Here is a 114,134-nt window from a genome sequence, read left to right on the forward strand (position 1 = left end):
GATCGCATGATCGTGCGGCCCAGCTGACCCAAATCACGCGTTTGCGCGAATACGGCCCCTACGGTAAAAGCCTGGACCCCAATGGACCAACCGTTCCTGCGCCGGTCAAACGCCACATAGCGTAGCGCTTCCATGGTCGTCAGCAGGCGATGGGTGGTGGATCGCGGCAGACCGACGGCGCGAGACAGGTCGCTGAGCGTCATATTGTCGCTCTTTGCCAGTTCATCGAGAATGCCAAATGCCCGCACAAGCGACTGAACTCGCCCGAGCAAGCCGTCTTCCGGTTCTTGCTGACTATCGGCCACGCCTGTTCCTCACCTTGCCTGATCACCACCGCACAAGCGACAATCTTTCGAACTGGTATGACCTGTTTGCCCCTGTTTGTCGAGATACTTTCTGTGTCGGGCTGTGCCGGGGAACAGGGCGCCCTTTGATCGCGGCGTTCCGTATTATGGGATGGCGAATTGTGGATGGCGCAGCTTGGGTTACTTTCGTCGCTGCAAGGAGAGACGATGCCCGATATATTACCACTTGATCGCCGCGCGGCCCTTGCATTGGGCGCTGGAGCCCTGCTGTCCGGGATCGAACCAGCCTTCGCGCGCCGGTTGAGCAGCGGCGCGACACCCAGTTGGGCCAGCGAGCCTATGCGCTGGTTCCAGCTCGCCTTCACCGAAGATGATCCGGGTCAGTATGATCCCGCATTCTGGACTGACTATTTTCGACAGATCCACGCGGACGGAGTATGCTTGAGCGCAGGGGGCGGCATCGCATTCTATCCGACGGACATTCCCTATCACGGCATGGCGCAGGGCGTCGGCAAGGGCATCGACCCGTTCGGCGACATGGTGGCAGCTTGCAAGAAACTTGGACTGCGTGTGCTCGCCCGCATCGATCCGCACGCGATGAACGCAGACGCCGCTGCTGCCCATCCCGAATGGGCGCTGACCGGCCCGGACGGTAAAATCAAGCAGCACGGCAGCGCGCCGGACCTGACGCTGACATGCGCCTATGGCGCTTATAATTTCGAGCTGATGCCAAAGGTGATCGAGGAGATCGCCCGGCGCTACCCGGTGGACGGCTTTTTCGGCAATCGCTGGAACGGCAGCGGCACATGCTATTGCCAAAGCTGCCGCACGCTCTATCGCGCTGCATCGGGGCAGGACGTCCCGCTCGATCCAGACCCGTCGAAGCTGGAGGGGCGACGCTATGCAGCATGGATCGAAGAGCGGCTCTTCTCCCTCATCGACCTGTGGAATGCGGCGGCGCGCAAGCACCGGCGGGAAGCCTTCTTCACGCCTGGCGGAGACCGCAGGGGCCTGGTTGACCTGAATGGACCGGCCCTGTCGAAACGTCTGCCGCTCGCTTTCTGCGACCGTCAGGCGCGATCGTCGGATAGTTCACCATGGGGCACGGGACCGGAGGTCTGGGGCGCGGGCCGCTACACGCGCGAACTGCGCGCCTTCATGAAGGACAAGCCGGTCGGCCATATCATTTCCGTGGGCGTGGAAGAGGCCTATCGCTGGAAAGATTCGGTACAGAGCCCGGCGGAAATCCGGATCTGGGCCGCTGGGGCGATCGCCCAAGGTGCGCGTCCGTGGATCACGAAGTTCAACGCCAAGCCGCTGGATCGCCGATGGATGGATGTCGTCCGGCAGATCTACGGGTGGCATCATGCCAATGAAACCTATCTGCGCAACACCCACAACCTGGCGCGAGTTGGCCTGCTGCATACGCCGCGCACCACCGCCTATCTGGGCGGCTGGACCGGGCGCGGAAAGCTTGAGGAGCATGGCGCCGGCTTCTATCAGGCGGCGCTGGAAAGTCGGGTGCCATTCGACCTGATCGACGAGGATTTCCTTGACGCTGACAGCCTGTCGCGCTTTCGCACGCTCATCCTCGCCAATGCGGCGGTGCTGTCGGACAGGCAATGCGATCAGGTCCGTGCCTTCGTGGCGCGCGGCGGCAGCGTCATCGCAACGTATCAGACCTCGCTGTATGATGGCGATGGACGGCAGCGGACAGATTTCGGCCTCGCCGACCTGTTCGGCTGCTCCATCGCGGGCAAGGTCGAAGGCCCGATGAAAAACGCCTATCTGACCTTGCGTCACGCCCATCCGGCCATGGCTGGGCTGACCGATATCAGCCGAACCATCGGCCCGTTGTTCCGCCTGCCCGTGACAGCGCGTGATCAGCGCGAGGTCGCCTTGACGCTCGTGCCCAGCTATCCCGACTTGCCGATGGAACGGGTTTTCACCGACCGCACAAAGACCGACATACCCATGGCGATCTGCCGTCAGGTCGGGCGCGGCCGTGTCGTTTATCTGCCGATGGACCTTGATCGCAGCTTTGCGGAGCTTGGTCATGGCGATCATCTGACGCTGCTGCGCGCCATGCTCAATTGGGCGCATGAAGAAGCGCATCCGTTGCAAGTCGATGGGCCGGGCCTGCTCGACATCGCCTGCTGGCGGCAGGAAAGGTCGCTCACCGCGCATCTCGTCAATCTCAACAATCCCATGGCGATGCGCGGCAGCTATCGTGAGGCGATCCGCACCGGCCCCTATCGCGTCCGTTTGCAACTGCCCGAAGGGCGCCGCGCGGCCCGTGCCCGACTGTTGACGGCCGGAGCCGACGTGGCGCACCGCGCGACGGATGGCTGGGTCGAGGTTGATGTGCCGCACATCGACTTCCATGAAGTGGTCGCGATTGATTTGACGTAGCGAGCCCGTCAAAGTGGTCTCCATTTTCAAGAAAGAAGCAGCCGTCATGATCGACCGCCGCGACATGCTGGCTCTGGGCACGCTTGGCGCGCTCGCTCTGGGCACATCATCGCTTGCCGACGCCGCCTCCGTGACTCCAGACCAGGTCAGCCTGCCCTTTCATGGACGGCAGTTACACGTCCTTGACCTCACGCATCGCCTGACGCGCGCCTTCGCGTTCACGCCGGGCCGCCTCTCCATGGAGGCGGTGGAAGGATCGGGGACGAAAGCGGGCATGGCGCTCAACCGAATTTCCATCGTCGAACATACCGGCACCCACCTCGACGCGCCGCGCCATTTCGCGCCCGACGGAGCATCGGTCGGCGACATCGCGATCAGCCAGTTGATCGTTCCGCTCGTCATCATCGACATCAGGAAAAAGGCGAAGGCCGATCGTGACGCACGGGTCGAGCCAGAGGATGTCGCAGCCTGGGAACGGAAACATGGCCGCATCCCTGCGGGTTCCTGCGTCGCCATGGTGTCGGGCTGGGATCCGCTGGGCGTCGTTGCCAATTACGGCAGCTTGTCCCCAGATGAGCGACGCAAGAGCCCCGGCTTCGATGCTGCGGTCATGGACATTTTGATGAAGCGAAACGTCATAGGGATCGGCGTCGACACTATGTCGATCGACGCGGGGGAAGCGATGCCCGCCTTCCCCGTTCACCAGGCCTGGCTGCGAAGCGGGCGATGGGCGCTGGAGGGGTTGACCAATCTCGACCGGGCGCCCGTTGCCGGCGGCCTGCTGTTTGCAGGGGTCGCGCCGCTGGAAAACGCCACCGGCATGCCTGCGCGGGTGATCGCGCTCTATTGAAAAAAACGCTGCGGCGCCCGCCCGTGCAGGAGCGAGCGCCGCAGCCAATGCCGTCAGGCGCGCATCAGCGATCCGCCATTGACGTCAAAGATCGCGCCATTGATCCAACGGCCATCTTCCGACAGCAGCATCGCGACGACACCCGCATGATCTTCGGATTCGCCCAGACGCGTGTGCGGAGTGCGCGCCATGAAATAGTCGGCCCACTTGGTGGCCTCTTCGGCATTCGCTTCCATCGCCTTTTTCATCTCGCCGGTCACTGTGAAGCCGGGTGCGAGGACATTGGCGGTAACGCCTTCCTTGCCCCAGCGCGCAGCGACATGGCGTGCCAGCGCGTTCACGCCCGCCTTCGCCATGGCATAGCAGGGCCGCGTCGGCTCGGCCCCATGTGCCGAGCCGGAGCTGGTGTAGACGATAGCCCCCTTCCCGCTCTTGACGAGGTACGGAACGACCGCGCGGGTGCACAGCAGATGTCCGCGCAAATTCACCGCGATCGTGCGGTCGAAGGTGGAAAGATCGATGGCAAGCGCATCGCTGTCCTCCATGATAACGCGCAGGTCCGCCGCGTTGATATGCGCGCCGTCAAGGCCGCCAAAGCGACTCACCGCTGCTTCGGTCGCATTCTGCACCGAGGCTTCGTCGGCAATATCGACATGGACGGCGAATGTTTCCCCTCCCGCTTCGTGCGCCACCTGCGTCGCGCCTTCAACGTTGATGTCGGCGGCGCAGACGCGCGCGCCTTCTGCGGCGAGGCGCTTGACAGTGGCAGCGCCAATTCCGGTCGCGCTGCCGAACACGATGATACGGCGGTCTTTGAGGCGATTGTTGGTCATGAGGATCCTTTGGAGAAGCCGGTGGTGTGAGAAATGTCTTCAGTTGAGCAACCACTCACCAAGTGATTAGCAGCCCGTTCGAGCGCCATCACCATCGCGCTGTGATCCTTTTCCGCATCGCCATAAGCAACGCAGCTGCTGAAAAGTTGCTGGGCATTCGCTGTCGCTGGCAGCGATATGCCCAGCGAGCGTGCACCAGACAGCGCGAGATTGAGATCTTTTTGATGCAGCCGGATGCGGAAGCCGGGATCGAAGCTACGGTCGATCATGCGTTGGCCATGCACCTCCAGCACGCGCGATGCAGCAAAACCGCCCATCAGCGCTTCCCGCACCCGCGCCGGGTCCGCGCCCGCCTTCGACGCGAAGACCAGCGCCTCCGACACAGCTTCGATGTTCAGCGCAACGATGATCTGGTTGGCCACCTTGGTAACCTGCCCCGCGCCTACTTCACCGACGAGCGTGATGTTCTTGCCCATCAGCTCCAGCAGTGGCCGGACCCGGTCGAACACGTGCGCCTTTGCTCCGCACATGATGGTGAGGGCGGCATTTTTCGCGCCTACTTCACCGCCGGAAACCGGTGCATCGACATAGTCGCACCCCAGCGCCTCGATCTTTGCTGCAAATTCGCGCGTGGCGATCGGGTCGATAGAGCTCATGTCGATGACGGTGGCGCCGGGCTTTACACCCTCCGCCACCCCATCCGGGCCAAACAGCACGCGTTCGACGTCCGGCGTGTCGGGCAGCATCAGGATCAGGCACTCCACCTCAGCCGCCACCGCCGCCGGCGTGGGACATGCGATGGCGCCGCCTTCACGCAATCCGTCGGGCATCGGCGTGCGATTGGCGCAGCTGTAGATCGCATGTCCTGCCGTTTGCAGGTGCCCGGCCATGGGACGCCCCATGATGCCAAGGCCGATGAAACCGATTTTCATGTCATGCTCTCCTGGAATTGAGATAAGGCTGCGCCCAACCCAGACCCGCCTTGGTATCGGCTGCGGGCCGGTATTCGCACCCGATCCACCCGTCATAGCCAAGCGCGTCGATATGGCTGAGAAGCCAGGGATAATTGATCTCTCCGCTGCCCGGTTCGGCACGGCCCGGATTGTCAGCCAACTGCATATGGCCAATCCGGGGCAGAAGACGTTCAATCGTGCGGGCAAGATCCCCTTCCATGATCTGCATATGATAGATGTCATATTGCAGGCGGACATTGCCCCGCGCTGCCTCGTCGATGACGGACAGGGCGTCGTCAGTCGTCCCGTAGAAATATCCGGGAATGTCGACACGGGTGTTGATAGGCTCGATCAGTATCTCGACACCATCAGCCGCAGCCAGTTCGGCAGCGTGCACGATGTTGGCTATCAGCGTCGACCGGCATTCAGCACTGGCAGGCGCCTTCCCGGCCATGAGGTGCAGGCGCGGGCAGCCTAGCGCTCGGGCATAATCCAGCCCCTTAGTCACGCCAGCGCGAAACTCCTCCACCCGGTCAGGCAGAGCGGCGATGCCCCGCTCTCCCCCGGCCCAGTCGCCTGCGGGGAGGTTGAACAGCACCACCTCCAGCCCGCATTTACGCGCGCGGCCCGCCACATCGGCCGGGTCGGTGTCATAGGGAAACATGAACTCGACGCCGGAAAAGCCTGCCGCTTCCGCCGCATCGAAGCGGTCGAGGAACGGCAGGTCCTGGAACATCATCGACAGATTAGCTGCCAGCTTCACCATATCTCTTCTCTCTAATCCGTGCCGTTCAGAACGCGATGCCCAGCACCAGGTCCATGACGTTGGTTCCCGTCGGGCCCGTGTGGAACAGGTCGCCCGTCTCTTCGAACAGGTGGTAACTGTCGTTGCGCGCCAGCATCTCTTCCGCGTCGAGTCCCGCCGCACCCGCTCGTTCGTGCAGCGCGCCGTCGGCAAAAGCTCCTGCCGCATCGGTCGGCCCGTCGGTGCCATCCGTACCAGCAGCGAGCAGCGCGGCATTGTGCTCCCCCGCCAGCGCCAGGGCTGCGACCAGCGCATATTCCTGGTTGCGCCCGCCCAGACCGTCGCCCTTCACCTGCAATGTCGTTTCCCCGGCGGATACCAGAAGCGCGGGGCGATCCTGCGGCGGGACTGCCCGCAGAGCAACCGTCATCTTCAGCGCCGCATCGTGCGTGTTGCCCGCCATGGCTGCGTCCACATTGTGAACGGTAAGTCCCTCCCGCGCGGCTATGCCGTGCACCGCCTCCACAAGCATGGCGCTATCCGCGAGTATCAGCGCCTCCTGGCGCCCTGCGGCTCGCGTAGCAGGCGGCTCCTCTTTCGCCAGTATGTCGCGGATAGATGCAGGCACCGCTTGCTCCAACCCATAGCGCGCCAGGATTGCCATCGGACTCGCAGCATCCTCCCTGCGCGCGATGGTCGGCCCCGATCCGATCATGCAGAGGTCGCCGCTGGGAATGTCCGACATCAGCAGCGTCAGCACCGATGCGGAACCAACATGGTCCAACAGCCCGCCGCCCTTCACCCGCGACAGGCGCTTGCGAACAGCGTTAATCTCTTCGATTGAGGCCCCGGATCGTAGCAGCAGGTCGGTCACCGCCGCCTTTTCCTCAAGCGTCACGCCATCGGCAGGGGCAACCATCAGCGCTGATGCGCCGCCGGTCAGCAACACGATGACGGTGTCGCGCTCCGTCAGCCCTTCGACCCTACGCAGCATTTCGGTCGTCGCTTCTACGCCTTGCGCGTCGGGGATGGGGTGCCCGGCCTGGCGCTGCCGAATACGTCTTAGCATCGGCTCGGCATGGCCATGCTTCACGATGATGCAGCCGTCGGAAATCCGGTCGCCAAGCAGCGTTTCCAGGCCCTTTGCCAAAGACCCGGCTGCTTTTCCCGCACCGATCACGACGATGCGGCCATCGGGGTGCAGGGGCCAGTCGATGACCTTGTCCCTGTGGCTGATCCGCCAGCGGTCACCCTGCGGCGCGCCAAGACCTTCGACCAGCCTTTCCCCGCGCACCGATTCAAGCGCCTCCACGTAGATATTCTTCAGCAGCGCACGGACGGCTGCCACCTGAGAAAGATCGCCCATGTGGTCAGGGCACCAGCAGGGTGAAGGGATAGACATAGGCTTGCAACATCACGAACAGCCCGATCAGCGAGCCCAGCACAACGCTGTGGACGAACACGTGGCGCAGGATGCGGCCTTCCTGCCCGAACCATTGGGTGGCGGTGGAGGCAACGACGATGCTCTGCGCGTCGATCATCTTGCCCATGACGCCGCCCGCGCTGTTCGCCCCTGCCATCAGCACGGGTGGCAGGCCCAGCTGTTCTGCGGTGATCTTCTGCAATCCGCCGAAGAGCACGTTCGACGCCGTATCCGATCCCGTGACCGCAACGCCCAGCCATCCGAGCATGGTGCCGAAGAAGGGATAGAGCACGCCCGTCGCTGCAAAGGCCAGCCCCATCGACGCGTCGATGCCGCCAAACCGGGTGAGATAGCCCAGCGCCAGCATGGCCGCGATGGTGAGCAGCGATGGCAGCACCAGCTTCCATGTGCGCAGATAGACAAGGCCGACCGTGCGCGCGGGCACCCGCAGCAGCAGTGCGGAGGCAAGCGCGGCCACCAGGATCGCTGTGCCCGTCGCCGACAGGAGATTGAGGTTATAGACGGCCTTTTCATATTCAGGCGCGCTGACGACAGGCGGCAGCCGCTGGATCACCCCATCAAGCCCGGCAAAGGGCAGACGCAGCGCGAAGATCGCATCCAGCCCCTGCTTCATGAAGGGGAGGCCCCACAGGAAAACGCAGCCGGTCAGGATGATCCACGGCATCCACGCGCGGCGGACGGCGGCAGGGTCATGCAGCGGCTGAGCATTGGCCGCATCCGCTGTCGCCGCAACGTCCCGCTCATCCCCTGCGGCGAGCTTCGCCTCATTGACATGCATGATGCGCGCGGGCTGCCATATCCGCAGAAAGGCGATCAGCGTGGCGATAGAGGCAAGCGCCGCGCCGATGGAGGTGAGCCAGGGCCCGTGAAGATTGGAAATGAGCAATTGCACGACCGCAAAGCTGACGCCTGCCACCAGCACTGCCGGGAGCACCTCCATCGTCCGCCGCCATCCGCAATAGGCCACCAGCAACCAGAAAGGCACGATGATGGCGAAAGGCGTCATCTGCCGCCCGACCATCGCCGATAATTCCATCAGCGGAAGACCCGTCACCCCGGCCAACGTAACCAATGGCGTGCCGAGCGCCCCAAAGGCGACAGGCGCTGTATTGGCGATCAGCGACAGGCCGGACGCCTGCAGCCGCGTGAAGCCAAGTCCGATCAGCATCGCGCCCGTCACCGCGACCGGAGTCCCGAACCCCGCAGCGCCCTCGAAAAAAGCGCCAAAGCAGAATGCGATCAGGAGCAGCTGCAACCGGCTATCCCCCGTGATCGATGTGATCGCCCCACGCAGCACATGGAACTGCCCGGTCGTTTCCGTCAGCTGATACAGGAAGATGATGTTAAGCACGATCCAGCCGATCGGCAGCAGCCCGTAGGCGGCCCCGAACCCCGCCGCACGAAGCGCCAGGCCCGCAGGCATGCCGAACGCCAGCACCGCGACGGCCAGGCCTGCTCCTAGCCCCATGAGTGCGGCGATATGCGCCCGCACATGAAACAGGCCGATCGCGCCGAGCAGCACGACCACAGGGACGGCAGCTACCAGCGCGGACAGCAGACCATTGCCCAAAGGATCATAATTTTGCGCCCAGATCATCGCGCCACCCTTGCCTTGTTCTCGGTCAACTTTCGCTCCAATCGCGTCGCAGCTGAGGGTTCAGCAAACTCGGCAAGCAGTCGCTAAGCTGGAGACCTTAGGAACGAAACTCGTCTTTCCGCGATGCGGAACACATCCGCCGTCCAGCGGCATGGCGTCCCACAGGGCGGAACGCCGGTCGCCGGACGATTGTGGACGGAGTGTGGCCGGGGCAGACTGGAACCGGGACGTCCGAAATAGATCAGGAGCATGAGGAGGATGGAGTTGAAAGCGAACGGCGGGATTTCGCGCCGCGACCTCGTGCGCGCCCTGCCCGCGGCAGCGATGGTGAGCACTCTTCCCAGTCAGAGCTGGGCTGCTGAGAACAGTGGCAGCTTTGATCGGCGGCAATGGTGGGAGCATGAATATCGCATTCTCCAGACCAATCTGCGCGAAATCGACGCACTTGAAGATCCCCGGACGATCGCCCGCGAAACCCGCGCGTTCGGGGCTAACGTCATCGTTTCGAACATTGGCGGCATTGTCGCCTTTTACCCTACTCAATTGCCGCTTCATTATCGCAACCCGTTCATGAAGACCGACTTCGCAGGTGAAATGGTGGCCGCCGCCCATGCGGAGGGCCTGGCCTATATAGGGCGCTTCGATCTCTCCAAGGCGACGAAGCCTGCCTATGATGCACATCCCGACTGGTTCATGCGCAATCGCGACGGCACTCCGCGCGAATATGCCGGGACGTACCAGGCGTGCCCCAATGGTGGCTGGGCGCAGGATTATAGCCTGCAAATCTTGAAGGAAGGGGTCGAGCGTCACGACGTCGATGGGCTGTTCTTCAACATGACGGCCTTTGTGCGGACCGACTATTCCAACGTGGATCATGGCATTTGTGTATGCGACAATTGCCAGCGGCGGTTCCGGGAGCTTTACAAGCTGGAACTTCCCCGAACCGATGACGGAACCGATCCCAATTGGGGCGCCTATCAACAGTTTCAGTCGCGTATCATGGCCGAACTGTCAGCCAAGGCGCGCGAAGTTATCAAGGCAGCGCGCCCTAACGTGCCGCTGATGGACTTTTTCGGCGGCGTGGTCGCGCGCGGGGAGGTGCAGCGGCGTGTGTCGCGTAAAGCGCCGGAATGGCCGCACGCCATGGGGGAACAGACGCGCGCCTTGATGGCGCTAGCGCCGGGCAAGGCTTTTTCCGCGACGTCTGCCGCGCATATGGACTATCCATGGCGGCAAGTGACGGAAAGCGCCGAAAACCACCTGCTGCGCTTCGCCCAGGCATTGGGCACTGGAGCCAAGCTTGACCTTTACCTGATGGGCACGCTGGGTGATCAGGACGATCCCCGCTTCCTGCCGCCGGTTTCGCGCCTGTTTCACTGGCACGCGGCCAATGAGCAGCACTATGCCGGGCTGGAGCCGGGTGCGAGGATCGCGCTCTACAATATGGGCTCGATCTTTCAATCGGCTGGCACGGGCCTGGCGCGCTACAGCAATAATGCACAGCGGGGCGCTTATCAGGCGCTGGTCGATGCACGCCTGCCCTTCTGGATGACCAACGGCATGCAGGTGGCCAAGGCCACCAAGGACCGCGCCTATGATGTCATCATCATGCCGCATATCATGAGCCTTGATGAAGGCGACGCCGCCGCGCTCGACGCCTTCGTGGAGGCCGGCGGCTTGATCATCGCCACCGGCTATACGGGTGCGCTGGGCAAAGACGGCAAGCCGCGGAGCAGACCGGCAATGAAATCAAGCCCGGTAGACAGCTTCGGCCAACCGCGCGACGGCCATGGCTGGTCGCTCGACATGAGCAAGGCGGCCATTCCCATGGGGCCGGGGCGGATGCCCATCGACGAAACATTCTTCCCGGTTACGCCCCGCACCGGCGCGACAAGCCTGATCCCGTTCGCACCGGACCAGCGCTTCGGCCCGCCCGAATTTTCCTATGCCCGGCCGGGCGAAGCCGCGCGTGCCGACGCGGGTGCGCTGGTGATGGCTTATGGCAAAGGGCATCATGTCCATGTCCCATGGCTGCCCGACTGGCTCTACTATCGCGACGGTACGGACGCGCACCGACTGTTGTTCGAAAGCCTGATCGCTCGTTACGCCCCGCCGCCACCTCTTCTTCTGGAAGGCCGAGGCCCGATCGAGATGATGGCGATGCGGCAACCCGCCACGGGCAAGATGCTGGTCCATGTCATAAACTATTCGGGCCAGCGCAACACCCGCTATGGCGATCCGGTGATTGCACAAGGACTGAAGCTTGGCGTGCGTGGCCCGGCAGGCGGCACTGCCCGGATGCTGGTGGCTGGAAAGGCGGTCCGGGGCAAGCGGCGCGCCGGCGACCAGGATCATCTGTGGTTCGATCTGCCGCCGGTCGATACCTTTGAGGCGGTGCAGCTCACAATGAGCTGACGTTCGGACGGGGGAGAGGCCGCTGGCCGCCCCTCCCCGCCCTGAGCCCGATCAGAAGTCCGGGGCGAGATCCATCAATACAATGCCCTGGCCAACGCCTGCGTCAATCACGTCGGCCGATCCAACCTGCGCCGCGATCATCCGGCCATCCGGCCGCACGACAGGGTTGCCATATTTCCAGCCGCCATATTGCACAATGTTCGTCATGCGCGTGTAGCGGGGCTTTTTAGTTTCAAGGTCCAGCACGCAAAGATCCATGCCCTTCGACCGGTCCTGCGCGCATTCGACCAGGGTCCGCTTGCCGTCAGGAAAAATGCCCTCGACTTCGTTATAGATGGTAGCAGGCGTCGGATATTCGGTGATATTTTTAGTCGCGAAATCAACCGAAAGAACTTTGGTCTCTACACCCGTCGGCCCTTTGCCGTGATAATAGCAGGGCATGGTCAACCCCTTGTCGCCCGGCAAGAAGTCCTGCGCTTCAACGAAGCATTCAGTGGTCGTCACGATTTCCCGCACGTCTTCCAGCTTTGCCGACTGCCCGTTAACGGCAACGCGGCCAGTGTAGATGGTCGTCGATGCTGGCTTGCCGCCACCCGGCGCCTTCACCTGGCTCCACGCGACCATGTTGCTGCGCGGGCTCACCGCTATTCCTTCGAACACGGTGATGCCCAACGGAACTGGCGCACTCATCGCCTGTGCGTCCATCCAGAACAGTTCGATACGGCCATGGCGGGTTTCTTCCCGCGTCTTTCCCAAAATGCGGGGGCCAAGCAGCATGTAGCTGCCGTCAGGGAGATAATGCACCCGCAAAAAGCCTTCGCTGGCGGCGTGGCTTGTCAGGTTGCGCGTACGGCCAGTCGCCATGTCATATTCAAAGGCGTCTCCATAGGATTTGCCGATGAACGCCAACTTGTCCCCTTTAGCCGAAAAGACGGGCCGTTCCCCGAATGCGGAGATCAGGCGCTGCCCGGGCGGCATGTCTTGAATGGGATTACCCGGCTTGTTTCCCAGCGGCATCGTCGCGGGCACGGCGTCGCCGCGGGTAAAGGTCTGCGCGGTGAGCGCGGACAAGGGCACTGCCGCAAATAGCGCGGTGGCCAACACATGCTTTGCCTTCATTGATCGTCCTCCTTATCCCTGCGCAAGCAGCTTGCAGGCCGCCGCAAGTCAAGCTGGCGTAATGGATGTTTCACCATATGGACAGGACGACTAACCGCTGGTCAGGAAACGCGGCGGGCGGTAAAGCCATGGCATGACCACCGAATGCGCCGCCATCGCCACAGAGCCGGAGACTTCCGGATATCGCCGCGTGCTGGAACACTTGCGCGACCTGCTCGTGAATGGCGGTGTAGAGACCGGCCAGCGCCTGCCGAGCGAGCGGGAACTGGCGCTGAGCCTGGGGGTGAGCCGCCCTGCCGTGCGCGAAGCCGTGCGCGCGATGGAGATGATCGGCGTGCTGGAAACGCGCCATGGACGCGCCAGCACCGTGCGGGTCCCCGATGCATCTGTTTTGGGCGAGTTCTTCTCGCTTGCGCTGGCGCAGCAACCCGCGATCATTGAGGACATTGTCGAGGTCCGCATTGCGCTGGAACGGCAGGCCCTTCGCCTCGCCTGCACCCGTGCGACACCCGAAGACCAGCGCAACCTCGAAGGGGCGCTGGAGGAGATCGAAGCGACCATCGATGACGTGTCCAGCGGAGGTCATGCCGACCTTCATTTTCACACGCAGTTGGTCGCCGCCGCACATTCCCCCGCTCTGTCGACGGTTTACGGCACGATCACGCATCTGCTGGAACGGTCACATGTTGAACGGCGCAGACGCATCGCGAATAGTCCCAAGGCGAGGGATTATCTGGTCGATCATCACCGCAAAATCTATGAAGCTGTCCGTTCTGGCGATGCGTCCACGGCTGACGATTTGATCCTCAGCCATTTCGCCATCGGCGCCGCCTGGAAAATGCAGGGAACGGCTGCGGCTGACTAGCCGTCGATCAGGATAGCGCGAAAATCGTTGACGTTGGTGCGGGTCGGACCAGTGATCACCAGATCGCCCAGCGCCTTGAAGAAACCGAAGCTGTTATTCTCACGCAGCATCCCGCTCGCGGACATGCCGGCTGCTCTGGCCCGCGCCAACGTGCTTTCGTCGACGATCGCGCCCGCATGCCCTCCCACGCCGTCAATGCCATCCGTGTCGCACGCCAGCGCTGAAATCCCCGGCGCGGCGTCCAGCGACATGGCAAGGCTCAACATATATTCGCTGTTGCGCCCGCCGCTGCCCGATGGATTGCCGACCAGCACCGTCGTCTCTCCGCCCGACAGCAGCGCCCAGCGCCCGCCTTTGCGCTGATGGTGCAGGGCAAGCGCGGCGTGAACGATGCCGAGTTCGGTCGCATCCCCTTCCAGATCATCGCCCAGATAAACCGGCTTATATCCCGCCGCTGCGGCCACCTCCCCCGCAGCCTCCAGCGCCATGCGGTTGCGCGCGACAATTCGCGTATCCGTCCGCGCAAGTTCAGGCGATCCGGGGCGCGGCGTCGCATGCCGGTCATCGTTCAGCACCGCCATCACATTGTCGGGGACGGTGATGCGATAGCGCTCGATCACCCGGCGCGCATCGTCCAGCGTCGTGCGATCCGCCACGGTCGGGCCGGACGCGATCAGCGCGGGATCATCCCCCGGCACATCAGAAAAGGCCAGGGTTACGACCTCCGCCGGGTGCGCCAGCGCGGCAAGGCGCCCTCCCTTGACCTGCGACAGGTGCGTGCGCACGCAATTGATCTGAGAGATGGTCGCCCCGCATAGCAGCAGTTCCCGCGTCAAACGGCGCTTGTCGTCCAGCGACACCCCATCGACCGGCAACGCCAGCAGAGCCGACCCGCCGCCTGAGATCAGCGCCAGCAATTGATCCTGTTCGCCAAGCCCGCGCACGGCTTTCTGGATCAGCTGCGCCGCGTGCAAACCATGCTGGTCGGGCAAGGGATGTCCCGCCTCTATGACCAGCGCATCCGCGGGCAAGGCGCCGGGCGGCAGTCCGTGACCATAGGGAATAAGGACGATCGCCTGCGTACCCGACGGCGAATGGCGCAGTGCTGCACTGGCCATTGCCGCCCCGGCCTTGCCCACCGCCAGCACCAGCCGCCGTCCTTCCGGCGGCGGCGGCAGATGCGATGGCAGACAGCGCTCGGCAGAGACCGCGGTCAGGGCAACGTCGAACATCTCCCGCGCCAGCGCGATCCGCGCCGCTTTCACCCTGTCGCCGTCCGTCAATGCCCGTTCCTCGCCCACCGATATATTCCGGGCTTACAAAGCAGTGGTCGTACCTGCAAATCGCAACTTGCGAGAAAATGGGAATTCCATCTGGCGGAACAAGATTGCAGCCCGGCTACTTGGCTTTCCTTCCCAGCAGCAGGCGAGCCTGCGTACCCCAGGCGCCGACGAACAGGTCTTCGACACCATCTCCGTTGACGTCGCCTTTCGCCATGCTCCAGCTGCGCCCCACCGTTGGAGTCGGCATGGCGGCCGCCGTCACATCGCTGAAGCGGCCCTTGCCGTCATTGGCATAGGCGCGCAGTTGCAGCGGCTTGAAACCCGGCACGTCGATCGCCCCGACGACCAGGTCGGGATGACCATCATGGTTGAAATCCATCACCATCCCGCCCCAACTGGAAAAGCGGTTGGCGGGCAGGCGCGATTTGGTTTCGTCACGGAACTTGCCACGCCCCTTGTTGATCAAAAGCCGCGCTTGCGGATCCTTGTCCCATTTCTTGTTGTTGCTGGTGAGGTTCAGAAACAGGATGTCGGGCCGCCCGTCGCCATTGGCGTCGAACACATGAACCTCACGCGTTTCCATCGGCGTCAGGAGCTGGAGGCCCTTTGACGCCTCGCGAAAACGCCCTTTGCCGTCGTTCAGCAGCAGGCGGTTTGGCGGGCTTTCATTAGCGATCACCATGTCGAGATCGCCGTCGCCATCTACATCCGCCAGCGCGATGTCCTGCGTATCATCCTCATAGGCAGGCAGGTGCGTCGCCGTGGCGTCGATGAAGGTTCCGGGCTGCTTGGGATCGTTGAGCCACAGGAAATTCTGCGCCGAAGCGCGGGGCTTGCCGGGGCGGTCCTCCGCCGAATTGCCAATGACGATGTCGGGCAGGCCATCGCCATTGACGTCGCCGATCGCCAGGCCATTGCCCTCGCTCATCTTCGGCAACCTGTCCGACGCTTCCGTAAACACGCCTCCCGGCCCGCCGAGGAACAGTTGGTGGGCATGATCCTCCTCGGCAACGAAGATCAGGTCGGGATATCCATCGCGGTTGAAGTCGGCCGACAGCACATGTTCGGTATCATGCGCCTTGGTGCCAAGAGCGCCCTGTTTCCAGGTGAAACGCCCCTGCCCGTCATTGATGTAAAGTCGGTTCGGACCCATTTCGACAGCCAATACCGCGTCCAGATCGCCGTCGCCGTCCACGTCTACCAGCGCAACATCCAGCGCGTGGAGATATTTGGAAACCGGGACATGCGTGTCCGTCACATCATCGAACAGCAATGTCGACGCGGCTTCATTCTGCGCCTGCCCAGGTATCGCGCCCGCCAGCAGGAAAGCGACGATTGCCGTTCGGCTCATCAGGCGCCGGTTCATCATGCGGTCTCCAGCGAGCGAAGATAGGAAAGACTTTTGGCGAGCGAGTCGATGCGCGGGCCGGTGAAGGGCGCCTCTTGTTCGACAAAGAAATTGCGCACGCCCGCGCCCTGGGCCACCTTCAGGATCGCGGGCCAGTTCATCATGCCCGATCCGACTTCCGTCGGCTTTTGCTGCATATGATAGTTGACCTTCGTGCTCGGGGCGATGTCCTTCACATGCATCTGGGTGAAGCGACCGCGATAGCGTTTGAGCCAGGCGACCGGATCGTGCCCCGCCGCCGCCAGCCATCCTGCGTCCAGCTCGAAATCAACTATGCTGGGGTCCGTTCGTTCAAGCAGGATCTGCAAACCTGTCTTCGTCCCGATCGGCGCTAGCTCAACATTATGGTTATGGTAGCCGATGCGGATGCCATGCTTCTTGAGGACGGCGCCCTTCTCATTGAGGAAATCGGCCATGCGTTCGTAGCGGTCCGCCGTAATGGGCGGGCCATCCGGCTTCACTAGCGACATGAAGGAGATTGGCGCACCCCAGATCGGGTCCTTGGGAAACTGGAACAGCGGCAAGACGGCGTTACGCGAGCCCAGGATATTGAGCTGCTCGACCAACTTATCGAGATTGTCGAAGTTCAGTCCGCTTGCTCCGGGCACCGATGAGGAAGCGGCGACATGCGCGCTTCGACATGTAAGGCCCGCTTTGTCCAGCGCAGCGCGGAACTCCGCAGCCGATCGCCGGTGCAGTGACGCAAGCTCCACGGACCGGACTCCCGCCCCCGCGATGCTGGCGAGCGCGCCGTCGAAGTCGCGGTTAAGGTCCGGATCGAACATGTACAGCTGAACGCCCGGCCCATCTTTCCCCAGCAAGGAAGCGGGTTTGCCGCGCGCCATCGCGGGCATGCCGCTCGCCAGCATCAACAAGGCGGAGGACTTAAGCAGGTCGCGACGATTCATCGATAATGTCTTTCAGTTTGGAAGGATCAGGCGAGTGCGGCCTTGCGGCTCGCCTCCCGCAGCGAGGTCTCGGGATAGCGCATCATGCACAGGACTACGCCAAGCGAAAACAGCGCGGGCACGACGCCGATCAAGGTCCGCAAGGGCAAGGCGTTGCGCGGGTCACTGGCATGGGCGGGATCAAAGCCGAGCCAGCCAAGCAGCAGGAAGGCGAGGCCGACCGCCAGCCCCAGCGCCAACTTCATCGATCCGTTGAGCGTCGCATAAAGCAGCCCCGTGCGATCGACGCCGAAGCGGGCACGAGTGGCGTCGGCGACATCGGCCATCAGTGCGCGGGGCAGGAACCAGGCGATGGGAATGCAAAGGCCCAGCGCCGCGACATTGGCAGCCGTCAGCCAGAAAGCGTTTGCAGGCTGCGTAGCCATCAGCAGTTGCAGCGCAGCCTGTGTCAAAGCTCCGACTTGAAGCGCGCGCGCCTTGCCAATCCGGCCCGCAAGCTTGGCGAACAGCGGCGTTCCGGCAAAGGCTGCCGCATAGGCGATCAGGATGAGCGTGCTGGCCGCCGCCCGGTCAAAGCCCAGTTGTCCCATGTAGAAGAACAGCGCCACGGCATTGGCCACGCCGGTCGAAAGGGCAATCAGCAAGTCTGCCAGCACCAGCCGCACGACCGGCCCTTGAGAAAAGAGCGCGACATAATCGCGCAGGGCCAGGGCTGCCTGAGCGCCTTCAGCGGGCTGCTTTTCGGGTGTGGTCTTGAGCGCCAGAAGGATCGCGGCGGGGATCAGAACGATCATGACCCAGCCCGCCGCGTGCATCCCTGCCGCCGGATCGCCCGGATAGGCGCTTGCGACCAGCGGCAATATGGCGAGGATCGAAAACTGGCCCGCCGTGGCGAATATCTGCCACCAGGCGAAGATGCGCGTCCGCTCCGTCGCGCCAGTCGCAAGGGTCGCTGTCCAGGCGAGGTGCGACAGCACGATCATGGAAAAGCCAAGGAAAGCGATGAACAGCCATACCCACAGAAAGGCCATGCCGACCCCGCGCTCCGCCTGGAACAGCGCATAGGTCGACAGCATCAGGATCGGCGCGCTTGCGACCAGCCACGGACGATAGCGCCCCCACCGTGATCGCGTGGCGTCCATCATGCCACCCAACAGAGGGTCGATCATCAGGTCCAGTACGCGCACTGTCATAAAGGCGGTGCCAACCGCGGCCACCGGCAACGCCAGCGCGTTAGCGTAAAATTCGGGCAGGAACACCGTGACAAGGGTCGCATAAGCCTGGATCGCCAAAGCGGTGACGCAAAAGCCCGCCAGCCTGCCGCGATCCATCGCGTCCTCCCTGCCCTGCGTCATTCAGCCCTCCCCCTTGATCGGATTCCAAACTGGTAATACCACGGCATCATCAAAGCGCCAGTGGGCAGTTCGATTCTGCCGCGTAAAAGACTGTGGAAGCGGCGCTGACACGTTGTTCGGGGGATCGATGCGCAAACCAGAAACATTGTCCGGTGACGAACATCTCATCCCGTTTCGGGACGTCATCGGCTTTGCCAACGATCATGCCGGTTTCCCGTTGCGCCTGCCGGTTCTGGACCTGCTTGCCCGCCATAGCGGACGCATCATCGATGTCGGTGCGCAGTCGGAAGAACCGGTGGATTTTCCCGACATCACCCGTCGGGCAGTGCAAGCCATCCTCGACAAGCAGACAGACCGCGTCATCCTGTTGTGCGGCACGGGCGCGGGCGCGTGCATCGCCGCCAACAAGGTGCGCGGCATCCGCGCGGCCGTCGCGCACGACACCTATGTGGCTCGGCAGGCCGTCGTGCATGACGATGTCAATGTGCTGTGCATCGGTGCGTGGATCACCGGCCCGCAGATCGCGCTCGACATCATCCGCCATTTTCTGGCTGCACAGTTCAGCGACGAAGAACATTTCCGCCGCCGCGTCGCAAAGCTCGCGATGCTCGAGCAGGGCGGCTGACTGATCATGGCGGGCAAGGTCGTCGTGCTGGGCAGCGTCAATATCGACCTTCTGGTCAGCACGCCGCGCCTCCCCTGTGCCGGCGAGACCGTATCGGGGACAAGTCTGACCCGCCAACTCGGCGGCAAGGGCGCAAATCAGGCCGTCGGCGCGGCGCGTGCGGGGGCGCATTGCATCTTGCTGGGCGCTGTCGGAAAGGATGAGGACGGCGACAGCATGTTGGCGGCGCTCAACAGCTATGGCGTCGATACCGGACGCATACGCGCCACCTCCTCCGCAACCGGCTGCGCGGTGGTTGCGACATCCCCGCAAGATAATCAGATCATCCACATCGCGGGCGCGAACAGCGACGTGGACGCGATACTGGCGGCGGACGTCGATCTTGGGCCAGAAGACGTTTGCCTTGCCCAGATGGAAACGCCAATCCCGGCCACGGCGACCCTGTTCCAGCGTGCCCGGGCCGCCCGGGCCTGCACCATTCTCAACGCCGCGCCCGCATCGACCGCCGCGCTTGATTTGCTGCCTCTCTGCGACATTCTGATCGTCAACGAGAGCGAATTGGCCCTGCTCGCCGGATCGGACGCCGGGTCCATGCTGGACGATCAGAGCCTGCTGTCGAGCAGAAGCCTGCTCGGATTGCAGTCTGGCCAAACGCTGTTCGTCACTTTGGGCGCGGACGGTCTGGCGATCATCGGACAGGACGCGATCCAGCGCATCGCGGGGCGGTCAGCCACGGTGGTCGACACTACCGGCGCGGGCGATTGTTTTTGCGGCTATCTCGCTGCTGGCTTGGCACGAAGCGATCCAACAGACCAGGCTGCAATAGAGGCGAATGCCGCTGCGTCCATCGCTGTCCAGTCCTTCGGCGCGGCGGCCTCGATCCCCAATCGCGCAACCGTGCTGCAAAGCCTGGGCAACAGCCCCGCACTTACCTGCTAAAAATATCGACAAAGGAGCCTGAAGCGTGACCCATAACATTGCGGCCCGTAAGCCCAATCTAGCCGCCGCCATGTTGAGCGCGGCACTGTTGACCGCTGCGCTCCCGCTGACCGCCGCGCCTGCCGCCACGACGACGGTCGCCAGCATCGATTATCTGACAGCGCCTTTCCATCAGGAACGCCTTTTGGACTGGGGCAACCGGCCCAACTGGTCGCCGGATGGCCGCCGCATAACCTTCACGAAAGACGATCTGGTCGATAGCCCTGCCTATGAAATCGATGTGCGCACGAAAAAGGTGCGCTGCCTGACCTGCAAATTCGGCGACACGCAGTTCGTCACCCGCATCTTCTACCTGCCTGACAACAGCTTTCTCATCGAAGCCGCGCCGGGGATGAAGGGGGGCAGCGGCGGGGCCGCCGATGCGGCGCGCACCCAGCTCTTCTGGATGTCCAAGAAGCTGGCCCGCCCTGTTTCGCTGAACAGCGGAGCCATGGGAGACATCGCCATCGCCCGCAGCGCCAATGCCGATGGATCGGTCGACATCGCCTGGTCGCGCCCGACCGCGACAGGTCTGGAACTCACCAAGGCACGGCTGGTCAATGATGGACGCACCGCGCAGCTCGCTGACCAGCAGGCGCTCTACACCTACCGGCCCGGCCAGCCCGGTCCCGCCAGCTTCCCTGAAGCCTATGACTTTATCGACGGCGGGCGGAGCGTCATGTTCTGGACAACCGAGGTGGACGCGCTCGACAGCGAAATGTACAAGGTCGACATCGCCACCAAGACCGTGAGCAAGGTCTACGCCACCCCTTCCCACAATGAGACCCATGTCTTCCCGGACGAACGATACGGGCTGGAGGAAGCGAATATTCATTCGGATCCGGATGGCCCCTATCGCGGCGTAAGCGCCCACATCAAGCCGGGCGTCGAGCAGATCCTGCGCTTTGCCGGCAAAAGTGACGCAGCGGAGATCGCCGCCACCCACTCCGGCAAGGGGTTCGATATCTTCGTCATCACGATGGACGGCAAATCTCGCCGGGCCCTTACCAATGTCAGCCCATCCGGCGCGCAGGCGCATCAATCCGTCGTGTCCCACGACGGCCGCCGCATCGCTTTTGCGATCAAGGATCCCACCGGAAAGTCGGGCCATGCGACGGGGCTCTATATAGGAACCTTCGGCGAATAATAAGCAGACGCGAGAAGCGGCGGACAGGGAGACAATGGCAGCGGGCGTGGCCAAAACCACGCCCGCAATTCTCTCTTTTGTTCGAGAATGGTGCGCCCGACGGGATTCGAACCCATGGCCCTCAGATTAGGAATCTGATGCTCTATCCTGCTGAGCTACGGGCGCCCGTTGACGGCTCTATGCTGCCCCGCAGGCGTGGTCAATTCTTCGCTTCAGGTGGAACCACGGGAAACAGCAGCGGCGCCACCTCGACGCCTTCGGAAATCAGGGCGCGCGCTTCCTCGGGCGCTACTTCGCCATGGATGCTCGCCCGGTCCTTTTCCCCATAGTGCATCGCGCGGGCATGTTCGGCGAAACCACGGCCGACCCAGGTCGAATCTTCCAGCACCTTTGCCTGGGCCTCAGCCAGCGACTGCATGATCTCGCGCATCCGCGTTTCGTCCCCGGCCAACGCGACGGGAGCAGTCGGGCCAGCGGGAACAGGGGTCTCAGCAGGGCGGCGGTTACCTTTTGCGGCGACCGCGGGGGCCATCACCGCCTTGGACACATCGGGGTCGCCGCACATGGGGCAAAGCAACAATCCACGCGCGGACTGATCTTCAAAATCCGCGGTCGATCCGAACCATGCTTCGAACACATGGCCATGGGCGCTGCATTTAAGGTCGAAAACAATCACGAAATCGTCACATCCGCTGGAAGGATACGCCGGTTGGCGATTGCGGGCACCCGCCCGCGCACCTCCTCTACGCGCGAGAGATCGATTTCCGCAAGGGCAAGACCACGCTCCACGCCCATGTCCAGCACGACTTCACCCCAAGGATCGACGATCAGGCTGTGGCCATAGGTTTCCCGCCCATCTTCATGCACGCCCGCCTGCGCGGCGGCGATGACGAAACAGCCCGCCTCGACCGCGCGCGCGCGCAGGAGGACATGCCAATGTGCCTGACCGGTGGGCACGGTGAAGGCGGCCGGCATCAACAATATCGTCGCCCCGGCGTTGGTAAGCGCGCGATACAAATCCGGGAAGCGCATGTCATAGCAGACGGAAAGACCCATCCGCCCCCATGGCGTATCGACGGCGACGACCTGCTCACCCGGCCCATAAACGGAGGATTCCCGCCAGCTTTCGCCGGTGGCGAGATCCACATCGAAAAGATGGATCTTGTCGTAACGAGCGCGGATCGCTCCGTCCGCGTCGATCATGAAGCTGCGATTGGCCCAGCGCCCGTCGCTGCGTTCGTCCTTCAATGGCAGCGATCCCAGATGCACCCACAGGCCGTGCTTCGCCGCCGCGTTACGAACCTGCGCAAGCACCGGGTCATCCGCTTCGCTGCGCAATGTAGCCGCCGCCCGCGACCGGTCGCGATCCAGATAGCCTGCCATTTCGGGCGTGAAGAGCATGTCCGCCCCCTCCGCCTTGGCGCGCTCAACCATCATCGCGATGGTGTCGCCATTCGCTGCGGGGTCGATACCGCTGGTCATCTGGAAGATCGCGGCGCGCATATTGTTCATATCCCCAGCAACGGGTCCAGCCGGCCCTGCCGGTCCAGCGCCGCCATGTCATCGCTGCCGCCGATATGCCTGCCGTCGATGAAAATCTGCGGCACGGTCGTCCCGCCATTGGCGCGCTCCAGCATCTCGGCGCGCTGGGGTCCGCCCATGGTGATGTCATATTCGTCGAACGCCACGCCCTTGCTCTCCAACAGACCCTTTGCGCGCGCGCAGTAGCCGCACCATGCCTTCGTGTAGATTTCCACCTTCGCCATTGCATACTCCTTGCGGGCTGAAATTGTCGCTGGGTCTGCCTTTGTCAATCGGCGCCCTCTGCGCCCTCCGGCAATGCACGCGCCCAGCACATCAGGTGAACGCTGGAAGCGCCGCCCCGTTTCAGCACCCTGGCGCACGCCGCCGCCGTCGCCCCGCTGGTATGCACATCGTCGATCAACAGCACCGACCGCCCCTTGACCCGATGCGCCGGGGCCAATGCAAAGGCTCCCCGGACCGCCTTTGCCCGCTGACCAGCGTGCATGCCCCGCAACGGCTGGGTCGCCCGCATCCGCAGCAGCGCATATTTGTCCACCTCCAGCCCCGTCGCGCGGCCCAGATGATCGGCGATCAATGCCGATTGGTTGAAACCACGCCACCACTGCCTCCAGCGATGAAGCGGCACCGGCACGATCAGCGGCGGGGCATCGAACACGGGCAGCCGCCGCGCCATATGTCCCGCGATCAGCCGCGCCAGGCCAATGCGCCGCCCATATTTCAACCGCAGCGCGACCGCCCGCGCCACATCGCCATAGGCCAGCACGGCCCGCGCGCTGTCATAAGGCGGCGGTTTGGCGAGGCAGGCGCCGCACGCCGCATCCGGCCCGCGATCATGGTCGAAGGGCACGCCGCAGCGCGCGCAGCAAGGATCGCCCAAGAAACGCATCCCGCCCCAGCAGAACAGGCAAAAAGCGTTGTCGCTCGCCACTATCGCGCCACATCCGGGGCATCGGGGCGGCAGGGCGTAATCCAGCGCGGGACGTAAAACGGCCTTGAGAATAGGGGCAAGCGGCATGATCTCCCTTGTTCCCGTTCCGCCCCCGATGCACAAGGCCCGCCATGACCCAGCCTGACATCTTCGACCGGTCCCTGCGCGCCCGGCGGCGGGACCGTATGTTGGCCCGATTTGCGGACCATGACTTTCTCTACCGTGCGATGCTGGACGAACTACTGGACCGACTGGTCGATGTGCAGCGGGACCTGCCGGAAGCGCTCGTCATAGGATGCCCCGATGCCAGCGCCCGCACCGCGCTTGAGGCGATGGGCAAGCGCGTCGTCTGCGCCGACCCCGGCTTTGCTGCCGCCCATGCGCAGCGGGGCGTGCAGGCGGAGGAGGATGCGCTGCCCTTCGCCGACGACAGTTTTGATCTGGTGGTCGCCTGCGGAACGCTGGACAGTGTCAATGATCTGCCCGGCGCGCTCATCCTGATGCGCCGGGTGTTGCGCCCCGATGGCCTGATGCTAGCGGCCTTTACCGGCGCGGGCACCCTGCCCCGCCTGCGCGCCGCGCTGATGGCGGGCGAAGGCGACCGCCCGGCGCAGCATATCCATCCTCAGGTTGATGTACGCGCGGCGGGCGACCTGCTGAGCCGCGCGGGCTTTGCCATGCCGGTCGCGGATAGCGAGACGCTGACGGTGCGCTATGGCGACATGCTGCGATTGATGCACGACCTGCGCGGCATGGGCGCGGGCAATGCGCTTGCGTCGCATCCCCCTGCCCTGCGGCGAGACACGCTGATGGGCGCGGCCCAGCATTTCGCCGCCGCAGCCGATGCGGACGGCCGGACGGCCGAGCAGATGGCGATCCTGTATCTAAGCGGCTGGAAACCCGACGCAAGCCAGCCCAAACCAGCCCGGCGGGGGAGCGGAAACATATCGCTCGCAGACGCTCTCAAACGGAAGGACTGATCGCCGTCGCCAAGACAGCTCAGGCCGCCAGTCGCAAAAAGGGAACCGGCTCTGTCGACCGAAGCACGATGGGTCTGCCTTCGGAAGCCTCGAACAATTCGCCGTCCAGAATCACGCTGCTGTGATCGCCCTCGATGCGGATGATGTCGCCCTGTTCCAGATGAACACCCTGCACCTGCCCCTTGCCAACGCGCCGCGTGATGCTGGCCCAGCCCAGGCGCAGCAGCGCGGGCAGGCTCTGATCGACCGCCATCAGCTTCATGTTGCCGCGACGGCTATCGCCCGCCTGCACCCCCAGCAACAGCCGGTCGAGCGTCGTGACGATCAACACCGCGAAACGCCCGGCAAGCTGTCCCTCGCGGATCAGGGAAATGCGCACCGGATGGCTCGATTGCGGCAGAAACCGCGCACGAATGCCGAATATCAATGACGCCAGCACGGCCAGCACCGTCAGGAAATGGCTGAGCCCGTTGGACAGGCCCAACGGATAAATCTGGTTGCGGCAATAGAGCATATAGTCGGCCAGACCCGCACCGCCCAGGAACATGCCCAGAACCGGGCGCGATCCCACCCGCCCGTCCGACAATGCAATCAGTTCGCGCGCGACCACATGGTCATCGACCCCGGCCTTGGCGATCTGGACGATGCGCTCCAGCGCCTTGATCGGATCGCCGTGAATGCCAAGGTCGAGCGCGATCAGGTTCGTCTTGCCATTGGGCAGCACCGCGATCGGCGGCACCCGGCCCGTGAAATGTTCGCCCTGATACAATTCGGTCAGCGCCGCCTGAACGGTGCCGTCGCCGCCATTGATGACGATGACGACCGGATCGACGCGGGCGATGGTCTGCAACGCCCGGCCGATCTGTTCGACATGCTCCACCTCATAATGGAAAATGTCGGGATTGCTGGCGCAATAGCTGCGCACACGCGGAAGCGTCTGCCGGTTGCCCGTCGACTTCGGATTGGACAGGAGGGCGACGCGTACCATCGGATCACATATACTGAAGTTTTATGGTGAGACGCGTCACGCCGGGGCCGACATTGACCGCGGCCTTTTGAACCGATGGCTTACCCAGATTGAATATGCTGATCGAGGGATTGTTCGAAAAGCCGCCGCCATCGCGCGAGATGTCAGTCTTGCCATTGCCGTTGCGATCATGGCGCACCGCGATCGCATATCGGCCGGGTTCCGGCACGGGTACGCAGAAGCGCATGCCGCCGTCGCTGGGCCGCACCACAGTGTCGATGCGATTGAGCCATGCGCCCTTGGCCAACCAAGCGCTCTTGGTCGCGGGATAGGATTGCACGCGCACATTGCCGGTCGGGGCGGCGAAGCCGCGCACATCGACCAGCACCGCCGGACCCTTGGACGATGCGCCGCATTTATCAAGATCGTTACTGATTTCCTGTCCGTGGGCAAACGCCGGAAATGAGGCGAAAAGCGCCCCTGCCGACATCAGACCCATCGCAACTTTAAACATGACCATCCAACTCCGTGAAGCTATAGCCGCCCGAGAAACCGGACGGCGAGCCCCTGTTCGCCCCCGCGAACTTTATTCCGTGCTTCTGCTATGAGCGGAGTTTGCGGCCAAATCATGGTGATGGGACGACCACATAGAGAATGTTGACCGCCACCGACCGATATCTCGCCCGCCTGATAGCGCTGCCGATGCTCGGCACGCTGGTCATTTCCGCGATGCTGCTGGTGCTCGACAAGATGTTGAGCCTGTTCGATTTCGTCGCAGCCGAAGGCGGCCCGGTCAGTGTCGTGTGGCGGATGCTGGCCAATATGATGCCGGAATATCTGTCGCTCGGCATTCCCATCGGGCTGATGCTGGGCATCCTGCTCGCCTTCCGAAAACTGGCGCTGTCGTCGGAACTGGACGTCATGCGCGCGGTTGGCCTGTCCTACGGCCGGTTGCTGCGCGTGCCGTACATGTATGCGATCGCGCTGGCGCTGCTTAACTTTGGTATCGTCGGCTTTGTCCAGCCGCTCTCCCGCCACGCCTATGAAGCGCTACGATTCGAACTGCGTTCGGGCGCGCTGGGCGCGTCTATCAAGGTCGGCGAGTTCACCAACCTTGGCAAGCGCATGACCCTGCGGATAGAGCGCAGCCTGGACGAAGGGCGGAACCTTCAGGGCATCTTCGTGCGCGCCGCGGGCAAGGATGGGCAGACCCTGGCGGTGACCGCCGCGCAGGGCAGCTTCCTTGCGACGGACGATCCCGACACCATCATCTTCCGCCTGCGGGACGGCGTGCTGGTCAACGATGCGCCGAAGTATAAATCACCGCGCATCCTGTCCTTTTCCAGCCATGATTTGCCAATCGACCTGCCGCAGATCGAACGATTCCGCGGACGCAATGTCGACCGGGAAAAGACGATTCCCGAACTCGCGGTGATGGGCCATGATCCCGCCACGCCCGAAAAGCTGCGCAACGAGATTCGTGCGAATTTCCATTTCCGCCTGGTTGAAGTGGCGATGATGCTGCTCTTGCCGCTCGCGGCCCTCGCCTTCGCCATTCCCCCGAAACGGTCTACATCGGCGCTGGGGGTCTTTCTCTCGATCGTCTTCATCGTGACTTATCACAAGATCAACGAATATGGCCAAGGCATCGGCGCGCTGGGCAAGGTCGATCCGATCATCGCGCTGTGGACGCCGTTCCTGCTCACCGCCGGGCTGATCATGTGGATGTATCATGTCGTCGCGCACCGTCCCGGCGGGCAGCCCATTGGTGCGCTGGAATATGCGTTCGCCAAACTGGGCAAGCAGATAGCGAAGCTGCTGCGCTTCGGCAGAAAGCGCAGCCCGGCAGCGCAAGGAGCAGCTTGACCCCATGCAGTTCGACTTCTTCCCTTCACGCCAGATCAGCTGGTACATGGTGCGGCTGTTCCTGACGCGCAGCTTTGCCGTGCTGGCCTTGCTTGTCGTCGTGCTGCAAACGCTCGACCTGCTGGGCGAGTCGGGCGACATCCTGGCCTATGCGGGCAATGGCGACGCCCAGCTGTGGCACTATGTCGGGCTGCGCGTGCCGCAGATCATCGCGCGCTTCCTGCCCTTCTCGGTACTGCTCGGCACGCTGATCATGCTGGCCAGCCTCAACCAGAACAGCGAGATCATCTCGATGAAGGCGGCGGGCCTGTCGGCTCACCAGATACTGGCGCCCCTGGTCGCCGCCGCGTTGGGCGTGGCGCTGCTCAGCTACGTATTCAACGAACGGGTCGTGGCCCGCTCGACTGCGACGCTCAGCGCGTGGCAGGCGGTCGATTATGGCCCGGTGCCCCCCAATAGCGGGGTGAAGGCCAACCCATGGGTGCGCGATGGCAACAATCTGGTGACAGCCGCCATCGTCGCCGGGCGCGGCACGGCGGTACAGCTGCGCAAGGTCGAGATATTCAATCGCGTGAACAATAGCCTGACGACGATCATACAGGCGCCCAAGGGCCATTATGACGTCGCCAGCAAAAGCTGGGTGCTGGAAGATGCACGGCAGTTCGACGTCGCCCGCGGGACGGAGCGGCAGATCGGCACTGTCCGCTTCGGCAGCGCGATCCGCCCCGATCAGTTCACTTTGGCAAGGGTTGATCCCGACGCAATGACCTTCAGCGAGTTGCGCTCCGCCATCAGCGACCTGCGCGACGCTGGAAGGCCGACGGCCGAGCTGGAAGGAAGCCTCTGGCACAAATTGTCCGGGCCTCTTTCCGCGCTGCTGATGCCGATTCTGGGATCGGTTGCCGCATTTGGGCTGGCCCGGTCGGGCCAGTTGTTCCTGCGCGCGGTGCTGGGCATGGCGCTGGGCTTTGCCTATTTCGTGGCGGACAATTTCTCGCTCGCCATGGGCAATCTCGGCGCCTATCCGCCGATCCTGGCCGCTTGGGCGCCTTTCTTCCTGTTCCTGCTGGTGGGTGAAACGGTCCTGTTCAGAACGGAAGAATAATTCAACGCCGCCGCATCGTGCTCCGCGCGATCTTGCCGACCAGCGGCCACATGCCGGTATAGTTGCCCTGATGATAGGGCGACACGTCCCCAAGTGTCGCGACCAGCCGCACATGCGCCTTGCCCAGCGCATGATAGGGAACGCTCGGCAGCAGATGATGCAGCGCGTGATAACGCAGGCCGACCGGAGCCCAGATCGCGGCCAGCGGCGAAGGCGGCGGCACATTCACCGAATCCAGATATTGCGCCGTCACGGTCATCGCTTCGCCCTCATTTTCCCAAAGATGCGCGACCAGCGTGCGCAACTGGTTGATGACGGTCATCGCCGAATGCACGGCCATATAGACCAGCAATGGCTTCCATCCGAACAGGAAGACACTGCCGACCAGCGCCAGCGCGAACAGGCAAGCGCCCGCTTCCTGCCACGCCCACCGCTGGCGAAAAGCGCCTTCAGGCGGACGACGACGATAAGCAGGGTTGATCGACAGGGCGGACAACTCTGCAACGACCTTGCGCCGCAGCGCGGGCACGAGCAGGCTGAGCGGCGTCAACAGGCCAAAGCGCAGGATCAACCCCACCGGCGCGAGCGCCGCGACCAGGATGAACAGCGGCAGCGACCATGGCTTCATCAGCGCCAGCGGCAGATATTCAGGATCATTGGCCGTGCCGTAGCGGGTGCGCGCATGATGCTGCGTGTGCACCTCCTCGTACAGGAAGGAGGGGATCATGAGCGGAATGCCCACGACAAGGTTCCAACCCAGCCGGAAACCGGGCAGCGCGTCCTTGCGAATATGCGTCAGTTCATGGATAAAACTCGCCGCGCGGTAGAGCGCCAGCATCGCGACCAGCCCGCAGGCAACCGCCAGCAGCACATTGTCGAACAGCATCGCCCCGGCCAGCGCGCCATAGCCGATCAGCGCCGACGCCAGCAAATCGGGCCAGTAAATGCGCGGGTTGGCCACCGCATATTCGCGCGCCAGTTCCGCTGCCGCGCGCAGCATCGCCGCGTCGTCGGGAATCGCAACCCGCTGGGCCGCCGCACCCGCAATGATGGGATCATGCACAGTCATGCAGCCGCTCCTATACCGCAATTGCGCTGAAATCGTGGCAGCCACATGACAGTTTCGCCTTGGTCAGGCGATCCGTTGATGACCGGATTGACAATCTGGAAACAAGCGTCGAACTGCTGCGATCCTTTAGCGAAAGCTCTGCCGTGGCCCATTCCGATCTGGTAATTACCCCCGTCGCTTCCAAGGCTGACCGCAAAGCCTTTGTCGATCTGCCCTGGCGGCTCTACGCTGGCGATTCCAATTGGGTGCCGCCGCTGAAGGGCGAAGTGTACGGCTTGATAACACCCAAGAAGAACCCCTTTTTCGGCCATGCGGAAGCGCAATATTTCCTGGCCCGCCGCGGCGACCGCATCGTGGGTCGCATCTCCGCCCATATCGACCATCTCGCGCTCGCCCAACCTCCGGAGCAGGGCATGGGACCGGGCACCGGCAATTTCGGCCTGTTCGAGGCGGAGGATGCAGACACGGGCGCGGCGCTGATCGGCGCGGCTGAAGCCTGGCTTCGCGCCAAGGGGATGACCCGCGTTCTGGGGCCCATTTCCCTTTCCATCTGGGAAGAGCCGGGCTTGCTGATCGAAGGGCATGACCATCCGCCGACGGTGATGATGGGGCATAACAGCGCGGCTTATCAGGCGATGATCGAGGGATCGGGCTATCTGCCGGTCAAGCAGCTCAAGACCTATGAACTCGACATCACCAAACCCTTCTCCCCGCTGATCCAGCGGATCATTTCATCGGGCGGGAAAAGCGAGCGCATTCGCGTGCGCAAGGTCGATAAATCGAAATTCGATGAAGAGGCCGCGATCATCCTCCACATCCTCAACGATGCCTGGGGCAAGAATTGGGGCTTTGTGCCGATCACCGACGCCGAGATCGCCTTTATCGGCAAGAAGCTGAGGCCGCTCGTGTTCGAGGATCTGATCATGATCGCGGAACTGGAGGGCGAGCCAGTCGCCTTCATGATGACCTTGCCCGACCTTAATGAAGCGACCGGCCCGCTCAATGGCTCGCTCTTCCCCTTTGGCTGGGCGAAACTCCTCTGGTGGCTGCGCAAGCCGCAGGTGCGCACGATGCGCGTTCCGCTGATGGGCGTGGTCCAGCGGCTTCAATCGTCGCGTCTGGCCAGCCAACTCGCTTTCATGATGATCGAAACCATCCGGCTCAGCGCGATAACCCGTTATGGCGCGACCCGTGGCGAGATCGGCTGGGTGCTGGACGACAACCAAGGCATGAACGCCATCGCCGACGCCATCAACAGCAAGGTGAACAAGGTCTACCAGATCTACGAAAAGCCGCTTGCATGATCATCGCCCCGATGAATGCCGGGACGGTTGGACAGGGCTAAACCGGCACGGCCACGTCGATCGCGCCGGCCGCCACCGCTGCGGTCACGGGCGTTTTCGCCAGAACTTCTCCGTCGATCGAAATCCTTTGCCGAGGGCGAGTTTCAATACGGAAAGACCGCCCGCGAAACTCCCTTGTCTGCGCATCCCTGTCGCGCAGCTTGAAAAATTTCGCATACCAATCCCATGCCAGCCGCGCATGGCTCCGCCCCACCACGGCCTGGATCACCAACTCTCCGCTTTGCACATCGGCGTGTTCGGACAGTTCCACGCCGCCGTGAAAGGATCCGTTCAATATGCGGACCTCGGTGGACCACATGCGCCTTTCTTCCGTGCCATCGTCGATCATCAGCCGAAACGCGCGAAATCCCACCGAGCATTTGACCGCCCAGATCAGGTAGCCGATCCGCCCCAGATAGCGTTTCAGCTTGTGGGGCACTGTCCTTCCGATCATCGGCGAGAGTCCCAGCGACGCGGCATTCACAAAATAATCATGGTCGATCATGCCCAGGTCGATCCGAAGCCGCCGACCGTTGGCGATCGCGTCCACCGCCCCGTCCAGATCGAGCGGGATGCCAAGCGTGCGGGCGAAGCTGTTTGCCGTTCCCAGTGGCAGGACGCCGAACACGCAATTCCTGCCCACCAGTTCATCGACAGTGCCGGACAGCGATCCATCGCCCCCGCCGACGATGACCATCGGAGCGCCGCTTTCCACCGCTCCACGCACCGTTTCCTGCAATTGGTCAGGATCACGAACGGCATGGGCGGCGGTTAACCGGACGCCCGCTTTTTCCAGCTTCTCCTTTGCCTGCGCGAACAGCGCTTCGCCCTTGCGGCTATGAACATTGACGATGAGCGCCGCTTCGCGCGGCAGGGAATTCGTTTCCATGGCCCAACAACACGCCAGCCGTCCATCGGGTCCGGCGCGCAACGAATCTGCTCATACGGTCGTTAAATGGCCATGGCCCGCATCGCTCATCTGTCCGACGTGCATTTTGGCGCGAATGATCCGAAAATCGTCTCTGCTACCGAAGCCTGGCTGCACCAAAACCAACCCGATCTTGTCATCATCAGCGGCGATTTCACACAGCGCGCGCGCGTGGAGCAGTTTCGCGCAGCCTCCGCCTGGCTGAACCGCCTCCGCGCGGCGGGCATGCGGCTGCTGGTCATTCCCGGCAATCATGATGTCCCTCTTTTCGACGTCTTGCGCCGCTTTGCCGCCCCCCTGCGCCGCTACAAACGCTATATCAGCAACGATCTGTGTCCCTGGTATGAGGATCAGGAAGTGGCGATCCTGGGCCTCAACACCGCACGGTCGCTGACGATCAAGGATGGACGCATCAATCACGACCAGATGCGTTTGCTGCGGGACCGCTTCGCCACCGTTGCCCCCGACAAGACCCGCATCCTCGTCACGCACCACCCGCTTTTCGCGATGCCGATCGGCCGGGGGGGTGAATTGAGCGAGGCGGTTGGACGCCACGAGGACGCGGTCGAGGCGGCGACGGCGGCTGGCATCCACATCGCGCTCGCGGGCCACTTTCACCGCACTTATGCGGAAGCGGCGCAGAAAATGGCTGCGGATGCAGGCGGCGCGCTGGTGATCCAGGCTGGCACCGCGACGTCAACGCGCCTGCGTAATGCGGAGCCGCAGAGCTTCAACTGGCTCCATGTCCACCGGAACGACAGGATCGAAGTGCAGGTGGTCGTGTGGGACGGGACCAGCTTCCAGCGGGGCCATCATGTCGAATATCACCGTGACGACGAACGATGGGAGGCCCGCGACGTGGCGGACGCTGCTTCCGCCCCCGGCATCCGCGTGGCGCAGGCCGCACGCATCTGACGGGGGGGTGCTCGATCAGTCGAACGCCGGCCCCGCGAGCGCCATCCCGTGATCGCGGATGGCAGAGGGCCATGCCGCCGCATTCGCCTCAAATGCCGCGCGATCCTTTGCGTAGAGCGCGCGGATGGCGGCCTCATAGCCCGGTCGGTCGCCAGCCATGACCATCAGAAAATGATAGGCCGCATCCATCGCCGCGCGTGGCGTAACGCGCCCCTCCGATTCCTTGCGGGCCTGCTCCACCAGCCGCCGCAGCGTTGCGGATGCGCCGCCCGGCTGCGTGGCCAGCCATTCCCAATGTCGGGGCAACAATGTGATCTCGCGCGCCTGCACGCCCATCTTTGGCCGCCCGCGCGCCCGTTGCGCTTGCTGTTGCACTGGCCCACGCAGGTCGATGTCCACTTGCCGCCCAGTCGCGTCATCGAACAGCAACAGGTTTTGCGCGTCCTCGCCCATGGCCCGCAGCGCGGCCTTCACCTCATCCTCGTCGCCCGTGGCAATCCTAAGATCGCCTGAAAAGGCGGTAAATGTCCGCGTCACACCGAATCTCCTTCGGTGCAATAAATATTACCCGGATGATATAAAGTCAATTAACCCGGATTAAATTACTCGCTCAGCTCAACCCATGTCGGCGCATGGTCGCTCGCCTTTTCACGACCCCGAAAATCCTTGTCCACCTGTGCATCCACCAGTCGGTCGGCAGCCGCCGGACTGAGCAGCAGATGATCGATGCGGAAGCCCGCGTCGCGGGGCCAGGCATTCATCTGATAGTCCCAATAGGTCCAAACCCCGCCGCCCGGATGGCGGCTGGCGATCGCATCGGTCCAACCATCGCCCAGCAGCCGCCGATAGGCCGCACGGCTTTCCGGTTGCATCAGGGCGTCATTGGCCATCGCCTGCACGGAATAGACGTCCCGGTCGCGCGGAATGACATTATAGTCCCCGGCGAGGATCGCGGGCACTTCCTCAGCCCAGATTTGCGCCGCACGGTCGCGCAGTCTTTTCATCCAGCGCAGTTTGTAATCGAATTTCGGCCCCGGCTGCGGATTGCCGTTGGGCAGGTAGATGCTGGCGACGCGCACCCCCTTCACATCCGCTTCGATATAGCGGCTATGCTCATCCTCCGGCTCGCCCTCCAGCCCGCGCCGCACTTCGACCGGGGTTTCGCCGCGCGCCAATATCGCCACGCCGTTGAAACCCTTTTGACCATGCCAGATCGCGCCATAGCCAACCTCCTCGATCTCCTTGATCGGAAAAGTCTCGTCAGACGTCTTGATTTCCTGCAGGCACGCGACATCGGGCTGCGTTTCGTTCAGCCATTCCAGCAGGCGCGGCAAACGGGCCTTGATGCCGTTGATGTTGAAGGTCGCGATGCGCATGGGCCGTTTCTCCTCCCGCGCATCCCTAGAGAGAAGTGCGGGGCTTCGACAAGGGAGACCCGGAGATTAAATCGAAAAGCTCGACCCGCAGCCACATCCGGCCGTCGCATTGGGGTTCGTCACCTTGAAGGCCGCGCCGCCCAGGTCAGACACGAAATCCACCGCTGCCCCACGCACCAGATCCAGGCTGACGTCATCCACCACCAGCGTCACGCCGTCACGCTCGACCGCAACATCTTCGGCCTCAATCGTATCGGCCAGTCCGAAACGATACTGAAAACCGGAACAGCCCCCACCCTCGACGGCCAGACGCAGGATCGCCGGCTTGCCTTGCTTGGCGGCAATCGCCGCAACGCGCGCAGCGGCAGAGGGAGTAAGATCAATGTCAGCCATGGTGCCTAGATAGGATCAAGCAAAAGGCCCGGCAACCCATCGGCGCCGAGCCTTGCAAACTATAGAAGGGAAGATCGGAGCAGCGCGGTTTAATCCGCGACCTTTTCCTGCGCCTTGGTCGGGCCGCCCATGGCGATCGGCGGCTTGGTGTTCATCGCCACCAGCACATCGGGTCCGACGACGAACGGAATGGGGTTGATAGCCTGGCCATCGACGCGCACTTCATAATGCAGATGGCTGCCGGTGGAACGGCCCGTCGAACCCATCAGGCCGATCAGTTGCCCGCGGCGCACATAGCTGTTCGGCGCGGCGACCAGCTTCGACATGTGGCCGTACCGGGTTTCAAGTCCGCCGCCATGCGAAATCTGGACAAGATTGCCATAGCCGCTGGCCCAGCCCGCGCGGTTAACGATACCATCGGCGGTCGCGTAGATCGGCGTACCGACCGGCCCCGGAATATCGATGCCCTTGTGCATCCGCGCGCTGCCATTGAACGGATCGGAACGCACGCCGAAATTGGAGGTCAGGGACAGCCGTTCGACGGGACGGCCGGTGGGGATGTTGTTTGCGGCTCTGGCGCCGCCATCCAGCTTTTGCAGGCTGGCGAACAGATTGGAAAAGCCGACATCGGCCGGGCCAAGCGCGTTGCTGTTGATTTCCGATGCATCGCCATAGGGATCGTCCGCGACATTTTCGGCCTGAGCTGGCAGCGCCGCGCAAAGCGCGCCTACCATGCCGACTGCACCCAGATTTTTGAACGCAGACCGGAACCATCGCGCATCGCGCGCATTATTCATATGAGAAATCAACATGCCGACCCCGACTTATCTACTCCGGAGGCATTAAGCCTCTCGGCGCTCCCCGTGTTCTACAATGCGACCTAAGATCGCCACCCGCACAGTTAGAGTGCATCTCCCGTCTCATTGTGCAAGCGCGCTGTAAAATTCCAGCGTTAAACCGGCTTGTCGACGCGCCGAGTCGTTGAACGGAGGCTTCAAGGCGCCGCGAAAGTGGCGTTTTACAAGGATTTGGTAATGATTTTCGGGGGCAAGCCCTGCTCGGCTCGTCGCATACCCAAACCATGTCGTCCCGGCCGAAACATGCCGAATCTCATCTGTCATAATGCGCTGCAATATCCTTGCGGTTCGCAGGTCGCCCGCTCCTTCGAACCGCTGGATGGTCGCGGGCGTAATGTCCAGCGCGCGGGCTTCCAGCACCATTGGCACGATCGCCAAACGCGCCATCGCGTCATGTGCGGTCTCACTGGCCGCCTGCCATAGCCCGTCATGCGCGGGCAGATCACCATATCGACTGCCCATCTGTTGCAGGCGGCGATCCAGCATCGCGAAATGCATCGCCTCCTCTGCCCCCACACGCACCCAGTCATCGACAAATGCACGCGGAAATTCCGCGCCAAACCTGCCGATCAGATCGAAGGCCAGGTCGATTGCGACAAACTCAATGTGCGCCAGGGCATGTATCATGGCGGCGCGCGCCCGATCCGAACCGATCCTGCCGCGCTTGGGCATCTGGTTCGGCGGCAGCAGCTGTGGCGCATCGGGACGGGCTGGCCGGTCGGGCATGGCGGCGTCAAACCGATGCGTCAGGCACCCCAGCCGCCAGGCGCGGGCCACTGCACGCGCGGCCATCAGCTTGGCCAGCGGATCTGCCGTTGCGAGCACATGGGCGCAGGCCGATCCTACGCTTTCAATCTCCGCTGGCAGGCTCAAAGCGCCTTCGCGGCCTCCAGCACTTGCGCGGCATGGCCCTTAACCTTCACCTTGGGCCAGACCTGCACGATCTTTCCTTCGCCGTCAGCCAGGAAGGTCGCGCGCTCGATCCCCATATATTTGCGGCCATAGAGCGACTTTTCGACCCATGTGCCAAAGGCTTCGCATGCATCCCCCGGCTCATCCGAAGCCAGGGTGACGGACAGGCCATATTTGTCGGCGAATTTCTTGAGCTTGGCCGGCTTGTCCTTCGATATGCCGACGACGGGCACGCCCAGCGCCGCGAAATCGCCCGCCAGTTCGGTGAAATCCTTTGCCTCATTGGTGCAGCCGGGCGTATCCGCCTTGGGATAGAAATAGATGACGGCTGGCTTGCCGCGATAACGCGCCAGCGTGAAGTCGGTCCCGTCCGCATCCTTCAGGGCAACGTCGGGCAGGCTGTCACCGGCTTCCAGCATCATCTTCCTCCACATAGGGCGCGGCCAGCGCCGCCCAGGCTTCGCCTACCCTTTGCCGCGCCTGCGCATAGCTTTCAAGCAGCGCATCCCAGCTTTCGACGCCGCATGCCCGCGCGACCACCGGCTGCGTCGCCAACGGCGGTTCGGTCGATTTGGGCGACACCAGCCGCCACACGATCAGGAAGCGGGTGAAGAGGTCATGCGCCGCAACCAGATCTCCGGGCAGATGCCCCGCGGCCACCAACTGCTCCAACGCGACGCGCAGGTCAGGATCGAACGCCATATTGTGCTGGAACTGCGTCACATGAACCAGGAATTCCAGATCGACGAGGCCGCCGGGCGCCAGCTTGACGTCCAGCTCACCGGCAGGCGGCTTATGTCTGGCGATGTCGCCGCGCATCTTCACCGCGTCGCGCGCCAGCGCCTCGAAATCACGGGGACGCTCCAGCGTCTCGGCCAGGATCGCGCCCAACGCCGCGCGCGCCTTTGCCGAACCGAACAAGGGACGCGCCCTCGTCAGCGCCAGATGCTCCCACGGCCAGGCTTCCTCGCGCTGATATTTCGCGAAACTGTCCAGACTGACGGCAAGCAACCCCTGCGCGCCCGAAGGCCGCAACCGCGTATCCACCTCATAAAGCGGCCCTGCTGCCGTCTGCACCGACAGGGCATTGGTGATCCGCTGTCCCAACCGGTTGAAATATTGCGTCGCGCCCAAGGGCCTTGCGCCATCGGATTCGGTCAGGAAGCCGCCGGTGAACAGATAGACCAGATCCAGGTCCGACGCATGGGTCAGCACTCCGCCACCCAGCCGCCCCAGCGCCAATATGACCATTTCTCCGCCCGGCACCTTGCCGTGAGCGGCCTCAAACTCTTTCACCGTAGCGCTGGCGAGCGCTTCGATCGCCGCTTCCGCGACACGGGAATAGCCCCTGCCCGCCTCCAGCGGATCGCCGCCGCGGATGATCTGCGCGCCCAGCGCAAAGCGGCGGTCATTCACCCGCTGCCGCACCCGGTCGAGCAGCGCCTGATAATCCTCTCCCTTCTCCAGCTGCGCGAACTGTTCGGCCAGCTGCTCCACCGGCGGTGGCGGGTCGAAGGCGGATGTGTCGATCAACCCGTCGAGCAATTCCGCCCGCCGCCCCAATGCATCGGCCAGCGTAGGCGCATGGCTCAACAGCTCAGCCATCAGTTCGGCAAGGCCCGGACGCGCCGCCAGCAGCTTGAAGAAGTTGATGGCGCTCGGCAACCGGCCGATCAGGTCATCCAACCGATTAAGCGCGCGCACTGGATCTGGCGCAGCCGCCAGCGTGCGCATCAGGCCGGGCAGCAATTCTTCCAGCGCCTCGCGCGATGCCGTGCTGCGCAGCGCGCGCACCGTGCCCGTGCGCCAGCGGGCGATCCGCGCCACCGGAGCGTCGGTATCGGTAAAGCCCATCTCGGCAAGCTGCCCTGCCAGCCGCTCCTCGTCATGGAAAAGCGACTCTTCCTTCTCGGCTGGCGTCAGCTGGTCATAATTGGCGCCCACCCAAACGACATGCGGCCGCAACAGGTCGAGCAGGGCCGCGCCATCCTCCAGACCGTGCAGCCGCGCGACATTGTCCATCGCTTCGGCTGTCTTGGGCAATTCGTGCGTCTGCCGATCCTCGACCATTTGCAGCCGATGCTCGATGGTGCGGAACAGCACATAGGCCTCGTCCAGCCTGCGCGCGACCTCATCGTCGAACACCCCTGCCACAGCCAATGCTTTGAGCGCATGCCGCGTGTTGCCAGACCGCAGCGCCGGATCGCGCCCGCCCCGGATCAGTTGATGCACCTGCGCGAAGAACTCGACTTCGCGAATGCCGCCCCTGCCACGCTTCAGGTCATAGCCCGGTCCGAATGCCTGCCCTTGCGCATAATGATCGCGGATGCGGCGCGAAATGTCGGTGATCGCGTCGATCGCTCCAAAATCCAGGCTTCGCCGCCAGACGAAGGGCCGGATCTGCTGCATGAAGTAATCGCCCAGCGCCAGGTCGCCCGCCGCCGGGCGCGCGCGGATGAAAGCGGCCTGTTCCCACCCAAGCGCCATGGACTCATAATAGCCGATCGCCGCTTCCACGGGCAAAGCGATCGGCGTGGCTTCGGGCGTGGGACGCAGCCTCAGGTCGACGCGAAACACGTAACCATCGCCGTCCCGCGCGTTCAGCAGTTCGCTGACCCGTCGCCCGATCCGAACCGCCGCATCGGCCGGGTCCTCTCGCTCGCCATGGGGCAGGGTGGTGGGGTCGTAGAGCAGGATCGGATCGATATCGGATGAATAATTCAGCTCCCGGCTGCCATGCTTGCCCAGCGCCAGCACGACGAAGCCCTTGGGCTCCTCCCCCGGATAGCGTTCGGCAAAGGCGGCCATCAGCGCCTCCTCCAACGCCTGATCGGCAAAATCCGACAGCGTCTGGGACACCCGGTCCAGGCCCCAGGCGCCGGACAGATCGGCCGCCGCCGTCACCAGCGACAGGGCGCCCTTGCGCAGCCTCAATGACCTGGCGATCCCATCGTCCGGGGCCGGGATCGCGTGCGCCGCGGCCAACGCAGCGTCATAGTCGCCAAGCGCCAGCAAGTCGGTTACCGCTGGAAAGCGATCCATCTGCCTCGCCAGGAAAGGCGAATGCGCCCTTATACGCGCCGCCACCGCCGTCCAGTCCGCCACCTTTATCTCTCCCGTCATATCGGCGCTAATGCTCCGGCGCTGCGATGAACGCCAGAAACTTTTCCCTCGCACGCCCGTTGTACAGTCATGGAAATGCAGCGCAAATCGGTAGGACGGTCAGCGGAAGAACGGGAAGGCGGCGCTCGTCGTCTCCTGACCGTTGGCCTGCCCCAGCCATATGAAGGCATCGGCAATGCGCTGCGATCCACTTTCCGTCCGCGCGGAGATGGCATTCCAGACGACATGCTTGATTTGCTGGATAAACTCGACCGCCATTGACCGGCATCTGAACAGCGCAGGACTTTGTTTACCAGCCAGAGCTAATGTAGCCGCCTGATTTTTCTGGATGCGCCTCCATGCTCTACAAGGCTTTTGCCGTAATCACGCTGATTGCCGCGCCCATCGTCGTCCTGATCGTGCAGAGCGTCGCGCCCCAGCCGCCATCGGCTGCACACCCTGCCCCTTCCCCTGCCGCATACCAGCAGCCTGCGCCCATCATATCGCAGCCAGCCCCCATGCCCCCCTCAATTGAACCGGCGCCTGACCCGGCAACCTTCGGTCAGCCAATGCCAGAAGCCGGAAAACCCTTTCTGGCGCCCGGCAATGGACTGCCCACGACTGCCGTATCCGCCGGGGAAACGAACGACGAAGAGGGGGCCGAGGCTTCCCCGGAGGACACGCCCTCCTGACGTTGAACGTCAACCTGCAGCAGCGAAAGTATCGCACTGCGCCGGATCCCCGCTATCCAGCCCCTTGCGAAGCCAAGTCATCCGCTCCTCGCTCGATCCATGGGTGAAGCTTTCCGGCACGGGTCGCCGTCCTGCCGCCTTTTGCAGCGTGTCGTCGCCGATCGCCTGCGCCGCGGTCATTCCTTCCTCCAGATCGCCCGGCTCCATCAGCCCCGTGCGCTTCGCCCAGACGCCAGCATAGCAGTCCGCCTGCAACTCGACCTTGACCTGCAAGGCGTTGCCCTCTTCCTGACCGACGCTCCTCTGCCGCTGCTGCACCTTGCCAAGCGTGCCTTCCAGATCCTGCACATGATGGCCGACTTCATGCGCGATTACATAGGCCTGGGCGAAATCGCCGGGCGCGCCGAAACGCTGCCGCAATTCGGTGAAGAAGTCGGTGTCGAGATAGACCTTCTGATCGTTCGGGCAATAAAAGGGGCCCATCGCGCTCTGCGCCGCGCCGCAGCCTGACATGCCCGCCTGCGAATAGAAGGACAGGACCGTCGGGCGATATTGCTGCCCCGACTCCTGGAAAACCTGTTCCCACACACGCTCGGTCGAACCCAGCACCCGCAATGACCATCGCTGGATCTCGTTCAGCTTTTCAGGATCACGGCTGACCGAGACATTCTGTTGCGGTCCGCCGCCGCCGCCGACCAGCGTCAGCGGATTAACCCCCATCACCGCCAGGATGATGAGCGCCACGACGATCCCGCCACATCCAAAACGGCTGCCAATGAAGGGCAGCAACATGCCCAGGCCGCCGCCCAGCCCACCGCCAAAGCCGCCGCCCCGGCCGTCCTGCACTTCGAAATTGGAGCTTTCCCGTTCATCGTCCAGCCGCATGACGCCCTCTCTTTCCTCGCCTGCCTAGCGCATGAGCGGGACGGTTGGAACGGTCGCGATATGGCATTGGTTGCCTCGGTTTATCGGATTGTTACAGCACATTAAGTTGGCGCCCGACGACGCATCGCTATATTGCACTGCGACATGGCCGACATTGACCCAAAAATTCCCCGCCGCGCGGGCACGCCGCTCCCCCTCCCGCGCGAAGTGGCGCTATTGCTGCAAGGCGGCGGGGCTCTTGGATCCTTTCAGGCCGGCGTGTACCAGCGCCTCGACGAACTGGGCGTCGATGTCAGCTGGGTGGCTGGCATTTCGATCGGCGCGGTGAATGCCGCGATCATAGCGGGCAATCCGCCGCACCGCCGGATCAGCCGGCTCAAGAAATTCTGGCTCACCGTGTCTGGCGGGATGCCCAACATAGTCCTGCCGGAAATCGACCATATCCGCGAAGCGGCCCACCTGATGGCGGCTGGCGCGGTCGCGACCTTCGGCGTGCCGGGCATGTTCCGCCCCCGCCTTTGGCCCGCGATGATGATGCCGGAAGGGACGTCCGGCGCCATCAGCTTTTATGACAGCGCACCGCTGAAGGAAACGCTCGACGCCTGCGTCGACTGGGACCTGCTGAACGATGGGCCGGTGCGCCTCTCGGTCGGCGCGGTGGATGTGGAAAGCGGCAATTTCGCCTATTGGGACACACGCGGGCCCGATGGTCCTACCCGAATCGACGCGCGCCATATCATGGCGTCGGGCGCACTGCCTCCGGGCCTGCCTCCGGTCGAGATCGACGGTCGCTGCTATTGGGACGGCGGGCTCGTCTCCAACACCCCGCTCGCCCATGTGCTGGAGCATCAGACCGAGGATATGCTGGTTTTCCAGGTCGATCTCTTCCCGGCCGAAGGGCCCAAGCCGCGCCAGATGACCGACGTCTATTCGCGCGCAAAGGATATTCAATATTCCAGCCGCACGCGGCAGGTCACGGATCAATATCTGCGCCTGCGCCGCGAGCACAAGGCGATGAAGGCGCTGCTCGACAAGCTGCCGCCCGACCTGAAAGACGACCCGGAGGCCCAGCGTCTGCGCCAGATGCTCGACCGGGGCTCCGTCAACATCGTGCACCTTATCTACCGCAGCCGCGCGTGGGAAAGCGGCGCGCGCGATTTTGAATTTTCCCGCTCCACCATGCTCGATCACTGGAGCCAGGGACGGGGCGCAGTGGAAGGCGTGATGCACAAGGGCGACCTGATCGCCCGCAATATCATCAATGGGAAAAGCGCGAGCTTCGACCTCGACGCACCCGACCATCTGAAGGAGAAAAATGCATGAGCAAGTCCCTCGCTGGAAAGACCGCTCTCATCACGGGCTCCACCTCCGGCATCGGCCTTGCCTATGCAAAGACGCTCGCTGCGGAAGGCGCGAATATCGTCATCAACGGTTTCGGCGATCCTCAGGCGATCGAACAGGAACGGCTGGCCCTGGAACAGGCCAGCGGCGCAAAGGCGCTCTACAGCGGGCATGATCTGACCAAAGCCGCTGAAATCGAAGCGATGATGAAGGAAGCGGCCGACACATTCGGCGGTGTCGATATCCTCATCAACAATGCGGGCATGCAATATGTCGCCCCGGTGGAGGATTTCCCGGTCGAAAAATGGGATCTCATCATCGCGCTCAATCTGACCAGCGCTTTTCACACGTCCCGCCTTGCGGTGCCCTATATGAAATCGAAAAAATGGGGCCGCATCATCCAGACCGCCAGCGCCCATTCGCTCACGGCATCCCCTTTCAAAAGCGCCTATGTGACCGCCAAGCATGGCCTTGCCGGGCTGACCAAGACGCTGGCGCTGGAACTGGCCACCTTCGGCGTGACGGCCAACTGCATTTCGCCGGGCTATGTCTGGACGCCGCTTGTCGAAAACCAGATTCCCGACACCATGAAGGCGCGCAACATGACGCGCGAGCAGGTGATGAACGACGTGTTGCTCGCCGGTCAGCCGACCAAGCAGTTCGTGACAGTCGATCAGGTCGCCGCCATGGCGCTGTTCCTGTGCAGCGACGCAGCCGCCAATATCACCGGCGCGAACATGAACATCGACGGCGGTTGGACCGCCCAATGACAGCGTGGCATATTGGCAACGGTCGGAAGCTTTTGTTTTATTAGAGGGAAACTATCTCCTGTGACCCCGTTTCCCTTGGGCAACCTGAAACAAGGCTCAAGGGAGTAGCCTCACATGAAAAAATATATTCTCGCAGCCGCGATGTTCGCGGCGCTGCCTTCGCTCGCCCACGCACAGGAAGAAGCCGCCCCTGACGGCACGCCTGCGTTCGGCGTTGAACCCTATGTCGGTATCCTTGGCGGCTGGCACAGCTTCGATCGCCGTTCGGAATTCGGCAGCGTTCCCGGCGAAACCATCATGAGCGGCGCAATCGTCAGCGGCGTCGCCGGCGTCAACGTGCCGCTCGGTCCGGTCTTCGTCGGCGTCGAAGGCAACGCCACCAAGGGCTGGGCGGACATCGATTGGGAATATGGCGTGAAGGGCCGCTTCGGCGCGCGCGCTGGTGAAAGCGGCATGATCTTCGCCTCTGCCGGCTATCAGTGGGTCAATGGCAAGCAGGGCTGGCCGAACCGCAAGGACTGGATGTATGGCGTCGGCGTTGAAGTCGGCCCGAAGGACATTGGCCTGGGCGGCGTCACCGGCAACAGCGGCATCCGCCTGCGTTTCCAGACCGAGACCTATGATTTCGACAGCTTCCGTCCCACCGCTGGCGTAATCTTCCACTTCTGATCCCTTCCCATAGCGATCAGGGAAAAGCGTTCGTCCCGCACGGGGCGGACGCTTTTTTCATGCAGTGCCTGCAACTGGCCGCTGCCCAACCTCCGTTCGGGCTGAGCTTGTCAAAGCGCCACCTGCCTCAACGCCTCCTCGTCTCCGCGACAACGCCATCACCCCCCTTAACAGCCGGAAAATTCCCCCTATGCTCCCCGCATAAGAGGGAGAATTGCCAGTGCGTCATGCGTTGTGGGTCATCATGGTCGCCGCCAGCCTTTCGTCTGCCGCCACGGCGCAGACCGGAACCTCGTCCGCTCCGGCTGCGTCCCCTGCGCCCTCCAGAGAAATCGCCGCCATGATCGCCCGCGACATGGATGGCTTGATGACGCTTTACCGCGATCTTCACGCCAACCCCGAACTGTCAGAGCAGGAGAGCGCGACCGCCGCCAAGCTGGCGCGCCGCCTCAAGGCTATGACATTCAATGTCACCGAAAAGGTCGGCGGCAACGGCGTCGTCGGCGTCATGAAGAATGGCGAAGGTCCCGTCCTCCTCATCCGCGCCGACATGGACGGGCTCCCCGTCACCGAGCAGACCGGCCTTCCCTTCGCCTCCAAGGTCCGCACGAAGACGGCGGATGGCATGGAAACCGGCGTCATGCACGCCTGCGGCCATGACACGCACATGACCGCCTTCATCGAAACCGCGCGCCTTCTCTCTTCGATGAAGGATCGATGGCAGGGCACGCTGGTCATGATCCTCCAGCCTGCGGAGGAAGTCGGCCGTGGCGCGCGCCTGATGCTGGAGGACGGCCTTTTCACCCGCTTCCCCAAGCCAACCCACGCGATCGCATTTCACGACGCGGCCAATCTGCCCGCAGGAACGATCGGTTATACCCCCGGTTATGCCCTCGCCAATGTGGACAGCGTGGACATAGTTGTGCGCGGCACGGGCGGCCATGGCGCCTATCCGCAAACCGCCAAGGACCCGATCGTGCTGGGCGCGCGCATCGTCGGCGCGCTGCAAACGCTGGTCAGCCGGGAACAGGACCCGCTCGATCCCGCCGTGGTCACGGTCGGCAGCTTCGTCGGCGGGGCCAAGCATAATATCATCCCTGACGAAGCGAAGCTGCTGCTCACCGTCCGCAGCTATTCGGACGAAACCCGCGAACGGCTGATCCGCGGCATAGAACGTATCGCACGCGGCGAAGCAATCGCGGCGGGTGTCCCCGAAAACCGCATGCCGGTGGTAACCGTAAAGGACGAATACACCCCCGCCGCCTACAATCCGCCCGCATTCGCCAATCGGATGGGCGACCTGCTGAAAAGCCATTTCCCCGCAGGCCGCGTTGTGGAGACCAAACCCTCAATGGGCGGCGAAGATTTCGGCCGCTACTACCGCGCCGACAAAAGCATCGACAGCTTCATCTTCTGGGTCGGCGGCGTACCCGCAGACCAGATGGCGAAGGCCGCCGCTGGCCAACTCACCCTCCCCTCGCTCCACAGCCCCTTCTGGGCGCCCGAAGCCGACAAGGTGATCGCAACCGCCAGCGAAGCCACAACCATGATGGCGCTCGATATATTGAAACGATGATATGGAATGGGGGGCAGGAAAGCGATGCTGACGTTACGCAAGGCCGTTGTGGAGGATGGCGCGGCATTGGCCGCGATCTACGCGCCCTATGTCTTGGATACCGTCATCTCCTTCGAGGCCGTGCCGCCCACCGCGGAAGAGTTTGGCGGCAGAATAGCCAATTGCCTGCCCAACTATCCCTGGCTCGTTGCCGAGTTGGACGGGCAGGTCGCCGGATATGCCTATGCCGGCCCGCATAGTGGCCGTGCAGCCTATAATTGGTCGGCGGACATATCTGTCTATCTGGCGCCCGATCATCATCGCCGCGGCATCGGCCGCAGCCTCTACGACGCCCTGATCGCTCTGCTGCGGCGTCAGGGCTATCATGCGCTGTTTGCGGGCATAACCCTGCCCAACGAAGCGAGCGTCGCCATCCACAGCGCGATCGGCATGCGGCAAGTCGGCATCTATCGGGAAGTCGGCTTCAAATTCGGCCAGTGGCATGATGTGATGTGGATGGGCATGACCATCTCTCCGCGCGCTCAGCCCATGTCTGCGCCCACGCCCTTTTCCGCGCTGACCAACCTTCAAGACATCGTGCCCCATCTGACCGGCTAGCCGATCAGGAACTTCCGTTCGCCCTGAGCTTGTCGACGGGCGGCTTCAACAACTCCGCCGAAAGGCTCGGCGCAATCTAAACCGGCCGATGCCCCTTGCGCCACTTCGTAAACAGGTGGCGCGCCAGCATCGTCGGCGGCATGCGCAGCCAGTGGGACCGGATATAAAAGGCAAAGCGCAGCAGCTTGCGCGTCTCGCGGCCCCAGTCATCACGGGCGAGCAGCCGCCCTATCACCAGCCGGTCCCAGACGGTAAGCCGCTGACGCCTCCCCCCGCCGTAAAGCGCCGCCGCCAGACGCTGTGCCTGCGCGACATGCCGTCCAATCCCGTGACGTTTCGCGCGGACGCCCAATCGCTCCGCATCGACATTGTCCAGCAGGCAATGAATATCCCAAAGGTTGCGCAAGCCGCCCGCCAAATCACCGTCGGCCAGCAGATGGGCGACGGAATGGCAGACCATGTCCTCGGGCGAAAGAACGGATAACCGATCGGTTATGGCGACCGCATCCTCCATCAGCGCCCTCGCATCCGGCGTCTGCCGCGCGGTCAGCGGCAGGATGGTATGATGCACGTCGATCATCCGGTCGCGCTCGCGATGGATCATGGGCGGCAGTTCGTGCATCCACTGCCGATAATAGGCGTCGTCATAATCGTCCTGCTTCACCCATTCCCAGCCCGCCGCGTGCAATCCAGCCTCTACCTCATCCATCCTTTCACGCGGCGCCAATATGTCGAGGTCGCCGATGAACCGTCCCTCGCCAGCCTTCAGCCCCGCCGCGACATAGGCTGTGCCCTTGAGGAGCAACACCGGCCCGCCCAGCGCTTCCGCCGCCCGGTCCGCTTCCCACAACGCCTGCCGCGCCTCACGCTCGGCATCCAGCCGCGCATCCGTCAGGATCGGCCGAACCGCGTCGGGGGCCAGCGCCGCACCAATCCGCAGCGCCAGCGTGCCGATCAAGCGCTCCGCCCGCGCCGCCGCGATCAGCGCGTTCCATCCAGAGCCATCCAGCGCAGCGACCGACTTCGGCTCCCGCAACGCGGCCACCAGCAACGCGCTGCTCATGCCAGCTCATCCCAAAGCCGTTCGACAAGCGCGACCGCCGCCTCGCCGGAGGGAAAGTCGATCGCTCGCGCGGGAACATCCTGCACGAAGCGCGTCAATGCGCGAAAGCCCGACTCCCCCAGCGCCACATAATTAGTGGAGGCCTGGGTCAGCCGCATGAACACTTCGCCCTGCCCCACCGGCCGCACCTCCGCCGCATGGCCGAAGCGCGGGAATAGCAGCAGGGCTGGCTTCGCTCCCTCCCCCATGCGCGCCACCGCATCTGCCCGCGGCACAAGATGCCGGATATCGCCCTTGGCCGTTCCCTTGAGCAGCGGTCCCATACGCTCGCCCGGCGTCTCACCGGCAACCACGCCGATCGCCTCATTCTTCAACGATATCAGGCGCGGAAAAGGAAACACCGATCCGGTCACCAGATCCAGCAGGGCGAACTCATCACCCATCAGCCGCCATCCGCGCTCGCCCAGTTGGGCCGCCAGCGTCGATTTGCCCGATCCCGACTCGCCCGTCATGACCAGCGCGCGCCCGTCCTTCTCGACGCTCGACGCGTGGAGCAACAGATGCCGCCGCCAGCCCAGCGCCATTTGCAGGTTCATCCCCATCTCCGCCGCCAGCAGGCCATGGATCAGGCTCATCGGCGCGGCATCGGCCAGCCCATGATCGCCGGTGATGAAGATCGAAGGGCGCACCCATCGCCGGAATGCGCCGGCAGGCTCCAGACGCACGGTAAAGTCAGCTATCTCGCCGCTGACCTGCGGATAATCGGCATATAGCTGCGCCAGTTGCGCGACGGGCTGCCGCCAGGCGGAGCCGATGCGGAAGGTCGCAGGCCCGATCTTCAGGGAAAGCTGATGCCTCACGCGCGCCGCACCACCCCCAGCGCGATCAGGCCAGCCAGATGGGCTTCGATCTCGGCCATCGCCTGACCGGGTTCGCCCAGATCATAGCTCTGCTCAAGCCGCACATGCACCTGCGCAGCCGTCGTGGGGACATCTTTGTCCAGGGCGTACAATATCTCTGGCACCGGGCTGATCACCATATGCGTCTGCCCGGACGCGCGGTGGTAAAGGAGCGTAATGTCCTCCAACACGCACAGCGCGACATCTCTGTCCTGTTGATAACGGCGCTCTGCGGTCACGACCTGCCCTTAAATCCCTGGCGTCGCTCCGCTGTAGCGCGAAGGAGTAAGCAGGTGCCTAACGCGGCATTTGCAATGATGCGTAGCAGGTAAAGCCGCTGGTGCCGGACTGAAGACGGCGGATGTAGTTCAGATAGGCCTGATTCTGGTCATAGCTGGTGCCGGGCAGCCGTCCGCCGCGCAACGCCTGTTTGACCTGCTCGCCGGTGTAACTGCGGCCAGTTGCGGGGAAAGCACCCGAAGTCCCGGCGGGCACCAACTGTCCATTGGGCGCGACATAATTACCCGCGCGGCCCTGATCCGGCACGGGGATGGTGCAGTTGAGTACGGACGCGGCAGTATTGGCCAAGGCGGGGCGAATGGACACGATCGCCGAAGCGGCGGCGGCGCCACCCATAAGCAACTGGCGGCGCGATGACGCCATCAGATCAGCATTTCCCGCTTCCGCGCCGATAACGGCCGGATCGGAAACGGGCGATGGGGGCAACTGCTCGCTCATATGCTCGTGATCCGCTATCCACCCTTGCCAAAGCGTAAAGAATCCACGCTATTGCGCCAGCCATTGCAGCAAAGCTGCCAGGAATCCAGCGCGGTAACCATGAATCGACTATCCATTTCCCAGATCATCGCATCGCTCGCCATATTATTCCTGGCGACGGGCGGCGCGTTGATGATGGGCGCGCCGCCATGGGCGATAGCCCTGCCGGTGCTCGCCGGGATAGCCATCCTGCTGATCGCGGCGCAGGAGCCAGCGCCCCGGCCAAGCGCCGCGTCACCCGCTGAGGACGCCGTCGACATCGTCACCCATCCCGATTTCGCAGACCTGATCGAGGGCATCGCCGATCCGCTGATGCTGATCGAGCGCGGCAGGATCATCCGCGCCAATCGCGCCGCCCAGCGCCTGCTGGGCGCGCATATAGAGGGTGAAGACGCCCGCATCGCCATTCGTCACCCCGCCGCGGCGGAACGGCTGGCGAGCCTGGCCCCGCTGGCCGAACCCGTGATGCTGGAACTGGTGGGCCTGGGCTCCCGCGATCAACGCTGGCAAATGCGGATTGCGCCTGTGGGCGGCGATGGCGCCGTTCGTCGCCTGGTGCATCTGGCCGACCATAGCGGCGCGCATGCAGCCGAAAAGATGCGCGTCGATTTTGTCGCCAATGCAAGCCACGAACTGCGCACGCCCCTTGCGGGCATATTGGGATTTATCGAGACGCTCGCCGATCCGGACCTTGGCCGCGACAATGAAACACGCCAGCGCTTCCTGAAGATCATGGATGGCGAGGCGAGGCGCATGCAGCGGCTGATCGACGACCTTATCTCGCTTTCCCGCATCGAGGCGGAAAAATATCGCGCGCCCGACAGTCCGGTCGATCTGTCGGGATTGGTGGCCGAAGTGGTGGGCGTTTTCCGCACCAGCCATGGTGAGCGCGGACGCGAGGTCGAAATGGAAATCGACCCCGGCCTGCCAACGGTGGCGGGCGACCGGGCGCAGCTTTCTCAACTGCTTCACAATCTGATCGGAAACTCGGTCAAATATGGGAAGGCCGGAACGCCGATCCGGGTCGGCTTGACCGAGGGGCCGAGCGGCATGACCCGTCTGTGCGTCGCGGACGAAGGCGAAGGCATAGGCCCCGATCACCTGCCGCGCCTTACAGAGCGCTTCTATCGCGTCGATTCGGGCCGCAGCCGCGCCATTGGCGGCACGGGCCTGGGCCTCGCGATCGTCAAACATATCGTGGAGCGGCATCGCGGTCGGCTGGACATCGTCAGCACGGTGGGAAAGGGCACCGCCATCACCGTTCTCCTGCCACCCATGGCCAAGGACGAAAAGGCTTCCATATCAACGCATTGAGCGAAAATTTGCCATGTCTGTCATGGCTTCCGGGCACGTTGTCATAAAAATGCAATTGGATTGTCACAAATGCGCGATGTACCGCGACTACGGCGCGTTCCCAGAGGGGGGCGGCGACTGCGAATCGCGGCCTTTTGATAAAGGAGATTATCCGTGAAGCATTTCGCCCTGCTCGCCGCGACCGCCGCGGCGGCCCTCACCCTTGCCGGTTGCGGCGATCAGTCGTCCGGCGGCGGCGCGGGCGGCACCCGCGACCAGATCCGCGCCGTAGGCTCTTCGACCGTCTATCCCTTCGCCACGGCGGTCGCCGAACTATTCGTGCAGGGCAATGCCGGCATGAAATCGCCGATCATCGAATCCACGGGCACCGGCGGGGGCATGAAGCTGTTTTGCGCAGGCGTGGGCGCACAATATCCTGACATCGCGAATGCTTCGCGCCGCATCAAGAAGTCGGAGTTCGACGACTGCCAGAAGAATGGCGTCAAGGACATCATCGAAGTCCAGATCGGTGTCGATGGCCTCGCCTTCGCCGAATCGAACCGGGGACCGGGCCTCAAGCTGACGCCCAAGATCGTTTACGAGGCGCTTGCCGCCAATCCCTATGGCAAGGGTCCGAACAAGACGCAGAACTGGAACGATGTGGATCCCAGCCTCCCGGCGATCCCGATTTCCGTCTTCGGCCCGCCTTCCACCAGCGGAACCCGCGACTCGCTGGCCGAACTGATCCTGGAAAAGGGCTGCCAGTCCGACCCGGCGATGAAGGCGCTCAAGGATGAGAATGAGGACGAATATAAGGCGACCTGCACCCGCGTCCGCGAAGACGGCAAATATGTGGACTCGGGCGAAAACGACAATCTGATCGTGCAGAAGCTGGACAAGAACCCCAATGCGATCGGCGTGTTCGGCTACAGCTTCCTGGAAGAAAATAACGACAAGCTGAACGACATCCCGATCGACGGGGTCGAAGCGACCTATGAGACCGTATCGACCGGCAAATATCCTGGCGCGCGTCCGCTCTACATCTACGTGAAGAAAGCGCATATGCAGGCGATTCCCGGGCTTCAGGGCTTCCTGAACGCCTACGCCGCCAATTGGGGGCCGAACGGCGCGCTCACCAAGCGGGGCATGGTCGCCGCCCCCGAAGATGTGCGCAAGGGGAGCGCCGAAGCGGTGAAGTCGCTGGCTGTTCTCGACGGTTCGAAGCTGAAATAAGAAGAGACTGAATGACAGGTCCTGCAATCTTCCTGCTGCTGGCGGGCCTTGGCGCGATCGCCTGGGTCAGCGCACGAGCCCGCGCGCTGCGCCTGCAAGGCGTGGCCCGGGCGTCGGGGCGGCGCGACGCCGTGCATAGCCTGCCCGGCTATCATGGCTGGTATGTCGCGCTGTGGACGCTCATCCCTGCCGCCCTGTTCCTGGCGGTCTGGGCGAATGTCTCGCCCGGCCTTGTCACGCAGGACGTGCTGAGCAGCTCTGCGGCGCAAGCCTTGCCAGCGGATGGTTTTTCCCGATCATCCATCCTGGGCGAAGCGCGGGCGATCGCCACGGGCGCGCAGGCCGGGGCTTTCAATCCGCTCTCGCAGGGACTTGTCCAACCCTATAAGGACGCCATCGGCAAATATGGCCTGGCGGGCGCGGTTCTTGCGCTCGTCCTCGCCTTTGCCGGCGGCGCCTACGCCTTCACGCGCGTCCGCCCCGATTTCCGCGCGCGTACGCGGGTCGAACGGCTGGTGATGGCTTCATTGCTGATCGCATCGCTGCTGGCGATCATCACCACGGTCGGCATCGTCGCGTCGCTGCTGTGGGAAAGCTTCCGCTTCTTCTCCATGGTCAACCCGATCGACTTCCTGTTCGGCACGAAATGGAGCCCGCAGTCCGCCGCCATGGGCTATGGCAATGAAGATGCGTTCGGCGCGGTGCCGCTGTTCTGGGGCACGATCTTCATCGGCGCGATCATCGCCATGATCGTTGCCATCCCGCTCGGCCTGATGAGCGCCATCTATCTCACCCAATATGCCAACCCCGCCGTACGCCGGTGGATGAAGCCGACGCTGGAGATGCTGGCCGGCGTGCCGACCGTCGTTTACGGCTATTTCGCGGCGCTCACCATTGCGCCTGCGCTTAGGGATTTCGCCGTGTCGATCGGCATTCAGAGCGCCAGTTCCGAAAGCGCGCTCGCCGCTGGCCTGGTCATGGGCGTGATGATCATCCCCTTTGTTTCCTCCATGGCGGACGACAGCATCGCCGCCGTGCCGCAGTCGATGCGCGACGGCAGCCTGGCCATGGGTGCAACCACCAGCGAGACGATCAGAAAGGTTCTTATTCCCGCCGCCCTGCCGGGTGTCGTCGGGGGCGTCCTGCTCGCCGTCAGCCGCGCCATCGGCGAAACCATGATCGTGGTGATGGCGGCGGGCCTTTCCGCCAACCTCACCCTGAACCCCTTTGCCAGCGTGACGACCGTGACGACCCAGATCGTCCAGTTGCTGACCGGTGACCAGGAATTTGACAGCGCCAAAACGCTCGCCGCCTTCGCCCTCGGCCTTGTCCTGTTCATCGTCACACTGCTGCTCAACATCGTGGCCCTGCGGGTCGTGAAGAAATATCGCGAGGCTTACGACTAATGGCCCCCACCCTATCAACATCCGTTCGTGCTGAGCTTGTCGAAGGAGACAGGCGGCTCGTTCGAACAGGGCGAACGGAGCGCGTGTGATGACCACCAAACGCCTCCCCACCGACTGGAAATCGGACGTGATGCGCAACCGGATTGCCCGTCGCTATGCTGCGGAGCGCCGCTTCAGGCTGATTGGCCTGTTTGCGGTGCTGCTCTCTGCCGCCTTCCTCGCCTTCCTGCTCTTCACCATGCTCGGCAACGGCCTGCGCGGTTTCACCCGCACGGAAATCGCGGTGAAGATCGACTTCGCCGCTTCACCGCTGCTGCTCGATCCCAATGCCATTACCGACGAGGCGCTTTCCAACGCGAACCTGCCGATGGTGACCAGCGATGCCGTCACGAAAGCGCTGGGCGCGGATGCGGACGATTGGGTTTCCCCGACTGCGTGGATCGTCCTGCGCGACAGGATCAAGGCGGACCCCAAGATCCTCTCCCGCACTGAAACGGTCACGCTCCCCGCCTCTACCGAGATCGATCGTGCCGCCAAGGGCGATGGTTCGCCCGAAGCCGAAGCAACCGTCGATCGCCTGAAAGGGGCCGGTCTGCTCACGACCGGCTTCAACTTCAACTTCCTGACCGCCAGCGACGGCACCGATCCGACGCAGGTTGGTATATGGGGCGCGTTCAAGGGCTCTCTGCTGACCATGCTGGTGACGCTGGCCCTCAGCTTCCCGATCGGCGTTGCGACCGCGCTCTACCTTGAGGAATATGCCCGCAAGAACTGGCTGACCGACATCATCGAAGTGTCGATCAACAATCTTGCCGCCGTCCCCTCGATCATCTTCGGCTTGCTCGGCCTGTCGATCTTCCTGAACTTCCTGCACCTGCCCCGTTCGGCTGCCCTGGTCGGCGGCATGACGCTGGCGCTCATGACCATGCCCGTCATCGTCATCGCGGGCCGCAACGCCATCAAGTCGGTGCCGCCCAGCATCCGCGACGCTGCGCTCGGCATCGGCGCTTCGCCGGTGCAAGTCGTGTTCCACCATGTCCTGCCGCTCGCCCTGCCCGGCATCCTCACCGGTACGATCATCGGCATGGCGCGCGCGCTGGGCGAAACCGCGCCGCTGCTGATGATCGGCATGCGCGCCTTCATCGCGACGCCGCCGGGCGGGATCACCGATCCGGCGACCGTGTTGCCGGTGCAGATATTTCTGTGGTCCGACGAGGTTTCGAAGGGCTTTGTCGAAAAAACGTCCGCCGCCATCATCGTGCTGCTGATCTTCCTGCTCGCGATGAACGGTCTGGCCATCTACCTGCGCAACAAGTTCGAAAAACGGTGGTAACAATGATGCACGAACCGCAAACCCTGGTGCCCGCCACCGAAACCAAGATGACCGCGCGCGACGTGAATGTCTTCTATGGCGACAAACAGGCGATCAAGGGCGTCTCCATCGATGTCGACATGGATAATGTGACGGCCTTCATCGGCCCGTCCGGCTGCGGCAAGTCCACTTTCCTGCGGACGCTGAACCGCATGAACGACACGGTCGCATCGGCTCGCGTCGAAGGCACGATCACGCTGGATGGCGAGAATATCTACGCCTCCAGCATGGACGTGGTGCAACTGCGCGCCCGCGTCGGCATGGTGTTCCAGAAGCCCAACCCCTTCCCCAAGTCGATCTATGAAAATATCGCCTACGGCCCGCGCATCCACGGCCTCGCCAGTGGCAAGGCGGACCTTGACATCATAGTCGAAAAGTCGCTCCGTCGCGCCGGCCTGTGGGACGAGGTGAAGGATCGCCTGCACGACAGCGGCACCGCGCTTTCCGGTGGTCAGCAGCAGCGCCTCTGCATCGGCCGCGCCATTGCGGTTGAACCCGAAGTCATCCTGATGGACGAACCCTGCTCGGCGCTCGACCCCATCGCCACGGCCAAGATCGAGGAACTGATCCACGAACTGCGCGGCCGCTACGCCATCGTCATCGTCACCCACAATATGCAGCAGGCCGCCCGCGTGTCGCAGCGCACCGCCTTTTTCCACCTCGGCGAACTGGTCGAATATGGCGTGACGTCGGACATCTTCACCAACCCCCGCCAGGAGCGGACCAAGGACTATATCACCGGACGCTACGGCTGAACCGGGGGGAGAGACGAATTATGGCTGAACATACGATCAAGGCGTTCGACGAGGAAATCGACAAGCTGCGCGGCCTCATCGCCGAGATGGGCGGCCGTGCCGAAGCCGCCATCGAACATGCGATGCTGGCGCTCCAGCGACAGGACAAGACGCTCGCCGCCCAGGTGGTTGCCGACGACAAGCGCATCGACGCCATAGAGGCGGAGGTTGAAAAGCTGGTCATCCAGGTGATCGCCCTGCGCGCGCCCATGGCCGACGATCTGCGTGACGTCATCGCCGCGCTGAAGATCGTCAGCGTCGTCGAACGCATCGGCGATTATGCCAAGAATATCGCCAAGCGCGTGCCGCTGGTCGCCACTAACCAGCGCACGCTGGAACCGGTATCGCTCCTCCCATCCATGGGGCAGGTCGCAGCCGAGATGGTGCATGACGCGCTCAACGCCTTCGCCGCGCGGGACGCCGACCTCGCTCTTGCGGTGATCGAACGCGATACGGTCGTCGATGATTTCTACAACAGCGTCTTTCGCAGTCTCGTCACCTACATGGTCGAAAATCCCAAGACGATCAGCGAATGTGCGCATCTGTTGTTCGTCGCCAAGAACATCGAACGGATCGGCGACCACGCCACCAATGTCGCGGAAATGGTCTATTACGCCGCCACCGGCCAGATGGCCCCGGAACGCGAACGCGGCGGCACCCAGCCCCTGGAGGACTGAATATGGCGAGAGCCAAGATGCTTCTGGTCGAAGACGACGCAGCACTCGCCGAACTTCTTATCTGGCATTTCAAGCGTGAAGATTTTGAAGTCGCCCACACCGTCGATGGCGAAGAAGCCCTGCTGCTCGCGCAGGAAAATGTGCCTGACATCGTGCTGCTCGACTGGATGGTCGAAAGCCTGTCCGGTATCGAAGTCTGCCGCCGCCTGCGCCGCATGAACGGCACCGCCAACGTGCCGATCATCATGCTCACCGCGCGGGGCGAGGAAGAAGATCGGGTCCGCGGCCTTGAAACCGGCGCGGACGATTATGTGACCAAGCCTTTCTCGCCGCGCGAACTCGTCGCCCGCGTTGGCGCGGTCCTGCGCCGCGTCCGCCCCGCGCTCGCTGGCGAGACATTGACCTTCGCCGACGTCGAGATGGACACGGTTGGCCACAAGGTCCGCCGGGGCGGCCAGGTCATCCCTCTCGGCCCCACCGAATTTCGCCTGCTCAAACACTTCCTCGAACATCCCGGCTGGGTGTTCTCACGCGAGCGGCTGCTGGATAGCGTCTGGGGCCAGGACAGCGACATCGAACTGCGGACGGTGGACGTCCATATCCGTCGCCTGCGCAAGGCGATCAACGCAGACGGCAAATATCGCGACATCATCCGCACGGTCCGCTCTGCGGGCTATGCGCTGGATACCGACGGGGCGGGATAGAGCAGCCGTCGGCAGACTTGGGTGGAAGACGGCCTGCCCTTTACGTCCGTTCGTGCTGAGCCTGTCGAAGCACGCTCGCAACGGTCCGCGTCCTTCGACAGGCTCAGGACGAACGGAGCTTGATGTGTTGCGGCACTGACGAATGTCCGAGGTTGGCCGCTAACAGACAAGGTCCACAAAAAAGCGCCCCAGCCTTCCAGCCAGAGCGCCTTGCACCACCCTTCACGCCACCGCTCAGGCCGCCTTGCGCGCCTTCACCAGCTTCTTCAGCAGCATGTCCCGCTTCAACCGGGACAGGTGATCGATGAACAACACGCCCTGCAGATGATCCATCTCATGCTGCAGGCAGGTCGCCAGCAGCCCTTCCAGCCGCTCCTCATGAATGCGCCCATCGCGGTCCATCCAACTGGCGCGAATCGATGCGGGCCGCTCGACCTCGGCAAATTGTTCAGGGACCGAGAGACAGCCTTCATTATAGACGGACAGCTCGTCCGACCCGTCGAGTATCTCGGGATTGATGAACACCATCGGCTTTTTGACCGCGGGCGCGCCTTCCTCATCCGATTCGGGTTCCTGCAGGTCGATCACAAGCACGCGCTTGGGCACACCCACCTGTATGGCGGCCAAGCCGATGCCCGGCGCGTCATACATCGTCTCGAACATATCGTCGATCAGACGCTGCAAATCGTCATCGATCGCCTCCACCGGAGACGAGATGGTACGCAGGCGCGGATCGGGCGCCTCCAGGATGGGAAGAATGGCCATGACCGTAAAATAATCCGACAGCGCCGAAAATTCAAGCGACCGCCAAATTCACCCAACAGGCCGGCGCGCGCGCAACGCCTGCGCCAGCGTGCCTTCGTCCAGATAGTCCAGCTCGCCGCCCACCGGCACGCCATGGGCCAGCTGTGTCAGCCGCACCGGGAACTGTTCCAGCCGCTCGGCCAGATAATGAGCGGTCGTCTGGCCCTCCAGCGTGGCGTTCATCGCCAGCACCACCTCGTCAATGCCGCCCGCGCTGACCCGCGCGACCAGGGCGTCGATGGAAAGATCCTCTGGCCTCACCCCCTCCAGCGCCGACAGCCGCCCGCCCAGCACATGGAAGCGCCCTGGGAACAGCCGCGACTTGTCCAGCGCCCACAGGTCCGCCACATCCTCCACCACGCACAGCGCTCGCGCATCCCGCCTGGCGTCGGCACAGATGCCGCAAGGATCGACCGTATCGACATTTCCGCATATACCGCATGTCACCAGCCGGTCGTTCACCGCATCCAATGCCCGCAGCAACGGCTCCAGCGCGCTTTCGCGCTTCTTGAGCAGGTGCAGGACAGCACGCCGCGCGGAACGCGGGCCAAGGCCGGGCAGGCGAGACAGCGCCTGCGTCAGCGCGTCGATTTCGGAAGAAGCCATGGAACCGAGATAGGGGCTTGCAAGTCCGGGGTCAAAAGGGTTGAGAGGCCGCCATGCGCATCATCTATATGGGAACCCCCGATTTCGCCGTCCCCGCGCTCACCGCGCTGGCAAAGGCGGGCCATGAGATCGTGGCTGCCTACAGCCAGCCGCCCCGCCCGGCCGGACGCGGCAAGGCGCTACGGCCCTCCCCCGTGCACAGCCAGGCCGAACAGATGGGCATCGAAGTGCGCACGCCGCTCTCCCTGAAAGATGCCGAGGTTCAGGCCGCCTTCGCCGCGCTCAAGCCCGATGTAGCGGTAGTCGCCGCCTACGGCCTCATCCTACCCCTGCCCATTCTGAACGCCCCCCGCTTCGGCTGTCTCAACATCCACGCCTCCCTCCTGCCACGCTGGCGTGGAGCAGCGCCGATCCAGCGCGCGATCCTGTCGGGCGATAATGTTAGCGGCGTGACGATCATGGACATGGAAGCCGGGCTCGACACCGGCCCTATGCGCGCCAAGCATGTGACGCCGATCGAAGACAAGACCGCAGGCGCGCTGACCGAGGAACTGGCGCTGGCAGGGGCGGAACTGATGGTCGAAGTGCTGGACGATCTCGCCGCGCATCCTCCGGTGCCCCAGCCGGAAGAAGGCGTCACCTACGCGTCGAAAATCGACAAGGCCGAATCGCGCATCGACTTCTCCCGCGACGCGCACCAGATCGAGCGGCAGGTCCGCGCCTTCAATCCTTTCCCCGGCGCATTCTTCGAATATCGGGGCGAACGCTTCCGCATTCTCGCCGCCCATGTGGAGGAGCATGAAGGCACGCCGGGCGAATTGCTGGACAACAGCCTGCTTATCGGCTGCGGCCACGGCGCAATCCGCCCCACCCTCATCCAGCGCGCAGGCAAGGGCGCGATGTCGCCCGGCGAACTCCTGCGGGGCTACGACATGCCAGCCGGGTCGCGTGTCGATGGCTAAACTCGCCCTCCTGAACCGCCATCCCAGCGAAAGCTGGGATCTCAGGCGAAATTGCGCGCCCGCTCCCCAGATCCCAGCGTTCGCTGGCATGACGGCGGTAGTGGTTCGGACGACCCAACCCGCCCAATGACCCGCTTCGCCTTCACCGTGGAATTTGACGGCCGCCCCTTCATGGGCTGGCAGCGGCAGGCGCACGGCCCCAGCGTCCAGCAAGCCTTGGAAGACGCCATCCACGCCGTCACCGGCGAACAGGCCGTTATCCACGCCGCAGGCCGCACCGACGCAGGCGTCCACGGCCTTGCCATGCGCGCCCACGCAGACATAGCAAAGCCCCTCACGCCCTTCCGCCTGACGGAAGCGATGAACGCCCGCCTGCGTCCGCATCCGGTCGCCATCCTTGCCTGCGATGTCGTGCCGGACGACTGGCACGCCCGCTTCTCCTGCATGGGGCGCGCCTATGTCTATCGAATCGCCAACCGCCGCGCGCCGCTGACCTTCGAAAACGGCCTCGTCTGGCGCGTCATCCAGCCGCTCGACGCCGACGCAATGCAGAAGGCCGCACAGCTTCTGGTTGGTCGCCACGACTTCACCACCTTCCGCTCCGCCCATTGCCAGGCGGAAAGCCCGCTCAAGTCGCTCGACCGCCTTGATGTCGAACGCGATGGCGACCGCATCGCCATCCACGCCGAAGCGCGTTCCTTCCTTCATCATCAGGTGCGTTCGATGGTGGGTTGCCTCGCTCTGGTCGGCATGGGCCGCTGGACCTTGGACGACATGCGCGCCGCCCGCGACGCCAGGGACCGCGCGGCCCTCGGCCTCAACGCACCGCCCGACGGCCTCTACTTCGTGAACGCCCGTTACCCGGACCAATAAGTCCGGTCAGAGCTGCGTGCGGAACGGCGTGAAATTCGTATGCTCGTCATAGACGTCCAGTCCTTCGGCCCGCTTCAGCCCGTTGACCACCATGTAGGTCACCGGCGTCAGCACCGCTTCCCACAGGACTTTCAGCATCCAGTTGGTGACCATGACCGTCAGCACCTGTTGCGTGGTCCAGACGCCAAGGAAAGCGAGCGGATAGAAAAGCAGGCTGTCGACCCCCTGCCCCACGATGGTCGATCCGATCGTACGCATCCACAAATGCTTGCCCTGCGTCAGCAGCTTCATCTTCGCCAGCACGAAGCTGTTGGTGAACTCGCCCGCCCAAAAGGCAGCCAGCGAGGCGAACACGATGCGCCACGTGCTGCCGAATACGGCCTCATAGGCCTTTTGATCCGGCCAGCCCTCCGCCGGGGGCAGCTTCACGACCACCCAGCTCATAAGCGCCATGAACAGCATCGCGCCGAACCCAGCCCAAACGCAGCGCCGTGCGCGCGCATAGCCATAGACTTCGGTGAGTACGTCGCCCAGCACATAGCCCAGCGGAAAGAACAGGATGCCCGCGCCAAAGGTGAAGCCAAAGAGCGTCGATAACTTTGCCGCCCCGATCAGGTTCGACAGCAGCAGGATCGCCACAAATGCTGCGATGAAAAAATCGAAATAGCGCATGGGCCGCTGCGAAAGCGCCTGCGCATCGATTTTCCGAACCCCCATATCGGCCATGGCACCCTGCATATCCGCCCCCGGTGCAAATGCAATGCCCCGCCGTTGCACGGAAACGCAAGCCCGGCTATCGAAGCCCCCGTGCGGCCCCGTAGCTCAGCTGGATAGAGCATTCGCCTTCTAAGCGAATGGTCGCAGGTTCGAATCCTGCCGGGGTCGCCAAAAACAACTTTCCCATTCGCTCCATAGCGTACCGTAAGTGCTTTGATTTCGGCGGTTTTCTGCGATATATAAGACCCCGCCCTGTCCGGTTTCGTCGGTTGGAGAACGACCACATAAGACCGATTTGGGGGCACATCTGGGGGCCATAATTGGTGGGTCTCCATATCGCAGGAAGGATGGCCCCCAGTGGCGCTAACAGATATCGCGATCAAGGCGGCAAAGGCGAAAGAGAAGCCCTACAAGATGGGCGACGCCGGCGGCCTGTTCCTCCTTGTGCAGCCTACAGGCGGGAAACTGTGGCGGCTCAAATATCGGATAGAAGGTAAAGAGAAGAAGCTGGCGCTTGGCGCCTACCCGGATGTTGGCTTGGCCGACGCCCGCAAGCGGAGAGACAATGCCAAGGCAGAACTGGCCGACGGTAAAGATCCTGCGCGGGAAAAGGTACGGCGGAAGGAGCGGAGCAAGATCGCATCGGGTAATAGCTTTTCGATCGTTGCCGCGGAGTTCATCAACAAACGGATAAAGGAGGGCTGGTCGCCTCCTACGCAGGCGAAGGCTGCCTATCTGATGGCCTACCTGACTCCTGTCATCGGCCGCATTCCGGTCTCAGACATCACACCAATCGATCTGTTGCCGATTTTTAAGCGTGCCGAGGCCAAAGGCAACCTGGAGACTGCCCGCCGTCTGATGCAGCTTTGCAGCCAAATTTTCCGATATGCCATCGCCACCGCTCGCCTCGCATCCGACCCTACGCGCGACCTTCGCGGCGCAATAACCGCGTCCAAGCCGAAGCATCACGGCGCCATCATCGATCCGGTGAAGGTGGGCGAGTTGCTGCGCGCGATCGACGGCTACAGCGGACACTATGTGTGTCGCTACGCGCTGAAGCTAGCCCCGCATCTATTTGTGCGGCCGGGGGAGCTGCGATTTGCCGAATGGGCTGAACTGGATCTTGGTGCAGCCGTCTACACTGTTAGGGTTGAATGCCGCTGCCGACGTGAAGCGTTTTTTGAGGCGCACGGGCTGTGGTGGAAATTTCAGCGGAAAAGCTGGAGCGATGATTTTCGAGAGGCCAAGCACCGCTTCTACTGCAAGTCCTGCTCACAGCGATACGGGCGAAAGGTGCGGCCGGTCATCATGGAGACAAGCGACCAACCCGCGCGTCATCACTTTCCGCTTCCGGATGAACGAGAATGGAAGCGGGCGGTAAGCCGCTTCAGAGGATAGTGAAATGAGCATCAAGGCTGTTCCAGAGGAACTTTTCGACGTTCCTGACGACCTGTCGCCAGGCGAATACCGCCACGTCTGCGCACAGATCGCGATCCAAGCAGTCACCTACGCAATGGGCTCACGTGAGGTGAAGGAAGGGCATGCATCGATTGCTATGCCGATGCTGGTCGAAGCGCTGGCTATGGGCATTGCCATGCTCATCAGCGCGGATGAACAACAGAAAACCCCGCGGGACATCCGGTTGTCAGGTGAGCATTTTGGTAAGTTGATCGGCGGGTTCGCGGCCATCTTTCATCAAAATGATGACACCACAGGTGATCAGTTGATGGATATGCTTGGTGTAGAGCGATCAAAACTCAACTAGAGAATCAATTAATACGTGAATTTTTCGGTTGAGGTTTCTCGATTTAATTTGCTTCTACGCGCGCCCTCTCGTTTTGTGCTAAACTCCTTCGCCACAATCGAAGGAATCGCCGATGACGGACGATGTAGAATTTTGGCCGCTGAAGGTAGTCGTGCAGAAGGTGGGCCTCAGCAAGACGGAGATCTACCGCCGGGCGGCCGAGGGCACCTTCCCCAAGTCCCGCGATTACCGCGACGGCGGCATTCGAAAATTTTGGCTGTCAACGGAAGTGCGAGCTTGGCAGGACGCTATCATCGCGGGCCAGTGAGAGCGGCTATGTGCATCCTGGAAGAAACTGAGTTCTGGCCGCTGAGGAAAGTCCTGCAACGAGTAGGACTTAGTAAAACGGAGATCTACCGCAGGATAGCCGAAAACCGCTTCCCGACAGGCAGATCCTATGGTGACGGTGGAAAAAAGAAGTTCTGGCTCTCGACCGAGATCAAGGCATGGCAGGACGCCGTTTTAAGGAGCAACGACAAGGCATAGCGGTGAGCCCGTCCGTGCAACGTCCCAGGTGGCAGCAGCTAGTTGCTGAACTGGCTAATCGGTCAAACTGTTTTTGAACTAGGAATCACCCATGGCTGACGACATAGAATTTTGGCCGCTAAAGGTTGTGGTTCAGAAGGTAGGCCTTAGCCAAGCCGAAGTGTACCGGCGGATGTCCGAAGGGCGGTTTCCCAGAAACTATGATTACCGGGATGGAGGTACGCGCAAGTTCTGGTTGGCGTCCGACGTTCGAGCCTGGCAGCAGCAGATTCTCGATGCTCAGCGGAATCCGCGGGACCCCTTATAGCCGTTCACTCGATTAACCAGCGCCGCAACCTCGGCCGGGCTGATCTCCTCATTCCATCGGCAGCCATCGTTTGCGGAGAAACGAACAGCCCACATATTCGGCAAGTCCGCCGCGTGACACATGACCGGCTCGCTCACTTCCATGGATACCGTTTCACTGAATCGGCACATTGACATGCAGGCGTCGACGTTGCGGGTTGTCGTCAGTAGCCCTTGCACCGGACCATCTACGCCCCAGTACGTGCCGAGGCTATAGAAACGCCAATTTCCCCAATAATTCGTGTAGGTGACCAGCCGGTAGATGGTGGCGCCGGTCTTCTTGTCGACGCTGGCATTTACCCAGGTATCGGATTCATTCAACATCCCGCCCCCGCCGCCCTTGGTCCTGTGTGCCTTCCTCGTGGTGAACATGGTCACCGGCGACATGGGATCATCGATGACCTGGGCGTTAGCTTCTCCATCCTCGCGCGATTTTTCTCCAGCGAGCCGGCCGCGGCAGGTGACGCCGTGACGGCGATCGCAGCAGCGATCAGAACGGATTTGCGTTGATTTCTCATCATCTCACCCCTCCTTTAAATAACGCCGCGCACTGCCTGCGCTATCGTATGCATGAAACCGACCTCAAACCCGCCCCATTCTTCCGGTCGCACAATCTCGTGCAGGAAATTGCCCAGAAGCGATGGGCATTCGGTTTCTCGCAGCAATGAAATTATCTGGCATGCGGCAACTCCCCCGATCTCGCAATCATCCGCGTAATTGCCTGAGCGCGTCGACTGCCATGAAAAGCATTCCGTGATTCGGCTGCTAGTGTCCATATTCCCCCCAATAACTGCGAATCGGTTCGCATGGAGAAACTTCATTGAAACTAGTGATGGAGTCAAAAACTATATTGTCCCATTTGCACCATGTCGTCTCATACGTACTTTAACAATTCACTTATTACGTGATTTTACTTGTGATCTTTATTTTGATATTTCGGTGGAAGGGGAAACGTGGAAAGGAAGATAGACGCATGATTCCTCTAATGATGATCGGGACGGGTCTGAGCCGACGTCGCACATCTACATCCCTGACGGCCCCTTCCCCAGTCGTGGTCACCGACGACCCCTACGCCTATAACAACTCCCTGATGATGACATTCAGCGGGTCGAACGGCTCCACCAGTTTCACGGATGCAAGCCGCTGGGCGCACGGATCGATCACCGCTAATGGCAACGCGCAGATACAGTCGAACAAACTGGAGTTGGACGGGACAGGTGACTTCGTTCTGGTGCCGCGCAATACGGGCGATAGTTTCGATTTCACCCCCACATCGGAGTTCACCTGTGAGGTGTTCGGCCTGGAAATCGACTCCACCTCTACCCGGCAGTTCATCTGCGGGTTCGACAATCACCAATCGATCAACGGGGCGCGGGATTGGCGACTAATTTACGATGGCACCACCGGCGAGTTGATGGTCGAAGTGGTGCCGAGCGGCCTTAATGCTGGGACAGTCTATCAGGCCAAGGTTTCGTGGACCCCCGCGGCCGCCACGGCCTATGACATTGCCTGGTCATGGGACGGGGCCAATATCCGGCTTTATGTCGATGGCGTTTTCAAGGCGAAGGTCGCTAACACGCTGCGCTCCAGCGTTCCCTCCACGGTGCAGAATTTCCGTATCGGATCACAGCGCTATCTCGGCACCGACAACGAGTTCCTGGATGGTCGAATCGCCGCCATCCGCCTGACGCGCGGCAAGGCGCGCATGACCTCCGAAACGGTCTACACCCGCCACGCGCTACCGCTCGCCACCAGCGGCACGACTTCGGACCCCTATTTCCAATACACCCGGCTTGTTCTCTACGGCGAAGGCGCGGACGGTAACCAGTCGTTCCGTGATCACAGTGCGAGTGACAGGCCGCTCACGGCGCAGGGGGCGGTGGAGAATGACACCGGGGTCGATGTCAATGGGACGCCCTCGATCAAGTTAGGCAGCAACGCCGACTATATCCGGGGTGACTACGATCCCTCGCTACTTCTGGCTGGCTTGGACTTCTGCATGGAGGCGTTTGTCAAATGCACAGACAGCGCCAACTGGAACATCCTACTCGGGCGCCGCAATACATCCAATAACTTCTATTTTGGGATCAATGCGGGCAAGTTCCGCTGGGACTTTTTTAACGGTTCCAGCGCGGTCGGCACGGTGACAGGGGCGACAACGCTATCGACAAACACCGTCTATCATCTGTGCGCCATCCGCACGATTTCCGACAACAAGCTGTATCTGTTTGTTGATGGGGCATTGGATGGCAGCGCCATTTACTCGGGCGCGCGCACCGAAAACAGCGAGCATCTTGGCATCGGTCACGATTGGGGCGGCTCCACACGCTATTTCCGGGGCGCCGCCAACTGGGCGCGGATCACCATAGGCCACAGCCGCTACAGCACCTCAGGCTTCACGCCGCCGAGCGTGCCTTATCTGCTGGCGTAGCCCGGCGTTTAGCCGCTCAGATTCTTATTGCAATTGGGCAACGACTAAACCCAACTTCGTCATAGTGGTTGAGAGGGGGACTCAATGAAGAAATCACCTCGATTGACATGAAGGTGGGCACTGTCCGCAATTTCATGGTCTTCAATGATGTGGTGGAACGTGGCGAAGTGATCATGCGTCGCGGCTCGCCGGTTAAAGCAACCGTCTCCTGGCGAACCGGCAAGGGCATCGTCGGCAAATCGGCCAAGTTCGAATTGACCTTCAACTCGGTTCGTTCGGGCGGTAGAGATTGGGCATTGCGCGGTACGGTTCGTCAGGAAGGCCGCGGCAACACTACGGGCGCGCTATTAGGAGCGACATTCATCACCGGCCGCTCGGCCGTTATCACGCCTGGTCAGCTCATCAACGTTTTCACCGCGGAGGAAATCAGCCTTCAGCCGCAGCGCGCGGCTTATGGGGCACCACGGCCAGCCGTTCAGGCGCCGGTCCAACCTGCGGGGATAAATCCCAATTCCGCGATTAGGTGCATTACCTGTTGATCGGGTCTAAGAGCCGGAAATGGATGCATCATTGATCGGTGAGGGTGCGGTAACCCGCGACTGGCAAGCTGTGGACAGAGATTTTCGGAATTACGGATTTCTAGCCACCGAAGCAGATGCTTTTCGTTTTCACTTCCGGGAGCTGTTGGCGGATTGGTTCAGCCTTGCTGAGCGCATTAATGCGTTGGGCCAGCGCATGTATGTTGAATGCTCGGATCTTCTGCCTGGCCAGCGGGTGTTAAGCCCCACTTCGCTCGGCCTTCAAATGATGCCTCGCTGTCTCAGCGGCTTCCAAGGCGCACTGATCCTGGCAGAACGGGGCTTAGGTGTTGAAGCGCAGGCGTTGGTCAGAAGTGTTTTTGAGACTGCCTTCTGGATGGGCTATGTCATTTCGGACCCCACAGTTGCGGTGCCGCAGTTGCGTGGAGAAACTTTAAACAGCGAAATTCGGCTGTTCGAGGCGAGCCTCCGACACCTTTCAGGCATGGGCACCGATAATGAGACCCAAGTTAGAAGCCAGCTTAGTGAGATGAAGGCGGAATACGCCAGATTGCCCAAACCGCCGACAATGGAGAAAATAGCGTCCGCCGCCGGGTATGGTCCCAGCTACTTCTTCTACAAGGATCTATCGGGAGCCGCGACGCATCTTTCGTTGAAATCCATTCACGGTTTTCTTCACCATGACGAAGCGGGGGAGGTCATAGGCCATCAGGTCGGCCCAGATGAAGAGAGCGTCGGAAAGGCTGTGTGGCTTGCCTGTCGAGCGATGACGCTGGCGGTTCATGCACTAGGTCGGCTCCCAGGCTGTTCGGCTTATAGTAGCGAGCTGGACCCCTTAAATCACGAACTAGGGCAGCTTAAGCCATATGAGCCGGTGGAACGAAACTGTTGACTAAATAGCAGTGCTCGCCGAGAGCGGCCCGCTATTTGCCCCTCTAGCCGTGGTTCTCAGCCTCTCAATGATCTCCATGCCTACTTTGGTTGAGATACCTCGACTTGCTCACCATGAAAGGTGCGGCTGGCCTGAGAAGGGCTGCGACTGCGTTCTTGTTCACGGAAAGCTTGAGATGCTGAAAGGCGAGCGGGAGGGCTTGGGGCCGAGAAAAGAGAAGATTCAAGCACTCTACAGCGCAGCAAAAACTGAAAACAATCTGGAGGCCGCCTTCGAACTGGTCGATCTTATTTATAGCGGTGAGGTCGAAGAAAAGCTCATTGATAGCTTTTTCGAAGGAGGCGTAGCGCCCATTTTTGTCCTTCCGCACCCCGCTTTTGTTGTCGAGAGAAATCTTACCCCTGAGGTCGTTCCATCGGCCGGGCCCACCAACGCGCTTCCCTTCGCGTACGCAGCCCGGCTGCAACAAGCGATCGGCGGCGAAGTTGACAGCGATATCGTGCAAGCTGCTCGCGTAGGCCGTACGGCACTGAACCGCTTCCAGCGTTTCTTATGGCAGCCACAATTTGTAGGTGACGTACGCACAGATCGCCCCTATGTACTTGTGGATGATGCAGTGACGATCGGAGGTACGGTTGCCGCGCTTTGCAGCCATATTGTACGGGCTGGCGGAACGGTCGCAGCTGTAACTGCGTTGGCACATAAAAGCGGACAGCATCAACCGCTGGCGTTAACCAACCGTACACGGCATTTGCTCGATACGGTATATACGGTGGGAATTGCGCAGCTCTGGAAGGAGGCGATTGGACATGAGATTGACTGCCTTACAGAGCCTGAGGGCGCTTTTCTCCTGGAATGGGCAAACGAACATCACGGATCAGGAGACGGGCACTCGCGATTACTCGCCCTCCGAACTCGCTTGCTTAAGGCAAGGGATCAAGGCGAATAACGCTGCTGCCTCGCAGTTGGCCGCGGATCGCGGTTATAAGCGGAATTCCCGAGCTTCTCAGCTTCGCTGAATTAGTGCTGCGATGGCCCGGCAGCCAAGCTGGGTACCGCCAAGTCGGATTCGTGCTGCCGTGCCTTTGCCCAAGGCATAGCGAACTTGCATTCGCATCAAGGTTTCAGCCTTCAAACCGAACGCGTACTCGAAACGAATAGCCATATCAGCCGACAGGGCAGCCCGGCCGTTGACGAGCGCGCTGATCGGTTGACGCCGAACGCCGCAGCCAGATCGTTGATCGAAATGCCACGGGCTTCGACAATCTCGGTCTTCAGCCACTCTCCGGCGTGAATCGCGAACGATGGGTGAATGTTGATGGCCATGAGCGATTCGCCGGTTGCTTTCTCAGATCTGCGAACACCATCCTAGCAGAGATCGTCGCCTGGTTCAGGATGCTATGAACCGGTGATCTGATTCGCAGAAGTTGGCCGCCGAGCGACGTTGCTATGTAGAGGTAGCGTTTCGCTTTGGGGGCCACATTGGGGGCCATCCGAAATTCCGCGACGTAATTTTACTGGTAATTTGAGCTACTTCACGCCACCTTTAAGGTTCCTGCCGGGGTCGCCATCCGCTGCCGCTACAGGCGCCAGCCCATCAGCAGCATCACCAGCCCGGCGATCAGGATCGCAAGAGCCAGGAAGCCCCAGCCCCAGTCCAGCCCGTTCCTATTCGCCATCGAGCGAACTGTCGAACGGCCGCGCCCGCAGCAGCAGGTCGTCGGTCACCGTCATCGTGAAAATCGGGTCAGCATCGGCGGGCACTTCGGCAATCGCATCGACAAAGGCCGCCCGCGTCTCCGGCTCGTCATAGACCATCTTCTGGTCGAACGCGGCACGCCATGTCTCCTCGTCCGGCCATTCCGCATAGCCGACGAAGCGCCCGTCCGCATCACGATGCAGGCGGGAGCCATAGCTTCCATATTTCTCACGGATCAGGTCGGTCCCACGCCGCCATGCCGCGCGGAACTGATCTTCCTTCCCGGGATGCACCCGCCACCAATAGACCGCGACGAACATCGCACCTCTCCTTCACAGGAAGTAATGATGCGCGCGGCCAAAGGTTGCCATGCCCTTCCTCCCGTTCGGGCTGAGCTTGTCGAAGCCTTCAACAGGCTCTGGACGGGCTCAAAGAACCGACTGGCCGGTCTTTTCCCAGTCAGCCAGGAAGCCCGCAATGCCCTTTTCAGTCAGCACATGGTTGAACAGCGCCTTGATGACCGAAGGCGGGGCGGTCATCACGTCAGCGCCGATCTTCGCGCTTTCCAGCACATGGATGGGATGCCGCACGCTCGCCACCAGAATTTCGGTATCGAACGCATAATTGTCGTAAATCAGGCGGATGTCCTCGATCAGCTTCATGCCGTCGAAGCCATTATCGTCATGCCGCCCGACGAAGGGCGAAATGAAGCTCGCGCCGGCCTTCGCCGCCAGCAGCGCCTGATTGGCCGAAAAGCAGAGGGTGACGTTCACCATCACGCCTTCGCTGGTCAGCGCCTTGCAGGTCTTGAGGCCATCGATGGTCAGCGGCACCTTGATGCAGACATTGTCCGCGATCTTCCGCAGGACGGCGGCTTCCTTCATCATCGTCTCATGGTCAAGCGCGACGACCTCCGCCGATACGGGACCATCCACGATGCCGCAGATTTCCTCGACCACTTCGACAAACTTGCGGCCCGACTTGTGGATCAAGGACGGGTTGGTCGTGACGCCGTCGAGCAGGCCCGTGGCGGCAAGATCGCGGATTTCGTTGGTGTCGGCGGTATCGACGAAGAACTTCATGGGAATGCTCCGGGGCGGGATGTGCGAATCGCCTCCCCTTTAGCGGCTGATCCCCGGTTTAGCCATTATTGCCAGCGGCGGGCTTTGCGGAAACAGCTCCGTAACATAAGAGGGCCGCGCCGTTCCAAAGGACCGATCCATGTACTGCCTTCTGCGCCCGCGCCACATTTCGGGTGCTCTCGCCATCCTTGCGTCCGCCGTCGCCCTGCCCGTCCAGGCGGCCACCGAAGAAACGCAGGCATGGATCACCGAATCGCTCACGATCGCCGCGACCCGGACGGACACCGTCACTCTGGACCTTAGCCAGCGCTTTCGCCGCGACAGCTCCAATGGAGAGCAGCAGACAGCCCGCATCCTGCTCGATCATCGCATAGCCAAAGGGCTTCAGGTCGGCGGCGGCATCGCCTTCTTCCATTCCGGGCCGGAACAGGAGCTACGCCTTTTCCAGCAGGTCACCGCCACGCGCGGCATCTTCAATGCCCGCACCCGCCTCGAGCAACGCTTCTTCGACACGACGGACGAAGCTAGCTGGCGGCTGCGCCAGCGCGTTCAGGCGGCCATCCCGCTCGGCTCCGCCAGGGGCCCGGCGCTCATCACTGCGGCAGAGTTTTTTGTCCACCTCAACCGCGCCCGGCCCGGCGACAGGACCGGCCTTGCCGTCATGCGGCATCAGATCGGCCTGCGCCAACCGCTCGGCAAGTCGCTCGATGCGCAGCTTCTCTACATGCGTCAGCAGACGTTCCGGGAAGGCCGCCCCGACGCAGTCGTCCATGTTCCCTGGCTCACGCTCAACTGGAAAATCTAGGTGATCCGCCTTGCCCTTCGCCCCCCAGGCGATAGGGAGGGGCAGATGAGTTCGCGCGCCCGTGTCATCCTGCTGAACGCCGCCCTGGGGCCGCTCGACTATCGCGTGCCGCACGGGATGGCCGTCCAGCCTGGCAGCATCGTCGTCGCGCCGCTTGGCCCTCGCCAGATCGTCGGCGTCGTGTGGGAAGAAGACGCCTTCCCCGATGTCGAGACGGTCGGCGACAACCGCCTGCGCAACATCGTGGGCCTTGTCGATGCGCCGCCGGTCCCCGAAACGGTCCGCCGCCTGATCGAATGGACCGCGGACTATTATCTCGCGCCAATCGCCGCCGTTCTGCGGATGACGCTTGCTTCGATGAGCGCGCTTGAGGGCGCGCGCACCGTCATCGAATATCGCGCGACCGGCGACCTGCCCGACCGCATGACCGACCAGCGCGAACAGGCGATGGAGCGTGTCGGCGAGCGGCAGGGGCTGATCCGCGAACTCGCCCTGATCGGCGGGGTCAGCGACGCGGTGATCCGCGGCCTCGTCAAGGCAGGCGCGTTCGAAGCCGTCGAAGTCAGCATCGACACACCCTATCCAGTGCCGGACCCTGACCATGCCCCACCCGTCCTGTCCAACAAACAGGCCGCCGCCGCCGCGCAGTTCGTGCGGGCGGTGCAGGCCCGCGACTTCGCCCCCTTCCTGCTGGACGGCGTCACCGGGTCGGGCAAGACGGAAGTCTATTTCGAAGCCATCGCCGCCGCCATCCGCCAGCGCCGCCAGACCCTTGTCCTCCTGCCCGAAATAGCGCTGACAGAGCCGTTCCTCGAACGGTTCGAAAAGCGGTTCGGCACGGCGCCCATCAGCTGGCACAGCGGCCTGCGCCAGTCCGAACGCCGCCGCGCCTGGCGCGCGATCGCATCGGGCGAGGCGTCCGTCGTCGTCGGCGCGCGCTCCGCCCTATTCCTCCCCTACCCCAATCTCGGCCTGATCGTGGTCGATGAAGCGCATGAAGCGAGCTTCAAGCAGGAGGATGGCGTCCATTATCACGCCCGCGACGTGGCGGTGATGCGCGGCCTGATCGAAAAATTCCCGGTCATCCTCGCGTCCGCGACCCCCGCCATAGAGACGCGGCATCAGGTTGAACTCGGCCGCTATCAGGAAATCAAACTCCCCTCGCGCTTTGGCGGCGCGGAAATGCCGGGCATCGAAAGCGTCAACCTTCTCACCGATCCGCCGGAACGCGGGCGCTGGATCGCCCCGCCGCTCGTCAAGGCGATTGATGAGACGATGGAAAAGGGCGAACAAAGCCTCCTCTTCCTCAATCGCCGCGGCTACGCGCCGCTCACCCTCTGCCGCCATTGCGGCTATCGTTTCCAGTGCCCCAACTGCACTGCCTGGATGGTCGAACACCGCCTGACGAAGCGTCTCGCCTGCCATCATTGCGGCCATGTGATCCCGTCCCCCCGCTTCTGCCCCGACTGCAAGGAGGAAGACAGCCTGGTCGCCTGTGGCCCCGGCGTCGAACGGATCGCTGACGAGGTAAAGGCGCTCTGGCCGCAGGCGCGTATCGCCATCGTCACGTCCGACACGCTCTGGTCGCCCGCCAAGGTCGCCGAATTCGTGAAGTCGGTGGAGGCCGGGGCAATCGACATCATCGTCGGCACCCAGCTGGTAACCAAGGGCTATCATTTCCCCAACCTGACGCTGGTCGGCGTGATCGACGCGGACCTGGGGCTGGAGGGCGGCGACCTGCGCGCGTCCGAACGCACCTTCCAGCAGATCGTGCAGGTCGCTGGCCGCGCCGGTCGCGGCCAAAAGCCCGGCCGCGTCTTCATCCAGACCCGTATGCCCGAAGCGGAAGTCATACAGGCGCTGATGGCAGGCGATTCGGAACGCTTCTACAAAGTCGAAACCGAAAACCGCCGCCGCGCCAACGCCCCGCCCTTCGGCCGCTTCGCCGCGATCATCGTCTCCAGCGAGGATGCCGACGAAGCCGCGCAAGTCGCGCGCATGATAAGCAAGTCCGCGCCCCAGATCGACGGCATGCGCGTCTATGGCCCCGCGCCCGCGCCGCTTTCCGTCCTGCGCGGCCGCCACCGCCACCGCCTGCTGATCCACGCCACGCGGGCGATGGACGTTCAGGCCGCGATCCGCGAATGGCTGGGCAAACTCAGCTGGAAATCGGGCACCCGCGTCGCCGTGGACGTCGATCCCTACAGCTTCATGTGACGGCCTGAACGCCCATGGAAAGCCCCTGCGTCAACATCTGCAAGCTGGACAAGGCAGGCCGCCTCTGCACCGGCTGCCGCCGCACCACCGACGAGATCAAGCGCTGGCGCGGCATGAGCAAGTCGCAGCGGCAAGCGATCATGGAGCGGCTGGGGCGACAGCGCGAAAACGAAACTGACTCTGACTGACCCCACATCGCTATAAGGCCTTCAGCAAGTCTATCGTCCCGTTGAAATACTCTGCCACCGTCCAGTGTGGACAAGCTGCCGGGCCGCTGACGACCAATAGCGGTCGCTGAGTGTGGCAAAGGTCGCCCCGTTGCGGTATTACTCAGATCAGTGCCACATCGCATCATTTGAGGCGAGGGAACTTCAGAAATGGGCTCACTCGCTGCATAGTAGCGTCTGCCTCAAGCGTCGTACAAAGTTCCCGTCTCTCGGCCAGACAGTTTTCGGGGGCAGCAGGATCGTTAACCGCTATGATCTGCAGTTCTGCGTCTCCGCCAGCGCTATGTTTGGAAGACGCTCCGCCAAGGCTTACATATGATTGCTTACCTTTTTGATTAATGATCTGGAAATACTTGAACCCTGCTACCTTACTGAGTTCTGCTGCCCGATAGAGTGCAATATTAAAAGCGCTGCCTTCCGGAGCCCTTCCATTGACACCAGCTATTACTTTCCATGAATTTTGACCTATAGATTTATCTTTATACCCACCGAACATACCCCATCTTTGATATTTCACTTGGCGCACCTCTTGGGCTGACAAGGTGGACGGAACAGTAATTAGAACCATCACTGCAGCCGTTATCAAATATCGCATGATATCCCCAATTTTTCAGTCATTTGGCCGTCTCGATTGGCCAACCCCTATCGTCAAATATCATCGGTAATTCTGGATTGCGACCCTTATCCAGTGACCCTAAGCGAACGGTCCGCTCTCCACCCAAAACAGCCCCTACCGCCCACCACCTTCTCGCTCCAGCAACGTCTTCTTCCGCTCAATCCCATAGGCATAGCCGCCCAACCCGCCGTCGCTCCGCAGCGCCCGGTGGCAGGGGATCAGCACAGCCAGCCCATTGTCGCCACAAGCCGTCCCAGCCGCCCGCACCGCCCTCGGCCGCCCAATCGACGTCGCGATCTCGGCATAGCTACGCGTCTCGCCCGGCGGGATCGCGCGCAGGGCGGCCCACACCGCCTGCTGGAAAGCCGTCCCGCAAATATCGACCGGCAGGTCGAGCGGCCGCGTCGGCTCCTCGATCAACCGCACCACCTGCGCCGCCAGCGCCTCCAACGCCGCGTCACCCGGCAATATCTCCGCCTTGGGAAAGCGCCGCCGCAACTCCGCCTCGCCCTCATCAAAGCTGATCCGGCACAACCCCTTCGCCGTGGCCGCGACCAGCACGGGACCGAGGCTCGACACCACCACCACATGGCGGATCGTGACGCCCCGCCCGCCATCTTTCCACGCGCTCGGCGTCATGCCCAAATGCCGCTTCGCATCCGCATAGGCGCGGCTCGGCGCATTATAACCCGCCTCATAGATCGCATCGGTGACGCTCTCGCCCTCCGCCAACGCCGCCTTCAGCCGCTCGGCGCGCAACGACCGCGCATAGGCGGCGGGGGTCAGCCCCGTCTCGCGCTTGAACAGGCGGTGGAAATGATGCGGCGCATAGCCCGCATGGGCGGCGATCTCCTCCAGCGAAGGGAGCGTTTCAGCCGCGCCGATAAAGGCTTGCGCCGCCTCCACCGCCACGCGATCGCGCCCCACCTCGTCGGGCCGGCAGCGCAGGCAGGCGCGAAACCCCGCTGCCCGAGCCGCCGCCGGATCGGGCAGGAAGATCATATTTTCCCGCCGTGGATGCCGCGCCGCGCAGCTTGGCTTGCAATAGATGCCGGTGGTCAGCACAGCGCCGACAAACCGCCCGTCCAGGCTGCGATCGCGGCGCATAAAGGCGTCCCAGCAAGCCTGGGCGTCCAAAGGTTGCTGCATCGAGGGGGCAATATCGCTCATCTGGTTCATGCTTATGGAATAGCAGGGCTGCGGTGGCCAGCCTTCCCGCCACTTGCGCTCAAAGCAATTCCCCATTGCCTAAGTCCGGGCTTCGCATATGAATGCGCCGGATCATGGTCGCCACGCTCCGCCGCCTCTGCCTTCTGCTTGCGCTCGCGCTGCCAACTGCGGCTTCTGCGGAACAGCAGGATATCGCCGCCGCCGCCCGTGGCGTGGTGCGCATCGCCATCGTCGCCACCGATGGCGCGGAGGCCTATTTTGTCGGCCACGGCAGCGGCTTTGCCGTCGCACCTGACAAGGTCATCACCAACGCCCATGTCGTCGAATTGACGCGCGAGGAAAAGAATCTGGTCATCGGCGTCATCCCGTCCGAAGGCCGCAAAAGCTATGGCGGCAGGGTGATCGCCTATTCGCCGGGCAACGATCTGGCGCTGATTCAACTGGAGGAAGGCAGCCTCCCCGTCAGCACATTCTATGCCGGGGCGCTCAGCGATGGGCAGCATGTAACGGCCATCGGCTATCCCGGCTCGGTAGATCGGGCGCAGGGCCTTGGCCTCAAGCAGATGGTCGAACCGCTCAGCACCGTGAAGACGAGCGGCAACATCTCGTCGGGACGCTCCAGCCAGAGCTTCGACACGATTCTCCATACCGCGCCGCTTGCCGCCGGGAACAGCGGCGGTCCCCTGGTCGATGACTGTGGCCGGGTGCTGGGCGTCAACAGTTTCGGTTCGGTGTCGGACGGCAATGACGCAGAGTTCGGATTCGCGGTGTCCTGGCGGGAAGTGGCCTCATTTCTCCGCCAGGCGGGCGTTTCCACCCTCCGCACGGTCGTTCCGTGCCGATCCATGGCCGACGCGATCGCCGCAGAAGCCGCGCTGACCCAGCGAGAGACGCAGCAGATCGAGCAGTCGGAACGCGCCCGGACCGACGCACGCGAAGCGGCGCTTCAAAAAGCCCGTGACAGCGCGGAGCAGGATGTCATCTCCAGCCGCGAAAATGCGATGGCGGGTGCGGCTGTCCTGCTTGCAATCGCGGTTCTGGGCCTGGGCGCTGGCGGGCTTTCCTACAGCCAGGGCCGGGAACGCCGCGCGACATGGCTGCTGGCGGGCGGCGGCGTTCTGCTGCTTGGCGCTTTCGCGCTGTTCTTCCTCAAGCCCAGCTTTTCCAGCATTGATGAACGCGTAAAACTGCCAGAGGACAACCGGGTCGCGGGCAACAGCGCCTATGCGTGGGAAGGCGACAATGTCTGCACCGTCGATCTCAACCGCAGCCGCCTGACAATTTCGGAAGCGAACGACATTCCCTTTAACTGGACCGCCACGGGATGCGTCAATGGCAACCGCCAATATGTCAGTTCAGGCAATGACTGGGAACGCGCCACGGTCCCCGAATCCGGCAATTTCATCACGGTAAGCCGCTTCGATCCCGCAAGAGGCATGCTCCGCGTAGAACGCTGGCTCCCCGATAGCGACACGATGGATAAAGCGCGCGCCCTGCTCAACGACGGTCCGACCAAGGCATGCGGAACCGATTCCGACCTTTTGGCCCAGATCGCCGCGCTGCGCTCCAATCTCGCCGCCCTGCTGCCCGCGCAGCCCAATGAGCGATTGGTCTATCGCTGTCGCAAGGGCCGCCTTGCTCCGCCCGATCCGTCCAACTGACCGGATTCTCGCGGCGAAATGATCCGGCGAACGGCCTTGATTCCATCCTTGTGACGGAATCGTGTTCCATGGCTTGCATAGTCATAATCCCGCTGCTAACCGGCCCGGCAACAGGGGAACGGGACGGATAAGACCGCGCCCCTCTTTTGCATGACCGGCAAATCAAGTGCCAGTGAACTCAATGGAGGACGGTAAACGCGTGGAGACTACCGGCGGCATACAGGCCAGCCTCAGCGGACGCTACGCGGTTGCGCTGTTCGATCTGGCTCGCGACGGCAACGTCCTCGACACCGTGGCGGCCAGCCTCGGCGCGATCAAGGCAGCGATTGCCGAATCGGCTGATTTCAAGGGGCTCATCAACAATCCCGTGCTCAGCCGCGACGCTGCCGGGAAAACGATCGCCGCCGTCGCTTCCTCCATGGGAATCGACGCGCTGACGACGAAATTCCTCGGCGTCCTCGCCGAAAATCGCCGCCTGAACCAATTGCCCGCGATCATCCGCGCCTATGAAACGCTCCTGTCGAATCACAAGGGCGAAGTCCGGGCCGACGTGACGAGCGCGCATCCGCTCGACGCCAGCCAGCTTTCCGCCCTGCAGCAGAGCCTGCGCGCCCGCGTCGGCCGCGATGTCGCGCTCAACGCCAAGGTCGATCCCGCGATCCTCGGCGGGCTGGTCGTCAAGATCGGCAGCCAGATGATCGATTCCTCCATCCGCACCCGTTTGAATAGTCTCGCCCAGGCGATGAAAGGCTGAACATGGATATCAACGCCGCAGAAATTTCGAAGGTCATCAAGGACCAGATCGCCAATTTCGGCACCGAAGCGCAGGTGAGCGAAGTCGGTTCCGTGCTGACCGTGGGTGACGGCATCGCCCGCGTCCACGGCCTCGACAACGTCCAGGCGGGCGAAATGGTCGAGTTCGCCAATGGCGTGCAGGGCATGGCGCTCAACCTCGAAGCCGACAATGTCGGCGTCGTGATCTTCGGCTCGGACGCCGAGATCAAGGAAGGCGACACCGTCAAGCGCACCGGCACCATCGTGGACGTCCCCGTTGGCAAGGGTCTTCTGGGCCGCGTGGTCGATGGTCTTGGCAACCCGATCGACGGCAAGGGCCCGATCGTGTCCGACCAGCGCATGCGCGTCGAAAAGAAGGCGCCGGGAATCATCCCGCGTACCTCGGTTCATGAACCCGTGCAGACCGGCCTCAAGGCAATCGACACGCTGGTCCCCGTTGGCCGTGGTCAGCGTGAGCTGATCATCGGCGATCGCCAGACCGGCAAGACCGCCGTCGCGATCGACACCTTCATCAACCAGAAGGGCGTCAATGCGGGCGATGACGAGAGCAAGAAGCTCTACTGCATCTACGTCGCCGTCGGCCAGAAGCGCTCGACCGTCGCGCAGATCGTGAAGCAGCTCGAAGAAAACGGCGCGATGGAATATTCCATCGTCATCGCCGCAACCGCTTCGGAACCCGCTCCGCTCCAGTATCTGGCGCCTTACACCGGCGTCACGATGGGCGAATATTTCCGCGATAACGGCATGCACGCCGTGATCGTCTATGACGACCTTTCCAAGCAGGCCGTCGCCTATCGCCAGATGTCGCTGCTGCTGCGTCGTCCTCCGGGTCGTGAAGCCTATCCGGGCGACGTTTTCTACCTGCACAGCCGCCTGCTGGAGCGCGCCGCCAAGATGAACGCCGCCAACGGCTCCGGTTCGCTGACGGCGCTGCCGATCATCGAAACGCAGGCGGGCGACGTGTCGGCCTACATTCCGACCAACGTGATCTCGATCACCGACGGTCAGATCTTCCTTGAAACCAACCTCTTCTACCAGGGCATCCGTCCGGCCATTAACGTTGGCCTGTCGGTGTCGCGCGTCGGCTCCGCCGCTCAGACCAAGGCGATGAAGAAGGTGTCCGGCTCGATCAAGCTCGAGCTGGCCCAGTATCGCGAAATGGCGGCCTTCGCCCAGTTCGGTTCGGACCTCGACGCTTCGACGCAAAAACTGCTGAACCGTGGCGCGCGCCTGACCGAGCTGCTGAAGCAGGCCCAGTTCTCGCCGCTGCCGTTTGAAGAGCAGACTGCGTCGATCTTTGCCGGCACCAACGGCTATCTGGACGGCATCCCGGTCAAGGACGTCACGCGCTATGAAGAGCTGATGCTCGCCTATCTGCGCCACGATCATCCGCAAGTGCTGGCCACGATCCGCGACAGCAAGGATCTGGGCGACGACGCCAAGGCGAAGCTGAAGGCTGCGCTCGACAGCTTCGGCAAGACCTTCGCCTAATATGAAAGCCGTCACCCCAGCGTAAAGCTGGGGTCTCAGGCCGGATAGGTCCGACCTGACGGCTTGAGATGCCAGCCTTTGCTGGCATGACGGAACAGGATTGAACGAGACGTCAGATGGCAAGCCTCAAGGAACTGAAGATCCGCATCGGGTCGGTCAAATCGACCCAGAAGATCACCAAGGCGAAGCAGATGGTCGCCGCCGCGAAGCTGCGCAAGGCGCAGGCCGCTGCTGAAGCCGCGCGCCCCTATTCCAGCCGCCTGGAAGCGGTCGTCGCCAGCCTCGCCTCGAAAATCGCGGGCGGATCGGGCGAAGGCGCCTCTCCACTGCTGGCGGGAACCGGGAAGGATGACGTCCATCTGCTGGTGGTCGCCAACTCTGACCGTGGCCTTGCCGGCGCGTTCAACGCCAACATCGTCAAGGCCGCCCGCGCCAAAGCCGACGAGCTGATCCAGCAGGGCAAGACCGTCCGCTTCTACCTCATCGGCCGCAAGGGCCGTCCGGTCATCAACCGCACCTTCCCCGGCATGATCGTGGCGCAATATGACACCACCGGTGTCAAGGAGCCGGGCTATAGCCAGGCCGAAGCGATCGCGCATGAACTCACCGACATGTATCTGAACGGCAAGTTCGACGTCGCGCATCTCTTCTTCTCGCGATTCAAGTCGGCCCTCGCCCAGATCCCGACCGAGCAGCAGATCATCCCGGTCAAGATTCCCGAGGATGCCGATCGCAACGCGATTGCCGCCACGGTCGAATATGAACCGAGCGAGGAAGCGATCCTCGACGACCTGCTGCCGCGCAACATCACGGTGCAGATTTTCAAGGCGCTGCTGGAAAACAACGCATCCGAACAGGGCGCATCGATGACCGCGATGGACAACGCCACCCGCAACGCCGGCGACCTCATCAACAAGCTGACCATTCAGTATAACCGCAGCCGCCAGGCCGCGATCACCACCGAACTGGTCGAAATCATCTCGGGCGCCGAAGCCCTCTAAAGATCACGCACGCAAGGAAGCAGTCATGGCAACCACCAACAATGTAGGCCGCATCTCGCAGGTCATCGGCGCTGTCGTCGACGTGACCTTCCCCGATGCGCTCCCCGCGATTCTCTCGGCGCTGGAAACCAGCAACAACGGCCAGCGCCTGGTGCTGGAAGTCGCCCAGCATCTGGGTGAAAACACCGTCCGCACCATCGCGATGGACTCGACCGACGGCCTGACCCGCGGTCAGGAAGTCACCGACACCGGCACGCAGATCCGCGTTCCCGTCGGCCCGGCCACGCTCGGCCGCATCCTGAACGTCATCGGTGAGCCGATCGACGAGCGTGGCCCGGTGGAAACCACCCTGTCCGCCCCCATCCACGCCAAGGCTCCCGAGTTTGTCGATCAGTCGACCGAAAGCTCGATCCTCGTCACCGGCATCAAGGTCATCGACCTTCTCGCTCCCTATGCAAAGGGCGGCAAGATCGGCCTGTTCGGCGGCGCAGGCGTTGGCAAGACCGTGCTCATCCAGGAACTGATCAACAACATCGCAAAGGGCCATGGCGGCACCTCGGTCTTCGCGGGCGTGGGTGAACGTACCCGCGAGGGCAACGATCTCTATCACGAATTCCTAGACGCCGGCGTTATCGCCAAGGACGCCGACGGCAATGCGATCAGCGAAGGTTCCAAGGTGGCACTGGTCTATGGCCAGATGAACGAGCCGCCGGGCGCCCGCGCGCGCGTCGCCCTGTCGGGCCTCACCATCGCGGAATATTTCCGCGACCAGGAAGGCCAGGACGTGCTGTTCTTCGTCGACAACATCTTCCGCTTCACCCAGGCGGGCGCGGAAGTGTCCGCTCTGCTGGGCCGTATTCCTTCGGCCGTGGGCTATCAGCCGACCCTCGCCACCGACATGGGTGCGCTGCAGGAACGCATCACCTCAACCAACAAGGGTTCGATCACCTCGGTTCAGGCCGTGTACGTCCCCGCGGACGACTTGACCGACCCGGCGCCCGCAACCTCCTTCGCCCACTTGGACGCCACCACCGTTCTCAACCGCGCCATTTCCGAACTGGGCATCTATCCGGCGGTCGATCCGCTGGATTCGACCAGCCGCGTTCTGGAACCCCGCGTCGTCGGTCAGGAACATTATGAAACCGCCCGTGCGGTTCAGTCGATCCTGCAGAAGTACAAGTCGCTGCAAGACATCATCGCGATCCTGGGCATGGACGAGCTGTCCGAAGAGGACAAGCTGACCGTCGCCCGCGCCCGCAAGATCCAGAAGTTCCTGTCGCAGCCCTTCCACGTCGCCGAAGTCTTCACCGGCATCTCGGGCAAGTTCGTCCAGATCGAAGACACGGTGAAGTCGTTCAAGGCCGTGGTCGATGGTGAATATGACCATCTGCCCGAAAACGCCTTCTACATGGTCGGCGGCATCGACGAGGCCATCGAAAAGGCGAAGAAGCTGGCTGCCGAAGCAGCGTAAGCTACCTTGTTCTCCCCCCGCGCATGCGGGAGGGGAGAACAGAGGCACGTGACTGCGATCAACCCTCCCTTGAAAGGGAGGGGCTAAGGAACCGAAGATGGCACTGCATTTCGAACTCGTGACCCCCGAAAAGCTCGTCCGCTCGGAAGAGGTCTATCAGGTCGTCGTTCCCGGCGCCGATGGCGACTTCGGCGTGCTGGAAGGCCACGCCCCCTTCATGTCGACCGCCCGCGACGGCGCGATCCAGATTTTCGCCAGCGCCGGTTCGGCGCCCGAAGTCATCCCGGTCCAGGGCGGCTTTGCGGAGGTGAACGAAAAGGGCCTGACCGTCCTTGCGGAGCATGCGGGCTAAGCCAACCCACTTCTCCTGATCCGTTCGCCAAGAAGGCCGCTTCCGCCAGGGAACGCGGCCTTCTTGCATTGCAACTATCGGCGCGACCGCCCCCGCCATTAGCCATTTGTCAAAGTTTCCGCCCTATTCACCATTTCCAGCCATATTTGATCGGTCTCTTTGTGATTGGCTGGACCGATTGGACCATAGCGGCGGAGAATTATGAGCGCGTTTGGACGGAAAAATGGACCTGCCGGTATCAAGCCGGGATTCGGCGTGGCCAGGCCGATGCAGGGCGGAGCGCCTCGCGAGGAAGTCCGGGGTGGGGAACAGTTTCCTCCGCTCGACATGGCGCCCCTGCCCGCGGAAGCGCCGATCGATCCGCTTTCCGCTCCCACCAGCCAGATGCAGCGCAACGCCGACGCATTGCAGCGCCTGTCCGACCGCGCCAACGCCGAACATGTGCCCGACGCGGGGCCCCAAGGCTTTGAAGCGTCGGTCCACAAGATCAAGGAACAGGTTCTCCCCCGGCTCCTGGAACGCGTCGATCCGGAAGCTGCCGCGACGCTCAGCAAGGATGAGCTGGCCGAGGAATTCCGCCCGATCATCATGGAGGTGCTGGCGGAGCTCAAGCTTACCCTGAACCGGCGTGAACAGTTCGCGCTGGAAAAGGTGCTGGTCGATGAACTGCTCGGCCTCGGTCCGCTCGAGGAATTGCTGGCCGATCCGGACGTCAGCGACATCATGGTCAACGGGCCGGAGCAGACCTATATCGAAAAGAAGGGCAAGCTCCAGATCGCGCCCATCAAGTTCCGCGACGAAGAGCATCTGTTCCAGATCGCGCAGCGCATCGTGAACAAGGTCGGCCGCCGCGTCGATCAGACCACGCCGCTGGCCGACGCCCGCCTGCCCGACGGCAGCCGCGTCAACGTGATCGTGCCGCCGCTGTCGTTGCGCGGCACCGCCATCTCGATCCGTAAATTCTCCGCCAAGCCGATCACGCTGGACATGCTCGCCCAATGGGGTGCGATGAGTCCAAAGATGTGCACCGCGCTGAAGATCGCGGGCGCCTGCCGGATGAACATCGTCATTTCGGGCGGCACCGGCTCGGGCAAGACGACCATGCTCAACGCCCTGTCGAAAATGATTGATCCGGGCGAGCGCGTGCTGACCATCGAGGACGCGGCCGAACTGCGCCTGCAACAACCGCACTGGCTGCCGCTCGAAACGCGTCCCCCGAACCTGGAGGGCCAAGGCGCGATCACCATCGGCGATCTCGTCAAGAACGCCCTGCGTATGCGCCCCGACCGCATCATCCTGGGCGAAATTCGCGGCGCGGAGTGTTTCGACCTGCTCGCCGCGATGAACACAGGCCATGACGGCTCAATGTGCACGCTCCACAGCAATAGCCCGCGCGAATGCCTTGGCCGTATGGAAAACATGATCCTGATGGGCGACATCAAGATCCCGAAGGAAGCCATCTCCAAGCAGATCGCCGACTCGGTGGACCTCATCGTCCAGGTAAAGCGTCTGCGCGACGGTTCCCGCCGCGTCACCAACGTCACCGAGGTAATCGGGATGGAGGGCGATGTCATCGTCACGCAGGAACTGTTCAAGTTCGAATATCATGACGAGGACGACAGCGGGAAGATTGTCGGCGAATATCGCTCCATGGGCCTGCGTCCCTATACGCTGGACAAGGCGCGGCAGTTCGGTTTCGACCAGCCGTTCCTGGAGGCTTGCCTTTGACGTGACCGGCCTGGCTGCGGGGTGATCGCCCCGTTCCGCCAGCCCGGGAAATCCCTCTTTCTACGCTAAGCGGTTGCGCCATCTTTTCAGCCAACTAAAGCGAACGCCGTGCAACCGCCCGCCCCTGCAAGCCCCCCGGAGGAAATGCCGCCTCCGCCGCTGACGCGTGACGAACGCCCGCTGTCGGGGATTGGCCTGCGCGTTGTGGCGATGATCTTCCTGGCGGCGATGTTCGCATTGGGCAAAGTGATCAGTGCGCGCGGAGTCGCCCTGGGCGAACTGCTCTTCTACCGTCAGGCACTTGCGCTACCGCTGATACTTGCCTGGGTCGCGATGACCGACGGCTTGGCCTCCGTGCGCACCAACAGGCTGGGTGCGCATGTCAGCCGGACCGCGCTGGGCCTCACCGGCATGGCCCTCAATTTCGGCTCCTACCTGCTTTTGCCGCTGACGGAAGCCACTGCGATCGGCTTCACCATGCCGATCTTCGCCACGCTGCTGTCGGTGCTCATCCTGCGGGAAAGCACAGGCCCCCACCGCTGGGCCGCCATTCTGCTGGGCTTTGCCGGCATCATCGTCATGATCCGCCCCGACAGCGCACATTTCCCGCCACTCGGGCTTGCCGTCGCCATCACCGCGGCGGTCCTGACCGCGTGCATCAGCCTGGTCCTGCGTGACCTTGGCCGGACCGAAAAGCCCGGCGTCATCGTCTTCTGGTTCACCATCCTTTCACTGCCGCCGCTCGGCCTGGTGATGCTGTTCGTCGGCACGGCGCATGATCCGCTCACCTGGGCGCTGCTCGCCGCGCTCGGGCTGACGGGCGGGATCGGCCAGCTTTGCATGACCGGCGCGTTGACCCGCGCGCCGGTATCGGTGGTGCTGCCCATGGACTACAGCATGATCATCTGGTCCACCCTGCTCGGCGTGCTGATCTGGGGCGAATGGCCGATGCCGACGACCTGGATCGGCGCCATGCTCATCATCTTGAGCGGCCTCTACATCGCTTGGCGGGAGCATGTCCGCACCCGCCGCGCCGCATTGGCCTGATCCGCTCAGCCCAGCAGTTCGGCATCCAGACTGATCTGGGCGTTCAGCAGCTTCGACACGGGGCAGTTCGCCTTGGCCTTTTCCGCCAATTCCTGAAACTGCGCGTCGTCGGCGCCGGGGATACGAGCCTTCAGAGTCAATTTGCTTGCCGTGATGACAAAACCGCCCTCCTGCTGTTCCAGCGTGACGACGGCGTTGGTCTCCATCTTTTCGGCGGTCAGCCCGGCTTCGCCCAATATCAGGGAAAGCGCCATGGTGAAGCAGGATGCGTGGGCCGCCGCGATCAATTCTTCAGGGTTAGTCCCCGGTACGCCCTCAAACCGCATGGCAAAGCCATAGGGATGCGCGTCCAGCGCCCCGCTCTGCGTGGAAATCGCGCCCTTCCCATCCTTCAGGCCGCCGCTCCACACCGCTGATCCGCTACGATTGATCTTCATGCTGATCCTCCTGCCAAATAGGGTGGAACCCCGCCGATCCTGCCCGGTTTCATTCTTATATCCGATTCCCTGCAGGAGCGTGACCATGACCAACCCGGCTACAGAACAACCCAGCGATCTCATCGCTTCGGACAAGGTCGAAGGCACGGTCGTCTATAACCGCGCCGGCGACAGGCTCGGCCACATTTCCAACCTCATGGTGGACAAGCGCAGCGGTCAGGTGCGCTATGCCGTCCTGTCCTTCGGCGGCTTCCTGGGCCTGGGCAACGATCATTATCCGCTGCCATGGTCGATGCTGGAATATGACACGGGAAAAGGGGGATATCTCGTCGATCTCAGCAAGGATCAGCTCAACGACGCCCCGCGGCATATGCCCGGCATGCAGCCCGACTATGACGAAACCTATGGCCGCACCGTATTTTCATATTACGGGCTGATCTATCCTTGGTAAGCCGTCGGTAACACCATCGATAGAGCTGAATGAAAAGCTGAACCGCCGATGAATCCGGCTGCCTAAATCCGGACACAATTGATCGCTTCGATATTGTCTACTTAAAGAATAGAATTATCGTCTCTTCAGGCAACTGGAGAGGATCACGCCATGGAGCGATTCGGACATCTGGGTGACGCACGCAACCCGGTCGTGCTGACCATACCGGGCCTCAACAATAGCGGGCCGGACCATTGGCAGAGCCTTTGGGAAAGCAGACGCGGCGATTGCCAGCGGGTCGATCTGGGCAGTTGGGCCAGCCCTGGCCGTAACGCCTGGGTCACGCGGCTTGACGCCGCAATTCGGGAAGCGGACGGGCCGATCATCCTGGCGGCACACAGCCTCGGCTGCCTCGCCGTGGCCTGGTGGGGCGCGTTGCAAAGTCAGGCTTATGGCTGGCCGGTGACCGGGGCCTTGCTGGTCGCTCCGCCCGATTGCGACAGGATGGAAACGCCTGAAACGATCGGCGGGTTCGGCCCCACGCCGCGTGCGCAACTACCCTTCCCATCCTTTGTCGTGGCCAGCCGCAACGACCCCTATATCTTCTTCGAACGCGCACACAGTATCGCGAAAAATTGGGGCAGCACCTTCGTCGATGCGGGTCATTGCGGCCATATCAACGCCGATTCCGGTCTTGGACAGTGGGACTTCGGTCAAATGCTGCTCGACCGGCTGGTAGACGATGCGCATGAACAGGCCGCTGTGATACGGCAAATGCGGCCAGCCACAACCCTTCCCCATCATGAAAGACGAATGAGCGCGTTGCGGATGATCAACTGACATGACGGGCGCCACAAGGCTGGCTTGGGTGTCCGATATATTTGCTTTTTTGTCTATTAAATCAGTTGAGATAAAGGTCGGGTCAGAGGTGCTTGTGAGTGACAATCCGACAATCCCATTCGCCAGCAACGGCGGCGTGCAAGGCCAGCGGCACGACATCGCCGTCAGCGTGGAAAAGGTTCGTGGCGTGCTTGAAGCACTGCGTTTCGGGTCGATCACCTTGACCGTGCACGACGCGCGCGTCGTCCAGATCGACGTGACGGAAAAGACTCGGCTCACCGCCTGACACCAGGCCAGCCTTCAGTAACCGGCGGCCGGAATGGGCCGCTGACTATCCATATCCATCCAAGACATCGGTTTTGACCGGACCACCGGAAATGCCGCGATCAACATTCACCGAAATAAGGGGAATTTTTCATGATTGCGCGTTCCTTGCTGCTCGCCACCACGGCGAGCGCATCCTTCATTGCGTCCGGCGTCCATGCGGCGGACAGCGTTCCAGCCGCCGCCGCTGCTGACGCCGCCGCAGAGCAAAGCAGCCCGCGTGGCGAGGTAATCATCGTCACCGCCCGCCGCCGCGCGGAAACCGCGCAGCAAGTGCCGCTGGCCATCTCGGTGATCCGTGGCGACAGCATCGAAGCGACCGGCAACTTCAACGTGGTGAAGCTCCAGCAGCTTGCGCCGACGCTTCAGGTCTATACCACCAATCCGCGCAACACCTCGGTCAACATCCGTGGGCTGGGCGTGCCGTTCGGCCTTACCAGCGACGGATTTGAACAGGGCGTCGGCATCTATGTCGATGACGTCTATAATTCGCGCGTCGCCGCCGCGACCTTCGACTTCCTTGACGTCAACCAGGTTGAGGTGCTGCGCGGCCCGCAAGGCTCGCTCTACGGCAAGAACACAACGGCGGGCGCGATCAATATCACGACCAACCAGCCGACCTTCGATTTCGAAGGCCGCGCCGAACTGTCCATCGGGAACCTCAACTACCGGCAAGCAAAGGCTGCTATATCCGGCCCCTTGTCTGAAACGGTCGCTGCCCGCCTCGCCGTCGCCGCGACCAGCCGCCGGGGACCATCTACAACGTCACGTCGCAACGCTGGATCAACGAACAGGACAATCTGGGCATTCGTGGCCAGCTGCTGTTCCGGCCCAATGACGATCTCAGCGTCACGCTGTCGGGCGACTATAGCAGGCAGGATCCCGAATGCTGTGGCACCACCTTCGTCCGCGTCGGCCGCACGCAGCGCCCGCTCAACCGCCAATATGACGCGCTTGCCGCGGCGCAGGGCTATGTCGCGCCCAGCCGCAATCCTTATGATCGCTTGACCGATCTCGACAGCAATCTGAACGCGGGCAACAAGATCGGCGGCGTGTCGGCGCGCATCAAGTGGGACATCGGCCCCGGCACGCTCACCTCCGTCACTGCCTGGCGCTTCTGGGACTGGAAGCCGGAAAATGACCGCGATTTCACCGGCCTGTCGATCGTCTCCCGCTCGCAAAACCCTTCGCAACAGGACCAGTATAGCCAGGAATTTCGCTATAATTACGAAAGCCAGAAGATCGACTTCGTGGTCGGCCTATTCGGCTTCAAGCAGCGGATCGACACGCAGGGCACCGAACAGCAGGGCGTCAACGCTGCCCAGTGGAGCCTTGCGCCCTCGTCCGATCCGTTGAACCCGGCCAACAATCCTGCGACGCTCGCGGGCCTGACCGCCAGCAATACGCAGTATCTGAAGGCGGACAGCGCCGCCCTGTTCGGTCAGCTCAGCTGGAAAGTCACCGACGCACTGACGCTTCAGCCCGGCCTTCGCCTCAACTACGACAAGAAGTCCGGCTTCTATCAGCGTGTCGTCACAAACGCGCAGGGCCAGGCCATCAGCTGCACGCCCACGCCAGCGCCGGGCACCATCGCGGGCACGTCGCAGCAGTGCGGCGTCTACCAGCCGCAGGTCAGCGCCCCGTCCGACAGCGCGTGGAACTTCACCTATGACTTCAACGTCAACTACAAGGTCGCCCGCGACGTTCTGGCCTATGCGACCTACGCCAAGAGCTTCAAGACGCTCGGCATCAACCAGAACGGCTTGCCGCTCAACATCGACAATACAGTCAACTACGACGCCGCGACGGTGAAGCCGGAATCGGTGCAACATTTCGAAGTGGGCCTCAAGACCCAGCTGTGGGATCGCCGCGCGACCTTCAACGTCTCCGCCTTCCGCACCACGATCAAGGACTTCCAGGCGACGGTGAATGGCGGCCAGTTCGGCACCGTGCGCGGCTACCTCGCCAACGCGGAAAAGGTCCGGTCGCAGGGCATTGAAGCGGACTTCAAGGTGGTCGCAAGCGACCGCTTCACCGCTTACGCGAACGCGGCTTACACCGACGCGAAATACAAGAAGTCCACCAACGCGCCTTGCCCGCCCGAACTGTCGGGCGGACCGTCGCAGCCCGCTGGCGTCCCGGCCGACTATTCCCAGCCAGGCGTACCGGGGGCACCCAGCCCTCGCCAGTGCGACATTTCCGGTCAGGACCTGCCCGGCGTGTCCAAATGGGCTTTCTCCTACGGCGCGGAATATAACATCCCGGTGACGCTGCTGGCGAAGGAAGGCCAGGTCTATCTGGGCATCGACGGCAACTACCGCTCACGCTGGAACTCCAACGCCTCGCCCTCGCGCTACACCGAAGTAAAGGGCTATGCCCTGACCAACTTCCGCGCCGGTTTCCGTGGCGAAGGCTTCGATGTGTTCGGCTGGGTCCGCAACGCCTTCTACGTCAACTATATCGAAAATCTCCAGGTTGCGCCGGGCAACACCGGCCTGATCGCCGGCCAGCCCGGCGACCTGCGGACATGGGGCGGAACGCTCAAATTCTCGTTCTGATACCGTAACGATATTCACCCCTGCGGGAGCGGCACAGGCCCGCCGCTCCCGTTCTTTTTCAATTCGCCATTTCCTTCATTAAATCCGCTTCGCCCAAACTGGCCCTGCACCCGATTTGCGCCATTACCGCCGCTGCTGTAAAGCGCAGCCATGTCCACCACCTTCACGCTCGACACATCCACCAGCCGCGCCAATCCTACCCCCGCGCCGATGAAGCGGCTGACCGTCCCCGCCATCCAGCGCCGCAAGGCGGAGGGCAAAACGGACGAACCGCTGGTGATGCTGACCGCCTATACCGCCCGGCAGGCGCAGCTTCTCGATCCCCATTGCGACATGCTGCTGGTCGGCGACTCGCTCGGTCAGGTGATCTACGGCCTGCCTTCGACCCTTGCCGTCACGCTCGACATGATGATTGCCCATGGCGCAGCCGTGGTCCGCGGCAGCTATCACAGCCTCGTTTTGGTCGACATGCCCTTCGGCAGCTACGAAGCATCCCCCGCCCATGCCTTCGCCAGCGCCAGCCGCGTCATGGCCGAAACCGGTTGCGCCGCCGTCAAGCTGGAGGGCGGGCAGGCCATGGCCGAAACCATCGCCTTCCTTTCCCAGCGCGGCATCCCGGTCATGGCCCATGTCGGCCTCACGCCGCAGGCGGTAAACGCGCTCGGCGGCTACGGCGCGCGTGGCAAGAGCCAGGAAGAACATGCCAAGATCATGGACGACGCCCGCGCCGTGGCCAAGGCGGGCGCGTTCGCCGTGGTCCTTGAAGGCGTAATGGAAGACCTCGCCGTCGCCATCACCGACAGCCTCGACATCCCCGTCATCGGTATCGGCGCTTCCGCGCATTGCGATGGCCAGGTGCTGGTTGCAGAGGACATGCTCGGCATGTTCGAACGCACGGCCCGCTTCGTCAAACGGTACGAAAATCTGGCCGACACCATCAGCGGCGCGGCCGAACGCTACGCCGCCGAAGTGCGCAACCGCAGCTTTCCAACCGCAGATCAGGTCTATCGGCCTAAAAAGTGATTTGCGCTAAGCGCCGCCGCCGCTATTGATCGCGCCTTCCGCGAGCTTTTTCTGACGCCTATCTGGAGACCCAAGTGGCCCTGACGCCGCAAAACAGCGAAGCCTTCATGCGTGAGGTGAATGACGCCGTCCGCCAGGACCAGCTGCTGACCTTCTGGCAGCGCTTTGGTCGCTGGATCGTCGCGCTCGTCATCATTGGCCTCGCTGCCTTCGCCGGCTGGCTCTATTGGCAGCATCACAGCACCACCCAGTCCCAGGCCGTTTCGGAAGAAATGGACAAGGTGATCGCGACGGCCGAGGGCGGGGGTTCGCCGGACGCCAAGCAGCTCGACACCCTCGTTAACGCCCGCCAGCCCGGCTTCCGCGCCTCGGCTCTGCTCGTCAAGGCAGGGACGGCCGCCCGCAAAGGCGATAACAAAGCCGCGATAGCCGCTTACAAGGCGATGGCGGCCGACAGCTCGCTCGATCAGCCCTATCGGGACCTCGCCCTCATCCGCCAGACGACATTGGAGTTTGAGGCGCTGAAACCCCAGCAGGTCGTCGATCGGCTCAAGCCGCTTGCCGTTGAAGGCGCGCCGTGGTTCGGCAGCGCGGGCGAGCTGGTGGCCATCGCCTATATGAAGATGCGCAAACCCGATCTCGCCGGGCCGCTGTTCGCCGCGATGGCGAAGGATGCAAGCGTGCCCCAGTCGATCCGTTCACGCGCAAGACAGATGGCGGGACTATTGGGAATAGACGCGGTCGAAACGCCGGCCGAGCCTGGACAGGAATGAAGATAAGCGCATGGGGATGGACAGCATGACGAAATTCGCGGGCGCGCGCCGCGCCCTGACCGTGGCTGCGATGGTCGCGCTGCTGGCGGGCTGCGGCATCATTGGCGGCAAGAAGGGCGGACCCAAGACGCCGGTAGTCGGTAATCGCGTGTCGATCCTGACCAACGAGCAGGGCGTGGAGGTTGATCCGACCCTGGCCGATGTGCCCGTGTCGTTGCCGGAACCCTATGTGAATAACCAATGGGAGCAGCCGGGCGGTTCCCCGTCGAAGGCCATGGGCCACCTCGCGCTGAGCACGTCGCCCGCAACCAGCTGGACCGCCTCGATCCAGGGCAGCACGCCCAGGGCGCGACTTGCGTCCGCCCCGGTCATCGCCAATGGCAAGCTCTATGTCATCGATGCCGACGCCCGCGTCATCGCGTTCGATGCCAACAGCGGCGCGAAACTGTGGCAAACCGCCCTCCCCTCCAAGGGCAGCGGCCCTTCCTTGTTCGGCGGCGGCGTCAGCATCGTCGATGACAAGGTTTATGCCAGCACCGGCGTTGGCGACGTGGCTGCGCTGAATGCAGCGGACGGCTCCATCCTTTGGAAAAAGCGCCCTGGCGGTCCGCTGCGCGGCGCGCCCACGCTCGCCAACGGCCATGTCTATGTGATGAGCCAGGACAACCAGATCTTCGCCCTGAACCAGAGCGATGGCGAAGTGCAGTGGACCGACAGCGGCACGCTGCAGGTAACCGGCGTGTTCGGCGTGGCTGCTCCCGCTGCCGCTCAGGGGACCGTGATCGCTGGCTACAGCTCGGGTGAAATCACCGCCTACCGTTACGAAAATGGCCGTACGCTGTGGGGCGACGCGCTTTCCCGCACCAGCATCTCGACGGCGGTCGCTTCGCTGACCGACATCGATGCCAATCCGGTTGTCGATCGCGGGCGCGTTTTCGCTATCGGTCAGGGTGGCCGCATGGCTTCCTATGAACTGGTGAGCGGCCAGCGCCTGTGGGAACTCAATGTTGCGGGCATTTCAACGCCCTGGGTCGCTGGTGAATGGGTGTTCATCGTGACCAGCGACGCCAAGCTGCTGTGCGTCGCCCGCGCCACCGGCAGGATTCGCTGGATCAGCCAATTGCGGCGCTGGGAAAAGGAAAAGAAAAAGGCTAATGCGATCCGCTGGACCGGCCCTGTGCTGGCGGGTGGTCACCTGGTGCTGGTATCGACGCATGGCGACCTGAATTATGTCGACCCGGCAACAGGCTCTGTCCAGAAGTCGGTCGATATGGATCGTTCGATGTCGCTGCCGCCGGTCGTCGCCAACAACATACTCTATATCCTGGCCGATGACGGCCGCCTCACGGCGCTGCGCTAGGATAGCCGCTAAGGAAGGAACGGGCCCTCATCATGCTGCCCACAGTTGCTATTGTAGGGCGGCCCAATGTGGGCAAGTCCACCCTGTTCAACCGGCTTGTCGGCAAGAAGCTGGCGCTGGTCGATGACCAGCCCGGCGTCACGCGCGACCGGCGTGAGGGGCAGGCGAACCTGCTGGGCGTCGATTTCACCGTCATCGACACCGCGGGCTATGAGGATGAAGATCCCCAGACCCTGCCCGGCCGCATGCGCATGCAGACGCAGGCAGCGGTCGAAAGCGCCGACGTCGCCCTGTTCCTGATGGATGCGCGCGCGGGCGTCACCCCGCTCGATGAAGAAATCGCCCGCTGGCTACGCGAAGGCGATCTCCCGGTTGTGCTGGTCGCCAACAAGGCGGAAGGACGGCAGGGCGGCGATGGCGTAATGGAGGCGTTCAGCCTGGGCCTTGGCGAACCCGTCCCCCTTTCGGCCGAACATGGGCAGGGCATGGCCGATCTGTTCCAGGCGCTCCTTCCCCATATCGACCGCGAGGAAGAGGAAGAGGCGGAGGAGGTCGAGCCCAGCGAGGCCGATCTGGAGGCCGCCCCGCTGAAGCTCGCGATCGTGGGACGCCCGAACGCGGGAAAATCGACCCTCATCAATCGACTGCTCGGCGAAAATCGCCTGCTCACCGGCCCCGAAGCAGGCATCACCCGCGACAGCATCGCGGTAGATTGGAAATGGACGAGCCCGGACGGCGAAGAACGCCCCGTCCGCCTGATCGACACAGCGGGCATGCGCAAACGCGCCAAGGTGCAGGACAAGCTGGAAAAGCTCGCCGTTTCCGATGGCTTGAACGCTGTGAACTTCGCCGAAGTGGTCGTCCTCCTGCTCGATTCCACCCGTGGCCTGGAGGCGCAGGACCTGCGCATCGCCGACAAGGTGCTGGAGGAAGGGCGCGCACTGGTCGTGGCGCTCAACAAATGGGATACGGTAGAGCATGGCTCGGCCCTCTATCAGGGCATCAAGCAGGCGCTTTCCGATGGCTTGGCCCAGATACGCGGCGTTCCGATCATGACCGTATCGGGCGCGACCGGCAAAGGCCTGGACGACCTTATCCGTGTTGCGTTCGAAACCCGAACCGCCTGGTCGCAGCGCGTTTCCACCGGCATCCTCAATCGCTGGTTCGAACGCGCGCTGGAAGCCAATCCACCGCCCGCTCCCGGCGGCAAGCGGATCAAGCTGCGCTACATCACGCAGAACAAGACCCGACCGCCTACCTTCGTGCTGTTCGGCACCCGGCTGGACGAGTTACCCGAAAGCTATCGTCGTTACCTCGTCAACGGCATCCGCAAGGAACTGGGTTTCGGGGCGGTGCCCGTGCGACTGACCCTGCGCAGCGCCAAAAATCCCTATGCCACCAAATGATCCCGTCCATGTCGATGCCAGGGGTATGAAATGCCCCTGGCCCGCCTTGCGCGCCGCGCGCGCGATGCGGGCTGCCCACGCGGTGACAGTCGAAACCGACGACCCCAATGCCGCACGTGAGCTTGAGGCGCTGACCCGGCAGCATGGCTGGCAATTCATCGCGACCACGACACATCGCTTTGAACTGATGCGCAGTTGCCAAGGTCAGCCTGCCCCAGACCCGGCGGCTTAACCTGCTGTTTACGCTCCGCTTCTATTGTGAAGCCGAAACAAGGAGTGTCGCAGGGTGTCATATCAAGAGGCAGAACTGGTCAACCAGGCCGATCTAGCCAAATCCAGATCGGAACTCGGCAGCGCGTTTCTAAGGATTCTTGGCTATTTCCGCGAGGATGGCGACAAGGCTATCGGTGCGATCGAGCAGGCGATGCGCGAACGCAGCGCGGTGGCGCTCGTGACCCCGGCTCACACTCTGAAGGGCGAATCGGCGCAATTCGGCGCGCATCGCCTCAGCAGCATGGCCGAACGGATCGAAATGGTGGCCCGGCGCTGCGTGGAAACACGCGAAGGCCCGGACGAACTGATCGAGGTGGTCGTCGGCCTGCGTCCCTGCTTTACCGAGACGATGTCCCTGCTCGACCGCGATTCCAATCCGCTGGTCGCGCGGCGCCCGGCTACGTTCGGCCGTCGCAGCGATGCGCCTCAGGGCTTCGGCCGGGCAATCTGATCAACAGCCAGATCAAGTATTGAAATAAAACGGATCATCCCCCCATATGCGGCGGATGATCCGTTTTTCCGTTCTGGACCTTGTCCCCGTTGTTGAGGGAAAAAGCGTCCGCGAAGCGCTGGCCAATGCGGCCGTTTTTGCCGCCCATGCCGAACAGCTCGGCTTTCACCGCTATTGGGTGGCGGAGCATCATGGAATGCCCGGCATCGCATCGGCCGCGACTTCCGTAGTGTTGGCGCATGTCGGTCACGCGACATCGACCATCCGTATCGGAGCCGGGGGATCATGCTGCCCAATCACGCGCCGCTGCTGATCGCTGAGCAGTTCGGAACGCTGGCCGCCCTGTTTCCCGGCAGAGTGGATCTGGGGCTGGGCCGGGCGCCGGGATCCGATCAACGCGTCGCTCAGGCGATGCGGCGGACGCTGGCGGGCGGGCCTGATGAGTTTCCCCGCGATGTCATGGAACTTCAGGCCTATTTCGCCGGCGATTCGCGGCTCGGATTCCAGGCGACGCCGGGGGCTGGCGAAACAGTGCCCCTATGGATCCTGGGGTCCAGCCTCTATGGCGCGCAACTCGCTGCGGCATTGGGCCTGCCCTATGCCTTCGCATCGCATTTCGCGCCGGGCGCTCTGGAGGACGCCATTGCCATCTATCGCCGCGATTTCCGTCCATCGGCTCAACTTGATCGTCCCTATGTGATGGCTGGATATAATGTGTTCGCTGCAGACACAGCCGACGAAGCGCGCCTGCTCGCCACTTCCATGCAACAGGCGTTTGTTCGCCTGCGGACAGGACAACCGGGCAAGCTGCAACCGCCTGTTCCGGGCTATTTTGAGAGCCTGCCCCCCGGCGCGCAGGCAATGCTGTCCGATGTGCTGAGCGCCACCAGCATCGGCAGCCAGGCGGAAGTGGAACGTGACATGGCAGCCTTCATCGATCGAACCGGTGTCGATGAACTGATCATCGGCGGGCAGGTTTACGATTTCGACGCCCGCAAGCGCAGTATGGAGATCGCCATGGCCGCTGCCAAAGCCGTCGCCGGATAGACGGTCAGCCCTCTATCAAGCGCCCCCCACTCAACACCTTCGCCATGGACGGCCAGGCCCGGCTGAGCATAGATCCCAGTATCAGCACCGCGACCAGCACGAGCAGTGGCTGGATCAACAGATAGGCGGGATAAAGGGGCGATCCGAGCTTGCCGAACAGCGCGCCCAACACCGGGCCGCCAAGCCAGATCAGGATGAGGTGGGAGCAGAACAGGAAAAAGGCGTAAGGCTCGATCCGCAGCAGCACCGCGCGCACCGGACTGCCCGCCAGCGCCCATGACAAGCGCCAGAAACACAGGGCGGCGGCGACGCGTACAGCAAGGTCCAGCAGGCCGATTTCGATCGGCACCCCCGCCGTCGCCTTCAGGGCAAAATGCAGCTGTACGCTCATGAGCAGCAGGAATGGCAGGACCGCCGCCATCCAGCCAAGGCTTGCCGCCCGTTCAGCCAACCCCGTCCGCCGCGCCATCATGCCGATCACGAAGAAGAACAGGATCGCAGGCCGCATCAACACAGGCGCGCCCCACCCCATCAGTTGCGACAGGGCCGCAGCGCCAGCAACAGCCCAAAGCATCGACGCTGGCAGGCGGACGAGCAGCGGCGCTGCGACCATGCACAGGAACAGGTCGCGAAGGAACGGCATCTGCACGTTGATGTCGGGATTGCGGCTGACGATGAACAATTCCTGGAACAGCCAGTCGGCCGAAACCGGCACGGGCGCCGACAGGCCAAGCCACCACGCTGCGCCAGAGACCAGCAGGATGCCCAGACCGTTCCACAGCACCATCGGCAACAGGATCGTCCGCGCCTTGCGCAGCACATGGCTGAACCAGTTGTGCGTCCGCAACGACCCGCCCACCAGCCAGCCCGATATAACGCCCAGCAGAGGCACCGCACTGCGGCCGAAAATTTCCATCAACAACCAGCGCAGATTTTCCTGCGGCGTGCCACGGACGATTTCCAGATCATGGCCGTTCAGGCCGGTCCAGGCATGGACGTAAACGACGCCCAATATGCAGATAACGCGCGCTATGGCGATCGCGTCGGATCGCCGCGTTGCGTCGGCCGTCATTGTCTGTGGCAAGCGAACATCCTGATCATCCAACCAGCCGTCGCCGATACGGATGGCAAACGATTCCCGCCAGAGCAGGCGTCATTTCCAGCGGCGGGAGGTGGCGATGATGAGGCAGGACGGATATTCAGGGCAAGAACGCCCTGTTGTCGCGGCACGATCGGGGCTTGATAGCCAATTCTTTACCTCTCCGCAGTTAAACCAGTGGGAAGTCCGGCAGTGCGCCGACTATGGATCGAGAGGGGCGTATGAGCCACATGCCGGGAGTTGCCGAATTTACTCATGCCCCTGCCTATGCGCAGCCGAATTCGGCGGCGGCTATAGGCGACGTGTTCCAGATAGCCGGTTCCAGTTCCAAAGTGCTGATCGACGCTGCCTGCATCGCCGCACTGGCGCATGATGCCGATCCCTGCATCGCCATGGCAGGACAGGTTGGCAGCCAGGTGAAGATGCGCGTCGGCAACAGCTGGCTGATCGCCAGCGTGCGCTCGCTGGCGCTGGACCGCCAGGAAAAGGGCGTAATTATCGCGGACATCGATTTCCTGGGTGAGGGCGACGAGGAAAAACTTACCGGCCGCATCTACCGCTTCCGCCGCGGCGTGACGCGCTATCCAGCGCCCGGCACCGAAATCTTTCCGGTCTCAAGCACCGACATGCAGCAGATCTATGCGGCGGATGACAGGCCCCATGTGCAGATCGGCACGGTCTACCCCACTGCTGACACCCGCGCCGCTCTCTATGTCGATTCCATGCTGGGCAAGCATTTCGCGCTGCTGGGTTCGACCGGCACCGGCAAATCGACAAGCGCAGCGCTCATTCTCCACCGCATCTGCGATCTGTCGCCCGAAGGCCATATCGTGATGATCGATCCCCATGGCGAATATGGGGCCGCGTTCACGCAAAATGGCGCGGTGTTCGACGTGGGCAATCTCGCCCTTCCCTATTGGTTGATGAACTTTGAGGAACATTGCGAGGTGTTCGTCACCTCCCAGGGTTCCGATCGCACAGTAGATTGTGACATCCTGGCCAAGTGCCTGCTCGCCGCTCGCCAAAAGAACCGGCTGGCAGAGAGCATTGGCCGGCTGACAGTCGATTCGCCGATCCCCTATCTGCTGTCCGACCTCACCAACATCCTGCAGAATGAAATGGGGAAGCTCGACAAGGGGACCGGCGCCCTTCCCTATATGCGGCTCAAGACCAAGATCGACGAGATCAAGGCCGATCCGCGCTACAGCTTCATGTTTTCCGGCATGCTTGTCGCCGACACGATGCAGGAATTTCTGGCGAAGATTTTCCGCCTGCCTTCTGGCGGGAAGCCGATCTCCATCATCGACGTGTCAGCCATGCCATCGGATATTACGTCCGTAGTCGTGTCGGTGCTGTCGCGACTGGTGTTCGACTATGCTATCTGGGCGCGCGACGAGCAGCAGAGGCCAATCCTCCTGGTTTGCGAGGAGGCCCATCGATACATCCCTAGCACGACATCCGGCTCAGGTCAGGCCGTGCGCCGCATTCTGGAGCGGATTGCAAAGGAAGGCCGCAAATACGGCGTATCGCTGGGCCTCATAACCCAGCGCCCGTCCGACCTGGCCGAAGGCGTGCTGTCGCAATGCGGCACCATCATTTCCATGCGCCTCAACAACGATCGCGACCAGGCATTTGTGAAGGCCGCAATGCCCGAAGGCGCGCGCGGCTTCCTGGATTCCATTCCGGCGCTGCGCAATCGCGAGGCTATAATCTGCGGTGAAGGCGTCGCCGTGCCGATCCGCGTGGCGCTGGACAATCTTGAGGAAGAACGCCGCCCTGCTTCGGGCGACCCCAGCTTCACCGAACTCTGGCGCCAATCAGGCGGCGAAGCCGACATTCTCGACCGCACCATCACCCGCTGGCGCAGCCAAGGACGCTGAACCCGTCAGCCCGCAGGCGCCAGCCGCCCTGCGGGCTCGCTTTCCGCACTGATGGTCTCGCGGCACTCTTCCTCATGAACGGGGGTGAGCAGCTTCGCCTTGCGCCAACCGCCATGCAGATAGACGAGGCCAGCGAGCAGCAATGATGACCCGGAACTCACGGGGAAGCTCAACCATAGCGCATCGGAACCCAGATAAGGGTAGCCGAAATGATAGAAGGCCAGCCGCACGCCAAGCAAAGTGAAGATCAGGATGAGCAGCGGCTTCACCACGACGCCGTTGGCGCGCATCGCCCCGAACAGGATCATGGTGAAGCCAAAGAGCATGAAGCTCCAGCTCGCCAGCAATTGCATGTGCCAGGCAGCGTCGATCGCGGGCTGGTTGCTGCCGAGAAAGAGCGACAGCAGCGGAGCATGAAACAACAGGATCACGCCGATCATCGCGCCGGTAACCAGCAGCAAATAGCCCAGGCCATAGCCGGTGATCCGGCTGATCCTGTCCCACCGGCCTGCGCCGATATTCTGCGCCGCCATGGCGCTGACCGCTGCACCCATGGACATGGCCGGCATCTGCAAATAGGTCCAGATCTGCTGCGCAGCGCCATAGGCGGCCGTGACGAGAAAACCTTCCCGATTGACGAGGCCGATCATCACCAAACCCGTGGCCGACATCACGATCATCTGCAGGCCCATCGGCAGACCCTTGCCAAACAAGACGCGCAACTGGTGGCGGGCCGGGCGGAGATAGCGCAACTCGCGCCCGCGCAGCCGCAGCGGCAGATCCTTGACATGGATGTAGATGATCAGGCCGATCAAACTGACAACGCCTGCCGCCGCCGTAGCCGCCGCAGATCCGCCAATGCCCATCGCCGGTATGGGTCCCAATCCCAAAATCAGAACCGGATTGAGCACCAGATCGACGCCCACGCTAACGAGCATGAAGATCAACGGCGTCCGCGCATCACCGGTCCCGCGCAGGCCCATCATCATCGTGACACTAACCAGCGTGGCCGGCATGGCGATGAAGATGACGCGCAAATAGGTGAGCGCCAGATCATAGGCTTCGGCCGGGGTCGCAAGCAGGCGCAGCATGGCCGGAGCGCCAAACCATCCGGCAGTCGCAACGACTACGCCCAATAGCGCGCAGAACCCTATGGCGCTGCCGAATGCCTGGCGGGCGGCGTCCATGACGCCCCGACCCGCCGCTTGCGCGATCATCACGGTCGACGCCATGCCAAAACCAAAGACGATGGAGAACATCAGGAACATCGTGATGTTCGCGTTCGCGGTGGCGGCCAGCGCCTGCGGACCCAGGAAGCGGCCGACCCAAATGGCGTTGATCGACCCGTTCAGCGACTGAAGCACGTTGGACGCCAGCGTGGGGATGGCGAACAGCAGCAAAGTCGATGCAATAGGTCCTTGGGTCAGGTCTTTCGCACCGCGCTTTTCAACCGCCATTCTTTTGCCACTCCCGTTTCGGCGCACAGTAGCCGATCAGGCGAGCCGATCCAGCGCAGCCTTCAGCCTTTCCGCCTCTGCGGCTTTTTCAGCATGGTCGTCGCGCGCCTTGGCGACCGCTTCGGGCTTCGCCTTTTCCACGAAACTGGCATTGGACAGGCGACCGGACAGGGAGTCGCGCTCCTTCTCCGCGCTGGCGAGCGCCTTGGCGAGCCGCGCCTTCTCCGCGGCAATATCGATAACGCCTTCCAGCGGCAGGATGAATGTCGCTTCATCGACAACCACCTGCGCCGCTCCCCCTTCGACCGCATCGCCGAAGGAAAGGCTTTCAACCCGTCCGATGCGTGCGAGCGCCCCGCCCTGGCGATCTATCCGGCGGCGCGTCTCTTCTGACGCGTCGTGCACCACCACGGCGAGCTTGGCGCCCGGCGGCACGTTAAGTTCGGTGCGCGCCGTCCGCATCGCGCTGATCAACCGGATCAACCAGTCGATCTCGGCCTGCGCCTCGCTATCCACCGCGTAAAGCGCCTGCGGCCAGCGGGCTACGATCAGCTCGTTTTTGCGCGTGCCGGTCAGGTTCCATAACTCTTCGGTAATGAACGGCATGAAGGGATGCAGCATCACCAGGATCTGGTCGAATGCCCAGCCCGCGACGGCCCGGGTTTCCTCATCCATCGAACCCTTCGTCAGTTCGATATACCAGTCGCAAAACTGGTCCCAGACGAAGTGATAGATGGCATTGGCCGCCGCGTCGAAACGCAGTTCGGCCATGGCGGTGTCGATCGCCTGCACGGTCGCGACCGTTTCGGCAATGATCCAGCGGTTTGCCGGAGCTTCGGCATGGGGCGCTTCATGGGCGGTTGAGGCGGTAACGCCGTTCGACTGTAAAAAGCGCGCCGCGTTCCACAGCTTGGTCGCGAAGTTGCGATATCCCTCGACGCGCTTCTCATCCATCTTCACATCGCGGCCCTGGCTTTCCATGGCAGACATGAAGAAGCGCAGCGCATCCGCGCCGAACTTGTCGATCAGACCGAGCGGATCGACGACATTGCCCTTGGACTTGGACATTTTCTGCCCGTCCGCCGCGCGCACCAGCCCGTGCAGGTAGAGCTTGCGCCAGGGCACATCGCCCATGAACTCCATCCCCTGCATCGCCATGCGCGCATCCCAGAAGAACAGGATGTCGAACCCGGAAATCAGCAGGTCGTTGGGATAATGACGCTGTAATAAACTGCGACCCGTTTGGGTTGAGCTTGTCGAAGCCCCGTCCCTACCGTTCAAAGAGGCGTGCTGCCCTTCGACAAGCCCAGGGCCAACGGCGGCTTCTTCTTCCGGCCAGCCCAGCGTGCCGAAGGGCCAAAGCGCGGAGGAGAACCAGGTGTCGAGTACGTCGGAATCGCGGGTGAGCTTCCTGTTACCGGCGAGCGCCTGCGCTTCCTGTTCGCTTTCCGCGACATAGGGATTGCCATCCTCGTCATACCACGCCGGTATTTGATGCCCCCACCACAGCTGCCGCGACACGCACCAGGGCTGGATATTCTCCATCCAGTTGAAGAATGTCTTTTCCCAGGTCTTGGGAACAATCTCGATCCGCCCGTCACGCACCGCCTGCATGGGCGCGACGGCCAGCTTTTCCGCATCGACATACCATTGGTCGGTCAGCCAGGGTTCGATGACCACGCCCGAACGGTCGCCAAAGGGCGTCTGGATGGTGCGCGGCTCGGCATCGGCCTCGACTTCCTCGCCATCCTTCGTCTTGCTGACATGCGGCACCAGCATGCCCAGCGTCTTCATCTCGGCCACCACCAGCTCACGCGCGCCATCGACGCCGTCACGCTTGAACCGATGCAGGCCCAGGAAGCGCTCGGGGATCAGCCCGTCGGCGGTCTGGATGACATTGGCGTCGGCGTCGAACATGTTGAGCATGTCGGCGGCCTTGAACCCCGCGCGCTTGCCCACCTCGAAATCGTTGAAGTCATGCCCCGGCGTAATCTTGACCGCGCCCGAACCCAGTTCCGGGTCGGCATATTCATCGGCGACGACCTTGAACCGGCGGCCCGTAATCGGCTGGAGGATGTCCTTGCCGATGACGTCCTTGTAGCGCGGGTCTTCGGGATGAACGGCAACAGCCATATCCGCCAGCATCGTCTCGGGCCGCGTGGTCGCGACGACAATATGGTCCGCGCCGCTCGCCAGCTTCACGCCATCGGCCAGAGGGTAGCGGAAATGCCAGAAGCCTCCCTTCACTTCCTTCGTCTCGACCTCAAGGTCCGAGATGGCCGAGCGGAAATGCGGGTCCCAATTCACCAGCCGCTTGTCGCGGTACAGCAGGCCGCGTTTGTGCAACTCGACAAAGACCTTCAGGACGGCCTTTGAAAAGCCTTCGTCCATCGTAAAGCGCTCATTGGCCCAGTCCATCGAGCAGCCCAGACGACGCAGCTGGCGCGTGATCGCGCCGCCGCTTTCCGCCTTCCATTCCCACACCTTCGCGACGAAATCATCGCGCGTGAAATCGGTGCGCTTCTGCCCGGCTGCGTTGAGTTGCCGTTCGACGACCATTTGCGTCGCGATCCCGGCATGGTCGGTGCCCACGACCCACAATGCGTCCTTGCCGCGCAGGCGCTCATAGCGGATCACTATGTCCTGCAGCGTATTGTCGAGCGCATGGCCGATATGCAGGCTGCCCGTCACATTTGGCGGCGGGTTGACAATGGTGAACGGCTCGGCCTCAGGACGCTCGGGCCGGAACAGGCCCTTGCTTTCCCAATGGGCGTACCAGCGGGATTCGATTTCGGCGGGGTCAAATGTTTTGGGCAGTTCGGTCATGGGAAGGCGCCTTAATGCCCCTTCCCCGACCATTCCAGCGCTTTTACCGCTTGGGCTGGCGGACGGCCCAATCCCGCATCAAAGCGCAGGCCGCTCGTTTAAGACGGTTTAGCGGCTGGTGATCCGCGCGATCTCCCTCGCCACCATGTCCTCGACCAGCGCCGGCAGACGAGCATCCAGCCATTCCTTGAGCATTGGCTTCAGCATCGAGCGGACCAGGCCATCCAGCGTGTTGTCCTCTCCATCCTTGGGCGTCACCAGCATGGAGGACAGGGCCGACAGGGAATGACGCGCGGCGACTTCGCTTTCGACGGACAGGATCGATGCGTCCTCCGCCACCGCTTCGGACAGCGGCGCGCGGGATGTCTTATGGGCAGGCATCACTTCCTCCGCTCCAACCTCGTCGGTCAGTTCCAACACTTCATCGATAACAGGATCGGCAGGATCGGCGGATTTTGAGCCCTGTTTGGACGCAGCATCGGACTTGCCGCGACGCGACACAGACTGCGCAGCCTCCTCGCCTTCCTCCGCAATAATGCGTTTGATGGACGAGAGGATGTCCTCCATCGAGGGTTCCTTGCTCATGTCGCCCATGAATTGCCCCTGTTAACCTTAAGGTTGTTGAGCCAACCCAGCAGGCACATTGGCATTTTGTGCAGGCGTGTCAACGGTTCGCGTCGCCTGAGGTCCAGGTGCGGGGTCGAAATCCCAATCGAACCACTTGCCCTTGACCCGCTCATAATTAACCATGGGGTTATAGAGGGCGCCCGTTTCCAGGCTAAGATCGTCCGCCTCGGCATGACCCATTGCCGCTAACAGGCTGAATCCCGCCACATAGGCATTGCGCCGCGCGGAAACCAACTGGACCTTGGCGTTGAGCGCTTCCTGCTCCGCATTCAATATGTCCAGAATCGTCCGGCTGCCCACCGAATTTTCCGCACGCACCCCTTCCAGCGAAAGGTTGGCCGCCTCCACCGCTTTCTGGTTCGACTCGATGCTTTGCAAGGATGCCTGCCAGCTTGCGTATGCAGACCGCGTCTGGGAGATGACCCCGCGCTCCACTTCGATTTCCTGCTCGATCGCCTGGGATTCAAGCGCCTGATTCTGCCGCACCTGCGCGGCCGGGCGTCCGCCCTGATAAAGCGGAAGGCGTAAAGTCGCGCCTGCAACGACCTGTTTGTTGGTCTGCGACGGGTCGGAGTTGCCGGGCTCGTTCAGTGAACCCAGAAAATGGGTATAGCTGCCCTGGGCGAAACCGGACAATGTGGGCAACACGCCTGCCTTCGCCACCTTCACATCATGACGCGCCGCTTCGCGCAGCTTGCGGGCGGAAATAATGTCAGGATTGTCGGCCAGCGCGACCTGTACCGCCGTTTCCGGCGTGGCGGGAAGGCCCGGCAGCGGCGGCGGCGGCTCCAGATCATCCGGGGCGCTGCCCACCAGCGCGATGTAATTTTCGCGGCTCGCGATCAGGTTGGCCTGCGCCGTCTGCAAATCCGACCGCGCAAGCGCCAGGCGCGATTCGGACTGGGCCACGTCGGTCCGGGTGAGATCACCGACCTCGAAACGGTCGTTGGTCGCCTGAAGATTGACGCCGAGCGCGCTGACATTCGCCTGATTGAGCGACACCACCGCGCTGTCACGGATCACATCCATATAGGCGGCGACGACCTGAGAAAAAATCGATGCTTCCGTGCCGCGGAGATTGGCCTGACCGGCTTCCACCCGGACCTTGGCCGCCTTTACGCCGTTACGAACGGCGCCGCCCTGATATATGGGCACGTTGACGCTGGCAGTGCCGGTGAGCGACCGGCTGGGCGCCAGGAAAGCGCGCGCTGGCTTTACCAGCAGTTCCTGGAACTCGGCGGTGGTGGAAATGTCGGGACGCCCGTCCGCCTTGCGGATCGGCACATTTTCATCGGTCGCCCGCTGCTGCGCGCGCGTGCCCGTCAGCGTGGGATTGGACAGATAGGCTCTGGCCAGCGCGCCCTGGAGCGTTTCGGCGCGCACGGTCCCAGCGTTGAGCAACAGCAAAACCGTGGCGGCGGAGTGCCGAAAGAACACCTGCTTTGCTGTCATGACTCCCCCGGCCTGTTAAAAAACGAAACGCTCCGGCGCAGAAAAACCGGGCAGAACAACCATCTCCAAATCCGCCAGACTGGCAAGGCCAAGCACGCCCGACACCACCCGCCCGCTGCACAGCCGCGTGACGCCGCGCTCAACAATACCCGTTACGACGCGCGCGCCATCGACAAGTTGCTGAACGAGTGCGGCGGGCACTTCCTCCACGGCTCCATCAATGAACAGCAAATCGTAGGGCGCATTATCAGCAGCGCCCTTGGCGAGCGGGCCGCGCACAACGGTAACGCCAGCGCCCAGCACCTGCGGCCCATCGCCAACCTCAACGGCGGTGACCTTCGCGCCCAGTTCCGCCAGAAGAGCGGCGCTGTAGCCGGTCGCCGCGCCGATCAGCAGGACCCGATCGCCTTCTTCAACCTGTGCTTCTTTCAGCAGGCGCCCGGTCACCAGCGGCGGATTGAGCGCACGCCCGTTTTCCAGCGGGATCGGGCGATCGACATAGGCCATCGCCCGGCGCGCGACCGGCACGAAATCCTCGCGCGGCACGTGCGCCATTGCGGCGATCACGCGCTGGTCATCGACATCGCTGGTACGAAGCTGGCTTTCGACCATTGCGGTCCGCATCGATGAAAAATTCTGATCGGTCACGACACTTCCTCGATTGGCACAACTGTATTGGGAAGACAATACAGCGCTAACGATACCGGACCTCTAGATCACGCGACCAGCAACGCCAAGCGGCTTTCCTTACCGATGAACGAGAATCTTGAAGCGATGCGCCATGGTCGCGCTTGACTTTGGAACAAAAGCCTCACATTTGCGGCGTCCCACATGCGCATGGCCCGATGGCGGAGTGGTTACGCAGAGGACTGCAAATCCTTGCACGCCGGTTCGATTCCGGCTCGGGCCTCCATTTCTGCTTCCAGAGACGTCCAAGAACGTCCGCACGCATTGCTGCTGGTTCTGAAAAGGTCGGGGCATCTACCGGAACCGACCAACTCATGCCGTACAGCCCCAGGCGCGTGGACGTCTGCGAGCGGCAAAAGCTGCCGATCGGAACGCCCCACCGCAGCCTACTGCGACATGGGCGATCACTCCGATTCCGCAACTTGGGTCAGGCCAAGCGCATCCTCATCGGCTGTCGCAGCGGCTAATTCAGCTTTCGCTGCGGCGATACGGGCCTGCGCTTCTATCAGCTTTACCTCGGCATTGGTCGCGCTTTCCTCGCGCTGGTTGACCAGGAAGAAGTCGCTTGATCCAAGTTCGAAACGACGCCGTTCGGCTACGGCCAGACGCTGCGCCAGCACACGTTCCCTTTCTGTCGTTGCGACCAGCTGGCCCGCGGTTTCGACCTCCAGGCCGATCGCAGCGACTTCGGCCCGGATCTTTTCGGCCAGAAACTGCTGCTTTACCGTCAGTTCGTCGATCTTCGCCTGCGTTTCGGCCAGCTTGCCTTTGGCTTTGCGGTTCTGGAGCGGGATCTTGAAGGTGACGCCGACGATCATCTCGAGAGGCGTCCGGCTTCGCCCACCGATACCCGTCGGCCCGATGTCCTTGGCTACCTCTCCTCCGAAGTCGATTCGGGGCAACAGGTCGTTGCGGGCAAGGGCCAGCTTGACAGTCGCCTTGTCGATTTCCTCAAGCATGATCGCGAAATCGGGGCGGCCTTCCAGATTGAAAGCAGGGTCCGTCCTGATCCCGTCCAGTGCCGTAGCATCGGTGGGCAGTCGCGCTTCGTCGACGATGATTGGCGTGCCATCGGCACCGCGATAATAAAGGGACAGCTTGACGGCTGCGGCCCGAAAATCCTGCCGCGCCTCTACGACGAACGCCTGCCGCCTTACGAGGTTCGCTTCGTTCTCGGTCAGGAGGATATCGGGTTTGGCGCCAAGCTGCACCTGACGCTCGATGCCGTTGGTACGCCCCCTGGCCAGCCCCAGCAGCGCCTCATACGCCTTGAGTTTCAGTCCGGCAGCGACCCATTTCTGATACGCATCCACCGCGCGCGCCTGAACCCCTATGCTCGTGGCTTTGGTTTCGAACCGGGCGATGTCGATGTCGTTGGCGGCCAGCCGGAACTCCGAACGCCGCGCATCGATCAACCGGTCGCGCATCAGCGAATAGAGCGCGCCGACCTTCAACTCACCCAGGCGGTTCGTATAGGACTTGTCCTCATAGACCGGGAAATCGCCGCGCGATGCCCGGTATTGCCCATAAAGATAGCCGCCATTGCCGCTGAGCGGCTGCTCGGCCTTGCCCGCGATTTCCGAGCCGTCGTAATAGCCCAGCACGCGGCTGCGGCCCTCTACGGCAAACACGGTGTCGAACGCACCCTGCGCCGTCAGCGCGCGCGCCTCGGCCTGCCGGTTGCGCGCCAGCGCCGCGATGATGTCAGGCGCGGACCGGGCCGACGATTGCAGCACCTCCTGCAGCGTCAGCGGAGCGGCGCTCGCGTTCGCCGATGGTGCGCGCATATCCTGCGCCTGTGCCGCCGGGAACAGGTCAGCAGCCAGCAGCCAGGTCAGGCCGATCACGATCCGCATCTTCACTTTTTCTTCTTTTCGATCGAGCTTTTGTCGGCTTTGTCCTCCGTTTTCTGCGCGACCTGATCCTGCCCGAAGTTCAATGGGAAATCATTGAGTTGCCGCCACAGTTCGTAGCCGACCGTGACGTTGTCGCCCTGGATCCAACCCAGCGCCTTGCCGCCCTGACGCACGAAGCGGCGCTCGGGCCAGGCCGGCTTTCCGGGCATTGGCTCCACCAGTACGCGGAACAGTCCGTCGGCGCGCGGCGTCGGATCGACAGAGCGAACCTGGCCGTCGTAAATACCGACAGCAAAGGCGGGCCATCCACTGAACTGAAACGCGGGGAAGCCCTCGAACTCCAAGCGCACCGGGCGTCCCCGGTCGACAAGCGGAATGTCACGTCCGTCAACGAACAATTCCACCGCGCGTTCGATCTGTTCGGGCGCGATGGTCGCAAGCATCGTGCCTGCGGAAATCAGGGCGCCACCAGCCGCTGCGTTGAGGTTCTGTATACGCCCGTCACGCGGCGCGGTGACGACCTGCGCCGATTGCCGCTTCTGTCGCACCTCGATCTGCTGGAGCTTGGCCCGCGCTTCGGCGAGCTTGGCGTTGGCGTCGGCGACCTTGATCTGAGTCTGCTCGTAATCGCGCCGAGCGGCCAGGCCCTCGGCGAAAAGCTGGGAGGTGCGCCCGACATCGATTGACGCGACTGCGCGGGCTTGCTCGATTGCGGCGATCTGCGCTTGCACTTCTGCCTTTTCGGCAGCGAGCCGCTCAAGAAAGTTGGGGTCCACATCGACCACTTTCACGATCGGATCGCCCGCTTTCACTAGTTGGCCGTCCTGAACGAAGAATCGCTCCACCCGACCGTCCACGAATGACGACACCTGCTGCGGCCGGTCGTCTGGATCGAGAGAAATCACTTGGCCGCCACCCTGCGCGGTCTGCCGCCAGGGTACGAAGAGGATCGCGACGGCAAGACACAGCCCCACCACGATCAGCCAAGCCACCACTATAACGACGCGTGGCGGGTTGAGCCCGGTAAGGGAACGGAAATGCGCCAGTTGGGTCGCGTTGATCGTCACGACTGAGCCTCCCTCGCAGCAAGGACCTGCGACAGCGCCGCTTCATCCGCAAAGCGATGCTGTTCCCGCGCGCCAAGCCAAAAACAGCAGTCCAGATTCAGCGCTTCGGGCCGTGCGGTGAACAGCAGAACGGTCGTGCCCTGTTCACGAAGCATATTGAGCGTCGCTTGGAGAGGCGCGGCGGGCATCATGTCGTAGAGCTGGGACAGGAACAGCACCTTTGGGCGGCCTATCAGCGCGGATGCGACTTTGAGCTGCATGACCTCGACAATGGAAAGCGGCGATCCCGAACTTGCAAGCTGCGTATCAAGGCCTTTCGGCAGGCTCGCAATGCGCGTCGCAAGGCCGACAATGTCCAGCACCTTCATGGTGATGGCGCTGTCCGCATTACCTCCAGCCGCCATGTTCAGATATTCGCGGATGGTGACGTCAACAATGGTGGGCCGGTTGAGCACAACCACTGCGGATCGCAGCAGGTACATGTCGAAGCTGCCAAGGTCGCTGCCGCCGATCGTCAGCAGCCCTCTATCGGGATTTACGTGGCGCTTGAGCAGCAGCGCGATCTGGTTCTCGACGCCTGGTCCGGCCAAAATAACGGCTTGCTCTCCGCTGTCGATCGCGAAGTCGAAGCGCGAGCCGGCGAGTTCCACGTTGCGGAATCGGACCGAGCCGTCAGGGGGCGCCTGACCGTTCAGATCCACCGGCTCCTGCGGGATCGCGAAAACCTGCGACAGCTCTTCTGAACTGGCGACGAGATCATAGAATGTGTCGAGATACCAGCCCAGCTGGGCAATGCCGTAGAACACGCCCGACAATATGAGTTCGGCGGCGACGAGTTGCCCGATCGACAGCTCTCCTGCCAGAATGAGGTGCCCGCCAAGCGCCAGCAAGGCCGCTGCGGCGAACGCATAGACCAGGAAATAGGCAAGCGCCTGTGCGAAACTGTATCGAAAATAGCGACGGTGCGCCCGGATGTAGTTCGCCGTCACTTCCTCCGAGCGGTCCATGGCGAAGTTCAAATGACGTGCCGATTTGTAGAAACCGTTGGAAGCGCCGACGCTCTCCAGCCAATGCGCGGCCTCATGCTTGGCATGTGATACGCCGACCGCACCGGTGATCGCGCCATGACGCCACAGCATCCAGATCAGAAGGCATGTGACCACGAGAACGATGTTGAACGCGAGAAAGAAGGGGTGGTAAAAACTTGTGACCACCAATCCCACCGCGGCCTGAAGAATGATGGTGAATGCGCCGATGACCAGGCTAGGCACTGATTTCTGGACGACGACCATGTCGAAATAGCGGTTGAACAGACTGCCCCGGCTCTCATCCGCGAAAAACGGGTTCTGCGCGTGAACTGCCCTTACCGTGACTTCGGCCACCACCCGCGCGAACAGACGACGCTCGAACATGGTCATCAGGTAGAGGCGCAAAGCGCTCAGGCACGCTACGAGAAGCAGCAGCACCAGCAACACGCCCGACAATATCCAAAGCGGGGCGACAAGTGCCGTCCGAGCTACCGAATTAATGAGCAGCTGGACGGAGATCGGCGTCGCCAGCGAAAGGAGCGTAATGGCCAGCGTGTACACGATGCCGACATGGACGTAGCCCTTGTCAGGGCCAACTATCTCGCCGACCCAGGCGGCAGCATGCCGCAGACCGAACTGCTCTTCAGCCAATTTCCGACCTCGATATTCGTTGCGAGCCGCGTTTACGAAAAGGGCCTTGCCATCGACAAGGCGTCAATGCTGCTTTGCAGCATTTATTTACATGTGGGTAATGAATTATGCCATCGACGGCTATCAAATGATGATTGGAGCGCTGACCTTGCGGTCGCACACGCTTCGCCTGATCGCGCAGCAGAACAAGGCCATTAACGCTACCGCTCGGAATGGCGAATGTTCCACGATCCGGCGTTCGCTTCCGGCAGCCACTCCCGGTCGGATCTCTTGCGCCGAAGCGAGCGATGCCCGAGCGTGCCGGCCAGTCGGCGCTCATTTCGCAGCGGGCTCTACTTGTCGCGGGTGAGCAGCTTGAGGCGCCGCCCGACGTCAGCCTCGCGTCTTCCGCTGTCCGACCGCGCCAACCATCAGCGCCGCCTGCCCCTTCGTCAGGCCCTCTCCTTCGATGCTGATCGTGACAACGCCTGTCTCACCCGTTGGTCGGAGCACCGCCAATGCGCAACCATGCCAGGTTTTCGCGACAGGCTGGCGAAAACTCGCCACCCCCCGCGGATTGGCATTGCCGAAAGCCACCAGCTCGGCCGGGCCGGATATGCTGGCCCGAATGACATGGACAGCATCGGGCGCCAGCCTTCCGGCCTTGTCCAGAATCTCGATCGTCACATAGGCCAACTCGTTCCGGTCGGCGGTGATCCGCTTGCGATCGGCCTTCAGGCGAAGCGCGACCGGTTGGCTGACCGTCTCCAACTTGCGGCGGCCAATCTGCCTGCCAGCTGCATAAGCAGTGACCTGCAGCGTTCCTGGTTCATAGGGCACATCCACCCGCGTAATCGCGCCCTTGTTCGCCTCGACGAGCTGATCGGCTACAGTGCGACCATTCAGTTCGATTGTGAACCTTTCGGCACGAGAGAAAACCGCGACCGAAAGGGTCTTGCCTTCGGCGCCGGGCCAGGTCCAACTTTGCAGTTCATCGCGCCATCCCCAAAGGAACGGCGCTTCCTTCTTGCCTTCGGGAAGGGGCCGCTGGACCGCAATCTCCAACGGGCTGAGGCCCCAGACGACATCGCGCGCCAGCGACTGCGGCCGTTGCTGGCCAATCAGGTCGATGTCGCCGCAACCCGCGCCGAACCAGGGATATTCCGCTTCGCCCAGCCTGTCGCCGGTCAGTCCCGTACGCCCGATGCCTGCCTCGCCCAGATAATCCATCGCCGTCCAGACGAAGTCGCCGATCAGGTAAGGCGATTTCTCGGTCAGCCGCCAGACCTTGTCGACGTCTTGGGGAAAGCTTTCCGTACCAACCATCACCCTGTCCGGAAATTTGGCATGGTCGCGCTCATAGGATGAGAATTTGTAATTATAGCCCGCCACGTCGAGATATTGAAACGCCGCCTGATCCGGCCTGCCGTCGGGGCCGGTGACCTCTGGCCCCGCGCTTCCGGGGACAGCCTGTGTCACGGGTCGGGTCGGATCGAGGCGACGGGTTTCTTCGGCCAGTATCTTGGCTGTGCTCACGCCGTCCGGGTCGCCCCGCTCCGGGATTTCGTTGCCGATGCTCCACATGAATATACTGGGATGGTTGGCGCTGCTCCGCACCATGGCGGTCAGGTCCTGCCTCCACCAGCCGTCGAAATAGAGGCTGTAATCATCCGGGTTTTTGGCAACCCGCCACATATCGAAGGCTTCCTCCATCACGAGCATTCCGAGCCTGTCACAGGCGGCGAGGAAAGCGGGAGAAGACGGATTGTGCGATGATCGCACCGCATTGAACCCTCTTGCCTTCAGAAGTTCGACCTTGCGCTCTTCGGCGCGGTCTATGGCGACCGCACCAAGCAGGCCGTTATCATGGTGGACGCACCCTCCGCGCAGCTTGTGGGGCTTGCCGTTGATCCGCAGTCCCTTGACGGCGTCGATCTCGATCGTTCGGATGCCCAGTGGAGCGGTCATCCGATCGACAGTCCTGCCTCCCACGATCAGCAGGCATTCGACTTCGTACAAGGCTGGGCTCTCGGGCGACCAGAGGTGGGGTCGGTCAACCCGAAGCTGGGCAGGAGCATCAACCGGACCACTGCCTTCCGCAACGACCTTGCCAGCCGCGTCGCGGATACGGGTTGTCATCGTGCTCTGCGGCGTGGCATTGGCGGTGCGCGCGACGACTTGGACGGTCGCGGCATCCGCCGTGATCACCGGCGTCGTGACGGTCAAACCCCATTGTTCGAAGCGGACCGCGCGCAGGATGTTCAACCGGACATGTCGGTAGATGCCGGAACCCGAATACCAACGGCTGTTGCGGCCGATATTCGCCACCCGCACTGCAAGCACATTCTGCCCGGACGGATCAAGATGCGGCGTGAGATCGACGACGAAGGCGGAGTAGCCATGGGGATGCTCAGCCACGAGCTTGCCATTCAGCCAGACCTGCGCGTTCATGTAGACGCCATCGAATTCAAGCTCGACATGCGCATCGGGCGCGAGCGGGGGCAGATTGAAATGCTTGCGATACCAGCCAATGCCTCCGACAGTGAAGGCGGTCGGAGCGCCGCTGGCGCTATGCGCATAGGCCTGGTTGTCGTTCAGTCGTGCGTCGAACGGTCCGATCAGGCGCGGCGACCTTGCAGGCTTTTGCCAGAAGGGCGCTGTATCGGCGTCTCGGATGACGCCGTTCAGCGCTGGATCGCTGCCCGGCAAATCCTCGATACTCCAGTCGTGTGGCAGATCGAGGATACGCCAGCCGGCATCGTCGAACGATCGGGCGGCCAGCCCCCTGCCATTGCCTTTGAAAAAGCGCCAGCCGGCGTCAAATGCCTGACCGCGGAGATCAGCCTGCAACCTTTCGGGCCGGGACAGCACAGGCGCGGCGATGGAGGGGAAGGCCGTGCCCATTGCACCTGCTGCGGCGGAAACCCGCAACAGGGTGCGGCGTGAGAAAAGCAGGTCTGCGCTCGCGGTCATTCCTCTTCCTTTCATTGCGTGCGAAAACGCAAGCGATCGCCCGGTTTATTAGAACGAAGCCGTCTGATTTACCAGACTTTCGCAATCGTCTTTTTCAAGCGACCTTCTTGATCGGCGCAATCGCCAGAGCGCCAACGAGTGCAAATACCGATGCGGCAATGAAAACCGCTGGATAATTGCCGCCCTGTACCGCGCCGATCGCCAGAAAGGCAGGCGCAATGACCGGAGCCAACGACTGCGGCAAAGTATTGGCGATCTGGAAGATGCCCATGTCCTTTGCGCCGTTTTCGGGATCGGGCAGCACGGCCGCGACCAGCGCGAGATCGACCGCGTAATAAACGCTCATGCCGACGCCCGCGATAGCCGATCCGATCAGGAAGTGGGTGAAGGTCTGCGCCAGACCGATCAGCACAAGGCCGATGGCGCTGATGATCGCGGCGACGAAAACGAAGGGCTTGCGGCGCTGCATCCGGTCCGAAAGCCATCCGGCGATCGGTGACACCACGATGATGATCGCCGCACCGATGCTGCCATTGAGGAACATCAGGCGGGGAACCTCCGACATCGGCTCCTTCAGCCGGTCGGACAGAAAATAGACGGCGTAGACCTGAAGATAGGCCATGCCCATGATGACGAGGAACCGGCTGACCCATGCCCAGTAAAAATCGGGATGTTGGCGCGGGCTGACGCTGAAAGAGACGAGAAACGCCCCAAGCCCGCCAGGCGCACTGGGCGTGTCGGGCGCGCGATCGTCCCTGAACATCGGTAGGAGTATCGCCAGGCTGAGGACCGTGCCCAACCATGGCGCCATGAACAGGAGGTAGGGATTGCCCGCTGTGAACTGGGTGACAAATGTGCCCGCCACGACGCCGACGACGCCGGTGAGACCCAGCAGGCCAGCCACGCGGCCCTGCTGCGCTTCGGGGACATGATCGGGCAGCAGAGCGTTAAGGGCCGCCTGGTTTGCGTTGAAACCGATCTGCGCGATCACCCATCCGACGCCGAACAGGGCGATGTCGCGCGTGGCGCTCATCAGCAGCAGACCCGCGCCGCCGCCTGCGACGCCCACGATCATCCACAGCTTGCGCCGACCGATGCGGGATTGCGTGCGATCGGAGATATGGCCCCAGATTGGCGTGGCGATGATCGACGCGAGCGCACCGATGCCAAGCACCAGACCAAGCTGGTTCATCTTGCGGGCAGGGTCCGCGATCTCCGCCACCCGCATAGCAATGGTCAGCGTGACGGGGGTGATAAGCCCCAGCCAGTTGCCGCATTGGGCGATCCAATAGGCCGCAATGAAGGCGCCGCTCGCGCGCGCCGCCGCCCCGCTCGCCATTCAGAGCGCTTCGATCATCAGGAGGTCATCTGCAAACTCCCGCAACGCACTGCCGTCTGCCCGGCCGCTTCGGATCGCCGTCAGCACGCGCTGCCAGGCGGCGCGATCCACGCTTTCGAACACTTGCGCCAGCTTTCTTTCGCCCTTGGCGTTAGCGAGGCGCAAGTCCGACGGAACCGCCGATCCGTCGCCCC

The 114,134-nt window shown here is 62.6% G+C and carries 111 protein-coding genes, 3 tRNA genes and 2 pseudogenes (2 of these 116 running past the window's edge); 62 read left to right on the plus strand and 54 right to left on the minus strand.

Annotated features, from left to right (window positions below; all coding sequences use genetic code 11):
• On the minus strand, positions 1-305 hold the start of the coding sequence (locus B6S01_RS04115) for an IclR family transcriptional regulator (RefSeq protein WP_051907932.1). The gene continues 490 nt to the left of window position 1, outside the view; the window shows 305 of its 795 coding nt (coding positions 1-305); its start codon is at positions 303-305; its stop codon lies off the left edge, out of view.
• A 207-nt stretch (positions 306-512) separates the two neighbouring features.
• Between B6S01_RS04115 and B6S01_RS04120 the strand changes: the two genes are divergently transcribed.
• Together B6S01_RS04120 and B6S01_RS04125 are read left to right on the plus strand one after the other, a co-directional pair.
• Positions 513-2,717, plus strand: coding sequence for an alpha-amylase family protein (locus B6S01_RS04120; protein ID WP_062792957.1), 2,205 nt, complete (start codon positions 513-515; stop codon positions 2,715-2,717).
• Between the two features lie 46 nt (positions 2,718-2,763).
• Positions 2,764-3,567, plus strand: a complete 804-nt coding sequence (locus tag B6S01_RS04125) for a cyclase family protein (protein ID WP_037462301.1) — start codon at positions 2,764-2,766, stop codon at positions 3,565-3,567.
• Positions 3,568-3,620: 53 nt separating this feature from the next.
• Here the strand turns inward: B6S01_RS04125 and B6S01_RS04130 are convergent, their stop codons facing one another.
• The 5 genes from B6S01_RS04130 to B6S01_RS04150 are packed head-to-tail and all read right to left on the minus strand — an operon-like array spanning position 3,621 to position 9,139.
• Positions 3,621-4,400, minus strand: coding sequence for an SDR family NAD(P)-dependent oxidoreductase (locus B6S01_RS04130; protein WP_037461709.1), 780 nt, complete (start codon positions 4,398-4,400; stop codon positions 3,621-3,623).
• Complete coding sequence (locus B6S01_RS04135) at positions 4,397-5,332, minus strand: 2-hydroxy-3-oxopropionate reductase (RefSeq protein WP_051907927.1); 936 nt, start codon at positions 5,330-5,332, stop codon at positions 4,397-4,399. The genes B6S01_RS04130 and B6S01_RS04135 overlap by 4 nt, the downstream gene beginning before the upstream one ends.
• Position 5,333: 1 nt before the next feature.
• Positions 5,334-6,119, minus strand: a complete 786-nt coding sequence (gene otnI / locus B6S01_RS04140) for a 2-oxo-tetronate isomerase (protein WP_037461708.1) — start codon at positions 6,117-6,119, stop codon at positions 5,334-5,336.
• 25 nt (positions 6,120-6,144) lie between these two features.
• Positions 6,145-7,464, minus strand: coding sequence for a glycerate kinase type-2 family protein (locus B6S01_RS04145; RefSeq protein WP_037461706.1), 1,320 nt, complete (start codon positions 7,462-7,464; stop codon positions 6,145-6,147).
• A 4-nt stretch (positions 7,465-7,468) separates the two neighbouring features.
• Entirely contained in the window at positions 7,469-9,139 is a 1,671-nt protein-coding gene (locus tag B6S01_RS04150; protein WP_174525884.1) for an L-lactate permease, read from the minus strand.
• Positions 9,140-9,397: 258 nt separating this feature from the next.
• Between B6S01_RS04150 and B6S01_RS04155 the strand changes: the two genes are divergently transcribed.
• Positions 9,398-11,554: an alpha-amylase family protein gene (locus B6S01_RS04155; RefSeq protein WP_037461703.1), complete on the plus strand. Its 2,157-nt coding sequence runs from the start codon at positions 9,398-9,400 to the stop codon at positions 11,552-11,554.
• 51 nt (positions 11,555-11,605) lie between these two features.
• On the opposite strand, the gene B6S01_RS04160 is transcribed toward B6S01_RS04155, so the two are convergent.
• Positions 11,606-12,673, minus strand: coding sequence for a TolB-like translocation protein (locus B6S01_RS04160; RefSeq protein WP_037461700.1), 1,068 nt, complete (start codon positions 12,671-12,673; stop codon positions 11,606-11,608).
• 133 nt (positions 12,674-12,806) lie between these two features.
• Here B6S01_RS04160 and B6S01_RS04165 point away from each other — a divergent pair, with 133 nt between their 5' ends.
• Complete coding sequence (locus B6S01_RS04165; protein WP_051907925.1) at positions 12,807-13,538, plus strand: FadR/GntR family transcriptional regulator; 732 nt, start codon at positions 12,807-12,809, stop codon at positions 13,536-13,538.
• Here the strand turns inward: B6S01_RS04165 and B6S01_RS04170 are convergent.
• The 4 genes from B6S01_RS04170 to B6S01_RS04185 form a co-directional block, all read right to left on the minus strand.
• Complete coding sequence (locus B6S01_RS04170; RefSeq protein WP_197689941.1) at positions 13,535-14,821, minus strand: glycerate kinase type-2 family protein; 1,287 nt, start codon at positions 14,819-14,821, stop codon at positions 13,535-13,537. The genes B6S01_RS04165 and B6S01_RS04170 overlap by 4 nt on opposite strands.
• A gap of 115 nt (positions 14,822-14,936) precedes the next feature.
• Complete coding sequence (locus B6S01_RS04175) at positions 14,937-16,190, minus strand: FG-GAP repeat domain-containing protein (RefSeq protein WP_051907924.1); 1,254 nt, start codon at positions 16,188-16,190, stop codon at positions 14,937-14,939.
• A complete protein-coding gene (locus B6S01_RS04180; RefSeq protein ID WP_051907921.1) occupies positions 16,187-17,137 on the minus strand; it encodes a sugar phosphate isomerase/epimerase family protein in 951 nt (316 codons plus the stop codon). Before B6S01_RS04180 ends, B6S01_RS04175 begins: the two co-directional genes overlap by 4 nt.
• Before the next feature lie 26 nt (positions 17,138-17,163).
• Positions 17,164-18,492, minus strand: coding sequence for an MFS transporter (locus tag B6S01_RS04185; RefSeq protein WP_081570277.1), 1,329 nt, complete (start codon positions 18,490-18,492; stop codon positions 17,164-17,166).
• A gap of 127 nt (positions 18,493-18,619) precedes the next feature.
• Here B6S01_RS04185 and B6S01_RS04190 point away from each other — a divergent pair, with 127 nt between their 5' ends.
• Genes B6S01_RS04190 through B6S01_RS04200 form a run of 3 tightly spaced genes read left to right on the plus strand, consistent with a single transcriptional unit; the run spans position 18,620 to position 21,242 of the window.
• Positions 18,620-19,117: an RpiB/LacA/LacB family sugar-phosphate isomerase gene (locus tag B6S01_RS04190; protein ID WP_051907919.1), complete on the plus strand. Its 498-nt coding sequence runs from the start codon at positions 18,620-18,622 to the stop codon at positions 19,115-19,117.
• A 6-nt stretch (positions 19,118-19,123) separates the two neighbouring features.
• Complete coding sequence (locus B6S01_RS04195; RefSeq protein ID WP_037461697.1) at positions 19,124-20,056, plus strand: ribokinase; 933 nt, start codon at positions 19,124-19,126, stop codon at positions 20,054-20,056.
• A 25-nt stretch (positions 20,057-20,081) separates the two neighbouring features.
• Positions 20,082-21,242 (plus strand): TolB-like translocation protein, encoded by a 1,161-nt coding sequence (locus tag B6S01_RS04200; protein WP_081570278.1) that lies wholly within the window; start codon positions 20,082-20,084, stop codon positions 21,240-21,242.
• 88 nt (positions 21,243-21,330) lie between these two features.
• Here the strand turns inward: B6S01_RS04200 and B6S01_RS04205 are convergent.
• The 5 genes from B6S01_RS04205 to B6S01_RS04225 all read right to left on the minus strand — a co-directional run bounded on the left by B6S01_RS04205 (position 21,331) and on the right by B6S01_RS04225 (position 23,805).
• Positions 21,331-21,407: transfer RNA gene (locus B6S01_RS04205), tRNA-Arg, on the minus strand.
• A gap of 34 nt (positions 21,408-21,441) precedes the next feature.
• Positions 21,442-21,918, minus strand: a complete 477-nt coding sequence (locus tag B6S01_RS04210; RefSeq protein ID WP_037461690.1) for a DUF1178 family protein — start codon at positions 21,916-21,918, stop codon at positions 21,442-21,444.
• Entirely contained in the window at positions 21,915-22,745 is an 831-nt protein-coding gene (locus B6S01_RS04215; protein WP_037462280.1) for a carbon-nitrogen hydrolase family protein, read from the minus strand. Before B6S01_RS04215 ends, B6S01_RS04210 begins: the two co-directional genes overlap by 4 nt.
• A gap of 5 nt (positions 22,746-22,750) precedes the next feature.
• Positions 22,751-23,008 carry a glutaredoxin 3 gene (gene grxC, locus B6S01_RS04220; protein ID WP_037461688.1) on the minus strand — a complete coding sequence of 86 codons (258 nt, stop codon included), beginning with the start codon at positions 23,006-23,008 and terminating at the stop codon, positions 22,751-22,753.
• A gap of 44 nt (positions 23,009-23,052) precedes the next feature.
• The gene (locus B6S01_RS04225) at positions 23,053-23,805 is read right to left on the minus strand and encodes a ComF family protein (protein ID WP_037462279.1); all 753 of its coding nucleotides are present in this window, start codon (positions 23,803-23,805) and stop codon (positions 23,053-23,055) included.
• 41 nt (positions 23,806-23,846) lie between these two features.
• On the opposite strand from B6S01_RS04225, the gene B6S01_RS04230 reads away from it, so the two are divergent.
• On the plus strand, positions 23,847-24,695 hold the full coding sequence (locus B6S01_RS04230; protein ID WP_037461686.1) for a class I SAM-dependent methyltransferase: 849 nt from the start codon (positions 23,847-23,849) through the stop codon (positions 24,693-24,695).
• 19 nt (positions 24,696-24,714) lie between these two features.
• On the opposite strand, the gene B6S01_RS04235 is transcribed toward B6S01_RS04230, so the two are convergent.
• The gene (locus B6S01_RS04235) at positions 24,715-25,683 is read right to left on the minus strand and encodes a diacylglycerol/lipid kinase family protein (RefSeq protein ID WP_037461683.1); all 969 of its coding nucleotides are present in this window, start codon (positions 25,681-25,683) and stop codon (positions 24,715-24,717) included.
• 4 nt (positions 25,684-25,687) lie between these two features.
• Positions 25,688-26,182, minus strand: coding sequence for a DUF2141 domain-containing protein (locus B6S01_RS04240; protein WP_037461682.1), 495 nt, complete (start codon positions 26,180-26,182; stop codon positions 25,688-25,690).
• Between the two features lie 134 nt (positions 26,183-26,316).
• Here B6S01_RS04240 and lptF point away from each other — a divergent pair, with 134 nt between their 5' ends.
• The gene (gene lptF / locus B6S01_RS04245) at positions 26,317-27,528 is read left to right on the plus strand and encodes an LPS export ABC transporter permease LptF (protein ID WP_037461678.1); all 1,212 of its coding nucleotides are present in this window, start codon (positions 26,317-26,319) and stop codon (positions 27,526-27,528) included.
• 4 nt (positions 27,529-27,532) lie between these two features.
• Positions 27,533-28,633: an LPS export ABC transporter permease LptG gene (lptG, locus tag B6S01_RS04250; protein WP_037461677.1), complete on the plus strand. Its 1,101-nt coding sequence runs from the start codon at positions 27,533-27,535 to the stop codon at positions 28,631-28,633.
• A gap of 1 nt (position 28,634) precedes the next feature.
• Here the strand turns inward: lptG and B6S01_RS04255 are convergent, their stop codons facing one another.
• Entirely contained in the window at positions 28,635-29,702 is a 1,068-nt protein-coding gene (locus B6S01_RS04255; RefSeq protein ID WP_037461676.1) for a fatty acid desaturase family protein, read from the minus strand.
• Positions 29,703-29,845: 143 nt separating this feature from the next.
• Between B6S01_RS04255 and B6S01_RS04260 the strand changes: the two genes are divergently transcribed.
• Positions 29,846-31,006, plus strand: a complete 1,161-nt coding sequence (locus B6S01_RS04260; RefSeq protein WP_037462278.1) for a hypothetical protein — start codon at positions 29,846-29,848, stop codon at positions 31,004-31,006.
• Positions 31,007-31,043: 37 nt separating this feature from the next.
• Here B6S01_RS04260 and B6S01_RS04265 read toward each other — a convergent pair whose 3' ends face one another.
• Positions 31,044-31,934, minus strand: coding sequence for a diacylglycerol/lipid kinase family protein (locus B6S01_RS04265; protein ID WP_037461675.1), 891 nt, complete (start codon positions 31,932-31,934; stop codon positions 31,044-31,046).
• Positions 31,935-32,006: 72 nt separating this feature from the next.
• On the opposite strand from B6S01_RS04265, the gene B6S01_RS04270 reads away from it, so the two are divergent.
• Positions 32,007-32,888 carry a metallophosphoesterase family protein gene (locus B6S01_RS04270; protein ID WP_037462276.1) on the plus strand — a complete coding sequence of 294 codons (882 nt, stop codon included), beginning with the start codon at positions 32,007-32,009 and terminating at the stop codon, positions 32,886-32,888.
• A 15-nt stretch (positions 32,889-32,903) separates the two neighbouring features.
• On the opposite strand, the gene B6S01_RS04275 is transcribed toward B6S01_RS04270, so the two are convergent.
• The 7 genes from B6S01_RS04275 to B6S01_RS04305 all read right to left on the minus strand — a co-directional run bounded on the left by B6S01_RS04275 (position 32,904) and on the right by B6S01_RS04305 (position 39,549).
• Positions 32,904-33,425 (minus strand): DUF2239 family protein, encoded by a 522-nt coding sequence (locus B6S01_RS04275; RefSeq protein ID WP_037461673.1) that lies wholly within the window; start codon positions 33,423-33,425, stop codon positions 32,904-32,906.
• Between the two features lie 65 nt (positions 33,426-33,490).
• The gene (gene xth / locus B6S01_RS04280) at positions 33,491-34,264 is read right to left on the minus strand and encodes an exodeoxyribonuclease III (RefSeq protein WP_037461671.1); all 774 of its coding nucleotides are present in this window, start codon (positions 34,262-34,264) and stop codon (positions 33,491-33,493) included.
• Positions 34,265-34,330: 66 nt separating this feature from the next.
• On the minus strand, positions 34,331-34,657 hold the full coding sequence (gene erpA / locus B6S01_RS04285) for an iron-sulfur cluster insertion protein ErpA (protein WP_037461669.1): 327 nt from the start codon (positions 34,655-34,657) through the stop codon (positions 34,331-34,333).
• Positions 34,658-34,746: 89 nt separating this feature from the next.
• Positions 34,747-35,469 carry a M23 family metallopeptidase gene (locus B6S01_RS04290; RefSeq protein WP_037461668.1) on the minus strand — a complete coding sequence of 241 codons (723 nt, stop codon included), beginning with the start codon at positions 35,467-35,469 and terminating at the stop codon, positions 34,747-34,749.
• Positions 35,470-35,577: 108 nt separating this feature from the next.
• The gene (locus tag B6S01_RS04295; protein ID WP_037461663.1) at positions 35,578-36,387 is read right to left on the minus strand and encodes a ferritin-like domain-containing protein; all 810 of its coding nucleotides are present in this window, start codon (positions 36,385-36,387) and stop codon (positions 35,578-35,580) included.
• A complete protein-coding gene (gene bcp / locus B6S01_RS04300; protein WP_037462274.1) occupies positions 36,384-36,845 on the minus strand; it encodes a thioredoxin-dependent thiol peroxidase in 462 nt (153 codons plus the stop codon). Before bcp ends, B6S01_RS04295 begins: the two co-directional genes overlap by 4 nt.
• Positions 36,829-39,549: a bifunctional [glutamine synthetase] adenylyltransferase/[glutamine synthetase]-adenylyl-L-tyrosine phosphorylase gene (locus B6S01_RS04305; RefSeq protein ID WP_174525885.1), complete on the minus strand. Its 2,721-nt coding sequence runs from the start codon at positions 39,547-39,549 to the stop codon at positions 36,829-36,831. Before B6S01_RS04305 ends, bcp begins: the two co-directional genes overlap by 17 nt.
• Before the next feature lie 69 nt (positions 39,550-39,618).
• Here B6S01_RS04305 and B6S01_RS21555 point away from each other — a divergent pair, with 69 nt between their 5' ends.
• Together B6S01_RS21555 and B6S01_RS04315 are read left to right on the plus strand one after the other, a co-directional pair.
• Complete coding sequence (locus B6S01_RS21555; protein WP_081570279.1) at positions 39,619-39,810, plus strand: hypothetical protein; 192 nt, start codon at positions 39,619-39,621, stop codon at positions 39,808-39,810.
• Positions 39,811-39,887: 77 nt separating this feature from the next.
• Positions 39,888-40,220 (plus strand): hypothetical protein, encoded by a 333-nt coding sequence (locus tag B6S01_RS04315; protein ID WP_037461660.1) that lies wholly within the window; start codon positions 39,888-39,890, stop codon positions 40,218-40,220.
• A gap of 9 nt (positions 40,221-40,229) precedes the next feature.
• Here the strand turns inward: B6S01_RS04315 and ypfJ are convergent, their stop codons facing one another.
• Positions 40,230-41,105: a KPN_02809 family neutral zinc metallopeptidase gene (ypfJ, locus tag B6S01_RS04320; protein ID WP_037461658.1), complete on the minus strand. Its 876-nt coding sequence runs from the start codon at positions 41,103-41,105 to the stop codon at positions 40,230-40,232.
• 144 nt (positions 41,106-41,249) lie between these two features.
• Here ypfJ and B6S01_RS04325 point away from each other — a divergent pair, with 144 nt between their 5' ends.
• The 5 genes from B6S01_RS04325 (at position 41,250) to B6S01_RS04345 (ending at position 46,058) form a co-directional block, all read left to right on the plus strand.
• Positions 41,250-42,428 (plus strand): DUF3734 domain-containing protein, encoded by a 1,179-nt coding sequence (locus B6S01_RS04325; protein WP_037461657.1) that lies wholly within the window; start codon positions 41,250-41,252, stop codon positions 42,426-42,428.
• Entirely contained in the window at positions 42,425-43,216 is a 792-nt protein-coding gene (locus B6S01_RS04330) for a 3-hydroxybutyrate dehydrogenase (protein WP_037461655.1), read from the plus strand. Before B6S01_RS04325 ends, B6S01_RS04330 begins: the two co-directional genes overlap by 4 nt.
• 114 nt (positions 43,217-43,330) lie before the next feature.
• Positions 43,331-43,885 (plus strand): hypothetical protein, encoded by a 555-nt coding sequence (locus tag B6S01_RS04335; RefSeq protein ID WP_037461651.1) that lies wholly within the window; start codon positions 43,331-43,333, stop codon positions 43,883-43,885.
• 220 nt (positions 43,886-44,105) lie between these two features.
• The gene (locus B6S01_RS04340; RefSeq protein WP_037461649.1) at positions 44,106-45,461 is read left to right on the plus strand and encodes an amidohydrolase; all 1,356 of its coding nucleotides are present in this window, start codon (positions 44,106-44,108) and stop codon (positions 45,459-45,461) included.
• 24 nt (positions 45,462-45,485) lie between these two features.
• Positions 45,486-46,058, plus strand: coding sequence for an arsinothricin resistance N-acetyltransferase ArsN1 family B (locus B6S01_RS04345; protein ID WP_037462269.1), 573 nt, complete (start codon positions 45,486-45,488; stop codon positions 46,056-46,058).
• A 76-nt stretch (positions 46,059-46,134) separates the two neighbouring features.
• On the opposite strand, the gene B6S01_RS04350 is transcribed toward B6S01_RS04345, so the two are convergent.
• The 4 genes from B6S01_RS04350 to B6S01_RS04365 are packed head-to-tail and all read right to left on the minus strand — an operon-like array spanning position 46,135 to position 48,758.
• Positions 46,135-47,121: a nucleotidyltransferase domain-containing protein gene (locus B6S01_RS04350; RefSeq protein WP_037461647.1), complete on the minus strand. Its 987-nt coding sequence runs from the start codon at positions 47,119-47,121 to the stop codon at positions 46,135-46,137.
• On the minus strand, positions 47,118-47,981 hold the full coding sequence (locus B6S01_RS04355; RefSeq protein WP_037461644.1) for an HprK-related kinase A: 864 nt from the start codon (positions 47,979-47,981) through the stop codon (positions 47,118-47,120). Before B6S01_RS04355 ends, B6S01_RS04350 begins: the two co-directional genes overlap by 4 nt.
• Complete coding sequence (locus tag B6S01_RS04360) at positions 47,978-48,259, minus strand: HPr-rel-A system PqqD family peptide chaperone (protein WP_037461639.1); 282 nt, start codon at positions 48,257-48,259, stop codon at positions 47,978-47,980. Before B6S01_RS04360 ends, B6S01_RS04355 begins: the two co-directional genes overlap by 4 nt.
• 58 nt (positions 48,260-48,317) lie before the next feature.
• Positions 48,318-48,758 (minus strand): hypothetical protein, encoded by a 441-nt coding sequence (locus B6S01_RS04365; protein WP_037461637.1) that lies wholly within the window; start codon positions 48,756-48,758, stop codon positions 48,318-48,320.
• Positions 48,759-48,857: 99 nt separating this feature from the next.
• Here B6S01_RS04365 and B6S01_RS04370 point away from each other — a divergent pair, with 99 nt between their 5' ends.
• The 7 genes from B6S01_RS04370 (at position 48,858) to phoB (ending at position 56,276) form a co-directional block, all read left to right on the plus strand.
• Positions 48,858-50,111 (plus strand): ATP-binding protein, encoded by a 1,254-nt coding sequence (locus B6S01_RS04370; protein WP_037462268.1) that lies wholly within the window; start codon positions 48,858-48,860, stop codon positions 50,109-50,111.
• Between the two features lie 153 nt (positions 50,112-50,264).
• A complete protein-coding gene (locus B6S01_RS04375) occupies positions 50,265-51,323 on the plus strand; it encodes a substrate-binding domain-containing protein (RefSeq protein WP_037461635.1) in 1,059 nt (352 codons plus the stop codon).
• Positions 51,324-51,334: 11 nt separating this feature from the next.
• Complete coding sequence (gene pstC, locus B6S01_RS04380) at positions 51,335-52,729, plus strand: phosphate ABC transporter permease subunit PstC (protein ID WP_037461634.1); 1,395 nt, start codon at positions 51,335-51,337, stop codon at positions 52,727-52,729.
• 88 nt (positions 52,730-52,817) lie between these two features.
• Positions 52,818-54,062, plus strand: coding sequence for a phosphate ABC transporter permease PstA (gene pstA / locus B6S01_RS04385; RefSeq protein WP_037461632.1), 1,245 nt, complete (start codon positions 52,818-52,820; stop codon positions 54,060-54,062).
• Positions 54,063-54,067: 5 nt separating this feature from the next.
• Positions 54,068-54,856 (plus strand): phosphate ABC transporter ATP-binding protein PstB, encoded by a 789-nt coding sequence (gene pstB / locus B6S01_RS04390; protein ID WP_051907964.1) that lies wholly within the window; start codon positions 54,068-54,070, stop codon positions 54,854-54,856.
• Between the two features lie 20 nt (positions 54,857-54,876).
• Entirely contained in the window at positions 54,877-55,572 is a 696-nt protein-coding gene (gene phoU / locus B6S01_RS04395; protein ID WP_037461630.1) for a phosphate signaling complex protein PhoU, read from the plus strand.
• Between the two features lie 2 nt (positions 55,573-55,574).
• On the plus strand, positions 55,575-56,276 hold the full coding sequence (gene phoB, locus B6S01_RS04400; RefSeq protein ID WP_037461627.1) for a phosphate regulon transcriptional regulator PhoB: 702 nt from the start codon (positions 55,575-55,577) through the stop codon (positions 56,274-56,276).
• 234 nt (positions 56,277-56,510) lie between these two features.
• On the opposite strand, the gene def is transcribed toward phoB, so the two are convergent.
• Complete coding sequence (gene def, locus B6S01_RS04405) at positions 56,511-57,041, minus strand: peptide deformylase (RefSeq protein WP_037461621.1); 531 nt, start codon at positions 57,039-57,041, stop codon at positions 56,511-56,513.
• 48 nt (positions 57,042-57,089) lie between these two features.
• Entirely contained in the window at positions 57,090-57,686 is a 597-nt protein-coding gene (gene recR, locus B6S01_RS04410) for a recombination mediator RecR (protein ID WP_037461619.1), read from the minus strand.
• A 53-nt stretch (positions 57,687-57,739) separates the two neighbouring features.
• Here recR and fmt point away from each other — a divergent pair, with 53 nt between their 5' ends.
• Both fmt and truA read left to right on the plus strand, forming a co-directional pair.
• Entirely contained in the window at positions 57,740-58,648 is a 909-nt protein-coding gene (gene fmt / locus B6S01_RS04415) for a methionyl-tRNA formyltransferase (protein ID WP_037461617.1), read from the plus strand.
• A 126-nt stretch (positions 58,649-58,774) separates the two neighbouring features.
• Complete coding sequence (gene truA / locus B6S01_RS04420) at positions 58,775-59,521, plus strand: tRNA pseudouridine(38-40) synthase TruA (RefSeq protein WP_037461615.1); 747 nt, start codon at positions 58,775-58,777, stop codon at positions 59,519-59,521.
• 6 nt (positions 59,522-59,527) lie between these two features.
• Here the strand turns inward: truA and B6S01_RS04425 are convergent, their stop codons facing one another.
• A complete protein-coding gene (locus tag B6S01_RS04425; RefSeq protein ID WP_037462265.1) occupies positions 59,528-60,247 on the minus strand; it encodes a queuosine precursor transporter in 720 nt (239 codons plus the stop codon).
• An 85-nt stretch (positions 60,248-60,332) separates the two neighbouring features.
• Here B6S01_RS04425 and B6S01_RS04430 point away from each other — a divergent pair.
• The 6 genes from B6S01_RS04430 (at position 60,333) to B6S01_RS22100 (ending at position 62,835) form a co-directional block, all read left to right on the plus strand.
• A tRNA-Arg gene (locus tag B6S01_RS04430) sits at positions 60,333-60,409 on the plus strand.
• A 186-nt stretch (positions 60,410-60,595) separates the two neighbouring features.
• A complete protein-coding gene (locus B6S01_RS04435) occupies positions 60,596-61,636 on the plus strand; it encodes a tyrosine-type recombinase/integrase (RefSeq protein ID WP_051907915.1) in 1,041 nt (346 codons plus the stop codon).
• Between the two features lie 4 nt (positions 61,637-61,640).
• Entirely contained in the window at positions 61,641-62,003 is a 363-nt protein-coding gene (locus B6S01_RS04440) for a hypothetical protein (protein WP_037461614.1), read from the plus strand.
• 112 nt (positions 62,004-62,115) lie between these two features.
• Positions 62,116-62,310 (plus strand): helix-turn-helix transcriptional regulator, encoded by a 195-nt coding sequence (locus B6S01_RS04445; RefSeq protein ID WP_037461613.1) that lies wholly within the window; start codon positions 62,116-62,118, stop codon positions 62,308-62,310.
• A gap of 8 nt (positions 62,311-62,318) precedes the next feature.
• A complete protein-coding gene (locus B6S01_RS22095) occupies positions 62,319-62,528 on the plus strand; it encodes a helix-turn-helix transcriptional regulator (RefSeq protein WP_197053189.1) in 210 nt (69 codons plus the stop codon).
• Between the two features lie 172 nt (positions 62,529-62,700).
• Positions 62,701-62,835, plus strand: a complete 135-nt coding sequence (locus tag B6S01_RS22100; protein WP_409372955.1) for a hypothetical protein — start codon at positions 62,701-62,703, stop codon at positions 62,833-62,835.
• Here the strand turns inward: B6S01_RS22100 and B6S01_RS04460 are convergent.
• Positions 62,808-63,260, minus strand: coding sequence for a hypothetical protein (locus B6S01_RS04460; RefSeq protein ID WP_037461612.1), 453 nt, complete (start codon positions 63,258-63,260; stop codon positions 62,808-62,810). The two genes, B6S01_RS22100 and B6S01_RS04460, sit on opposite strands and share 28 nt — an antisense overlap.
• 586 nt (positions 63,261-63,846) lie before the next feature.
• On the opposite strand from B6S01_RS04460, the gene B6S01_RS04470 reads away from it, so the two are divergent.
• The 4 genes from B6S01_RS04470 to B6S01_RS04485 all read left to right on the plus strand — a co-directional run bounded on the left by B6S01_RS04470 (position 63,847) and on the right by B6S01_RS04485 (position 67,684).
• Complete coding sequence (locus B6S01_RS04470; RefSeq protein WP_081570282.1) at positions 63,847-65,304, plus strand: LamG domain-containing protein; 1,458 nt, start codon at positions 63,847-63,849, stop codon at positions 65,302-65,304.
• Between the two features lie 113 nt (positions 65,305-65,417).
• Positions 65,418-65,843 (plus strand): hypothetical protein, encoded by a 426-nt coding sequence (locus B6S01_RS04475; RefSeq protein WP_157704807.1) that lies wholly within the window; start codon positions 65,418-65,420, stop codon positions 65,841-65,843.
• A 19-nt stretch (positions 65,844-65,862) separates the two neighbouring features.
• Positions 65,863-66,735, plus strand: coding sequence for a DUF5677 domain-containing protein (locus tag B6S01_RS04480; protein ID WP_037461602.1), 873 nt, complete (start codon positions 65,863-65,865; stop codon positions 66,733-66,735).
• Positions 66,736-66,910: 175 nt separating this feature from the next.
• A complete protein-coding gene (locus B6S01_RS04485; RefSeq protein WP_062792961.1) occupies positions 66,911-67,684 on the plus strand; it encodes a hypothetical protein in 774 nt (257 codons plus the stop codon).
• A 182-nt stretch (positions 67,685-67,866) separates the two neighbouring features.
• On the opposite strand, the gene B6S01_RS21560 is transcribed toward B6S01_RS04485, so the two are convergent.
• The 3 genes from B6S01_RS21560 to fsa form a co-directional block, all read right to left on the minus strand.
• Positions 67,867-68,061, minus strand: a complete 195-nt coding sequence (locus B6S01_RS21560) for a hypothetical protein (protein WP_231567901.1) — start codon at positions 68,059-68,061, stop codon at positions 67,867-67,869.
• A 342-nt stretch (positions 68,062-68,403) separates the two neighbouring features.
• Complete coding sequence (locus B6S01_RS04495; protein ID WP_037461595.1) at positions 68,404-68,754, minus strand: antibiotic biosynthesis monooxygenase family protein; 351 nt, start codon at positions 68,752-68,754, stop codon at positions 68,404-68,406.
• A gap of 108 nt (positions 68,755-68,862) precedes the next feature.
• On the minus strand, positions 68,863-69,516 hold the full coding sequence (gene fsa / locus B6S01_RS04500; protein ID WP_037461593.1) for a fructose-6-phosphate aldolase: 654 nt from the start codon (positions 69,514-69,516) through the stop codon (positions 68,863-68,865).
• A gap of 139 nt (positions 69,517-69,655) precedes the next feature.
• On the opposite strand from fsa, the gene B6S01_RS04505 reads away from it, so the two are divergent.
• The 3 genes from B6S01_RS04505 to B6S01_RS04515 are packed head-to-tail and all read left to right on the plus strand — an operon-like array spanning position 69,656 to position 72,726.
• Positions 69,656-70,321: a DUF2490 domain-containing protein gene (locus B6S01_RS04505; RefSeq protein WP_037461591.1), complete on the plus strand. Its 666-nt coding sequence runs from the start codon at positions 69,656-69,658 to the stop codon at positions 70,319-70,321.
• Between the two features lie 45 nt (positions 70,322-70,366).
• A complete protein-coding gene (locus B6S01_RS04510) occupies positions 70,367-72,538 on the plus strand; it encodes a primosomal protein N' (protein ID WP_037461589.1) in 2,172 nt (723 codons plus the stop codon).
• A gap of 14 nt (positions 72,539-72,552) precedes the next feature.
• On the plus strand, positions 72,553-72,726 hold the full coding sequence (locus tag B6S01_RS04515; protein WP_081570283.1) for a DUF1289 domain-containing protein: 174 nt from the start codon (positions 72,553-72,555) through the stop codon (positions 72,724-72,726).
• A gap of 163 nt (positions 72,727-72,889) precedes the next feature.
• On the opposite strand, the gene B6S01_RS20970 is transcribed toward B6S01_RS04515, so the two are convergent.
• Together B6S01_RS20970 and ada are read right to left on the minus strand one after the other, a co-directional pair.
• A complete protein-coding gene (locus tag B6S01_RS20970; protein ID WP_156103302.1) occupies positions 72,890-73,333 on the minus strand; it encodes a hypothetical protein in 444 nt (147 codons plus the stop codon).
• Positions 73,334-73,495: 162 nt separating this feature from the next.
• Entirely contained in the window at positions 73,496-74,560 is a 1,065-nt protein-coding gene (gene ada / locus B6S01_RS04520) for a bifunctional DNA-binding transcriptional regulator/O6-methylguanine-DNA methyltransferase Ada (protein ID WP_037462258.1), read from the minus strand.
• Between the two features lie 104 nt (positions 74,561-74,664).
• On the opposite strand from ada, the gene B6S01_RS04525 reads away from it, so the two are divergent.
• From B6S01_RS04525 to B6S01_RS04560, 8 genes are all read left to right on the plus strand, one after another.
• On the plus strand, positions 74,665-76,212 hold the full coding sequence (locus B6S01_RS04525; protein WP_037462255.1) for a S1C family serine protease: 1,548 nt from the start codon (positions 74,665-74,667) through the stop codon (positions 76,210-76,212).
• A gap of 199 nt (positions 76,213-76,411) precedes the next feature.
• On the plus strand, positions 76,412-76,966 hold the full coding sequence (locus tag B6S01_RS04530; protein WP_037462252.1) for a F0F1 ATP synthase subunit delta: 555 nt from the start codon (positions 76,412-76,414) through the stop codon (positions 76,964-76,966).
• Positions 76,967-76,968: 2 nt separating this feature from the next.
• On the plus strand, positions 76,969-78,498 hold the full coding sequence (gene atpA / locus B6S01_RS04535; protein WP_037461586.1) for a F0F1 ATP synthase subunit alpha: 1,530 nt from the start codon (positions 76,969-76,971) through the stop codon (positions 78,496-78,498).
• 116 nt (positions 78,499-78,614) lie between these two features.
• Entirely contained in the window at positions 78,615-79,499 is an 885-nt protein-coding gene (locus B6S01_RS04540) for a F0F1 ATP synthase subunit gamma (protein ID WP_037461583.1), read from the plus strand.
• Positions 79,500-79,524: 25 nt separating this feature from the next.
• Positions 79,525-80,970 carry a F0F1 ATP synthase subunit beta gene (atpD, locus tag B6S01_RS04545; RefSeq protein WP_037461581.1) on the plus strand — a complete coding sequence of 482 codons (1,446 nt, stop codon included), beginning with the start codon at positions 79,525-79,527 and terminating at the stop codon, positions 80,968-80,970.
• A gap of 97 nt (positions 80,971-81,067) precedes the next feature.
• A complete protein-coding gene (locus B6S01_RS04550; protein WP_037461579.1) occupies positions 81,068-81,322 on the plus strand; it encodes an ATP synthase F1 subunit epsilon in 255 nt (84 codons plus the stop codon).
• Between the two features lie 201 nt (positions 81,323-81,523).
• Positions 81,524-83,050, plus strand: coding sequence for a CpaF family protein (locus B6S01_RS04555; RefSeq protein ID WP_037461577.1), 1,527 nt, complete (start codon positions 81,524-81,526; stop codon positions 83,048-83,050).
• A gap of 144 nt (positions 83,051-83,194) precedes the next feature.
• Positions 83,195-84,097 (plus strand): DMT family transporter, encoded by a 903-nt coding sequence (locus B6S01_RS04560; protein WP_037461575.1) that lies wholly within the window; start codon positions 83,195-83,197, stop codon positions 84,095-84,097.
• Positions 84,098-84,102: 5 nt separating this feature from the next.
• Here B6S01_RS04560 and B6S01_RS04565 read toward each other — a convergent pair whose 3' ends face one another.
• Entirely contained in the window at positions 84,103-84,534 is a 432-nt protein-coding gene (locus B6S01_RS04565; RefSeq protein WP_037462249.1) for an OsmC family protein, read from the minus strand.
• 85 nt (positions 84,535-84,619) lie between these two features.
• On the opposite strand from B6S01_RS04565, the gene B6S01_RS04570 reads away from it, so the two are divergent.
• From B6S01_RS04570 to B6S01_RS04620, 11 genes and pseudogenes are all read left to right on the plus strand, one after another.
• A complete protein-coding gene (locus B6S01_RS04570; RefSeq protein WP_037461572.1) occupies positions 84,620-84,985 on the plus strand; it encodes a PRC-barrel domain-containing protein in 366 nt (121 codons plus the stop codon).
• Between the two features lie 150 nt (positions 84,986-85,135).
• Complete coding sequence (locus B6S01_RS04575) at positions 85,136-85,804, plus strand: RBBP9/YdeN family alpha/beta hydrolase (protein WP_037461570.1); 669 nt, start codon at positions 85,136-85,138, stop codon at positions 85,802-85,804.
• A 94-nt stretch (positions 85,805-85,898) separates the two neighbouring features.
• Positions 85,899-86,090 (plus strand): YezD family protein, encoded by a 192-nt coding sequence (locus B6S01_RS04580; protein WP_037462248.1) that lies wholly within the window; start codon positions 85,899-85,901, stop codon positions 86,088-86,090.
• A gap of 131 nt (positions 86,091-86,221) precedes the next feature.
• Positions 86,222-88,686, plus strand: a pseudogene (locus B6S01_RS04585) (TonB-dependent receptor).
• A 150-nt stretch (positions 88,687-88,836) separates the two neighbouring features.
• A complete protein-coding gene (gene panB / locus B6S01_RS04590) occupies positions 88,837-89,709 on the plus strand; it encodes a 3-methyl-2-oxobutanoate hydroxymethyltransferase (protein ID WP_037461566.1) in 873 nt (290 codons plus the stop codon).
• Positions 89,710-89,783: 74 nt separating this feature from the next.
• Entirely contained in the window at positions 89,784-90,482 is a 699-nt protein-coding gene (locus tag B6S01_RS04595) for a tetratricopeptide repeat protein (RefSeq protein ID WP_037461565.1), read from the plus strand.
• A 16-nt stretch (positions 90,483-90,498) separates the two neighbouring features.
• Positions 90,499-91,842, plus strand: coding sequence for a PQQ-like beta-propeller repeat protein (locus B6S01_RS04600; RefSeq protein ID WP_037461564.1), 1,344 nt, complete (start codon positions 90,499-90,501; stop codon positions 91,840-91,842).
• 32 nt (positions 91,843-91,874) lie between these two features.
• Positions 91,875-93,248, plus strand: a complete 1,374-nt coding sequence (gene der / locus B6S01_RS04605) for a ribosome biogenesis GTPase Der (protein ID WP_037461563.1) — start codon at positions 91,875-91,877, stop codon at positions 93,246-93,248.
• A complete protein-coding gene (locus B6S01_RS04610) occupies positions 93,235-93,480 on the plus strand; it encodes a sulfurtransferase TusA family protein (protein WP_051907912.1) in 246 nt (81 codons plus the stop codon). The genes der and B6S01_RS04610 overlap by 14 nt, the downstream gene beginning before the upstream one ends.
• A 54-nt stretch (positions 93,481-93,534) precedes the next feature.
• Positions 93,535-93,972, plus strand: coding sequence for an Hpt domain-containing protein (locus B6S01_RS04615; RefSeq protein WP_037461557.1), 438 nt, complete (start codon positions 93,535-93,537; stop codon positions 93,970-93,972).
• Positions 93,973-94,027: 55 nt separating this feature from the next.
• Positions 94,028-95,019: pseudogene (locus tag B6S01_RS04620) on the plus strand (LLM class flavin-dependent oxidoreductase).
• A gap of 4 nt (positions 95,020-95,023) precedes the next feature.
• Here B6S01_RS04620 and B6S01_RS04625 read toward each other — a convergent pair.
• A complete protein-coding gene (locus B6S01_RS04625) occupies positions 95,024-96,091 on the minus strand; it encodes an acyltransferase family protein (RefSeq protein WP_407695191.1) in 1,068 nt (355 codons plus the stop codon).
• 248 nt (positions 96,092-96,339) lie between these two features.
• Here B6S01_RS04625 and B6S01_RS04630 point away from each other — a divergent pair, with 248 nt between their 5' ends.
• The gene (locus B6S01_RS04630) at positions 96,340-97,998 is read left to right on the plus strand and encodes an ATP-binding protein (protein ID WP_037461554.1); all 1,659 of its coding nucleotides are present in this window, start codon (positions 96,340-96,342) and stop codon (positions 97,996-97,998) included.
• 5 nt (positions 97,999-98,003) lie between these two features.
• Here the strand turns inward: B6S01_RS04630 and B6S01_RS04635 are convergent, their stop codons facing one another.
• From B6S01_RS04635 to B6S01_RS04655, 5 genes are all read right to left on the minus strand, one after another.
• The gene (locus tag B6S01_RS04635) at positions 98,004-99,455 is read right to left on the minus strand and encodes an MATE family efflux transporter (protein WP_037461551.1); all 1,452 of its coding nucleotides are present in this window, start codon (positions 99,453-99,455) and stop codon (positions 98,004-98,006) included.
• 36 nt (positions 99,456-99,491) lie between these two features.
• Entirely contained in the window at positions 99,492-102,281 is a 2,790-nt protein-coding gene (locus tag B6S01_RS04640) for a valine--tRNA ligase (RefSeq protein ID WP_037461548.1), read from the minus strand.
• Between the two features lie 108 nt (positions 102,282-102,389).
• A complete protein-coding gene (locus B6S01_RS04645) occupies positions 102,390-102,875 on the minus strand; it encodes a DUF2497 domain-containing protein (RefSeq protein ID WP_037461546.1) in 486 nt (161 codons plus the stop codon).
• A gap of 18 nt (positions 102,876-102,893) precedes the next feature.
• Entirely contained in the window at positions 102,894-104,360 is a 1,467-nt protein-coding gene (locus B6S01_RS04650) for a TolC family outer membrane protein (RefSeq protein WP_037461544.1), read from the minus strand.
• 15 nt (positions 104,361-104,375) lie between these two features.
• Positions 104,376-105,008, minus strand: a complete 633-nt coding sequence (locus B6S01_RS04655; RefSeq protein ID WP_037461542.1) for a protein-L-isoaspartate O-methyltransferase family protein — start codon at positions 105,006-105,008, stop codon at positions 104,376-104,378.
• 191 nt (positions 105,009-105,199) lie between these two features.
• Here B6S01_RS04655 and B6S01_RS04660 point away from each other — a divergent pair.
• Positions 105,200-105,273: transfer RNA gene (locus tag B6S01_RS04660), tRNA-Cys, on the plus strand.
• 178 nt (positions 105,274-105,451) lie between these two features.
• Here B6S01_RS04660 and B6S01_RS04665 read toward each other — a convergent pair.
• The 6 genes from B6S01_RS04665 to B6S01_RS04695 form a co-directional block, all read right to left on the minus strand.
• Positions 105,452-106,834 carry a TolC family protein gene (locus tag B6S01_RS04665; RefSeq protein ID WP_037462237.1) on the minus strand — a complete coding sequence of 461 codons (1,383 nt, stop codon included), beginning with the start codon at positions 106,832-106,834 and terminating at the stop codon, positions 105,452-105,454.
• Positions 106,835-106,905: 71 nt separating this feature from the next.
• The gene (locus B6S01_RS04670; protein WP_037461540.1) at positions 106,906-107,970 is read right to left on the minus strand and encodes an efflux RND transporter periplasmic adaptor subunit; all 1,065 of its coding nucleotides are present in this window, start codon (positions 107,968-107,970) and stop codon (positions 106,906-106,908) included.
• Positions 107,967-109,649 carry an ATP-binding cassette domain-containing protein gene (locus B6S01_RS04675; protein ID WP_037461537.1) on the minus strand — a complete coding sequence of 561 codons (1,683 nt, stop codon included), beginning with the start codon at positions 109,647-109,649 and terminating at the stop codon, positions 107,967-107,969. Before B6S01_RS04675 ends, B6S01_RS04670 begins: the two co-directional genes overlap by 4 nt.
• Before the next feature lie 372 nt (positions 109,650-110,021).
• Positions 110,022-112,601 (minus strand): glycoside hydrolase family 2 TIM barrel-domain containing protein, encoded by a 2,580-nt coding sequence (locus tag B6S01_RS04685; RefSeq protein WP_051907910.1) that lies wholly within the window; start codon positions 112,599-112,601, stop codon positions 110,022-110,024.
• A gap of 94 nt (positions 112,602-112,695) precedes the next feature.
• Positions 112,696-113,940 carry an MFS transporter gene (locus B6S01_RS04690; protein ID WP_051907908.1) on the minus strand — a complete coding sequence of 415 codons (1,245 nt, stop codon included), beginning with the start codon at positions 113,938-113,940 and terminating at the stop codon, positions 112,696-112,698.
• Positions 113,941-114,134, minus strand: partial view of a hypothetical protein gene (locus B6S01_RS04695; RefSeq protein ID WP_037461531.1) — the end only. Its footprint extends 601 nt past the window's final position; 194 of the gene's 795 nt are visible here — the last part of the coding sequence; its start codon lies off the right edge, out of view; it ends in the stop codon at positions 113,941-113,943.

The organism is Sphingobium herbicidovorans (genome assembly GCF_002080435.1).
Taxonomy (GTDB): Bacteria; Pseudomonadota; Alphaproteobacteria; order Sphingomonadales; family Sphingomonadaceae; genus Sphingobium; species Sphingobium herbicidovorans.

Coding starts and splice junctions, on each gene's coding strand:
- B6S01_RS04120 (WP_062792957.1), top strand. CDS start 513: ATGCCCGATATATTACCACTTGATCGCCGCGCGGCCCTTGCATTGGGC.
- B6S01_RS04125 (WP_037462301.1), top strand. CDS start 2,764: ATGATCGACCGCCGCGACATGCTGGCTCTGGGCACGCTTGGCGCGCTC.
- B6S01_RS04130 (WP_037461709.1), bottom strand. CDS start 4,400: ATGACCAACAATCGCCTCAAAGACCGCCGTATCATCGTGTTCGGCAGC.
- B6S01_RS04135 (WP_051907927.1), bottom strand. CDS start 5,332: ATGAAAATCGGTTTCATCGGCCTTGGCATCATGGGGCGTCCCATGGCC.
- otnI (WP_037461708.1), bottom strand. CDS start 6,119: ATGGTGAAGCTGGCAGCTAATCTGTCGATGATGTTCCAGGACCTGCCG.
- B6S01_RS04145 (WP_037461706.1), bottom strand. CDS start 7,464: ATGGGCGATCTTTCTCAGGTGGCAGCCGTCCGTGCGCTGCTGAAGAAT.
- B6S01_RS04150 (WP_174525884.1), bottom strand. CDS start 9,139: ATGATCTGGGCGCAAAATTATGATCCTTTGGGCAATGGTCTGCTGTCC.
- B6S01_RS04155 (WP_037461703.1), top strand. CDS start 9,398: ATGGAGTTGAAAGCGAACGGCGGGATTTCGCGCCGCGACCTCGTGCGC.
- B6S01_RS04160 (WP_037461700.1), bottom strand. CDS start 12,673: ATGAAGGCAAAGCATGTGTTGGCCACCGCGCTATTTGCGGCAGTGCCC.
- B6S01_RS04165 (WP_051907925.1), top strand. CDS start 12,807: ATGACCACCGAATGCGCCGCCATCGCCACAGAGCCGGAGACTTCCGGA.
- B6S01_RS04175 (WP_051907924.1), bottom strand. CDS start 16,190: ATGATGAACCGGCGCCTGATGAGCCGAACGGCAATCGTCGCTTTCCTG.
- B6S01_RS04180 (WP_051907921.1), bottom strand. CDS start 17,137: ATGAATCGTCGCGACCTGCTTAAGTCCTCCGCCTTGTTGATGCTGGCG.
- B6S01_RS04185 (WP_081570277.1), bottom strand. CDS start 18,492: ATGACGCAGGGCAGGGAGGACGCGATGGATCGCGGCAGGCTGGCGGGC.
- B6S01_RS04190 (WP_051907919.1), top strand. CDS start 18,620: ATGCGCAAACCAGAAACATTGTCCGGTGACGAACATCTCATCCCGTTT.
- B6S01_RS04195 (WP_037461697.1), top strand. CDS start 19,124: ATGGCGGGCAAGGTCGTCGTGCTGGGCAGCGTCAATATCGACCTTCTG.
- B6S01_RS04215 (WP_037462280.1), bottom strand. CDS start 22,745: ATGCGCGCCGCGATCTTCCAGATGACCAGCGGTATCGACCCCGCAGCG.
- grxC (WP_037461688.1), bottom strand. CDS start 23,008: ATGGCGAAGGTGGAAATCTACACGAAGGCATGGTGCGGCTACTGCGCG.
- B6S01_RS04230 (WP_037461686.1), top strand. CDS start 23,847: ATGACCCAGCCTGACATCTTCGACCGGTCCCTGCGCGCCCGGCGGCGG.
- B6S01_RS04235 (WP_037461683.1), bottom strand. CDS start 25,683: ATGGTACGCGTCGCCCTCCTGTCCAATCCGAAGTCGACGGGCAACCGG.
- B6S01_RS04240 (WP_037461682.1), bottom strand. CDS start 26,182: ATGGTCATGTTTAAAGTTGCGATGGGTCTGATGTCGGCAGGGGCGCTT.
- lptF (WP_037461678.1), top strand. CDS start 26,317: ATGTTGACCGCCACCGACCGATATCTCGCCCGCCTGATAGCGCTGCCG.
- lptG (WP_037461677.1), top strand. CDS start 27,533: ATGCAGTTCGACTTCTTCCCTTCACGCCAGATCAGCTGGTACATGGTG.
- B6S01_RS04255 (WP_037461676.1), bottom strand. CDS start 29,702: ATGACTGTGCATGATCCCATCATTGCGGGTGCGGCGGCCCAGCGGGTT.
- B6S01_RS04265 (WP_037461675.1), bottom strand. CDS start 31,934: ATGGAAACGAATTCCCTGCCGCGCGAAGCGGCGCTCATCGTCAATGTT.
- B6S01_RS04270 (WP_037462276.1), top strand. CDS start 32,007: ATGGCCCGCATCGCTCATCTGTCCGACGTGCATTTTGGCGCGAATGAT.
- xth (WP_037461671.1), bottom strand. CDS start 34,264: ATGCGCATCGCGACCTTCAACATCAACGGCATCAAGGCCCGTTTGCCG.
- erpA (WP_037461669.1), bottom strand. CDS start 34,657: ATGGCTGACATTGATCTTACTCCCTCTGCCGCTGCGCGCGTTGCGGCG.
- B6S01_RS04290 (WP_037461668.1), bottom strand. CDS start 35,469: ATGTTGATTTCTCATATGAATAATGCGCGCGATGCGCGATGGTTCCGG.
- bcp (WP_037462274.1), bottom strand. CDS start 36,845: ATGCTGGAAGCCGGTGACAGCCTGCCCGACGTTGCCCTGAAGGATGCG.
- B6S01_RS04305 (WP_174525885.1), bottom strand. CDS start 39,549: ATGACGGGAGAGATAAAGGTGGCGGACTGGACGGCGGTGGCGGCGCGT.
- B6S01_RS21555 (WP_081570279.1), top strand. CDS start 39,619: ATGGAAATGCAGCGCAAATCGGTAGGACGGTCAGCGGAAGAACGGGAA.
- B6S01_RS04315 (WP_037461660.1), top strand. CDS start 39,888: ATGCTCTACAAGGCTTTTGCCGTAATCACGCTGATTGCCGCGCCCATC.
- ypfJ (WP_037461658.1), bottom strand. CDS start 41,105: ATGCGGCTGGACGATGAACGGGAAAGCTCCAATTTCGAAGTGCAGGAC.
- B6S01_RS04325 (WP_037461657.1), top strand. CDS start 41,250: ATGGCCGACATTGACCCAAAAATTCCCCGCCGCGCGGGCACGCCGCTC.
- B6S01_RS04330 (WP_037461655.1), top strand. CDS start 42,425: ATGAGCAAGTCCCTCGCTGGAAAGACCGCTCTCATCACGGGCTCCACC.
- B6S01_RS04335 (WP_037461651.1), top strand. CDS start 43,331: ATGAAAAAATATATTCTCGCAGCCGCGATGTTCGCGGCGCTGCCTTCG.
- B6S01_RS04345 (WP_037462269.1), top strand. CDS start 45,486: ATGCTGACGTTACGCAAGGCCGTTGTGGAGGATGGCGCGGCATTGGCC.
- B6S01_RS04350 (WP_037461647.1), bottom strand. CDS start 47,121: ATGAGCAGCGCGTTGCTGGTGGCCGCGTTGCGGGAGCCGAAGTCGGTC.
- B6S01_RS04365 (WP_037461637.1), bottom strand. CDS start 48,758: ATGAGCGAGCAGTTGCCCCCATCGCCCGTTTCCGATCCGGCCGTTATC.
- B6S01_RS04370 (WP_037462268.1), top strand. CDS start 48,858: ATGAATCGACTATCCATTTCCCAGATCATCGCATCGCTCGCCATATTA.
- pstC (WP_037461634.1), top strand. CDS start 51,335: ATGACAGGTCCTGCAATCTTCCTGCTGCTGGCGGGCCTTGGCGCGATC.
- pstA (WP_037461632.1), top strand. CDS start 52,818: ATGACCACCAAACGCCTCCCCACCGACTGGAAATCGGACGTGATGCGC.
- pstB (WP_051907964.1), top strand. CDS start 54,068: ATGCACGAACCGCAAACCCTGGTGCCCGCCACCGAAACCAAGATGACC.
- phoU (WP_037461630.1), top strand. CDS start 54,877: ATGGCTGAACATACGATCAAGGCGTTCGACGAGGAAATCGACAAGCTG.
- phoB (WP_037461627.1), top strand. CDS start 55,575: ATGGCGAGAGCCAAGATGCTTCTGGTCGAAGACGACGCAGCACTCGCC.
- def (WP_037461621.1), bottom strand. CDS start 57,041: ATGGCCATTCTTCCCATCCTGGAGGCGCCCGATCCGCGCCTGCGTACC.
- recR (WP_037461619.1), bottom strand. CDS start 57,686: ATGGCTTCTTCCGAAATCGACGCGCTGACGCAGGCGCTGTCTCGCCTG.
- fmt (WP_037461617.1), top strand. CDS start 57,740: ATGCGCATCATCTATATGGGAACCCCCGATTTCGCCGTCCCCGCGCTC.
- truA (WP_037461615.1), top strand. CDS start 58,775: ATGACCCGCTTCGCCTTCACCGTGGAATTTGACGGCCGCCCCTTCATG.
- B6S01_RS04425 (WP_037462265.1), bottom strand. CDS start 60,247: ATGGCCGATATGGGGGTTCGGAAAATCGATGCGCAGGCGCTTTCGCAG.
- B6S01_RS04440 (WP_037461614.1), top strand. CDS start 61,641: ATGAGCATCAAGGCTGTTCCAGAGGAACTTTTCGACGTTCCTGACGAC.
- B6S01_RS04445 (WP_037461613.1), top strand. CDS start 62,116: ATGACGGACGATGTAGAATTTTGGCCGCTGAAGGTAGTCGTGCAGAAG.
- B6S01_RS22095 (WP_197053189.1), top strand. CDS start 62,319: ATGTGCATCCTGGAAGAAACTGAGTTCTGGCCGCTGAGGAAAGTCCTG.
- B6S01_RS22100 (WP_409372955.1), top strand. CDS start 62,701: ATGTCCGAAGGGCGGTTTCCCAGAAACTATGATTACCGGGATGGAGGT.
- B6S01_RS04460 (WP_037461612.1), bottom strand. CDS start 63,260: ATGTCGCCGGTGACCATGTTCACCACGAGGAAGGCACACAGGACCAAG.
- B6S01_RS04470 (WP_081570282.1), top strand. CDS start 63,847: ATGATTCCTCTAATGATGATCGGGACGGGTCTGAGCCGACGTCGCACA.
- B6S01_RS04480 (WP_037461602.1), top strand. CDS start 65,863: ATGGATGCATCATTGATCGGTGAGGGTGCGGTAACCCGCGACTGGCAA.
- B6S01_RS04485 (WP_062792961.1), top strand. CDS start 66,911: ATGCTGAAAGGCGAGCGGGAGGGCTTGGGGCCGAGAAAAGAGAAGATT.
- B6S01_RS21560 (WP_231567901.1), bottom strand. CDS start 68,061: ATGGCCATCAACATTCACCCATCGTTCGCGATTCACGCCGGAGAGTGG.
- B6S01_RS04495 (WP_037461595.1), bottom strand. CDS start 68,754: ATGTTCGTCGCGGTCTATTGGTGGCGGGTGCATCCCGGGAAGGAAGAT.
- fsa (WP_037461593.1), bottom strand. CDS start 69,516: ATGAAGTTCTTCGTCGATACCGCCGACACCAACGAAATCCGCGATCTT.
- B6S01_RS04505 (WP_037461591.1), top strand. CDS start 69,656: ATGTACTGCCTTCTGCGCCCGCGCCACATTTCGGGTGCTCTCGCCATC.
- B6S01_RS04510 (WP_037461589.1), top strand. CDS start 70,367: ATGAGTTCGCGCGCCCGTGTCATCCTGCTGAACGCCGCCCTGGGGCCG.
- B6S01_RS04515 (WP_081570283.1), top strand. CDS start 72,553: ATGGAAAGCCCCTGCGTCAACATCTGCAAGCTGGACAAGGCAGGCCGC.
- B6S01_RS20970 (WP_156103302.1), bottom strand. CDS start 73,333: ATGGTTCTAATTACTGTTCCGTCCACCTTGTCAGCCCAAGAGGTGCGC.
- ada (WP_037462258.1), bottom strand. CDS start 74,560: ATGAACCAGATGAGCGATATTGCCCCCTCGATGCAGCAACCTTTGGAC.
- B6S01_RS04525 (WP_037462255.1), top strand. CDS start 74,665: ATGGTCGCCACGCTCCGCCGCCTCTGCCTTCTGCTTGCGCTCGCGCTG.
- atpA (WP_037461586.1), top strand. CDS start 76,969: ATGGATATCAACGCCGCAGAAATTTCGAAGGTCATCAAGGACCAGATC.
- B6S01_RS04540 (WP_037461583.1), top strand. CDS start 78,615: ATGGCAAGCCTCAAGGAACTGAAGATCCGCATCGGGTCGGTCAAATCG.
- atpD (WP_037461581.1), top strand. CDS start 79,525: ATGGCAACCACCAACAATGTAGGCCGCATCTCGCAGGTCATCGGCGCT.
- B6S01_RS04550 (WP_037461579.1), top strand. CDS start 81,068: ATGGCACTGCATTTCGAACTCGTGACCCCCGAAAAGCTCGTCCGCTCG.
- B6S01_RS04555 (WP_037461577.1), top strand. CDS start 81,524: ATGAGCGCGTTTGGACGGAAAAATGGACCTGCCGGTATCAAGCCGGGA.
- B6S01_RS04560 (WP_037461575.1), top strand. CDS start 83,195: ATGCCGCCTCCGCCGCTGACGCGTGACGAACGCCCGCTGTCGGGGATT.
- B6S01_RS04565 (WP_037462249.1), bottom strand. CDS start 84,534: ATGAAGATCAATCGTAGCGGATCAGCGGTGTGGAGCGGCGGCCTGAAG.
- B6S01_RS04570 (WP_037461572.1), top strand. CDS start 84,620: ATGACCAACCCGGCTACAGAACAACCCAGCGATCTCATCGCTTCGGAC.
- B6S01_RS04575 (WP_037461570.1), top strand. CDS start 85,136: ATGGAGCGATTCGGACATCTGGGTGACGCACGCAACCCGGTCGTGCTG.
- panB (WP_037461566.1), top strand. CDS start 88,837: ATGTCCACCACCTTCACGCTCGACACATCCACCAGCCGCGCCAATCCT.
- B6S01_RS04600 (WP_037461564.1), top strand. CDS start 90,499: ATGGACAGCATGACGAAATTCGCGGGCGCGCGCCGCGCCCTGACCGTG.
- der (WP_037461563.1), top strand. CDS start 91,875: ATGCTGCCCACAGTTGCTATTGTAGGGCGGCCCAATGTGGGCAAGTCC.
- B6S01_RS04610 (WP_051907912.1), top strand. CDS start 93,235: ATGCCACCAAATGATCCCGTCCATGTCGATGCCAGGGGTATGAAATGC.
- B6S01_RS04625 (WP_407695191.1), bottom strand. CDS start 96,091: ATGACGGCCGACGCAACGCGGCGATCCGACGCGATCGCCATAGCGCGC.
- B6S01_RS04630 (WP_037461554.1), top strand. CDS start 96,340: ATGAGCCACATGCCGGGAGTTGCCGAATTTACTCATGCCCCTGCCTAT.
- B6S01_RS04635 (WP_037461551.1), bottom strand. CDS start 99,455: ATGGCGGTTGAAAAGCGCGGTGCGAAAGACCTGACCCAAGGACCTATT.
- B6S01_RS04640 (WP_037461548.1), bottom strand. CDS start 102,281: ATGACCGAACTGCCCAAAACATTTGACCCCGCCGAAATCGAATCCCGC.
- B6S01_RS04645 (WP_037461546.1), bottom strand. CDS start 102,875: ATGGGCGACATGAGCAAGGAACCCTCGATGGAGGACATCCTCTCGTCC.
- B6S01_RS04650 (WP_037461544.1), bottom strand. CDS start 104,360: ATGACAGCAAAGCAGGTGTTCTTTCGGCACTCCGCCGCCACGGTTTTG.
- B6S01_RS04665 (WP_037462237.1), bottom strand. CDS start 106,834: ATGCGCGCACCATCGGCGAACGCGAGCGCCGCTCCGCTGACGCTGCAG.
- B6S01_RS04685 (WP_051907910.1), bottom strand. CDS start 112,601: ATGACCGCGAGCGCAGACCTGCTTTTCTCACGCCGCACCCTGTTGCGG.
- B6S01_RS04690 (WP_051907908.1), bottom strand. CDS start 113,940: ATGGCGAGCGGGGCGGCGGCGCGCGCGAGCGGCGCCTTCATTGCGGCC.